This window comes from Acinetobacter higginsii, from assembly GCF_000369525.1.
GTDB classification, from domain to species: Bacteria; Pseudomonadota; Gammaproteobacteria; order Pseudomonadales; family Moraxellaceae; genus Acinetobacter; species Acinetobacter higginsii.
The window spans coordinates 115,343-230,685 of the sequence record NZ_KB850070.1; the positions used below are offsets into that span (position 1 = coordinate 115,343).

Below are 115,343 nucleotides of genomic sequence, written 5' to 3' on the forward strand. Positions count from 1 at the left end.
CTGATTTTGCCCAGTAAACAATAAGGCATGTTTACCTTTTCCTGCCCCAATTTCAACGCAGATTGGCGTATTGGGAATGGCTATAAAATCACGGGGGGCTTGCATACGTTGTGCTTGAAATTGACGAATCGACATAATCTCATCAAACTATCTAGAAATCGGCATAAGTCTAACAACTCACCTTACTTTTGCCTAATCTATTTAGGGTTTGTTAACATTTCACAAATGCTTGCGACAGAGAGCATTTTTTAGCTGATGCAAGGCATGACTTATGAAGTTTAGCTATTCTAAATGAATAAGTCATAACACAGTAGCAGCAAAAAATGCTCCTGTCCCATAGGGTTATGGCTAAAACCTCCCTAAACTTCGTTATGAAACTTGACAAGGGAATCGCCATTGTCTACGTTTCATGCCTTGTTTATGTCGTTTTAGCTAATAACGCAATGCATGGTTGAAATGTCAACAAACCCTCTTTGTTTTAGGAATTTTCTATGCCACGTACATTCCCCTGCCCGCGTTGCGGTGAAGCCAGCACTTGGGAAGGTAATCAATTTCGTCCTTTCTGTTCGGAACGCTGCAAATTGATTGATCTCGGTGCTTGGGCCAGTGATGAATACAAACTCCCGACTCAGGATGCGCCACAAGCAGATCAAAAACGCAATGAAGATGATTATGAAGATTAATCATCTTCATTCTTTCAACCATTAGAAAGTTTTTCCCCAATCCAGATTGATGCATTTTAATAAAAATTTACACATTTTAGATGTGTGAATTACATCACAGTAATTTACTTTTTTTTGACCTTATGCAAATCTTAATTCAAACATTGTAATGAATAAAAATAGCAAATAACTCACGACAACTTATATCTCATACTGGTCCAACCTTAATCAAAATTTTATAGGGATCAGTTTGTTTAATAAAAATATTTAGACTTACTAGGATGTAATAATGAATCAATCTATTCCTTATCAGCTCAGGGTTTTAGTCACTCAAATTGATCCAAATCTAGATGCCAATTGGCAGCTCAGTTTACAAACACTTTTTTCCACCTGCGCTGCTGAAGACCGTGAAAATATTTGCCAGCAGATTTTGCAACTCAAAAAGATTCACTGGAATCGAAAAGAGCACAGTTTCTCTTATCTTGCCAAGCATGACATCCACCTATTGGCAGAAAAAATTCAAGATGCGCCCATGAAAGTGTTAGTCAGAAGCATTGCCAATTCTTTGGAAAAATTAAAACAATACCAAGATATCTATGCCATCTCCGACTATTTAGAGAATATGCTCGGTCAGATTAACCGCATCAATACAGAAGATGACTTTGATCTACAAGAACAGAAAAAACAGGTGTTAAAAGAATTCATCTATGCCTCTGTACAGATCATTTTGCAGAAAGAAGTCATTCAATTACCCGCCAATCAAAGACATATCAATACAGATGTCATCAAAACCTTTATTACTGAAGTATTTTTGAAACAACAGCTACTCAAATATTCCTTTAATATTATTCGTTCTCATCAGTTACGCGAAGAAAAGCCACATATTCTTAAATATTTTTTATATCAACAGCAAAAAACAAAACAGCTTGATATTGTTAAAACGTCTCAATATATCTTTGCACTCGCACCGAGCAAAGAAGGTATCGCAAATACTTTTTCAATTCGACGCTTTTTGCAGGAAGAAAAATTTGAAGCTTGTGAAAATATTTACTTCAATGCTGCTTTTTTAGCTTTAGACCAAATCGAAGATGAATCACAGCATCAGCAATTCCGATGGCAAATGGATCACATCATTACGATTGATAAACAAGTCAATCACTATGTCTCTGATATTGTTCGTCATATCGAGCTTTATGCCAATAAAACCCTGATTCCCTTTTTGATGGAACCGCTTAATCCCCACGGCGTCTTTATTGAGAAGCTAGTTGAACAACGACTGATTGATTTTGAACAAAAGTTATGTCGCAATATTCTTGAACCGATCGCAGATGCTTTAAAACATGCAGTGCATCATAGTGATGAATGTCATTATCTTTACATTAGCGTCAAACAAACCTTGGATGATCTGATTAGCCATTTTATTGCCTTTCAATCACAACCTTCAATTATCTTAAATAAACAGGTCAATCTATTTATCGCGCGACTTAAATCCTACGCCACTTTATTGCAAAAACGCCATAGCGATGTATTTACCGTGTTTTCTTATGATGACTGGAAAAAGCATCATACAGCAGCATTAGAGCCAACCAATATTCTCAAAGACTTAAGCATTAGTTGTTTGCAAGAATATAAAGATGCATTTTCAGAGTTAAAAGAGAATCAGCGTCAACTGAAACAAAGCGTGTCTTTTCTCAGTAAGCTGCTTAATAAACCACAGAAAATAAAAGATAATATTATTAAGTTAAAAGAGAAAACCTCACAAATCAAAAAACATGCTCATCAGGAAATTATTCGTATCCAACGGCGTTTTCCTTCCTTGATCGTGTATTTAGAATTTGAATCACTGATTTCAATCAATCATAAAGAACGGCATTATGCCTTCCCGACAGGAGACAATGGTATTACCCGTCTACCAATTTTGATTCAGATCCCAGAAGATAAAGCATCTTTTGATCTACAAAGTATTTGTAATAGTTTGAATTTTGATTTGAACTTAGCCAATCAAAAATGGCTAGAAAGCATTTAGTCAGCAATAAAACAGGCTTAGCCTGTGTATAAACACTAATTTATACACAGGCTCTCTACCGAATTAACCCGCTTTGCTTGCCACAAAAGGATTGAATTGCTTTTCATAACCGATGGTGCTCATCGGACCATGACCTGAGATAAATTGCGTTTCATCTGGCAAGCTAAAGCATTCGCGTTGAATCGAATCTAGTAGCTGTTGGTGATTGCCTTTTGGGAAATCTGTACGCCCAATCGAACCTTTAAACAGTACGTCACCCGTCCACAATAAGCCATGTTTGGCGTTATAGAACATGACATGGCCTGGGGTATGACCTGGTGCGAAACGCACTTCAAACTCGTCCTCACCCAGCTTTAATACTTCACCACCTTCGAGCCACTGATCAACTTTTACAGGCTGTGGGATTGGAAAACCATAACGTGCCGAGACTTCCTGAATCATGTCTAACCAGAACTGGTCTTCTTTATGCGGACCAATCACAGGGATCTTCCAAGCTTCAGCCAACTCACCGACTGCACCTGCATGATCCAAATGTCCATGGGTCAACCATAGTGCTTTCACTTTTAAGCCCAAAGTTTCTACTTCTTTTTTAAGTACCGCAGCATCACCACCCGCATCAATCAAAATCGCTTCTTTGCTTTCACTGTCCCATAAGATTGAACAGTTTTGGGCAAATGCAGTAACAGGGACAATTTTGACTTGCAACATAGAAACCTCTGGCGAAATAAAGCGTCAATTCAACGATGGGCTAAGGTATGAGTGAGTGCATCAAGATTAGCCTGAACCAGACTGGCAAGCAAATCTATATGCGCCTGATCCGCATTCAAGGCAGGAATATAGGCATATGCCCCACCACCCGCATGCTGGAAAATTTCTTTATTCTGCATTGCCAACTCTTCCAGCGTTTCCAGACAATCGGCTGAAAATGCAGGACTAATCACCTGTACGGACTGAACTTTTTGCTCGCCCCATTGTTGTAATAGCTGGTCGGTGTAGGGTTTGACCCACTCTTGCTTACCAAATCTTGACTGGAAGCTAATCGCCCATTCATGCTCTTGCAGATGTAAGGCCTCTGCCACCAGACGCGCGGTCATTCGACAACGATCGGCATAAGGATCACCTTTATCGGCATAAGGCTGTGGAATACCATGGAACGACATGAGTAATTTTTCAGGTTTTCCATGCTGTAATTGATAGTTCAATACGCTATCTACCAAGGCCTGAATAAACAGAGGATGCTGATAATAATCCTTAATCAGGGTAATGCCTGGCAAATGACGTTGCTGTGGAATCCATTTGGCAAAGGCATCGTATAAAGGTGCAGTTGAGGTCGCAGAATATTGTGGGAACAGGGGTAGTAAAATGACATGCTCTTGTGGCGTTTGCGCCAGTTGATCAAGTACATCATGAATACTGGGTTGACCATAGGTCATTGCAGGGACAACGCTAAGCTCAAACTGATGATTTTCTTCTTGTAGACGCTGCTTAATCAGCAGTGTTTGTTCCAATACAATTTCACGCATTGGCGAGTCATTTGACCAAACCGAAGCATAAGCTTCAGCCACACGTTTTGGACGAAAGGTCAGGACAAATAAGTGTAGGATAATCCACCAAAGCAACTTGGGAATTTCAATCACACGCGTATCTAACAAAAATTGCTTTAGAAAGCGTCTTACTGCTGGCACAGTGGCTGCATCTGGTGTACCAAGATTGGCCAGAATCACAGTCACTTTTGGTTTTTGTGTTGCTAACATAGACCGCATCCGCTTTTCATTGAGTTCATTCAATTACTTTAGCAGTTTTAAGGCTTTTTTCTAAATTGGATTAATGCATGGTCTTAAATTGAAAAACCCGATTACTGTCCAAAACATTACTTTCCAATAATTTCTGCCCTTTTGCTGTCAGTTGCCACAGCATACGCTGACGATCATCACGTCCTGTCGGCATGATCCATTCATTTTGACGCATCTGTAATTTAATTTCATGCAACGCCCGAATATTGACTTGAGCACGAGAAACCGCATGTGCTCTTGGCATCTCTTTGCGTGCATCCTCCAAACCCGTTTCATTTAGATATTCATTCATGCGTTTAGAAAAATATTCTTCCGGTGTTGGAATGACAAAAGCCGAGCCCAAAACATTCAGTAATTGTGCCCACGTCATTTTACGATGCGGTTTAACTTCTTTGAAATTACCATCTTGATAAGCATGCATGCGGTACTCAAAAGAATACAGTTCATGCATCGAAACTTTAGCAACATTGGTCAATGGATCTGTTTCACGATTACCGAGCTCTGTTTCCAGCTGTTTGACTTTGGCTCGCAATGCATCAATTTCATCACGTAGTACCTGTGTGTTTTGCGGACGCACCCAACCCACGACAGGATAACGCTCTAACATCTGCGGCATACTTGAACGCACTGCCAACTCTAAATCTCTTAATGTTCGATAACAAAAGACTTGGTCAACTTCATGTTGAAGCTGTTTTCTAAAATCTTTAAATTTTTCTTTTAACTCAGATTTATGATCATGCAATTTTGTATCACGCGATTCCGGATCTTCATGCATAAATACAATGACTGGCTTCTGTTTGGTCATCGCATAAATATATTCCAGATGCATATAGCCTACACCTGAAACCGATTGTTCGCCATATTGGCTACCCAAGAGAATCACCACATAATCACAATCATCAATTTGACGACGGGCAATCGAGGTACTTAAAGGCGTACGTTGCTCTAAACCCCAAGACAGGAATCCCATTCCCACAAGAGTTTGTGCCAAAACCGCTCGCTCTGGTTGCATTTCATTGCCAGAGGTAGAAATAAAGACTTGATAACGAGTATCTTGCATAGGCGAAGCCCCAATTCATTTATCAATAATATCAAGTATGCATCTTGATTTTTATTAACAGCTAACCCCAATAAAATATATAAAACTGGCTCAATTTAGATATGAGAAACACCTAGATCGTCCAAATTTCTAACTTTCCATGTTAATTGTTCTGGTATAAGGTGCTGAAGGACTGATTGCAGTGCGACAGCATTGTTACCACTGACATAACATTCAATACGTGTAATATTATGACGCAATTTGTCACATAATAACCCATTTTTAATTAAAATATAGGTTGTTTGTCGTGCAACCGCTTGTCCAGAATCAATTAATTTTAATTTTTCTGCAAAAATCTGATGAATCGCTTGTTTTAGAAATGGATAGTGCGTGCATCCCAACACTAAATAATCGGCCCCCTGCTCAACCACAGGTTGAAGTATCTGTTGCAAGACATTTAAACACGCCTGACTCATCTCCTGACCGGCTTCTACAAACGGCACCAAGTCTAAATTCGTCACTGTTAAAACATTAACCCCAGCAGGCTCCGCAAATTTAGAGATGACATCTTTAATCAACTGACCGCGAAAGGTTGCAGGTGTTGCCAGTACTGCTACAACTTTTGACTGAGTTTGAATCACTGCGGGTTTCAATGCAGGCACTAAGCCAACAATTGGAAAACGCTCGCCATAATGGTCACGTAAATAATCCAAGCTAAATGCCGAAGCTGTATTACATGCGACAACCGCAATTTTGCAGCCTTGACGATACAACCATTCAATCGCTTGAGCCGTGAGCTGGCGGATTTCCTGATCACTACGTGCCCCATACGGAACATGTGCCGTATCGGCATAGTAGATAATCTGTTCATTGGGTAAATGTCGGGCAATCTCCTGCGCGACCGACAATCCACCTACCCCTGAATCAAAAACACCAATAGGCGCATCTGCTGATGCGTGTGGCATAGGATTGAGTAAAAGAGGCATCGATTGAACAGCTGTCATACACACTTAGGCATTGGTTTATTCGCTCTTTTAAGCTTAAACCTCAGGTGCTCAAATGCAAGACCAAATCACCACTTTTTAGTGTTAAAACCGTCTCGCCCTGCGCATTTTCAGACAAACTGCCGTAGTTCACGAGATGATAAAAACTCTGACGTTGAATCAAGGCATTCATACCAAAGCGAACATGTACATAGGGCCTTAACTCACCTTCATATTCACGCATAAAAATGGGATGTTGCTCATCAACAATCACCACATCCTGATTGATCGTCGTCAGCTGCAAATAGGTTTTACCTTCGATTTCCACCTGATCTGCCTGATTAACGAGCAAAGGCTCATCTTCGACTTCAATTTCAATCTGTTCAACTGGGGTTTTAAGATAGAATTTGCCGTCTTCTTTCCACAAGACTTTACTAAACAGGTCGAGTAGCGCTTGTCGTTTGACCAATTGACCTTCGTGCCACCATTCGCCATTGGCTTTTATGCGTAGATCCATTTTGCCGCAATGCTTTGGATGCCACTGGTCCAATGGGGGAATTGACCTTTTGTGACTTTGCTGTACATCTTTTATGTATTGTGCAATGTCGATTAAGTTTTTATCATCAGAAAACATGATTTTTCCCTGATTTTCTAAAGGGTTTTGTGGAGAATCATTTTCATTTATCATAGTTTATGCCTTGATGACGAGAAAATATGACCGCTCAGCCAATTGGCGAGACCAAGGTTTAAAACTATACTAGCCCAAACGTTTGCGAGCACATACTATCATTTGTGTTCGGCAATTCAGAACACTCATGGCAGCACCGAATCGCAATATTACGGTTGCCACCCTTAAAAATATGAGGAGTCCTACATGGAACACATCGAACGTGAAGCGATGGAGTTTGACGTAGTGATCGTTGGCGCAGGACCTTCGGGTTTATCTGCTGCGATTAAAATTCGTCAATTAGCGATTGAAAACAACCTACCTGATCTTTCTGTATGTGTTGTTGAAAAAGGCTCTGAAGTAGGTGCGCATATCCTTTCTGGTGCTGTACTTGAACCACGTGCCATGAACGAATTATTTCCGAACTGGAAAGAAGAAGGTGCGCCACTGAATGTCCCTGTAACGGGTGACGAAACATATTTCTTACTGTCTGATAGCAAAGCACAAAAAATGCCGCATTGGATGGTGCCTAAATCAATGCACAATGAAGGAAACTATGTGGTTTCTTTAGGTAATGTGGTGCGTTGGTTAGGTCAAAAAGCAGAAGAACTTGAAGTTTCAATCTTCCCAGGCTTTGCTGCTGCTGAAGTGCTTTACCATGAAGATGGTACGGTAAAAGGCATCCAAACAGGTGATATGGGGATTGGCAAAAATGGTGAGCCAACCCATAACTTCACGCCTGGCTATGAGCTGCATGCCAAATACACATTATTTGCTGAAGGCTGCCGCGGTCACCTTGGTAAGCGCCTGATTGCCAAATACAATCTAGATAAAGATGCTGATCCGCAACATTACGGTATCGGGATTAAAGAACTTTGGGAAATTGATCCTGCAAAACACAAACCAGGTTTAGTGATGCATGGCGCTGGTTGGCCTTTGTCTGAAACAGGTTCTACTGGTGGTTGGTGGTTATACCACGCAGAAAACAATCAAGTTACCATGGGCATGATCGTAGATTTATCTTATGAAAATCCACACATGTACCCATTCATGGAAATGCAACGTTGGAAAACACACCCAACTATCAAGCAATTCCTTGAAGGCGGCAAACGTATTTCTTACGGTGCTCGTGCAGTTGTGAAAGGTGGCTTCAATGCTTTACCTAAACTTACCTTCCCAGGCGGTTGCTTGATTGGTGATGATGCTGGTTTCTTGAACTTCTCAAAAATCAAAGGCTCACACACTGCAATGAAATCAGGCATGTTGTGTGGTGAAGCAGTCTTTGAAGCGATTGCGGCGGGTGTTGCCAAAGGTGGCGATCTTGCGATTGCACGTGTGCTTGAAGGCGAAGACCACTTCGATAAAGAATTAACTGCTTACACAGATAAATATAACAATTCTTGGTTAAAAGAAGAGTTATATAGCTCGCGTAACTTTGGTCCAGCGATGCATAAGTTCGGTCAATGGATTGGTGGTGCATTTAACTTTATCGATCAAAACATCTTTAAAGTGCCATTCACTTTGCATGATCTTAAACAAGACTTTGCCGTGCTTAAAACAGTGGATGCTTCTACGTTTAAGCCAAACTATCCAAAACCAGATGGCAAGTTAACTTTTGACCGTTTATCTTCTGTATTCGTATCCAATACCGTACATGAAGAAAACCAGCCTGCTCATTTGAAGTTAACTGATCCTTCAATTCCAGTGAACGTGAACTTACCGAAATGGGATGAGCCAGCTCAACGCTACTGCCCTGCAGGTGTTTACGAAATCATGGAAAATGATGACGGTTCTAAACGCTTCCAGATCAACGCAGCCAACTGTGTCCACTGTAAGACTTGTGATATCAAAGATCCATCACAAAACATTACGTGGGTAACCCCTGAAGGCGGCGGTGGTCCAAACTATCCGAATATGTAATTCAAAATAAAAAATCCGAGTTTAGACTCGGATTTTTTTATGCTTTTGTTTTATTTGGCTGAAATGACAGTTAACCCTTCTGCACCAAATAACGATATTCCGTATTGCTATTTTCATCTTGGCTTTCTTCTTTTAACACCAACTCGTGTCCGAGATGCATACAAAACTTTGGAATATCCCATGATGTAGACGGATCTGTGGCCAATACTTCAACAATATCGCCCGACTTGGCTTTGCGAATGGCTTGATGCAACATCATCACAGGTTCAGGGCAACGTAAACCTCGCGTATTGATTTGAACAGCAGGAAGTTTTGGTTGTTCAGACATCATAAAACTCAAATATTCGAAGATTCACATTTTAGCATAAACCGCTCATATAAAAACCATCAACAGTGTTTTGAAAAACTGTACGTTTTTTACATAGTATTATTGATGCATATCCGCTTTATCTTCGGTATGATGAAAATCATCTAATTGATATAGAGAGTCTTTAGGAAAGATCATGGTCGAGGAATCCAGTCCATCGTGGGGTATGCGTGGCTTAAGAAAATGGTTAGGTACCGCACCTGAAACCCGCGATGAATTACTCAAGTTAGTTCAAGACTCACGTCGCTTTTTAGAGCCAGATACTGTTGCTATGCTTGAGGGTGTTCTCGATCTGCCAGCAACCAAGATTCGAGAAGTCATGACGCCGCGTACAGCGATTATCAGCTTGCAGGAAGATGATCAATTACTTGATATTCTGCATGTGTTGATTGATTCTGCACATTCACGCTTTCCAGTATTCTCTGCGGATCAAACGGATAATGTGGTTGGTATCTTATTAGCAAAAGATCTATTGCCCTTCTTAACCGAGCGCAATGTCAAAGTCGATATTCGTTCATTGATGCGTCAGCCTGTATTTGTACCTGAAAGTGCACGTTCAGACCAAGTGTTACGCATGTTGAAAAATACCCAAACCCATATTGCGATTGTTATCGATGAATATGGCTCGACTTCTGGTTTGGTTACCCTCGAAGATATTCTCGAAGAGATTGTTGGTGAAATTGAAGATGAGCACGATATTGCAGATGAAGAAGCACTGTATATCGTCCCAGACAATGACCCGACCACAGCCAATACTTGGATTGTGCAGGCACTTACACCAATCGAACACTTCAACACTATTTTAGATGCTGATTTTTCTGACGATGAAGTTGAAACTATGGGCGGTTTACTGCTACAAGAGATTGGTTTAGTGAGCGATTTACAAGGTCAAACCATTGAACTTGGCGATTGGCAATTTACCATTATTGAAGCAGATGCACGCACTATCCATCTGATTCGAGCTGTCCGTCAATGAGAACCTATTTTGAGAAGCTGTTAAATCCATCTCAAGCACAAACCCAGCTTCCTTTTATTTTCCCCCTATTGATTGCACTGATTTCAGGTGCAATCTTTAGTTTGGCTTTAGCCCCATATTATTTTTGGTGGCTTGCGATTCTATCGCCTGCACTATTGTATGCCGTATTACGTCAACGTAGCCCACGCCAAGCTTTTGCGTTGGGTTGGGCCTATGGTTTTGGTTTATGGTTTGTCGGCGCATTTTGGCTGTATACCTCAATCCATACCTATGGTGATACCAATGCCTTTCTAAGCATTTTGATGATTGTCTTTATGGCAGCCGCAATGGGCTTATTTACCGCATTTCAAACCTGGTTGTATCGTCGCTTTTTCCCTGAAACACCGCTGACTTTCGCGCCACTCTGGGTGTTGTTTGAGTGGGCCAAAACTTGGGTATTCACAGGTTTCCCATGGTTATTTGCAGGTTATGCCTTCACTGAACGCTTACTCGATGGCTATGCACCTTTATTCGGGGTCTATGCCGTTTCATTTGTCGTGATTGTATTGGCCTGTGCCTTGGTTGAGATTTTAAACCGTCGTTGGTTCTGGGCCATTCCTTCTGCACTTCTCATATTAGGTGCTTGGGGCGCTGGTTTTATTCAATTTGTGCAGCCAAAAGCAGCGAAGCCGCTGAGTGTTTCACTGATTCAAGGGAATATTCCGCAAGATCTGAAATGGCTGACTGAATATCAGATTAAAACTTTAGAAATCTATGCCACTCTGACACGCGCAGAATGGGGCCGTGATCTCATCGTTTGGCCTGAATCATCAATTCCAATGTTCCAGACCGATATTCAAGAGTTCTTAGATGCAATGTCGGCACAAGCCAAGAAAACCGATACCGCTTGGGTCACAGGTATTCCCTACTGGGATCTAGCCAAATCGCAGCAAGTGGGTGAGCCGTTATATTACAACAGTATTATGGCATCGGGTAGCGACTCCTTTGGCTTGTATAAGAAACAACGTTTAGTACCCTTTGGCGAATATATTCCATTGTCAGGCATGCTGAAATGGGTACTGCCTGCGATGCAGAACGATGTCAGCATGAGTGGTTTTTCACGCGGAGAAGCCAATCAAAAACCGCTGACTGTAAAAGGTCATGCACTGGCAGCCGCCATTTGCTATGAAGTAGCCTATCCAAACCTGACTCGTCGTAATGCTGCTAATAGTGACTTCTTAATCACCGTATCGAATGATGCTTGGTTCACGGGGACGGCTGGACCTTGGCAACATCTACAAATGGTACAGATGCGTGCCAAAGAAAATGGTCGTTGGTTTATTCGTGCCACCAATACAGGTGTGACCGCATTTATCGATCAGCATGGTCATATTGTTAAACAGGCGCCAATGGATCAAGAAGCCGTGTTACGTGGCGAATTACCTGCCATGCAAGGGCAAACTCTCTATAATCGTTTAAGTGATTACCCGATCTTGATTTTCTCATTGCTTTTATTAATCGTAGGCTGGATCTATCGTCCACGTAAAGTTGATATTAGCTTCAAATCACGTCGATAAATTACAGTAACTTTGTGCCCAGAGGAACATCAAACTCTGGGACACAAAGCGCGACATCCCCGTCTGCATTATGAAAACCTGTCACCAAACATTCGGACTGAATCGGCCCAATCTGTTTTTTCGGGAAATTCACGACAGCAACCACCAATTTTCCAATCAAATTCTCAGGTTGATACAACTTGGTAATTTGTGCACTGGATTTTCTGATCCCCAGCTCTTCACCAAAATCCACCTGCAAAATATAAGCGGGTTTTCGCGCTTGTTGAAACACTTCCGCTTGAATGATTCTACCCACACGTAATTCAACCTTGGTAAAGTCATTCCATTCGATCTGTTGCATGCTTTTTCCTTTTCTCTCTTTTAAGCCCAGTTGCAGCATAGCGAATCTATCCAACTCAATAAATACGCTTATTTTTATTTTCAATTGAGCAACTTCATGCTAAATTAAATTTGCTGATCATAAAGCCGTAAACGTTTACGTCAATCAACGTGCCAACATATCTCCAACAAAGCTTGGAGCTATTTGATCAAGATATTTTTATCTTTGATCAGGCACTGGCGTTTGTTGGTTTACGGAGTAAAAAATGCAGAGTTCAAAATCTTCTAGTTTTAATTTTCAAAAAATTCCTAATCGTTACGCATCCATTGTTTTACCCTTCTTCTTGTCCATTATTATGACTTTTATTGTGTCTTGTATTAGTACGCTCAGAAGTATGGGTTTTGAGCAGTTCTCTTTTGCAACGTGGATGTCAGCATGGGGAATTTCTTGGCTGATCGCATTTCCTGTGCTGCTCTTGGTCTTGCCTATCGTGCGTAAAATGACAATGCTCTTGGTGCGACCAGTTTAAATTTAGACCAAAAAAACGTAGATCTTGAGTCTACGTTTTTTGAATATCTTCAGCTTAGAAATTAATCGACAATTGCACCGATAAATACGCCACCAGACTCGATAAAAACAGCATCGGAATATATCGATAGGCTTTAAATACAAGCTGCTCATATTTAGAAATCAGCTCATGGTTATCCCAGACACTGGTTTTTAAGGCACTTAAAAAACACAATACAAACCATGCACTCAACATACTCAGTGCAAAAAAGCCGATCATGATTTGACTACTTCCTTCTGAAGCTTGCCACAATGTTAAAGCACCTTCACTAAAGGGTAATAGGCTTAAGATGAGCAATACAGATTTAAGCATCGCCCAATGAAACTGATTCAGTTCATCCAACATAAAGAATGCTTTCATCTGATTTCTCCACATCTTATTTTTCAATGGCTTGAATTTATTATGCAAAGCTTTGATCTAAAGAAATAGTCTATTTTTCTGCATAATTTCTTTTTCTTGTAACTATCAAATATGGGAATAATTCTTATTATAACTCTCACATATTTAATATTTTATTCATTTTATATTTTTCAAATAGTTATGTTATTTTATTGAATTAAGAAACATTATCACTTCACTCTCTATTTATTTAATACAAAAGTGAAGTGATATTTTATTCAAGCATTATGGCTGATAATAAATATCCGCATCATTGCCTTCGCCACCTTCTTTACCATCCGCGCCAAACGAATATAAATCAAATGCACGACCTTCACGACCTGGGATCACATACTGTAAATCATTCTCCCAACTGTCTTTTGGATAGCCACCTTTGACATAACCACCCGGTAACCAGTTCTTTGCAGAAGCAGGTTGATTCACCAACGCATCTAGACCACCATCTTGCATCGATGGGTAACGACCATTGTCCAACTTATATTGATCTAAAGCACCCGCAACACCTTTTAAGGTAATACTGGTGGTATCCACTTTGGCCTTTTCACCACGACCCATCACGTTCGGAACGATCAGTGCAGCCAAAACACCAAGAATTACAATAACAACCATCACTTCAATGAGTGTAAATCCTGAGACCCGATTAAACCGAGCAGCGCTCGGTCGGGTCGTAAGACGAGAAGCTATGCTTCGAGTGGCAGGATTCAAGCTTTGTTCAACATTGTGCTTATTCATTGAATTATTCATATTCATCTCTTACATGTCACTCATTAAATCATATTGTTCATATTAATAATTGGCAACATTACCGCAATCACAATCACCAATACAATTGCTGCCATAAAAATCAGCATCAAGGGTTCGAGTAACGCCAGTAATGTGGAAATAAAGGTAGTGACCTCACGATCTTGCATGGTCGATGCCCGATCCAACATCCGATCCAGCTCACCAGACGCTTCACCACTTCGAATCATTTGTACCATCATTGGTGGAAAATAACCGCAACGCTCCAATTGCGTTGCCAAATTACCACCTTCTGTTACACGCTCCATCGCCACTTCAATCGCATCACGAATCACCCAGTTATTACTGACTTCAGCACCGATACGGAGGGCTTCAACCAAAGGCACCCCTGAACGGGTTAGAATCGATAAGGTACTGGCAAAACGTGCCGCATTTATACCACGCGAAAGTTTACCAAATAGTGGCAGTCTGAGCGTTAATCGGTCAAATGCATAATGTCCTGCCGTGGTTCTTAAAAAACGGGTAAACAAGATCATCGCGATAAAGGCCAGAATAAGCATGCCCAACCAAGTATGTCGAATAAAGGCACTGGCTTTCATCAAGGCAACCGTAATCCAAGGTAAGGCTTCTTTGCTTTGTTCAAAGGTCTTGACGATTTCAGGTACGACATAGGTCATCAAACCCATCACGATCCCGAAAGACATCAGCATCAGTACAATCGGATAGATCATTGCACCCTGCACTTTCTTCTGCATGGCAAAACGATTTTCGGTGTAGTCCGACAACTGATCTAAGATTAAATCAAGATGGCCTGAGCGCTCGCCTGCAGCAACGGTGGCAATATACAGTTCGGGAAAGCGACCCGATTGCTGCATACTTTTCGCCAGTGAATGTCCTTCTAGAACCTTGGACCGTACGGCGATTAATAGGTTTTGCACATGTGATTTTTCACTTTGCTTACTCACTGCACGTAGTGCTTCTTCAAGTGGAATACCTGCAGCAACTAACACAGAAAGCTGTCGGGTCATTAATGCCAAATCATAGGCACTAAAGCTTTTTTTAAACCATGAACGTTGTTGCTGTTTGTCTTTTTGCTCAACGGCATCGACCGCAATGGGTGTCCATGCTTTATCGCGTAACTGTTGACGAATTTGGCGTGCAGAATCCCCTTCCAGCACACCTTTATGTTGCTTTCCTGAGGCATCAAGCGCGGTAAATTGATAAGCAGGCATGGTTCTGTTCTAATTGTCCCAAAATAGTTGTTGTTACCGTTGCATCCGTGTTTGAAGTGAAACCTGAGCGTTTCACAAGAAATTCATCGACATAACACTTCGCACTTTAGCATAATTCCATGACATGCAGTCATGCCATTTTACCCATGAATGAAGCCTATATGCCTAGCCAAAATTCTAACGCTATTCTCTACCGTATTCGAGTCGCGATACCCGTCTATGTGTATGACACCTTTGACTATACAGTCAGTGCTGAGCAATATGCACAGGCACAAATCGGTGCACGCGTTGCCATTTCTTTTGGCCGGCAAAACCTCGTGGGAATTATTACTGAAAAAGTAGATCCTCACGAAGTATTTACAGGACAATTCAAACTTAAGGCCATCACAGAATTACTCGATCAGGAAACGATTCTAGACCAACAAGTTTTAACTTTGTTGACATGGTCAGCACAATATTACCAATTCCCGATTGGTGAAGTAATGCAAAGTGCCCTGCCCAGCTTATTAAGACAAGGGCGTGCCTTAGATATCCTGTTTCATTTATGGAAGATCATTCCCCATGAAGACCCAGCCTCTTTATTAAAACGCTCTCAAAAACAATATGATGCTTATCAGGTTCTTAAACTGCATCCAAACGGCACCACTGAAAATGTGCTCAATCTAAGTGGTGTAGAAACCTCAACCCTCAAAGCCCTAGAAAAGAAAGGCTTGGTTGAATGCTGTCTTGAACCACATGATTTCACCCCAACACCAGTACAACTGGCACAAGTACCTTTGACACCGAACGAAGATCAAAAGAAAGCGATTCAACAGATCCTCAAAGTGCAGCATCAATACCAAGCATTTTTATTGGATGGTTTGACTGGCAGTGGTAAAACTGAAGTCTATTTGCAAGTCATGTATGAGGTATTAAAACAAGGTAAACAGGTGCTGGTACTGGTACCTGAAATTGGCTTAACCCCGCAAACGGTCGCTCGTTTTAAGTCACGCTTTCATTGTGATGTTGCCTTACTACATTCAGGCTTAAATGATTCAAAACGCATGCAGGCGTGGCAACATGCGCAAACGGGCAAAGCCTCGATTATTATTGGTACACGTTCTGCAATTTACACCCCACTCCCTCAGCTGGGTTTAATTATCTTGGATGAGGAACATGATCTCTCTTTTAAGCAGCAAGAAGGTTTTCGCTACCATACCCGTGATGTGGCCCTATATCGTGGACATTTGCAGAATTGCCCCGTCATCCTCGGCTCTGCCACACCGAGTATCGACAGTTATCACTTGGTAGAATCGGGCAAGTTACATTTGCTTGAGTTAAATCAACGGGCGGGCGTGGCGGTACTGCCAAAGATGCATGTCGTAGACTTAAAAATCGCAAAAAAGAAGCACGGACTCAGTCAAACCCTGATTGAACAGATCAAGCATACTTTGGAGCGTAAAGAACAAGTGCTGATCTTTTTAAATCGACGCGGCTATGCACCGATCCTGATGTGTGAAAGCTGTGGTTGGCAAGCCAACTGCCCACATTGTGATGCGCATTTTACTTTGCATTCACAGCCCTATCATTATTTACATTGCCATCACTGCGGCACCATCAATCGCCTGCCTGATCATTGTCCTGCATGTCAGAAACAAAGCTTAAAAACCATTGGTGCAGGCACAGCAAAACTTGAAGAACACTTACAAGAGTTATTCCCACACCATGAAGTGATTCGGGTCGACCGTGACAGTACCAGCAAAGTGGGTAGCTGGCAGAAAATTTATGATCGCATTCAACAAAATAAACCCAATATTTTGTTGGGTACACAGATGCTGGCCAAAGGTCACCATTTCCCACATGTGACGCTCGTTGCGATTTTAGATATTGATGCAGGCTTGCTCAGTGTTGACCCGCGCGCGCCTGAACGTACCGCACAACTGATTGTACAAGTTGCTGGTCGTGCTGGTCGAGGCGAGCATAAAGGTAGTGTCTATTTACAAAGCCTGCGCCCCGATCACCCGATGCTGACCACTTTAATTGAGCATGACTACCGTACTGTCGCCAAACAAATGCTGGCTGATCGTAAAATCGCACTACTTCCACCCTATCGCTATGCGGTATTGGTTCGGGTCGAATCTAAAGATCGAGACTATAGTCAGCAATTCTTAGCGGATATTGCACAACAATTACGGACAATGGCTGGAGATTTAGTCGATATTTGGGGACCGATTCCCGCACCGATGGAACGTAAAGCAGGCCGTTATCGTGCACATATGGTGATTTTGTCTAGCGATCGAGCAAAACTGCATTTTTATTTGCGTCAATGGTGGCAACACGTCGTACACTTACCTCGCCAGCATCTACTGAGGCTATCGATTGATGTTGATCCGCAAGAGTTTAGTTAGAGGCTTAGTCTGAGCGTGTTCAAGTCATTGAACGTTTTCCAATATCATCTTTTTAGATCATATTTTTACAGACGACTCATTTGAGTTAGTCTAGACAAAATAGAAAAATTTGAGGCATTCAATGTCTTTACTGCTACCGATTATTTTTTTACTGGCTGCGGCTTTAATTTTTGTTCCATTAGCAAAACGCTATGCCGCCAATACTGTTCTGGGTTATCTGATTGCAGGACTGTTACTTGGCTCCAGTGTTTCGGGTCTGATTGAAAATCCTCAGTTCATCGAGCAATTGCTACATTTTGGTATGATTGCAATCATGTTATTTGTCGGTTTTGCTTTTCGACCACAACAACTTTGGCTCGAGCGTAGAGGCATTCTAAAAAACAGCGGATTACAACTCCTAATCATTACTCTTGTTGTGATTGGCGCATGTTTTTTACTGTTTAATGATGTGCTAACCAGTCTGATTCTCGGATGTGCTTTAGCGCTATCCGCAGTCGCTTTACCATTACAACTCCTAGAAAAAAAACAGCAACTCAATAACAAATTAGGACAAGCGACTTTAGCAACCTTGCAATTTCAAGCCTTTGTTGCCGTCATCTTGATTGTGTTATTTCCATTACTTGAAGACACTGCTTCTACACGGCATGGCATTGCCTATTTTGCAGCAATCATCGCGACATTTTCAGGATTATTCTTAGCCAGCCGCTATTTAGTTCGTCCGGCATTCCGTTTTTTAGCCCGTAAACACAGTATTCATTTGATTCCTGTCCTCAGTTTACTGGTCTTTCTTTCTGTCATCCTCATCATGGATATTTTAAATATCCATATTCTAATTGGTGCATTTCTGGGAGGCTTATTACTCGCAGAGACAGAATTTAAAAGTGAAGTTGAACGCATTCTTGAACCCTTTAAAGATGCTGCAACAGGTCTATTTTTTCTGGCCATCGGCTTGGGGCTTTCACTGCAACCCCTTATCCAAACACCATTATTGATCATCGCATCAATCTTTGGTTTAGTTGTGATCAAGGCTGCTGTTGTTACAGCAATCAGCTATTACCAACAACGTCATGCCAAGCTCAGTACCCTGTTTGCAATCATCTTGGCTCAAAGTGGTGAACTCAGTTTTATTTTACTCAAACTGGCAGAAAGCGAGAACTTGCTGACCAAAGATCTTCTGCAACCGACCTTACTCATTGTATTTGGTTCAATGCTATTGACCCCACTGCTGTATTGGTTATTTGATTCAAAAGTTTTACCAAAATTGCAGAAGAGGGTGTCAGTACAGATTGACGATGTCCCTCAACACCCGATTCTTATTTTGGGCTTTGGCCGTTTTGGACAAGTCATCGCACGGGCCTTACACGCTCAAAGCAAACAATTCAGTGTCATTGATAGCAATCAACCCGACGCTGATTTTATCGAACAATATGGGCACCGTTTCTTTGATGCCGATGTCACCCAAGTCGAGAACTTACGTGCTGCAGGCATTGAATATTGTAAATTATTGATTATTGCAATTGATGATGTTGAAGACAGTATGAATCTGGCGCGGCATCTACGTTTGAACTATCCAGATTTAACCCTGTTTGTACGAGCACGTGACCGCCATCATGCGCATTTACTCAATGATTTAGGCATACAACATATTTGGCGTGAAACCTATGCTTCATCGTTAAATATGGCACAACAGGCATTGATTGAAACGGGTCTCTCCGTTGAAGATGCACATATTCAAATTGAGCGTTTTAAACAGGAAGATGAAAAGCTGCTCATGCAGCAACATTGGTCCCATGATCAACAAGATATCCTTGAAAACTATCCTAGTGCGATTGCAGAGCTTGAGTATTTGTTTGAAAACACAAAAACTTTAAGATTAGATCGCTTGATCAATGATCAAAACACACAAAGTGATGCAAATTCACTCAATGAAACATCTTGAGTTTTGGCAAACTGACACCATTATTGACTGCATAACCATGCACCTTTTTATAAAGCCTGAAGTGCTTTACAAGGCAAAGCGTTGCTTTGTTTTCCCCTTAGGGGGTACTGGAGAAAAATATGTCTGATTTACGCCAACGCTTTTTTATCGAAGACTGCCCTGTTCGCGGTGAAGTAGTGCATTTAGAAGAAGCGCTTCAAACGATTTTGGCGCAACGTGAATATATGCCTGCGGTACAAAGCCTGTTAGGTGAAATGCTCAGTGCAACAGCCTTACTTGCCAGTACACTCAAGATTCGTGGTCGTATTAGCTTACAGATCCAAGCAAATGGAACATTTAAATGGGCCATGGCTGAGTGCAACCATTTAGGTGAAGTTCGCGCATTGGCGGATTACGAAGAAGATCCTCGTTTCGTTGAAGGTAGCGACAGTCGTACTGTGCTTGCGGCTTTAACCAACCCAGTGCTGTTCATCAACATTGAACCTGAACACGGCGAACGCTATCAAGGGATCGTTCCACTTGATCAACCGACCTTGGCAGGTTGTTTGACACAGTATTACGATTTGTCTGCGCAGATCCCAACCCACATTGTATTGGCAACCAATAACCAACGTTCGGGTGGTCTATTGATTCAATTACTTCCTCGTAATGATGAAGAAGAGCAAAAGTTGGTTGATGAAGATCTATGGCCACGTTTGACCATGCTCACTGAAACCCTTAAGCCGGAAGAGCTGACTGATCTATCAGCAAATGAAATTCTCTATCGCTTGTATAACGAAGAGGAAGTGCGTTTGCCTGAGGTCGAACAGTTAAAATTTGGTTGTACTTGTTCCAAAGAACGTTGTGCCAATGCCTTGATCCAAATTGGTGTTACTGCAGTCCATGAAACACTGGAAGCGCAAAACCCAATCCAAATGGATTGTCAGTTCTGTAATACACGTTATGAATTTACAGCAGAAGAAGCTTTAGGTTTGTTCGGTGAACATTTAAGTTAATTGACTAAATGTTAAAAAATAAAAAAGACGGACTTCCGTCTTTTTTTATTTTGTATTAAGGTCTATGCGCTAAAACAATTTTCAAATCTCCCAATAACATAGACCTAAAATTTGACTTATGAATTACTTCGAATACTTGCTGTTTATCATCAGTGTGGTTGTACTGATTGCTACGCCTGGTCCTGTGATGATTTTGGTCGCCAGTGCTGGCCTTAAGGGTGGCTATAAAAAAGCACTAGAGACAATTTTTGGAACCAACCTCGCCTCTTTAATCCTGATTTTTATTTCCGTACTCATTCTCAAGGGTTTTCTCACCATTGATGAAAACTACCTAAAAGCCATTCGCATATTAGGTTGCCTTTATATTGCCTATCTGGGTTATAGCATTATTAAAGAAGTGCTTCAGGCACCACATCCAACTGCCATCCAAACTGTGTCAGCACAAAGTGGCGGCTTTAAAAAAGGCTTTCTCGTGGGAATTTCCAATCCGAAAGATATTATTTTCTTTTCGGCTTTTTTCCCGCAGTTTATTAACATCTCATCGAATATCAATTTCAGTTTAAGCCTACTGACTGTGACGTGGATTGTCTTGGATTTCCTAACCCTGTCTTTGGTGTATCTGTTCTTTCGTAGCCTATCTCAAAGCAGCATCTATCCGAAGATTCTGGGATTATGTGGTGTTCTACTGATCTTGATTGCCGTTTATGGACTGGTCGATACCTTTATATAAAATCGACATCAAGTCCACATTAAAAACCTTAACGATGTACATTTTTAGCCAAACAGAACAAGTCTTATACAATCGAATCCATTGAAATCTCTTGGATTCGTTTCATAATAAAACAAACACATCATTATATTTATTATAGATCATGGCAAAAAATTATTATGAAGAGCTGGGTGTTTCAAGAGACGCCTCAGCAGATGAAATCAAAAAAGCCTATCGAAAATTGGCACGTAAATATCATCCTGACATTAGCAAAGAAGCCGATGCTGAAGCCAAAATGCAGGCGATTAATGTCGCCTATGACACGTTGAGTGACAGTACCAAAAAAGCTGAATATGACCAGATGCTGGATCATCCACAAGGTTTCTCTAATTTTGGACAAGGCAATCAAAGTGGTTTTGACGGTTCACAATTCTATCGCCAAAGTTCAGGCGATGGTGCTGACTTTAGTGGATTTGAGGACTTATTTGGCCGTTTTGGTTCTGGCTTTGGTGGAGGACAGCAACGCTCTCAGCGTCAACAACGTAGCTATCGTGGTGAAGATCAACATGCCAGCATTCAAGTTGATTTAGATATTGCCTATCACGGTTCAACCCAACAAATTACCCTACAGATTCCGACTTATAACGTTTATGGTGAACCTGAGGTACAACGTAAAACCTTAGAGGTTAAAATTCCAAAAGGCATGAAGGAAGGTCAACAAATTCGCTTAAATGGTCAAGGTCAGAGTGGTATTAATAGCGGCGAAAATGGTGACCTATACATTGAGATCCAATACAAAGACACAGATAGAATTCGTGTCGAAGGTGCCGATGTGTATCAAACCATTGATGTCAGTCCTTGGGAAGCTGGTATAGGGCAAAGCATCGAGCTTAGTACCCCTGCTGGGCAGCTCAAAGTTAACTTACCAAAAAATGCCAAGAATGGGCAACAACTGCGTTTAAAAGACAAAGGCATTCCAAACAAAACTGCGGGACATTTATACCTGATTATTAATATTGTTTTACCACCAGTGCACAATGAGCAAGAGCAACAGGCCTACCAACAATTTGCCGATGCCTTTGCTTCATTCCGACCTCGCGCCTCATAAGGAGTAAGATCATGACAACCATTCAATACAAAGAAATTCAATATGACGGTCATAGCCAAGTTGAAATCATTGATGAACAATTGGCACTTGATCTTGAGCACTTCGCTGAGGCATGCGGTCAAAGTACCGACTGGGTGTTAAAACTGATTGATTACGATATTTTGCAGATTTCTGTGGAACCGCAAAGCTATCAGTTTATTGGTGAAGATGTCAGTCGGGCTAGACGTGCTTACCGTTTACAACGTGACTTCGATGCAAGCTTATCAGCCGTAGCGGTGATGCTGGATTTAATCGATGAAGTGCAACAGCTGCGTAAACAGCTCAAGCATTTTCATTAAGCCATCCTGTAAATGACCAAGCCCATCCCTATTTCAGCTTGGTCATTTTCTCCACTTCTTTCAGCGTTTGCTTAATCGGTTCATAATCCAAAAACCACAACAGATTAAAATTACGCTGCCGATGCTGCTGTGCCAGTAAATCAATCACACTGCGCTCACCGCGCCCAACCAAATGCTGCCGATAAAAATAATACAGTAAAAATACTGTGCTCATCAGCATCACACCCAGCATGATCCAGAAGCCAACAGGTGACTTCAGCCCAGGGATAAACTCAAAGTTCATACCATAGACCCCAGTCAATAAAGTCAGTGGTGCAAAGATGGCGGTAATAATGGCCAAGATGCGCATGTTTTCATTGGTTTGATTGGCAATTGCAGAAAAGTGTAAATCGATAGCCGATTGAATGGCATTTCTTAAGCGCAAGGTATGCTTTTGCACTCGTTCCACATGACTCATCAGATCGTTTAGACGTACCAATAAAATGTCTTGTGCTTTATGCTTATGCTCACCGACCACATGATGATAATTATCGACCAGTTCATCTCTAAATTCCTGCAGGGTTTCGATCTGCTCCTCGCAGAGATTTTCGATTTGCTGAAAGGCCATATCTTCATGGAACAATTGATGCCATTGCTTAAAACGACGATTGCCCTGTAAAAGTTGTTGTTGCCAATATTCAACCCGACGCGTTAACGGCGTGCGTAAATTCAGATAACCATCAATCATGCTATTCAATAAGCGTAGGCATAAATCTGCGGGAGTGCTGGCTAACTTACGTGGTTTATTCTGCTCGGTACTCGGTCGTCCCATAATGGTCTGAATACGCTGAATATAGCTCTCTACCGCCTGATTGCCCTGCTCTCTCACACTCACCAAAACCGTGGGGGTTAAGATAAAACTCATGGGTGTGGTCGCCAAACCAAAAACACTTTCATGCGATTCTGAAGCACTCTCATTTGCCAAAATCTGGTCATCTGGGCTAATCAGTTTGCGAAACACCAACAGGTCATATTCCTCCACCGTATCAAATGCGCAAGGGTGTTCGATATTGAGTAAATCCCGCAAATGGAATTCATTCAGTACCAATCCTGTATGCTCATAAATATTCTTCTGCCAAGCCTCTGTATGATTCACCAGATCCTGCCTAAGACTATCCACCCATAAAAATTCAAGCGTATGTTCTGTTTGTTGTTCCGCACTGATAAAAATCGTATTTTCACTGTTATGACGATAAAAATAATAAAGTTGCATAGGACAATAGAAATTAGAATGGCGATAGAAATGCTGCCACGAAGCCAGATAAAAAGCTACGGCTATTACAGGACTGAAACGACATCCAATAAAAAAGCCTCACATGCACAGCATGGAGGCTTTTCCTAATCATAGGAAGATTACACTTCTTTCTTCTCAACCACACCATATTTAAGGGCTTGGTCAAGTTGCTCTTTGTCCAAGGCATTATCCCATTTTGCCACCACGATTGTCGCACAAGCATTACCCACCAAGTTGGTTAATGCACGGCATTCTGACATGAAACGGTCGATACCCAGAATCAATGCCATACCTGCGACTGGAATTGCAGGAACAACTGACAGGGTTGCAGCCAGAGTAATAAAGCCCGCACCTGTGATGCCTGCTGCACCTTTAGAACTCAGCATCGCGACCAATAGAATGGTGATTTGTTGCGTGAGGGTTAATTCAATATTACAGGCTTGGGCGATGAACAATGCCGCCAATGTCATGTAGATATTGGTACCATCAAGGTTAAATGAATAACCCGTTGGAATCACCAGACCAACCACCGACTTTTCACAGCCTGCTTTTTCCATTTTTGCCATCAAGGACGGTAATGCTGCTTCTGATGAGCTTGTTCCGAGTACCAACCAAAGTTCGTCTTTAATATAACGAATCAGATCAATAATCGAGAAACCATTATAGCGAGCCACTGCGCCCAAAATAATAATCACGAACAGCAAAGCGGTAATGTAGAAGGTCGCAATCAATAACATCAAATTACCGATTGAACTGATCCCATAAGCACCAATGGTAAAGGCCATGGCACCGAATGCACCAATCGGCGCAAACTTCATCAACATACCGACTAAGGTAAATACTGGCGTAGTGAGCTGCTGTAGAAAATCTGTGACTGGACGACCTAAATCACCTGATTTTGCCAAAGCCAAACCAAACAATACCGCGACAAACAGGACTTGAAGAATTTGACCTGATACAAATGGACTGACCAATGTATCTGGAATAATATTCATCAAGAAGCCCGTAATCGTCGACTCATGTGCTTTGGCAGCATATTCATCAACTTTGGTACTGTGCAAGCTACTTGGATCAATATTCAAACCGTGACCTGGCTCAATCACATTCCCGACAATCAATCCTACGATCAAGGCCAAGGTTGAAAACGTCAGGAAGTAGATCATGGCCTTCGCGGTCACCCGACCTACACTGCCGAGGTTTTTCATGCCTGCAATCCCTGTCACAACGGTCAGGAAAATTACAGGAGCAATAATCATTTTAACTAATTTAATGAAGGCTTCGCCGAGTGGCTTCAAGCTTTCACCTAATTCTGGGAAGAAATGACCTAACAATATCCCCGCGACAATCGCGAAGATCACTTGCACATAGAGAATCTGATAAAACTTTGGTTTCTTGGGAGGCTGTTGGTCATCTTGACCTGTGGCGACATGATCGACAAGCATGTGCGATATTCCTTCATATTGAGATGAACAAATAGACTTCCGACTGTCTATCTAAAACCACATAAACGCAGGCAGGCACGGAAATTTGGGGAATTCTACGTTAATTGTGAGGCACACAATTAAAGCATTAGACTAATGTCTAATATCAAGAAATTTTATGTTTATAGTTTCAGTTTTTTATGTTCTTAACAATCATTCACTTAATAAAAAAGCGCATTGTTAAAACAATGCGCTTTTTTTAAGCAAAATGCCTGCTAGCATTAAGCTTGTTCAATGTCTTTCATTGTCAACTTGATACGACCACGGTTGTCGACATCAGCAACTTGTACTTTAACGTCCTGACCTTCTTTTAATACGTCAGTCACATTCGCAATACGCTCATTTGAGATTTGTGAAATGTGAAGCAAACCGTCAGTACCTGGCATGATATTGACGAATGCACCAAATTCAACGATACGAATAACTTTACCCGCATAGATTGTACCTGGTTCAACTTCTGCAGTAAGCGCTTGGATTTTCGCAATCGCAGCTTTCGCAGCCGCTTTAGTTTCACCAAACACGCGTACAGTACCGTTATCTTCGATATCAATCGCTGCTTTAGTCTCTTCCGTAATCGCACGGATGGTTGCACCACCTTTACCAATCACGTCACGGATCTTGTCAGGGTTGATGTTGATCACTTCAAACGTTGGCGCATGTGCATTGATTTCTGAACGTGCACGTGAAATGACTTTGTTCATTTCATTCAGGATGTGCATACGACCAGCAAATGCTTGGTTTAATGCAACTTCCATAATCTCTTCAGTGATCCCTTCGATCTTGATGTCCATTTGAAGTGCGGTAATACCGTTGGCAGAACCTGCGACTTTAAAGTCCATATCACCTAAGTGATCTTCATCACCTAAGATGTCAGAAAGAACGGCAAAACGCTCACCTTCTTTAACCAAGCCCATTGCGATACCCGCAACTGGTGCTTTCAATGGCACACCAGCATCCATAAGTGACAATGAAGCACCACATACAGAAGCCATAGAAGATGAACCATTAGATTCAGTAATATCAGATACGATACGGATCACATACGGGAAACGATCAGCCGCAGGAAGAACGGCTTGAACACCACGACGAGCCAAACGACCATGACCGATTTCACGACGCTTAGGACCTGATTCACGACCCGTTTCACCTACAGAATATGCAGGGAAGTTGTAGTGCAACATAAAGTTGTCAGTTTTGGTACCAGAAAGCGTATCAACCATCAACGCATCACGTGTATTACCCAAAGTCGTTGTAACTAACGCTTGAGTTTCACCGCGTGTGAATAATGCAGAACCGTGCGCACGACCTAATACACCAACCTGAACGTCAATACCACGAACAGTCTTGGTATCACGACCATCGATACGCGGCTTACCAGACAAGATGTTGTCACGTACAGTACGGTATTTAAGATCTTCAAATAATTCGTTTACTTCATCAGCAATACCAGTTTCGTCATTTTCAGGAACGAACTGAGCAACGGCTTCTGCATAAAGTGCATCAAGTGCTGCATAACGATCTTGCTTTACTGCAATCGTATATGCTTCAGAAATTTTCGCTTCAAAAGCAGTTTTTAATTGCTCAAGAAGTGCTTCGTTTTTGCTTGGCGCAACCCAAGTTGATTCAACTGCACCAGCTGCTGCTGCAAACTCTTTAATTGCTTGAATCGCAATTTGCATTTCGTCATGACCGAAAAGAACTGCACCCAACATTTGATCTTCTGAAAGTTCTTTCGCTTCAGATTCAACCATAAGCACAGCAGATTCTGTACCCGCAACCACAAGGTCAAGATCAGATTGTGCAAGTTGTTCAAAGTTCGGGTTAAGTACGTATTCGCCATTGATTAAACCAACACGCGCACCACCAATCGGACCACGGAATGGTGTACCTGCAATCGATAATGCAGCTGAAGTACCTAACATTGCAGCAATATCGGCATCCATCGTCTTATCAGAAGAAACAACTGTTGCTGTCACTTGGATTTCGTTGAAATAACCTTCTGGGAACAACGGACGAATCGGACGGTCAATCAGACGTGAAATTAAAGTTTCAGCTTCAGAAGCACGACCTTCACGCTTGCCATAACCACCTGGGATACGACCAGCAGCATATTGTTTTTCTTGATAGTTAACAGTTAACGGGAAAAAGTCTTGACCCGCTTTTGCTTTAGGCTGAGCCACAACCGCAACGAGCACAGTCACGCCACCCATGGTAACTAAAACTGTATTTGCTTGACGTGCAACACGACCCGTTTCTAAAACAACTTGGTGTTGACCAAATTGGAATTCTTTACGAACGATATTAAACATTGACATGTATTATATTTTCCTAGTTTTATTCTAGTGAGACCCCTAAGGTTTGGCATTCAGACTACAACTGCTGTGTAGATAAATGACAAAGCTTAGAAGCCATCGCACTAGATCAAAATTTTAAATAAATTTAAACACAAAGAAGGAGCGAACAAGCGCCCCTTCTAAAAATCATCTAAGGTAAATTAGATGAAACTCTCTTTTCAACGATAAAGCATTGCAACATGCGAAATAGCGAAAACAAAGTAAAATCGAATTAACGACGTAAACCTAATGCGCCGATCAAAGCAACATAACGACCGTGATCTTTACCGTTTAAGTAGTCAAGTAATTTACGACGTTGGTTAACCATACGGATCAAACCACGACGGCTATGATGGTCGTGTTTGTGTTCTTTAAAGTGACCTTGCAAATCATTGATTTGAGCAGTCAATAAAGCAACTTGTACTTCAGGTGAACCAGTGTCGTTTTCAGCACGAGCAAATTTAGCGATGATCTCTGCGCGATCAGTGTTAGTTAAAGCCATTCGATTTCTCCGAGATGCTTACAAAAATAAAATGATAATGATCAGTTGAAACCAACCGACTGCCGTGCATCACTACAGCAAGGCGCCCATTTTAAGTGATCTATCGCTATATTGCAAAATTGTTTTATATCTGCCGGCAATTCGGCAGCTGACAGCATTGAACAAAATAGGCACACTACCCTTGTTCTGTTTTCAATTTATGACAGAGAAGAAAGAAAACGAAAATATTGCGAGGGAATCGTGAAAATTTTATCAACCAATACCTGTTATGTACCACATGACTTAAATCAAGTGATTCGCAGTAAAGATGAAGTCTCAGCCGAATCGGGTGGTATGACTGAGAGACAGATTCAAAAGATATGGAACAGTGTTAAAGGTCTATATAAAACAGGCAATTATCCACTCATTACTTTATGTTTACGTCGTCAGGGGAAAATTCTTTTAAATCGTAGCATCGGCTATGCGCAAGGCAACTCCCCAGATGGCTTAGCAACCAATGCCAAAATCGGCAGCCCAGATACACCAGTCTGCCTGTTCTCTGCATCCAAAATGGTCACGGCGATGTTGATTCATATGTTGGATGAACGTGGTGAGCTAAATTTACTTGATCCGATTAGTTATTACATTCCGGAATATGGCGTGAATGGTAAACGTCGTGCCACGATTTTCCATCTACTCTCCCATCGTGGTGGTATTCCACGTATCGACACTGAAGTCACACCAGAACTTCTGTTTAACCAAGATGATATTTTAAAACTGCTCTGTGCCGCCAAACCCGTTTCTCCTTCAGGGACTCATCTTGCCTACCATGCTGTTACCGCAGGTTATATTCTGGGTGAAATCGTTCAACGTGTAACAGGTCAAAGCGTTCGAGAGTTTTTGGCTGAAAATATTGAAAAACCAATGGGCTTGGATTATTTCAATTATGGTTTAAAACCTGAATATCGCGCTGATGTTGCCTTGAACTATGCTACAGGTATCCATCCAAGTTTAGGTACAGATCATTATCTCAATCATGTACTCGGTGGCGGTCTACAGCTTGCAGTCGATGTCACCAATGATACCCGTTTCATGGACACCATTTGCCCTGCGGGGAACATCTATACCAGTGCTGAACAAGCAGGACGTTTTTTTGAAATGCTATTAAGTGGCGGAGAATATCAGGGCAAACAAATTATGAGTGCTCAAACTGTATTCCGCTCCACCCTGCCAACCTCTGGTGTTAGCTTAGATCGTACCTTATTAGCTCCAATGCGCTATGCGCTGGGTCCAATGCTCGGCAGTAATCCTGTCGGCTTGTTTGGCCCAATGACAGGACAAGCTTTTGGACATATTGGCTTTTCCAATATTCTATGTTGGGCTGATCCTGAACGGGATATCAGTGTATCGCTCTTAACCACAGGCAAATCTGTGGTCGGTACCCACTTACCTGCCTTGGCAAAAACACTTTATCAAATCTCAACCAACTGTCCAAAGATTCCAAAAAATCAACGTCGCTCATTGTTTGCAACTGACCGTACCGAAGCAGATTTGGTCTAAGAGCTATTCATCCAAATCACACGCACAAAAAAGCCCAAGTTAAACTTGGGCTTTTGCGCTTAGATTTATCATTATTCTTTTTTGTTGTTTTTTATTCTTTTTCCTATACCATTCAGACCCTCTGAATGCTCATTACACATCCTTTTCTTTATTATTTTTTACACATATTGGCTTTCTCTATACCGACTATTCTGTCAGATTCAATTGTGAAGAAAAATAGCATTTTTCTTATCTCTGTGTAAGAAAAAACGTACAAGTCTGTATAACATTTAACTTAATAATAACAAAAAATTGTCAGACAATAAGTTTTATATTTCTTCCTTTTATTTGATCATTTAATTGAAGCGAAATAGACTCATATGCTGAAAAACATGAATTTTCACATATTCTCAGAATACTTTATGAGCGATATGGATTATGTTGATTTTATAGTGAATTTTGACATGAAAATAAAAAAGCCCTGTAGTCTCTCCCAAAACTACAAGGCTTAGCGGCTGTAAGTTTCCTCTTTTATCACTTACTTCACTGTAAGTTCGCTGTCATACGACGTTATTATTATATTTTTGCGATTTACCTAGCTTTCCATGCTAGGCTCTTTGTGTGTACATAATCTCAAAAACCTTGCGCTTGCTCTAGCGACAATATCTCGAATCCTTGTAAGCTTTTACTTACAAAATAGTGAATTCTAAAGAATAAGTTCACAATCTGTTCAAATTGATCTTTTGCACTAAACCGCTACGCCGAACAGTCCGTATCGTCAATGCCTGCTGCAAAGCCTTTGAATCAGCCAAAATACTCACCACTTTTTTAGCACGGGTGACTGCGGTATAGATCAATTCCTGACTCAACAGCTTCTCGGCATGCGCATCTAAAACAATCGCGGTATGGGTAAATTCCGAGCCTTGTGATTTATGAATAGTTAAAGCAAAGGCGGTTTGCATACTGCGTGGCAGTCGATGTGCTGCAATCCACTTATTTAAGCTCGGGAAAAAGACTTCAAATTGCTGTGACTGGGTGCGATGTTTAAAACAGATTCCGATATCACCATTGGAAATTCCAAGCTGATAGTCATTATAGGTCATCATTACAGGACGCCCGATATACCAGTCTCCAACAGCGATTTGTTTGAGTTGCTGATTGAGCCAATGTCCGGCATAACGATTCAGTTGTTCAATCCCCAATGGCCCATGTCGAACTGCAGTCAAGATCCGATAATCATCAAAAGCCTGTATCACCTGCTGAAGATACTCGGCAGGCTCATCCGCATTGATATAAGCGTTCAAAGCATCCACATAGCCCTGAAATCCAGCCATTAACTGATGTTGATAAGATTCAATATCCACATCCTGCTGCTCGGGTAGATATTCCAACTGGATCAGGTCAGGCATATCTTTATTCAAGGAAATGGCTTGCAAAGGTGCAGCCTGAACAATTTCCGTCTCTAGTTTTGATAAGACTAAATCGGGGTCGCTTAGATCTTGTTGCGCCTGAATAAATCGAGCGAATTGCCCAATCTTGGCTTCACCAGAGAAACGACGGCTGGTCTGTAGCTGGACTCGGTTTTCAGCCAATGCCTGTACTTGCTGTAAATCAGCCAAAACCGAGCCGACATCAACCGAAGCCAACTGATTGGCATCACCAAGCAAAATAATTCGGCATTGATCTGGGACTGCCTCGAATAATAGAGTTGCCAAATTCAAATCCAGCATTGAGGCTTCATCAACCACAATCACGTCATAAGGCAAAAGCTGTTTTTGATTAAACCTCGGTATTTGTCGATTGCCCATGCCCAGTAAACGGTGCAAGGTCTGCGTGGTTTGATTACGCAACTCATCTGTAATTAAACCTGATTCCAATAATTTTGGATCATTCAATGAGTTCTGTAATGCTTCCTGCATACGTTGCGCGGCTTTACCTGTCGGTGCAGCCATGGCAATACGAATATCGGGAATAGTCTGGTTGAGGGCTGCAATAATACGTGCCAAGGTATAGGTTTTACCTGTCCCTGGACCGCCGGTAATAATGCTCAGACCTTGTTGCAGCACCATTTTCAGTGCAGCCTGCTGGTGCACGTCACTCAATAAGTCTTGATAATGTTCAGCATCAACCACCTGAATTGTTTGTCGCTTTAATCGACAAATCTGCTGTGCGAGGCGTTGCTCTAGATGCCAATATCGGTATAATGCCAAGCCCTGCTGATCATAGACACATGGGGCAACTTGAGTGATTGCATTTTCACTCGAAATGGCCAAATCGGCCAGTGCTTCAATCTGTGCCGCATCAGCCTCAATACAACTGTCTCCTTGTAAGCTGGCTTCAACCAGTTGTTGTAGTACCTGTGCAGCGTTAACGGTTTGAGTAGATTGAGAAAATGGTGCTTGTGAGAGGTAGTTACTCCACATATTTAACCATGTCATTTGTGCTGACTGATCATCAACTTGTTTGTCCACAGAGTTATCCTCAAACTTACCCACACGCTTGTCCACAAGGTTATAAACAGAGTTATTCACAAGCTAAGCTTTTGTTTAATATAAAATCACGCACTTTATCTACACCATTTTTCCAGCTTTATCCTCAGAAAAATATCCAAGTATTGCATCCAAACGCAAGATAAACTCATCCTCAGGCTTCCAATAGTAACAACCTTGCTGCGCCTGCCCATTCATGCCGCGCAAATACAGATAAGATGCGCCGCCTAAATGCTGCTGCATATCATAATCCTGCAATTTCACCGACAGATAACGATGTAGTGCCACAAGATATAACGCTGCTTGTAACCAATAACTCGACAGCGACATACTTTCTGCAATCTGAGGCTGCTGATAATCCAGTTGCTCCGCTCCCAGATAATTACTCTTATAATCGGCAATATGGTAACGCTGACCATCGAAGTAAACCAAGTCAATAGAGCCATTCAAGTAACGGGCAGATTTAGCCTCAAGTAACTCTGGCATTTCGATGCCATATTCCTCAAACAGCTGCTGTACACGCTGCATCGCCAGCACTCGATCCGATAAAGCCAGATAGAAAGGACATTCAGACAAGTATTGTCCTGCAGCTAATTGCTTTAACTGAAAACCCTGATTGAGTGGCGTGTGTAATACCTCACCAAGCCAATCAGCAATCCATTGATACAGTTGCTGCTCGCTATTTTCTTGTTCAGGAAAATGCAGCTGATATTGCTGCAACAATTCTGACCATAAACTTTGATAGGTATTTTTAAAACGACGGCGAATTTCTTCTACCCACATGTGGGGTTGCTGAAAATCAATCTGCTCAAAAATCTCATGCAAGAAATTGCCAGCCAAAGTCCCTTTCGGGAAATACTGTTTAATCCAGGCAATCGGCTGAGCCGTGGTTTTATTTTCCAATTCAGCAAGATTCAACTCATCTTCAGCTTGCTCAAAATCAGTATCGATATTGGCCAAGCGATCAGCCCGAGTCGCTTTATGCTTTAAATGTTGTGCCAGATAGCTAAAACTGGTTTTTCCGCGTGCATAAAAACGTTGTGTCGGCAGTGTTTGGGCCAACAGTACGCGCTGTTGTTGAGTTTGTTGCATCTGTAAGGCTTGTGGTCGCGCTAAGATCAGCGCAGCATCGGCACTATAGGGATGTTGAAAGTTGTCACCCTGATTCTTCCAAAAAGCCAAACCTGAAAACTTATTTTTATCGCCTTTTTCCGGTTCAAACACGGCGTAAACACGGTGACTGGCACGCGTCAGTGCCACATACCACAACCGGTTTTGTTCCGCTAAAGCGCGTTGCTGATGTTGATCCAGCTCAGTTTGCTGTAAAAAATTTTTATCCGCCACGGCTACCACCCGTTGCGTCCGTATTTGACCCGTCTCAGGCAACTGGATTTCAGTGGTAGAAAAATTCAGTGTTTTCTGTACTTCAGCAAAAGCCTTATTCGCCCCCAGTAAAAAGACGATTTTAAACTCCAAGCCTTTGGACTGGTGAATAGTCATCAGTTGCACACCCGCTTCACTCGACAGCTTGTGTTCAAGCTCCCAATCTCGATCACTTGGCGAATTTAATTGTTTTAAATACCAGTGATACAGGTTTTGCATCCCTTGTACATGTTCACTGTGCTGACTCAACAGATCAGTGAGATGGCGTAGATTCACCACGGCACGTTCATTGTCTTTACTTTGTGTGGCCACCAGTTGTTGCCAAAGACCAAACTGATTTAGGCAACGCTGCCATGCCGATAAAAAGCCCTGATTCAGCCACATTTCACGTATGTCATCAAACTGCTGAATATAATCACTCAAGCCTTCTGCACTTTGTTCTAATGCCAATAGTCGAGCCAGATCAAAGCCAAATAAACGGCTGAGCAAAGCCCGTTTGAGCTTGGCCTCATCATAAGGATGAAGCAACGCCGTGAGTAGGGCCCCCACATCCTGTGCAATGCTGGAATCAAACACACTGCGTTTCGATGGTCGATTGACCCGAATCCCCATACGTTCCAATACATATTGCACTTCATCCAGTTGGCGATGGCTACGCGAAAGAATGGCAATATCATCTTCATCAATCGCAGTCGGGATATCACCCTCTAAGTACAATTGCTTTAAATAGGCTTGGTTGAGTAAGTGCTGAATCTGCCACGCCACCTGTGTGGCCTGCTCATTGCCCTCTTGCAAATGCAACCAGCGTAAAGGCATTGGATTGGGTTGGGCATTTTCAATCAAGGCGGGATGTGGACGTGAACCCGCTTGAATCGGGTCATAGCTGACCTGCTCACCAAAATCGATCTGGCGCTGAAACAGCACATCCACCACTTCCACTAGTTCTTTCACCGAACGGTGGTTATGCACCAACTTATACTCACGCCCCTGTTTGGCCATAATATCCTGATAAGCATTCAGGAAGGTCAGCATATCGCCACCACGGAAACCATAAATCGCCTGCTTACGGTCACCCACCATAATCATGCAACCTTTTTGATAACGTTGCGGATGGCGCCAGATACTGGCCAACATATCATCTTGATCTTGGTTGGTATCCTGAAACTCATCCACCAAAATCAATGGATAGCGTGACTGTACAAATACCGCGAAACGTTGTCCTTGCTCGCCTTTTAAAGCTTCAGACAAAGTCTTGATTTGCTGAGCAAAGGTGGTCTCCCCTTTTTGCTGCAACACTTGAGGCAAACGCTTTTTGACTTCAACACATAAATAGGCTTTTAAATAGACCTGTAACTGCTCAAATTCCTGCTGAGTCTGCTGTACAGCTTGAAACAGCTTTTGCAGTTGCAACACGCATGGATGTTGATAGAAGCCCTCGGCAATTTCCGCAGGACATTTCTTAAAAATTTTTTGTGCTTCGAGTTTGTCTAAAAACTTAAATACCGCATCACGTGCATTGGCAAAATAGGCATCAAAGATCTGTATATTCTCAGAACTGTTGAGTGCAGTTAATAAGGGCGGCAAGGATTCTGTAAATAGTTTATGAAAGGCATTGTTACGGAAAGAAGCGCCATTGATATGTGCATAATAGGCGCCCTCTAACTGAAAGTATTCAGCCAAGCTGCTCAGGTCAATCTGCTGTGCTTGCTGTTGCCACTGCTGCAACTGAGCCAACTCAATTTCAGGCATGGCAGGCAGTTTAAATTGTGCCGAACTAAAATTCAGCGAGCTTTCCACCATCCCGACAAAATGATCGACACTTTTCAGCCCCCCCACACTATACAAGGCATTGATTACTTGCTGTGGTTGGGTCTGAATCCATTCCCGCAACACATCATGAATTAATTGACGGGTATAGCTTTTGGCATCCTCTGTGATTTCAGCGCGTTCGATTTTACCACTTTCAAAGGCAAACTCACGCAATAGCTTTTGGCTAAAGCTATCCAAGGTTCCGACGAACAATTCATCTAACTGATCAATCACCAATTTTAGCCGTTCACAGGCATAGGCAATCCGCGGCGCAAAGTTTTGTAAGACCTGTTGTTTTAATGGATCAGACTCTTGTAATGCCTTGGCCTGAATATCTTGTTCCAATACATCACGGAAAGGCTCTAAAAATTCAAGGATTTCGACCAGACGCAAACGGATACGTGTTTTGAGTTCTGCGGCTGCAGCACGGGTAAAGGTGGTGGCAATCACCTGATTGGGCAAATATTTCTCTAAGAAAATCCGCACCATCAAACTGGATAGCGTATAGGTTTTCCCTGTCCCTGCTGAGGCTTCGATTAAATGCAGCCCTTCAAATTGAATATCACCAATCGGCCGATAAGATACGGGATACTTCGAGTTCATCTCTTACTCCACCCGTAAAAATTCAAAAATCGGTTGATACAACGCATAGGAATAATGATCACAGGCATACTGCAATAAAGCGGTTGCATCTTGTTCCTGCAAAATGAATTGCCAATCACGGTGCAATTTACAAGCTTCATTCTGGGTCATATCAAAACCCGAGAAATCACCCGTATCATTCCAGTCTTTCAATACTTGCTTTTGACTCTCTTCAGTTAACACCTGAGTTGAATCCAGCTCAATCCACACATATTGCTTGCCCTTTTCTAAAGGCTTTAACACTAAGGCAGCAGGCAAGACCACAGGCTGCTGCTGTGCATCGTGCCAAAGCTGTAACCATGCCTTTAAATAATGCTGTGCCTGTTGTGAACTTAAGCCTTCACAAATCACGGTCTGATCGCTAAACACGACAATTCGACGCTTCTCTGTAGCAGCGTCACTATTGATTAGCGCCAACCAAAGCAGATATTCCAGCCAGACTTTGGCAAAGCGCTTGGCACGTGCACTTGACGCCTCCAAACTGACCCAATCTTGGGTTAGTTGTTTCGGGGTCACACAGGCGATTTGTAATTGTTTCGAGACCCGCCAAACCCGTTGCGTGGTTTCAGTCGGTGCTGGGGCATATTGCTGCAAGCGCTCCAACAAGCGTTGCTGCTCTAAGCGACTTTGCTGCCAAGCACTGTGCTGAACTTTGCCAACGGGCAACTGATCTTGCAAAAGACTTGGAGAGAGCTGGTCATCCTGCTGCTGTAAAAAATGTCGAATGGCATATTTACCGAGACCATCGAGTAATAATGGTTCTGCTTGATCAAGCGATGCTTGTGCGGTTAAATTTTCCACACCTAAGGTCTTTAAATACAGCCGCGCAGGGAAACTGATATCTTGAATCCATTGCTGACTCTCCAAAATGATCATTTCATTTTGTTCAACGGGATAGACGGTATTGGCCCACGCCTGTCGCTCACCCTTCACCTGCTGAATCTGTGAAGCGACCTTAAACCATTGGTCTTGAAAGCGCACAGGACGATCCGAAACAAAGCCGAGTGGATCGAACGGTTGTAGACGATGTAAATGATACAACGGATAAAGCTGTGCAGGGACTTGCAAAGCATTCAATCCGGCTAAATCCGCTTCGGATAAAGGAGGACCATCTTCACGGCTCGTCGGTTTTACAATCAAAGCCAAATGCTCGCGGAAACCCTGCAACACACTGGATGGCTCTCTGACTTCGCCATCATTGAGATCAAAGCCATTATAAAACAGCCAAACCTGTTCTTGTGCCAATAAGATGGCATCCAAAAATGCCCCCTGATCATCCTCCAAACGAGAACGATCACCCAATTGCTGACGCAGTGCATCCATCAAATCAAACGGAATATGACTGTCTCGATTTGGAAATTTACCTGTATCCAAATTCAACAGTACAATCAGCCGATAAGGAATCGGACGAATCTGTCCAATCTGACTAAAGGTGATTTGTCCTGTCGGTTCAACTTGCGCAGACTGGCTTTCTAAAGTGCGTTGAATTTCCTCAACAATATAAGGCAAAGGCAAGGAAATTTGACGTAACTGGGTTTCGGTATCTTCATAATAGCTGGCCAAAGTCAGCATACGTTCTTGCTTCTGAATAATTTCACGGATTGCTTTTAAAGCAACCACATCGGCTTGTTCAAACTCTTGCACATCCTGTTTGATCCGTTGTAACCAGACTTCAACAGGCAACCGCTGTCCTTGCTCATGCGCCACCAACCAGTCTCGCCGTGCCGATAGCTCGTGATAAATCTGAATCAAAATCCCAATCAGTTCAAAATCGCTTGGTTGCACCAGCGCATAACTTAAGATGTCTTGCACCATCACATGGGCTGGCACGGCAATCCCAAGCGCCAAACGATCGAGGGCAAATTTAAAACTATAACGGTAGTCTTGATCGTCATCACTGAGCATTTGTTTTAAATGTTCAGCATCCAAACCACGCTTAAAGCCAGCATCATCGAGTAAACTCAGAATCCGTTGTACCTGTGTATAATCCAAGCCATAACGTTGTTGCGTCGCGGAAAGATTGAGCCAATCAGCAAAGTCATCCTGCGTAAAACGACCCTGTGTCAATTGCAAGCGTCCAAGTACAGCACGCCATGCATTTAACGCATCTAACTGCGCCACCCCTGCAATTTTAACGGGTAAAAAGACTTCATGTTCATTTGCAACCGCAGGAAAGACACTGCGAATTAAAGGCTCAAGCTCGGCTAGATTCGGGGTCAAAACCAGCACATCACTTGGGCGACGCGGTGTCGTATCTGCTTGAGATAACCAATACAGCAACTGTTCTTTTAAGACTTCCAACTGTCGCACACTTGAGTGGCAAACATGAATCTGAATTGACTCGTCCTCAGGCGCAAGTTCATATTGCTGAGGCTGAGGTTCAGCTAAATAGAAAATATCAGACTGAATCTTACCTAGTAGTGTTTCAGGAAACTGCTCTACAAAGGCATCGACCCACTTTCCCTCCTCTCCTGTTGCCAGTTGTGATAACAGGGAAAAATGATCACGCGCTTGCTTACCTAACCGTGTCAGTAAGGGATGCCGAGACTCTCGATTTAAGGCATTAAACCCCAGACTAAAACTGTCGAAGAATGCGGTAATGTCTGCATCACTGGCATGGGGATGTTTGGCGATATAGCGCTCTTTCACGCCGAGGTCATAACGCTTTTTCCAGAGTGGATCGACACTGTCGGCCCAATATTCCTGCGATGGGTTATAGTGCAGAATCACCACATCCAGATACTGTCCCAAACGACGTAAAAATTGCAGTTGGCTCGGTGGTAAATCTAAAATCGTAAATACAACCACCTGACTCGGCAATTGTGCCAAAGCTCGTGATCGTGTCTGCTCATTGTCTAGAAGCTGCCAGAAATCAGCATCAATGCTTTGTATTTCAACAAAATCATCATGAAAGTAGTTTTGCCACAACCAACGCTGCCAAGCTTCCAGTTGTTCAGTTTGCTGCAAGCTAAAGGCTGAAGTGGGTTGATCCGTATGCGCAATCAATTGTTCGATATTTAAGGCTTTATTCTGTCCCCAGGTCGCTAACCAATTCCCTGCACAAGTACAATTGCTTTGGCAGCCGCGTTGACAATGACCACGATAAATCATGTAGTTGTTAAACAGTTGTGAAACCTGCTCCGCCACCCAATACAACATGCTCTGTTTTTTAAGTTGTTTTTCAGTGCCTTGTTGCAGTTGATCGGCGCTGTCGTAAATCCGTTGCACAATTGAATATAAAGGGTGCTCATTCGCAACAGTATTCTGTTCGGGTTGAATAAAAGGCTGTAAGGCTTGATGAATACGCCACTTTAAAATCAAACGTGGAATATTGGCTTTACGCACTTGCTCTTTATTTTCCAAAACTTGTTGGTAGGCATACCATTGAAAACCACGAATGCGTTGGTGAAATTGATAGTTGGCGGTCATGCCTTGTTGTTCGGCAACTTTTTGCGTCAGCCATTGTTCTTGTGCGGGGCTCGGGACAATAAAATGCTGGGTTTTAAACACCTGAAAGGGTGAGTTACTCGGCTGAGTGATTGATGCCATCACACCTTGTAATAACACGTCAAGGCGTTGACTTTGAATAACATGAATACCCATGCGTTAATATAACCCCATCAATAAATCACCATTTTGCTCTACCAAAATGTCTATCATCATCACTATACAACTTCAGATCACTATGTCACGCTAAACACACAATCCAATAAAAAAATTGTTTTGAATTTCACCACTCAATACGATTGAATGTACTATCAAGGGATAGACTTTAGGTATAACTTTATGAAAATTGAAAAAATTCCTGATGCAATTGACCCAAGTTTGAACTTGGAACAGATTCGTGATGAATGTTTGGAGCTCGCCAAGAAGCGTGCCTATTGGTCAGCGGGTGCAGCGATTGTACCGATTCCATTTTTTGATGTTGTTGTCGATTTAGGCATGCTGACACAAATCATTCCAGATATTAATGCACGTTTTGGTCTCGCTCCTGAACATATCAGTGTTTATGATCCTGAAACCAAAAAAGTTCACTGGGATGAATTACGTAAACGTGGTTTTGAGTTTTCAGGTTTTGTGGTGGCACGTACTGCCATGAAAAAATCATTTAATGGTTTTTTCACCAAAATCGCCACCAAACAAGTGACTAAATTTATTCCTTTAGGCGGGCAACTTGTTGCAGCCAGTTTAGGCTATTTCATGATGCGTAAAATCACCGAAGCGCATGTACAAGATTGCTATAACCTTGCCAAGCGTATTCAGCAAAAAAGTCGCAGTAGCATTGTGGCTTAAAGTTACAATGGTTCATTCGACCTGCCCTTCTTCTGCATCATTGTAAAATGAAGATGTTTACAGTGATGCAACAGATCCATAAAAAAACCACACAAATACGTTAATATTCACTTAATTTTTTAAGCTTTGATAAAGATTGTATTTTTAACCTCCACATCTCGATGATAAATAGATGATGGAGCGTCATTGTGCAAACCAGCCAATCTCCTTCTCGGGTCCGTTCAATTTTCAACGTGACCAGCGGGAACTTTCTTGAACAATACGACTTCTTCCTGTTCGGACTCTACGCACAAGCCATAGGTGAAACCTTTTTCCATTCAGACAGCAGCTATGCCGCGCTGATGAAAACCTTCCTCGTATTTGCCGTCAGTTTTCTGATGCGGCCAATCGGTGCTCTGGTGCTCGGTCCTTATGTCGATCGTATTGGTCGTCGGCGTGGCCTGATGGTGACCTTGAGCATCATGGCCTTCGGTTCTTTAATTATTGCCTTCACACCGAGTTACGCCAGTATTGGCTTTGCCGCAACCGTGCTGATTTTCGTGGGGCGTCTAGCTCAGGGCTTCTCCGCAGGAGTTGAGCTGGGGGGTGTTTCAGTTTATTTAGCCGAGATTGCGGAACCGCATAACCGTGGCTTTATTACCAGTTGGCAATCAGCAAGTCAGCAAGTTGCCGTCATTTTCGCAGCCGTTTTGGGTTATATCGTCAGTGTGGTGTTTACCAAAGCTCAGGTCGATGCGTGGGCTTGGCGAATTCCATTCTTTGTTGGCTGTGCTATCATCCCCTTTATTTTCTGGCTCCGTAAGTCACTGGTTGAAACAGAAGCCTTCGCCTCTCGTAAAGAGCATCCAACGACACGACAGATTCTGAGTACCTTAGCGGCCAACTGGAAAATTGTGTTGGCGGGTGTGTGCATGGTGGCGACCACGACCACCATGTTTTACTTCATTACCGTCTATACCCCAACCTACGGTAAAGAGGTCTTGAATTTAACCCGTAGCGAAAGTTTGATTGCCACCATTATGGTCGGTTTGAGCAACTTTATTCTGTTACCTATTGGTGGGCATCTCTCCGACAAATTTGGGCGTAAGCCGCTGTTGATCACAACCACGATACTCATCTTTATCAGTGCCTATCCACTCCTCACATGGTTGACACATACCATTAGCCTGTCGCACATGCTGATGGTGTTATTGTGGTTCTCATTACTGTATAGCTTTTATAATGGTGCCTTGGTGGTTTCATTGGCTGAAATGATGCCAAGCTCGGTGCGAATTGCAGGATTCTCGGTTGCCTATAGTTTTGCCACCTCTATTTTTGGTGGGCTCACGCCGATGATTGCGACTTATCTGGTACAAACATCTGGTAATAAAAGCATGCCTGCATTTTGGCTCATGTTTGCAGCGATCACCAGTTTGATTGCCACTTTAATTATTTTCCGCCAACAACAGCGTACAGCGCCACAATTGGCAAATAACAATTAATTTAAATGCAGCAGCAACTCAAGGCAGATTAATCGGCCTTGAGTTGTTTTAGAATCGCTTTTAATACTTCAATTCGTGCTGAATACTTATCATCGGTTGCAATCACATACCACGGTGCATAATCCGTATTGGTTCGTTTAAACATATCTGCTGCGGCATTAAGATAATCATCCCATTTGTCACGGTTACGCCAATCTTCTTCAGTAATTTTAAAACGTTTATGTGGTGTTTGTTCACGTGCTTTAAAACGCAGCGCTTGCTCATCTTTACTAATTGCCAGCCAAATTTTAACAATCACCGTTTGGCTATCGACTAAGTTTTCTTCAAAGCGGTTAATTTCGTTATAAGCACGTTGCCACTCAACTGTAGAAGCAAAACCTTCAATCCGCTCAACCAATACTCGACCATACCAAGTACGGTCAAAGATGGTGATCTTGCCGCCATCATTCAACTTGCTCCAGAAACGCCACAAATAAGGACGGCGCAACTCATAACGCTCAGGGGCTGCAATGGTATGAATTTCATATTCTCTAGGGTCGAGTTTTTTCACGATGCGCTTAATCGCACCACCTTTACCCGCCGCATCCATCCCTTCAAAGGCGATCACCACTTTACGCTCGTCATAACGCAAGGTATCTGCCACTTTTTTGGTGAGCTTACTTAGCTCTTCTTTATAGTCATCTTTTTCTAAACTGGCTTGTTCAGGTTCAAGTAAGGCCTTGGGGATCGTAGCTTGCTGCCATTTCTGCGTGACTTTGGTTTGATGCTCAGGCAGCTCTTGCAAAGTCTGTAGTAAATACTGAGCAAAACATTGATCACGGTATTTTTCATCTTCACCATCGACAATATACCAATCATCGGTAAAGCGCTGACTCAAACCTTGTAAGGTGTCGTACTGCTTTTTGTTGCGCCAATCCAAACCATGCAGTTTATGCCAACGCTGCTCAGAAGCGTCTATCTGATCCAAACGCTTTTGTAGCGATTTCCAAGATAAATCAAACCAGACTTTGACGATATGGACGTGGTTATTTTGCAAATCATGTTCAAATGCTCGCATCTGCTCAACATAAGCATCAAATAAATTTTCATCCAAAGGGTTGGACACATGCATCGCGGTAGTTAAAAGGTCGCTATACCAGTTACCAAACATCACCACGATTTGCCCTTCCGCAGGAATAAAACGGGTATAGGACTGCCAGAAGGTTTGATTATTTGATAAGAGCTGAGGAGCATCCGCTTTCACACGTAAATAGCGAGGATCTAACCATTCTCGTAATTGTTTAACCGCCTCACCTTTACCAGCCAGCTCAATTCCACTCACTAAAACCAATACACTTTTAGCATTTTTCTTATCACGGCTATTTTTTAAGGCGTATTGTGCTTCAATCAATTCTAAAGAAAGTTCGTCTTCATCACGCAATTCAAATACTGGCTGTTGTTTACTCATATATTGCTCTAAGCGGCTCATTATTAATATTAAAAATGAGTATAGCCAAAACTAAGTTGATCCCAGAAAAACCCTTGTACAGTTTCTGTAGATTCATTTAGGTGTACTGTTATAGTGACCAATTGTTAAACATTTAGAGTTTATGCTGTCATGGTTCTCCGTTATGATGCAGCCTATGATTTTACTGTTTCATTTTAATTAAGTTTATATATGTCAAAACTCTCTGCCTTTGATGATCTATTACTCCAATACAAAGCTTTTAATTATCATAATGATGCTGTGCTTGAACAACGTTTACATGAAGTTCAAACCTGGATGAAAGAGCGTATTGCGCATACTCACCAAGAATTTTTTGCTCGCCCTGAAAATCAATTGATGGCCCAATATTTTCTCAAACGTCTTTATGGTGGACCCGACTTTGATGCTCTGGCACAACAGATTGAGCGATTACTTAAATTTGCGCATAAAGTCGAAAAGTTTGTTCCTGAAAATGGGATTAAGACAGGAACCAAATCCGTTAGTCTGGCTGTGTTGGCAACTCAATTAGATGAACAGGTTGCACAGCAGTTATTAGCTGACTATCCTGCCGATACGCCACTCACCGATGAAATCATGCGCGATACGTTGGTTAAACTTGATCAAGGTGACGCACGTTATGAACAATTGCGTTTACTCGATGAGTTGGGTGTAACACTCGATAAATATATGCGTTCAACCATGATGTATGCGACCTTTAAAATGTGTAAAGGCTTGGCACATAAATACCACTTTGATGGCATGTATGAGTTTATTCAAGAAGGTTTTGCGGCAATGAAACCAATGAAATCTGCAGCGACGTTCATTCAAACCTTTACTGAAAAAGAGCGTGAGATCATTGATCGCGTTCATGCAGGACACCCAAATCCATTCCGCAATTAATCCATGTCTTGTGTTCTGAGCTATTCTCAAGTAGCTCAGAGCACGCTATTTTTCAAATCAACAACGCGATTAAAAACACTTTTGAGAAAGTGACTTTCTGTATATTATTCATAACAATTACATGCGAAAGCCTGTAAAAAAATACAAAATCTGTCATCATGCTTGCTGATTCGTGCCGCTAGAGCGAAAGTTTAGGAGAAAACTATGTCTAACGAAAACCAACAGCCTACCCCAGAAGTTGAGCAAAACCCAAGTTCAGACAAAGTCAGCCCTTTCTTAAACACGCCCCTTCCACAAGGCACACCACAAGGTCAGCAGCAACCGATCCAACAAGGTGCAGCACAGACCTCAACAGCTTCTATCCCAAAATATAACTTACCGCGTGGTGCCAATACTGGTAATGTAGGTGCAACCACACACTTTGGTTACCAAACCGTAAATAGTGATGATAAAGCACAGAAAGTTGCAGAAGTGTTCCACTCGGTTGCTAGCAAATACGACATCATGAATGACTTGATGTCATTTGGTATTCACCGTCTTTGGAAACGTTTTGCCATTAATATGTCTGGCGTTCGTCGTGGTCAACACGTGCTGGATATTGCAGGTGGTACAGGCGATTTAGCGAAAGTATTTAGCCGTGAAGTCGGTCCACAAGGTCATGTGGTTCTTTCAGATATTAACGAATCAATGTTGAATGTGGGCCGTGATCGTCTTATTGATGCAGGCTGTACCAATGTTGATTTCGTACTGGCCAATGCTGAAACGCTTGAACCATTTGCAGACAACAGCTTTGACTTATTAACCATCAGTTTTGGTTTACGTAATGTGACCGATAAAGATGCAGCACTCCAAGCCATGTACCGTGTCTTGAAGCCAGGTGGTCGTTTACTCATTCTCGAATTCTCTAAACCTGTATTTGAACCATTTTCAAAGCTCTACGATCTTTATTCATTCACCGCATTACCAATTATGGGCAAATTAGTTGCCAATGATGCTGAAAGCTATAAATATCTTGCTGAATCAATTCGTATGCATCCAGACCAACGTACCCTCAAAGGTATGATGGAAAATGCGGGCTTCCAAAGCTGTGATTACCATAACTTAACTGGTGGTATCGTTGCTGTTCACCGCGGATTCAAACTTTAAGGTTTAAGATATGTGGTCGATTTTAGCACTCGGTGCAGTCGAACGTATCATTCATCATGTGATTGATTTGGATGCGATTACTCGTATTCAAATCAATCAATTACAAGGTCAATTATTACGTGTTGTGATCGATAGCCCACAACTCTCGGTTGATGTGTTTTTTGATGAAAATAGAGTTCGCCTAGAACCGACCGTGACGGGACAGAGTCAAACTTCTTCTATTTTTGAACAGCGCCCGTTTGATCCTCAAGATAAAATCACGGATGCAACTGCAACACTCCATGTTGAAAATGTGGTTGAGCTGGTTAAATTATTGCTCAGTGATATGGATCAAATTGGTAATATTCCACTGCAAGGTGACTATCACTTATTGCAAGATATTCAAAAAATTATGCAGCAAGCTGAGCCCGATCTCGCAGCGCATTTATCGCCTTGGATTGGCCCTCAATTGGCACATGAGTTGGGTAAAATTCAACTTGTACCGAAGCAATTGAAACGTTCATTACAAAGCCATTTATTTTTTGTTGAAGATGCATTAAAAGAAGATAGCGGTTTATTTGCCCCACGTTGGCAGATGGATGATCTCAATCGCGAGACACGTCAACTCAATCAGGAAATTGATCGTTTGGAAGCCAAGCTTCAACAACTCAATGCTCAATTCAATCCAGCCAAACAACCCACACAAGACTAGGTAAGAATTTATATGATTCCGCATGTTACACGGTTACTCGAACTCTGGCGTATTGCAGCACACTATCGCCTTGATACCTTGTTCCCTGCGGAAGAATTACCAGTAAAAGCTCGTCATGCATTAAGTCTGATTAAAATACATCCTGCAGCTTGGTCAAGTCGTGAGAAAAAGAATCCGCTTAAGCTGAAAGAAGCCCTAGAGGATATGGGCCCCTTAGCGATTAAGCTCGGCCAATTGCTGTCTACGCGTCGTGATTTGATTCCACCTGAAGTATTATCACAACTGGTGTTATTGCAAGATCGCGTCAAACCCTATGACACTCAGCTAGCCAAACAGCGCATTCAAGAATCACTCAAAGCAGATGTATCAACCTTATTCTCACGCTTCGATGAGCAACCGCTTGCCGCAGCTTCGATTGCTCAAGTGCATACAGCGGCTTTGCATGATGGTCGTGAAGTTGTCGTTAAAGTCACTCGCCCCGATATTCGCAGTCAAATTTTACAAGATTTTGAGATTCTGGCTTGGCTTGGCGATTGGTTGGAAAATCGTTTAGAAGCAGCGCGTGCCCTACATTTATCAGAAATTATTCAAGATTATCGTCAAATCATCTTAAATGAGCTTGATTTAAGTCTGGAAGCAGACAACACCCGCCGTATGCGTCACTATTTTACTGGCTCAAGCATGATGTACGTGCCAGAAGTCTATATGGACAGTAAAGACGTGATGGTGGCTGAACGCATCACCGGTGTCCCGATTTCGGATATTGCTACCTTTGATCGTTTAGGTATGGATCGTGCGGATCTTGCGGAAAAAGGCTTAACCATTTTCTTCACCCAAGTGTTCCGTGACAACTTCTTCCATGCGGATATGCATCCAGGCAATGTCTTTGTCGAAACCATTAACCCTAGCAATCCACGCTTTATCGCGTTGGACTGTGCCATTATGGGTGAGTTGTCTAAGCACGATCAAATGACGATTGCTCGTATGCTACTGGCGGTGATGAACAGTAACTTCATGCAATTGATTCAAATTGTGCATCAAGCAGGTTGGATTCCACCAGGTACCGATCAAGATGCATTATCACGCGAAATGCGCCGTACCGTTGGCCCAATGGTATCCAAACCAATGGATCAACTCGATTTTGCAGGCATTTTGATCCAAGTGATGGATATTGCTCGTCGCTTCCATTTGGAAATTCCACCACAGTTGATGTTATTGCTGAAAACACTGGTACATGTTGAAGGTCTAGGGACTGATCTCTACCCTCAACTGGATATCTGGAAACTGGCAAAGCCGATTCTAACCGAATGGGTCAAAGCCAATATGAACCCCGTCAAAAACGTAAAAGAACTGGGGCAGCAGATTCCAGACCTGTTACTCGGCGCCCAAGATATTCCAGGTTTATTGATTGACAGCTTAAATGGTCTAAAAAACCAATCAGCTTGGCATGACAAACAACTGCGTGAAATTCAACAAATGCGCTTACAAATGCAACAACAGCAACGTCGTAGCTGGATATTTGGTAGCACGATGCTGATTTTGTTAACCATCGCGATTATTAGCCCATGGTTTATCTCAGTTATTCTGATAGTACTGAGTAGCTTGATTGCACTGTGGCGCATTGCCAAATAACTAGATATACACAGCAAAGGCCGTATCCATCGATACGGCCTTTGCTTTTATGCAACTGCAACATTTTTAGCTCCCCCTTTTGCCCATTTAAACACTTTCTGAAATTTCGGCAGAACCATCACATTTTAGGCAAGACTTCCATCCATCTCGGGCAAAGGCTTTTCATCCTTTAGTAGATAGACGATCATCGACCTAACATTGAGGTGCATCAACACAGATTTTAAAGGAAGAGAAGCGTGAGTTTAAGAAATAGCATCAATAACTATGGTTCGATTGCGAAATGGCTGCACTGGTCAACCGCAATCCTGTTTTTACTTGCTTACTGTAGTGTTTACTACCGCCAGTGGTTTACCGAAAAAGGCACACCTGAGAACTGGACGGCTTTACAACTTCACCTTTCCGTCGGTATCAGCATTGCCGTGATTATTAGCCTGCGCATTCTCTGGCGTTTGAGCAATCCACAGCCCCATTTAGAACCTGCCAGCTCTTTGGCAAACTTTGCGGCACATGCAGGACATTTTGCCCTGTATGCCATCATGATCATTGCCCCGCTCACAGGCTATTTAGGCACAGGCGTCAATACTGAGTTTTTCTTCTTGTTTGAGATTCCGAAATTTGAACATACCGCCCTGTTCCAGAGCTGGGTGGCACAAGGCATGGGGCTCAGTTTTGAACAGTTCGAAAAACCAATTGATTTTATTCATAAGCAAGTTCTTGGAAAATGGCTGATTTGGATACTGATTTTAGGGCATGCAGGTGCGGCACTTTATCATCACTATATTAAGAAAGATCGCACCCTGATCAAGATGACCACAGGCAAAGATCAGTTTAAATAATCCGATTTGAGATTCATTCAATACCGGCAGGATGATCATGGACCTTGTAGCAGGATAGATTTTATTTAAAAAAATCACCGAGATCAGTTAAGATCATGATTGACTGATCTATAAGCACTTTAAAAGAACAAATAATGAAAACACCTCATTTCGCCATTGTTGGCGCTGGCACAGCAGGCTTGGCAACCGCAATCCTGCTTGCACGTGCAGGCAATCATGTCACTATTTTTGAACAAACGGATCAACTTTCTCCCGTCGGTGCAGGTTTATTATTACAGCCTGCAGGCTTGGCCGTGTTTGAACATCTTGGTGTGCTTGAGCATGCTTTAAAGCTGGGTGCCAAAGTCACAGGATTGGAAGGCCAACTTCCGAATAAACGTCTATTGGTGAATAGTCACTATCATCAAGCAGGCCATAATCTCTATGGTCTCGGTATTCATCGAGCGACCTTATGTCATGTGCTGACCCACAAACTGGCTGAATATTCCAGTCATGTGACATGGCGAATGGGTCATAGCATTGAACGTATTCAAGAACAGCAAAATGAAGTTCGTCTCTTCGGTTCTCAGCAGCAACAAAGTTTTGATGCCTGCTTCGATGCTGTGCTGATTGCCAATGGTGCACGCAGTCAATTACGCCCTCAAGCATGGGTGAAAGTTGATCAGGCTTATCCATGGGGAGCAGCTTGGAGTATCGTGCCTGAATGTCCGACACTCGATCCTGCAATTCTGCATCAGTTTTATGATCGCTCCAAAATTATGATGGGCGTGTTGCCTACGGGTGCCATCCCAACTGCACCTCAGCAACGACTTTCTAGCGTGTTTTGGAGTTTGCCAACTTCACAACTACAATCATTCTTAAAAGATGAGTCAGCTAAACAACAATGGTTAAAACAGGTGGCCGATCGTTGGCCCGATGTGGCAGAATGGCTCACACAACTGTTGTCGAATCAACAACATCAGCCGCAATGGTTATCTGCGCAATATCGCGATGTGGTGATGTCTCAATTTGGACAAGGTCGAATTGGAGTGATCGGTGATGCCGCCCATGCCATGAGTCCACAATTGGGACAAGGCGCCAATATGGCTTTGTTGGATGCTTGGGCCTTTTCTCAGTCACTACACGCAGCAAAACAAAATCAGCAAATGGATTGGTCAGCGCTGTGGCAGCACTATCATCAATATCGTGGTTCCTCGACCCAGTTCTATCAATTTTTAAGTCGTCTACTCACCCCACTGTATCAATCTAATCATTGGTGGGCAGGTGGCTTACGTGACTTGACCTTCCCATGGATGTATCAAATCCCCTATTTTCGTAAAGAAATGGCAATCACCATTTCAGGCTTAAAAACAGGACTGTTTCAGCAACTTGATTATCAACAAGTGGCGCAATATGCTGGGAAAGATCATGTTTTCAATGCTAAAACTGAATCACTACCTGAATATGAATGAGCACAGTGAAATATGAAAATTAGTCATCTAGATCATTTGGTGTTAACTGTCGCCGACATTGAAATCACCTGTCAGTTTTATCAATCTGCCCTGAATTTTGAAGTGATTACTTTTGCTGAAAACCGCAAAGCACTGCAATTTGGCAATCAAAAAATCAACCTGCATCAAGTGGGTAAAGAGTTTGAACCCAAAGCACTTCGCCCGACTTCAGGTTCGGCAGATCTGTGTTTTATTGCGGAAACGCCACTGAATGAAGTGATTGCACATCTTCAAGCACAGCAAATTGAAATCATTGAAGGTCCAATCGAAAGAACGGGTGCGATGGGGAAAATTTTATCGGTTTATTTAAGAGATCCCGATCAGAACCTGATTGAAATCTCGAATTATCTTTAATGTTCTATCCTTGATTTTTTACCCAACAAGCATAGCCAACCTTTGCCACAACCGCTACACTAGCTGCTCTCCACTCAATGGATTTTCACTCATGTCAAACTGGTTAGATGAAGTTAAATTTGATTCCAATGGTCTTGTTCCTGCCATTGCACAACATCATCAAACTGGTCGAGTGTTAATGGTTGCGTGGATGAATCGTGAGGCATTACAACTGACGGCTGAAAAAAATCAGGCAGTGTATTACTCACGTTCACGTCAAAAACTCTGGCATAAGGGCGAAGAATCAGGACACTTTCAAACCGTGCATGAAATTCGTCTGGATTGCGATGCCGACGTGATTATTTTACAAATTGAACAACATGGCGGCATTGCCTGCCATACTGGCCGTGAGTCTTGCTTCTATCGCAAACTCACGCCACAAGGCTGGGAAATTGTTGATGCTCAGCTCAAAGATCCAACCGCTATTTATGGTGCAGCAGCAAAAACCGAAGCACATGATCATGGTCAAAGTGAACAAGTCGATGTACTCAGCTATTTAGGTCGCTTAATGCAAGAGCGTAAAACAGCTGAATCTGATAGTTCTTATATCGCCAGTCTGTACAAAAAAGGCATCAATAAAATTTCAGAAAAAGTCGGCGAAGAAAGTATTGAAAGTATCATCGCTGCCAAAGATTATGCCGTCCTAGCTTCACTGGAAAATAAACACGATCTGATTTATGAAGTGGCTGACTTATGGTTCCATAGTATTGTGATGTTGGGTTACTTCGATCTTGAGCCACAAGTGGTTCTCGATGAACTCGCACGTCGTCAAGGTTTATCAGGTTTAGTTGAAAAAGCTAACCGTAGCAAAGAAGCGTAATCAGAGCCTGTGTCAAATATAGAAAAACCCAAAGCCACTTATGAGCAAGCCATTGCGATAGACAATGCCCGTCTCGGTCAATCCTTTAAAGTGATTGCCTATGCTGGCACAGGTAAAACCACAACACTGCAAATGATCAGCGATGCCATGCCTGAACGGCGTGGCATGTACTTGGCATTTAACAAAGCCATCGCTTCAGAAGCACAAAATAAATTTCACGGCAATGTAAACTGTCGAACCTTTCACTCGCTTGCATTTCGCAGTGCACCGCGTGGCGTGACCGACAAATTACGCTTACCACGATTAAGCCCAAGCTTCATTGCCAAAGAATACCGTCTAGAGCCAATTACGCTACGTCGCCTCATAGGTGGGCGTTACGAAAAATACGTGTTGATGCCAAGTCGTTTGGCCAGCTTAGTTGCCAATGCCGTGAGCTACTTCTGCTCAACCAGTTCACAGTATCCAGCTCCTCGGCATATTCAAGCACCGAGCTGGTTACATCTAGACGATATCGAAGCCTTACAACAACATCTCTACCCGGCGGTGGAACGACGTTGGCTCGAATCAATTGATCCCAATCATCAAGCAGGTATTGGGCACGATATCTACTTAAAGCTTTGGGCTTTATCAGAACCGAATATTCCTGCGGATTATGTGTTGTTTGATGAAGCACAAGATGCCGATCCACTGATGCTCGGTATTTTACTGCGTCAGAAAAGCACCCAAGTCATTTATGTTGGTGATGCACACCAGCAAATTTACGCATGGCGTGGAGCAATCAATGCCATGCAACAAATGCCATTGCCTGAAAGTCGTTTAACCACCTCTTTTCGTTTTGGCGATGCCATTGCAGATGTCGCCAACAGCTTGCTTGGCGCATTAAATGAAACCGTGCCCCTACTTGGTAATCCAAACCAAAAATCAAGTGTGGTGAATAAGCCACATACCAAGATGCGCGATGCGATTCTATGTCGGACTAATGCCCGTGCAATGGAGCTATTACTCTCTGGTCTCGTTAATGGCGATAAAGTCGGCTTACAAGCGGACCAGCAGAAACTGAGTCGTTTTGTCGATGCAGCAAGTTTATTGAAACAAGGCAAACGAATTACCGATGTTCCTGAGCTGGCTTGGTTTAACTCTTGGCATGATGTACACGAATATTGTGAAACCAATGATGGCAGTGATATCAAGCCTTTAGTCAAGCTAGTTGATGATCATGGCACTGATCCACTTAAGAAGGCACTGGCAAAAATCACCCCGATTGAACAGGCCGATTATGTGATTTCAACGGCACATAAAGCCAAAGGTTTGGAATGGAATCGTGTGCATATCGAAGACGATTACCAATTTAAAATAAATGGACTAGAACATAAAATTACAGATGAAGAGTTAAGATTACTTTACGTAGCCTGCACGCGTGCTAAAGTAAGTTTAAATATTCATCATTTATACGACTTAATACAACAATTAAAACGGTGCGCCCCCTCAAGTCTTCGTCAGTCCGCAGGTTAAAGCGCTTATGATTGAGGTCAGCTTATGCAGCTTGAATCGGTTCAATTCAAACACATCGGGATGTTTCGGGAGTTAAATCTCGAATTTCAACCTGAGCGCTCTCCTATTACCCTGATTTTGGGTGATCAAGCCACAGGCAAAAGTACGATTTTAAAAAACATCTATCAAAGCCTGACTTGGTTTTCTGCGCGCTATAAGGATATTCGTACTGCAGGTGTGGTCATTGCTGATCAAGATATTATGCTGAATCGCTTACAGGCAAAAATTCAAATTCTAGTCCGAATGAGCAGTGAACTGAGTGGCTCTTTGGCTGAAAGTAGCTCATCACAACAGACCGACACGCAAACTTGTGCATGGAAACTCTATAAAACATTTAATAGTCAAGGCGTTGGGATTAGCCAAGTGGAGACCCAACAGCTTGATCAAATGGTCACGCTCTATCAGAAAACAGGACTGCAAGATCCTTTATTCGGGCTTCCACTGATTGCCTATTATCCTGCCGAACGATTTGTCCAAGACATTAATTTGCAAAGCAAAAATACTCCAGGGACATTACAGGAAATTTCGGCCTACGATTTAACTGCTGTACCCTATACGACCTTTGCCCGTTTTTTTGAGTGGCTACGTGAAATCAGCGATGTCGAAAATGCACATTCAGCCCATATCGTTAGGCGCTTGATGGGCAATGATTTTAATCAACAAAATCAATCAGAAATACTGCAAGAATTACAACAAGAACTGATTAATCATCCGAAGCAACTCTCTGCGCCCAATCTTTATGCTTTGAAAAACAGCTTACATACTGTTTTCCCTGAATTAAGCGATATTTATATTCAGTATGTACCAAAGTTACAATTAATGGTGCGTTATCACGATCAGTTGATTCCTTTTCAACAACTGTCTGCTTCACTCAAAACTTGGATTGCATTAGTTGGAGACATTAGTCGTCGGCTTTGCTTGCTGAATCAGCATTGTTTTAATCCTTGCTTAGAAGGTGAAGGGATTCTATTGATTGATCAAATTGACCATCAACTCGATCAGAATCACTGTGCGGAAATTTTGGAGCGTCTCCATCAAGCGTTTCCACGTCTACAAATCATCGTCACAGGCAATCGAGATGCCTTGCTTGAACATGCATTACATTACCAGTGCTTAAAATTAGATCAAAAAGGTGTATACCAACTCAATTTAGAAGCATCTCAACAGCAGCTTTCAAATTTATATCAAGGTCTCACCCAGACCGAAACAGCACATTCCGTGCAAGCCCAAACCTTGCTGCAAGCCGATCCACTGACCAGCAAAGTCGATGATTTATTCCAACAAATTCAGGATTTAAACGAACAAGAAAAGAACAATTTACTCAACCTGCTCAAGATAGATGATACACCGCAAGAAACGCCATTATAAAGACGTATCAAAAGACAGAAATTGAAATATTATCAATCAAATGATGTTGTTTGTTTCATGTAATAACATCAGATTTTTGCTGATTTTTTATAGTAAAATAAATCGTATTTTTTATTTTCAAGTTGTGCAATACAACTTGCTGCCTCCGTTAACTTGATTGGGCTTCAAGATTTAAAGTTTTTGGTATTCTCTTTGAGTGCCTGTAAGTCTTGAAAGAAAATTCACCCCTTAGGTCTTCGACCTAAATCATCGACATGGATACCAGTGTGCTACCGATTATTATCTTATTACCGCTCATACTCGGCACCACCCTTGTCTCACAATTACAGCGTATTTCGCGTGGCGTGACGGCACTTGGGGCGATTGGCATCAGCCTTAGTTGTTTTATTTTACTTTTAACTCAGGCAGAAACGGTTCTTCAGGGCAATACCCTGCAACAAAGTTGGGACTGGCTTCCTCAGCTCGGAATTAATCTGAGTTTTCGCCTAGATGCATTAGGTTTATTGTTTGGTCTGCTGATTAGCGGTATCGGCACCCTGATTTATATTTATGCCTATTACTATCTCAGCCCTAAGAATTCTCTCAGTAAACTCTATCAATTATTGATGCTGTTTATGGCAGCCATGCTGGGGATTTCACTCTCAAATAACCTGATTATCTTATTGGTATTCTGGGAGCTGACCAGTATCTCCTCTTTCCTATTGGTGGGTTACTGGAGTCAATACGAGGCAGCGCAACGTGGCGCCCGTATGGCCCTCACCATCACAGGCATGGGCGGTTTGGCCATGCTGGGTGGCTTTGTCCTGATTGGACAAATCACCGGCACTTATCAGATTGATGAATTGGTGTTGATGAAGGATACCATTCAGCAACATGCACTATTTGTTCCTGCATTATTGCTGATCCTGTTAGGTGCATTCACCAAAAGTGCTCAGTTCCCCTTCCATTTTTGGTTACCGAATGCGATGGCAGCGCCGACTCCTGTGTCAGCCTATCTACATTCTGCAACCATGGTCAAAGCAGGGATTTTCTTATTGGCGCGTTTAGCTCCTATTTTTATTGGTGCTGCGCTGTATCACAATATCGTGACTTTTGTCGGTCTATTCACCTTGTGTATGGCCGCAGGTTTTGCAATTTTCAAAGAAGACCTGAAAGGACTTTTGGCCTATTCAACCATTAGTCATTTGGGCTTAATCGTGTGTTTACTCGGTATTGGCTCGCCATTGGCGGTTGCTGCCGCAATTTTCCACATCATCAACCATGCCACCTTTAAAGCGGCATTGTTTATGATTGCTGGGATTATTGACCATGAAACTGGCACACGCGATTTACGCAAGCTCAGTGGCATCTGGCAACTGCTTCCATTTACAGGCACTCTCACCATGATCACCGCTGCCTCAATGGCGGGTGTACCACTGACCAATGGCTTTATCTCGAAAGAAATGTTCTTTACTGAGCTATTGGCCAACTTATCTGGTCCAGTGATGGTGATTTCAGCCATCGTCGCAACGTTTGCTGGTATTTTCGCAGTCAGTTATTCAATTCGTCTCGTTCATGGGGTGTTTTTTGATGGCCCGATTGGCAAACACGTACCGAATAAAGATGCACACGAACCACATTTAGGCATGCGCTTACCTGCCATTATTTTGGCAACACTCTGTATTTTGGTCGGTATCCTCCCTGCCCTATTTGCAGGGACAATGGTCAACAGCGTCACTCGTGCAAGTTTGGCGCAGCCTGAATTTGAAGGCGTTCATCTTGCGATTTGGCATGGCATTAACGCACCACTCATTATGAGTTTGATTGCACTGATTGGCGGATCGATTTTCTATTTTGTATTGGCAAAAGACGGACGCATTCGTAAAATCGACTTAGATCCTTATCTTGGAAAATTCCAAGGCAAGATTCTGTTTGATCTATTCTTAAAAAATTTATTACTGATCAGCCGCAAGATTAAGCAAAAGACCGAAAATGGTTCTTTGCAAAGCTATATCCTGTGGATTGTGTTGTTTAGCATCATCATGGTCGGCTTACCACTATTCAACCAAGGCTTAACCACAGGCACACGTGAACTGACCCATGCACCTTGGGTGGCAATTGTACTCTGGCTGACCCTATTCTCAGGTTGCTGGATGATGCTATGGTTCCATCATGAACGTATCAAAGCCGTTCTGATCAGTGGTGCAGTCGGTTTGGTGGTCACCATGGTTTTTGTGACCCTCTCTGCACCTGACTTGGCATTGACACAGATTACAGTTGATGTGGTAACCACTGTTTTATTACTGATGAGTTTGTCTTTACTACCACAACTCACCCCGTATGAATCAAGCCGTTCACGCCGTTGGCGAGATGCCAGCCTTGCCATCGCAGGTGGTTTAGGTATTGGTTGGATTACCTGGTTGCTGTTAACCCGCGATCACAATTCAATTTCATGGTTCTTTTTACAACAGGCGATTCCGCTGGGCGGTGGTTCAAACGTGGTCAATGTAATCTTGGTTGACTTCCGTGGTTTCGATACCTTCGGTGAAATTACCGTACTCGGCATTGCCGCCATTGGTGCGCTGTGTCTGATGGATGGTATGCGTGCACACGGGACCACCATGACCCAAGGCTTAACCTATCGTTTTAACCCTTCACCGTTGATGTTCCGTATCACGGCGTCATGGATCTTGCCACTGGCCTTGGTGGTTAGTGTCTATATCTTTATGCGTGGGCATAATCTTCCAGGCGGTGGCTTTATTGCAGGTTTGATTACCTCAATGGCACTGATTATTCAGTACATCGTATTGGGGCAAGATCAAACCGAACAGATGATCAAAGCCAAATCAGGTCGTCTTTATGAGTTATGGATTGGTGCGGGTTTAACCATTGCAGGTCTCACCGGTATTATCGCGTGGTTGTGGGCTCGCCCCTTCCTCACCAGTGCCCATATTTATGTAGAAGCGCCATTGCTTGGAAAAATGCATCTTGCCTCTGCAGTCGCATTTGATACAGGGGTCTACATTACCGTTGTGGGTGCTGCCATGTTGTTGATCTCCGTTCTTGGAGACTCTCGTCACTCTAGTATGGCTGGTCCGATCCCAGGTGGAGATAATCAAAATGATTAGTATTGAATTTTTACTCGCGTCAGGGATTGGCTTACTCACCGCAACAGGTATTTATTTGATTCTGCGTGCCAGAACATTTCCAGTGGTCCTTGGTTTGGCCATGATTGGCTATGCCGTGAACTTATTCCTGTTTGCCATGGGCCGCCTGCAAATCAATGCACCTGCGGTGTTGACTCAGGCCACCAAAGTGACCGATCCACTCCCTCAAGCATTGGTATTAACAGCAATTGTGATTGGTTTTGCCACCACCGCCTTTATCGTGCAACTTGCCTTACGCAGTCGTTATGAATCTGGTACAGACCATGTCGACTCGAAAGAAGAACCCACCTTGACTTATGACCCACGTGAGGATGAGCCATAATGTTTGATTTTTACAGTTTCTGGCACGCTCACGCTCCAATTATTAGTATCTTAATTCCAGCATTTACCAGTTTTATTCTGGTGTTATTGGGCAATCCAGGTTCAGGTTCTTTAAAGCAAGATTGGCGTCAACCTTGGCGTCGCGGAATTAGTATTGCTTCGGCAGTTTTGGGCTTAATCACAGCAATCAGCTATCTGAGTATTGCCAGCACAGGCCAAATTACAGTTTATCAGCTCAGTGAATGGTCGGCGCCATTCGGGATTGTCTTAGTCCTTGATCGCCTATCTGCCTTTATGTTGGTCCTAACCTATATTCTTGCAGTGCCTGTGATTTGGTATGCCAGTGAGAACTGGGATACCCGTGGGCGCTATTTCCATACCATGGTGCATTTCCTGCTCATGGGAATCACAGGTGCATTCCTGACAGGCGACTTATTCAACTTATTCGTCTTCTTCGAAATCCTGCTGATGGCTTCTTATGTGCTGTTATTGCACGGTCAAGGTCGTCCACGTTTCCAGCTTGGGGTGCATTATGTCACCATTAACTTGCTGGCCTCTGCCCTGTTTCTGATTGGTCTAGGCATGATTTATGGCAGTGTCGGCAGCTTGAATATGGCTGATGTCGGTCGTCTGGTATCAAGCTTAGATGGCGATCAGCACAAACTTGCCGTTGCAGGTGGACTACTGCTGTTTGTGGTGTTTGGTATTAAAGCTGCGATGTTGCCTGTTGGCTTCTGGTTGCCGAAAACCTATGCGGTTGCAAGCACACCGGTCGCTGCGATTTTTACCATTATGACCAAAGTGGGTATTTATGCCATTTTACGTGTCAATGGCACTGTGTTTGATGATGCCATGGCACAAAGCATTTTCAAGAACTGCTTATTGATCATTGGTTTGGTGACTTCCCTTTATGGTGTGATTGGTGCAATTGGTGCTGAACGCTTACGCCGTTTTGTTGGCTTCATGGTGCTGTCATCGATTGGTACACTGCTGATTTCAATTGCCATGTTCAATACACAGGCATGGGCCGCAGCGCTGTACTATTTAGTTCACAGTACCTTGATTGCAGCAGCTTTCTATTTATTCTGTGGCTGGATGACCTCGCAGCGTGGCGCTTTTAAAGATCATTTAAAAGTTGCACCACGAATCAAACAGGAAAAAGCGGCTGCTTTTACTTACTTTACCATCGCCTTGATGATGGCAGGGTTACCCCCATTCAGTGGATTTTTGGGTAAAGTTTTCATCTTACAAGCCACTGCTGAGACACCGTATCAAGGCTGGATCATCGCAGTGATTCTAATTGTGAGCTTGCTCAGCATTATTGCCATGACACGCGTTGGCTTTATTTTGTTCTGGCGTGCAACACCACCTGAAGAAGATCAGAAAGAAGCGGCTTATGCTGAGTATCAAGCCCTACCCGAGCTTGCACCAAAGCGAAATGATACTGCGATCTATATTTTACTTAGTGCATTAATGCTTTATGTGGTTTGTGCAGCGCCGATTCAGAACTATACGCTTGCAACAGCACAGCAAATTCAGAATCACGCGCTTTATAACCAGACCATTCTGAAACATGATGCACAAGGTCGCCCGATCAGCGTACAGCCTTATGATCCAAGCTACTTACCTGAAACCAAATATGGCGGTGAGGTTGAAGATCCGAACGCCTTGCTGATTCCAGATATTATTTCTAAGCCAACCCTACAAGGCGAACATATTTCTGAATATAAGCAGCGTCAAATTGCGGAGCAAGTCCTCGAAGCACCGACCATTCCGAATAGCACACAGTTAAAGCCAATGGAGGATCACTAATGCAAAAATTATCTTTGCTTGAGCGTTGGTTCCCACATCCATTTGTGTCGGTGCTGATTTTCTTGAGCTGGTTGATGCTGGCGCATAGTCTGGATCTGACCGATATTTTAATGGCGTTGATTCTCGCTGTGGCGATTGCACGGCTGGTCAGTCCATTTATTGCAAGAACACCGCATATTCATTGGCTTCCTGCGATTAAACTGTTTTTTGTAGTGCTGTGGGATATTGTCATTTCCAACTTCCGTGTTGCCAAAATGGTGCTTGGTCCAATGGATCAATTACACCCTAAATGGTATCGCGTTCCATTAGAAACTGAACATGAACAAGTGAATACTTTGCTGGCGATGATTATCACCACCACACCTGGTACGGTTTCAGCCGGAATTGATCAGGAACGCGGGGATATTCTGGTACATGCACTCAGTTCAGATAATACCGAACTGGATATTCAAGACATTAAAAAACGCTATGAAACGCCTTTAATCGAAATCTTTGATGTCAAGATTACAGAAGGAGCAAATAAATGACCATTTTGCCTTATGCATTGGGTATCGGTTTAATTGCCATTACCATCTCTATGTTTCTGTGCTTGATTCGCTTGATTGCGGGCCCTTCAGTGATTGATCGACTCTTGGCACTCGATACTTTATTTCTAAATGCAACTTGTCTGATCGTGGTTTTAGGCATTTATTGGGTCAGCACTAATCTATTCGAAGGTGCGCTATTGGTTGCAATGCTCGGCTTTGTTTCTACTGCCGCGCTTGCTCGTTACTTCACTACGGGTCATGTAATTGACTAAGGAGCAATGCCATGCAACTAATTCTTGAGATTGTGGTTTCATTTTTTGTGGTGTTTGGTGCGTTCTTTATGCTGATCGGTTCGATCGGCATGATTCGCCTACCCGACTTATTTATGCGTCTACATGCACCGACCAAATCCAGTACTTTAGGCCTTGGTAGCTTTCTGATCGCTGCCATGATTTTCGCTGCAATGCATGGTCGTTTTGGGTTTGCTGAGCTTTTAATTACTCTATTTGCATTTATCACTGCCCCCGTATCGGCAAATTTGATGGCACAAGCAGCCATTCACTTACGCTTACGCTCAACCAGTGGTGAGGTACCAGAAGCCTTAAATCGCCCATTGCCTTGGCAACGTTATCGTCGCCACCCATTGAAAAAAGATTAATCCCATCAAGCCATAAAAAAAGCCACCCGAAGGTGGCTTTTTTTATATCGATTTACTTTTGTTCATCTTGCTCTTGTTCAGGCAAATCCTTAACCGCTTCAGCAATCAGACCAAACATATAGTTACCATAGGCATTGGTCTTATCGTAATGGAAACGCAATCTTGGCGTAATACGTGTTTTGATACGACGACTCAATTCATGACGCAAGAAGCCAGACGCTTTATTCAAGACATCTAAAGTTTCTTTATTTGCTGCTTCACTTTGATCATCACCCAGTTCACGGCCCATTACAGTGACATATACTTCAGCATATCCCATATCTGCACTGACTTTCACGGCTGAGATGGTCACAAGACCACCCAGACGTGGATCTTTAAGCTCCTGACGGATAAGCTCAGACAACTCGCGTTGTACTGAATCCGCCATGCGCTTTAAGCGTTGGCTACCCGCCATTAAAGACTCCGTTTAATCAATTGAACATCATACACTTCGATCTTATCTTGTGCTTTGATGTCTTTATAACCCTTAACTGCAAGACCACATTCCATACCAGCACGAACTTCTTCAACCACTTCTTTGTAGCGACGAAGAGATTCAAGCTCGCCTTGGAACACAACCACATCATCACGTAATACGCGAATTGGCTTGTTACGATGCAATACACCTTCAAGTACCATACAGCCCGCTGCTGCACCAAATTTACTTGAGTGGAATACTTCACGTACTTCAGCCACACCCAAGATCGTCTCACGATGTTCTGGTGCAAGCTTACCGCTCATTGCAGCTTTAACATCATCAATCAAATGATAAATGACGCTGTAGTAACGAATATCGATACCATCTTGATCAGATTTTTGACGAGCAGAGTTATCCGCACGTACGTTAAAACCTAACAAGACTGCTTCTGAAGACTCAGCTAAAGTAACATCTGACTCAGTGATCGCACCCACACCAGAACCGATTACACGGACTTTAACTTCATCAGTAGAAAGTTCATCAAGCGCAACATGTAATGCTTCCAACGTACCACGAACATCAGTTTTGAGTACAACATTCACATAAGGAATATCTTTTTTACCCATAGATGCCATGATGTTTTCAAGACGCATTGCACTTGCACGCTCTAAACGCTTATGACGTTCACGGTCAGAACGAGCATCAGCAACTTCACGTGCTTTCTTCTCATCATTCACCACAAGAACTTCATCACCCGCCATTGGCGCATCAGGTAAACCTAGAATCTCAACTGGAATTGAAGGACCTGCAGAAGTAATACGTTGACCATTTTCATCAACCATCGCACGAACACGGCCATAAGATGAACCAGCAAGTACCAAGTCACCAATGTTCAATGTACCGTTTTGTACAAGAATCGACGTTACTGCACCGCGACCTTTATCAACACGTGCTTCGATTACAACACCTTGTGCCGCACCTTCAGCTGAAGCTTTAAGCTCCATCAATTCAGCTTGGATCAAGATTAAATCAAGTAAGCCATCGATACCTGCACCAGAGTGTGCTGATACTTTAGCAATTGGAACATCACCGCCCCACTCTTCAGGTACGATACCTTTGGTGGTCAATTCGTTTAATACGCGGTCTACATCAGCCGATTCTTTATCCATCTTGTTGATGGCAACAATAATCGGTGTTCCTGCAGCACGTGCATGGTCAATTGCTTCAGCTGTTTGCGGCATAACACCGTCATCAGCAGCAACAACAAGAACCACGATATCAGTCGCTTTTGCACCACGTGAACGCATAGAGGTAAATGCTGCGTGTCCCGGTGTATCGAGGAAGGTAATAATCCCTTTCTCAGTTTCAACGTGATAAGCACCGATATGCTGAGTAATACCACCCGCTTCACCCGCAGCCACTTTAGAGCGACGGATACGATCCAGTAATGACGTTTTACCATGGTCAACGTGCCCCATGATCGTTACCACTGGCGGACGAGTTGTTTGCTCACCACGTGCTTCTTCAGCAGCAACCAATAAGTTATCTTCTGCTTGCGTATCCGAAACTAAAACTGGATTGTGGCCCAATTCTTCAACTACAAGTACAGCAGTATCTTGATCAATGGCTTGGTTCTGAGTTACAAGCTCACCCATTTTCATGAGGGTCTTGATCACTTCACGAACTTTAACCGCCATTTTTTGTGCTAGATCAGCAACGATGATTTTCTCACCGATCTCAACATCATAAATTTGCTTTTTAACTGGTTTTTCAAAACCATGTTTATTGGCTTGGCTGGTTTTTAAGCCGCGCTTATGATGGCTTTTGCTGAAGCTTTGCTCAGATTGAGCATCGCCACCACGACCGCCTTTCTTACCAGCACGTGGATTTGCAGTTGCACCACCACGTTTGATTTCACGGTCTTCCTTATTAAAGGAATCTTCATACGCTTGGCCAACAAGACCAGCAGCCAACGGTGAATCATCAATCACACGAATCGTTGCAGTTGCATCATCATTTGAATATTTTGATGCCATCTGACGCATTTGCTCAAGTGTACGTTGCTGCGCTTCTTCAGCTGCTTTACGACGTACTGCTTCTTCAGTCGCTTTCAACTGAGCAGTTTGCTCTTCACGTGCTCTTTTTTGCTCTGGTGTTTCTGTCGGGCGAATAACAGGGGCTTTAATTACCTTGTCGCTATTACGCTTTTTCACCACAACCGCTGTTTTTGCTGGTGCTTGAGCCGCATTATCAGAAGTATGCGCTGCACGCATGGCTTCTAAAGTTGCATTGGCTTTTTGTTCAGCCGTATGACGTGCAGTTTGCTCAGCATCATTACGTACTTTTTGCTCGGCACGTACTTTTGCATCCGCTTCTACACGCGCTTTTGCTTCAGCTGCAAGTAATTCTGGATTTGGTTTAGCAAAAACTTGTTTCTTGCGAACTTCAACATTAATGCTTTTCGCTTTACCTGAAGTACTTGTAACTTTAGCAGTACTCGTTGTTTTACGTTTCAACGCAATTTTTCCTGTGTTACCACTTTCCTGACCATGTACTTTTTTCAAGTGATTGACCAAAGTATCTTGCTGTTCAGTGGTAATAATGTCATCTGCTTTACGCTGTGGTAGACCTGCTTCGCGAACCTGCTCTAGGAGTTTCTCTACAGGACGTTCTACGCTGAGCGCTAACTCTTGAATCGACTTGTCCGTCATCTATTATCTCCTAGTTAAACCATGATTCACGTGCTTTCATGATTAACTGACCCGCTTTGTCATGACCTAAACCTTCGATATCAGAGATATCATCAGTTGCTTGGTCTGCCAAATCATCAACAGTAACCACACCACGCGCCGCCAATGCATACGCAATCTCAGTCGTTATACCTTCCATACCGAGAAGTTCTGCACTTGGCTCTTGAATATTTTCTTGCTGTTTCAATGCATCCGTCAAAGCAGCTTCTTTCGCACGACTTTGTAACAGTTCAACTAAATCTGCTTCAAGCTCGATTTCGTCGAATGTTTCAGCTGGTACATAAGCAATCTCTTCGAGTGAAGTAAAGCCCATTTCTACCAATGCCATTGCCAAGTCTTCTTCAATATCCAGACGTGTAACAAACATATCTAAATATTGTTGTGCTTCATTTTGCTGACGAGCACGATACTCTTCTTCTAACATCATGTCGAGTTTATAACCCGTCAATTCCGATGCTAAACGAACATTTTGTCCTTGCGAACCAATTGCACGCGCTAACTGATCATTGGTTGCAAAGATAATATCTGCACTACGTGCATCTTCATCTAAAACAATACCTGATACATCAGCTGGCTCTAATGCACTTGCAATATATTGTGCTGGGTCATCAGACCACACCACCACATCAATACGCTCACCATTCAACTCTTGTTGCACTGCTTGGATACGTGTACCACGCATACCAATACATGCACCCACTGGGTCGATACGATGATCATTGGTTTTCACTGCAATTTTAGCACGAACACCTGGTTGACGAGCAGCCGCTTTAATTTCAATGATTTCTTCAGAAATTTCTGGAATTTCTTTTTTCATCAATGCAATCAGCATTTCAGGACGCGCACGAGACAATAATAATTGTGCACCACGGCCTTCACGATTCACGTTATACAAAATCGCATTGATACGTTGTTTAGGACGTAAAATTTCTTTATGGATGGTTTCTTCACGCGCTAAATAAGCTTCAGCGTTGTCACCAAGATCAATGATAAAGCCATCTTTAGTTTGCTTTTTCACTTCACCGTAGATCAACTCACCCACTTTAGACTCATAGGCATCCGCAACTAGTGCGCGTTCTGCTTCACGAATCTTTTGTACGATGACTTGTTTTGCAATTTGTGCTGCAATACGACCGAATTCAATTGATTCAACTTCCAACTCACGCACATCACCGATTGACCACTGAGCAGGGTCTAAATCAGAAATCGCGTCTTGGCATGCTGGCATTTCGTGATCTTCATCCGCAACCACAGTCCATTGACGGAAAGTACGGTAATCACCCGTTTTACGATCAATCTCAACACGAAGTTGAGCTTCTTCTGAACGTGTGCCTTCGTAAAACTTTTTCTTCGTTGCCGCAACAAGTGCTTGCTCTAACGCTTGGAAGATCGCTTCACGACTAACACCTTTTTCATTACTAACCGTTTCTGCAACGGTAAGAATTTCGCGGCCCATAAGTCACCTACCGATTTCTTATAAAATTAAGTTAATATTAGTCTTGATAGATTAAATTTGCTTTATCAATATTATTACTATCAATTTCAAGCACATGATTACCTTCAACTTCAACTTGAATCATTTCATTTTCTAAGTCTACAGAAAGTAATTTGGCTTGGAATTTACGACGGTTCTCGACAGCAGCAATTAATCGTAAAGCCACTTGTTGCCCGATATATGCAGGCAGTTGGTTCAATTGGAAAAATGGACGATCCCAACCTGGTGAAGAAACTTCTAAAGCATATTCACCCGAAATTGGATCATGAACATCAAGCATTGCACCCACTTGTTGTGTTACGAGAACACAATCTTGAACGCCAATACCACGCCCGAGTTCAACTTCACCATCTTCTGTTAAGACAGGTTCAACATTCTCATCGACCGCTTTATCAATATAAATGCGTAATAAAGAACGTTTCCCTTGTGGGAGGAATTCAATTCCCCACAAATCTACACCACACGCAGCTACAGCTGGTGCAATTAGATCATGCAATGCTTGAGATTTATTTGATAATTTCATTTACTCTCGTCGCTCTCATACGAGCCAATCAATCTTAACCGTATAGTGAAGCACGACTATTTGACCAATTGATGTCGAACAACTACACGATATAGCTAAACAACCAATAAAAAAGGGCGTAAATCGCCCCTATGTTACACAGAAAAGCAATGCCCACTGTGCAAAAAGGCCCACCTTATTGTGAGCCTCTTTTTAGAAACTTGGTAGCGGGAGCTGGATTTGAACCAACGACCTTCGGGTTATGAGCCCGACGAGCTACCAGACTGCTCCATCCCGCATCAACGTGCAAAAATTATATACAAATATGAAAAAAAGTCAATTTAAGTTTTTTCATATTTGCTTGACTAAGTTGCACCTTAATCAAATGGTAGCGGGAGCTGGATTTGAACCAACGACCTTCGGGTTATGAGCCCGACGAGCTACCAGACTGCTCCATCCCGCAACAATACAAACACTGCACACACCAAACTTACTGGTTATTAAGCTTGGTGCGGAAGGGGGGACTTGAACCCCCACGCCCGAAAGCACTACCACCTCAAGGTAGCGTGTCTACCAATTCCACCACCACCGCAGTATTGTGGGACGCATTCTATTCCCTTAAACGCAAAAAGGAAAGCGCTAATTCAACTTATTCAGTTGTTTTTGGTGCAGTTGGTGAAGTTTCAGGCGATGTCGCTGGGGCAGATGTCGACGTTTGAACAGTTTTTAAACTATATGCATCTGTCGTCTGTTTTTTAGCAAATACAGCAAGCGTTAAACTAGTGACAAAAAACAATGCGGTAAAAATCGCAGTTAAACGAGTTAAAAAGTTACCTGCACCTGAGGCACCAAAAACAGTAGCAGCACCGCCACCACCAAATGATGCTCCTGCTTCCGCACCTTTACCTTGTTGTACCAGAACCAAAGCAATAATTAAAATTGCTAAAATGATATGTACAACGAGTATAAAACTATACATTTCAATTCCTCGTTATTTGCTTTGTGCAAATGCTTTTGCGATTTGGTAAAACGATTGTGCATTTAAAGACGCACCACCCACCAAAGCACCATTAATATCTGGACATGCTGCCAATTCAACTGCATTTTCAGCTTTTACACTGCCGCCATAAAGAATCGCCATCTCAGCACCAAATGCCGTGATTTGCTTTAGACCTTCACGAATTTTTGCATGCATGGCTTGAGCATCCGCAGGTGAAGCCGTCTTCCCTGTTCCGATTGCCCAAATAGGCTCATACGCTATCACAATATTTTGCCATTGTTCAGTTTTTACTACAGCGGCCATATCACAGATTTGTTGTAATACCACTTGTTCTGCTGCACCCTGTTCACGTTGCTCTAAGCTTTCGCCCACGCAATAAATGACAGTCAAACCAGCAGTTAATGCATTTTGTAATTTAGCTTTTAAAATTTCGACATCATCGCCAAATAATTCACGACGTTCAGAATGCCCAATTAAAACAAATTCAATACCACTGTCTTTTAACAGTTCGGCGCTTACTTCACCTGTATAGGCACCTGTACCTGCGACACGAGAAACATCTTGCGCAACCGTATAAATCGTTCTCGCTGCATCTTTAAATTGTGTCTGAATGCCGCTTAATGCAATTGCAATTGGTGCAACACCAATATGACATTGCCCAGCTGCAATATCTTCCTGTTGTAATAACTGTTTAAATTCTTCTACTAATTGGAAAGCATTCGCATGCATTGGATTCATTTTCCAATTGCCAACAACCCAAGGAGTAATGCTCGAGTTCGACATACTTCGCCCACCCACTGTTAATTTCTCAAAAATGCTGCATATTTTACACGGATTTTTATAAAATTCAGTTTTTTCTTTTACTGCGGTATAAATGACTAAAAATCATGAAGATCAGTAAAAGCTGCTATTCTACCGTCATAATATTATGGTGTTTCAGTGTAAAATTTAAAGCTTGCCACAATTGAATTGATTTGATTATGGACAAGATTTAATTCAATGAAAGAAAATTAATTTGCAAAAAACTCGATCAGTTCAAAGTTTTCGCTATGAATCAAGGCAAAAACAACACTTTCTGTAGTAGTATTTTTGCATAACAAAAGTATAATTTTTAGAATACATATTATAAACATTTATTGTCATAAGGCGGACAGATGTCAGGATTACATACGTCTCCAAAGTTTTCGGGGTTTATTCGACGGTTGGTTGAAGATGGACACATGTCCACCACAAGCATGCAAATCGCAATTGATTCGGCTAAAAAAGCACAACAAGACATCGTTGCACATCTGATTGAACAGCATCGTTTATCTCCCCTAACCATTGCTGAAACGATTGCAGCCGAATTCGGTGAACCACTTTTCGATCTGTCTGTATACGATACGGCTTTGCTACCTCGCGATCTGGCAGATAACAAACTCATTCAGAAACATAAAGTTGCACCGTTACTACAACGTGGGCAAATTTTATATGTCGCGACCAGCAATCCGACCAATATTGAAGCATTAGATGCCATTCGCTTTAATACCAAACTCAATATTGAGCCCATCATTGTTGAGCACACAAAACTTGAAAAACTGATTGAACAACAGTTTGGCGATTCTGGCAGTTTCGATTTTGGTGAAAGTGAAGACTTTGATCTCGATATTGATGTTAACCAAGACCCCTCTAGAGAAGAGGATGAGGCCCCACAAGGCGATGAGTCTCCAATTGTCAAATACATCAATAAACTGTTGATTGATGCGATTCGTATGGGGGCATCCGATTTACATTTCGAACCTTATGAAAAGATGTACCGTGTTCGCTATCGTGTCGATGGCGTACTCCGTCAAATTACCAATCCGCCTTTACAAATGGCCACTCGTCTCGCCTCTCGTTTAAAAGTCATGTCACAAATGGACATTTCTGAAAAACGAATGCCTCAAGATGGACGTATTAAACTTAAACTGTCCAAGACCAAAGCCATCGATTTCCGTGTCAACTCACTACCAACACTGTTTGGCGAAAAGTTGGTACTGCGTATTCTGGACCCTTCCAGTGCCATGTTGGGGATTGAAGCACTCGGTTATGAGGATGAGCAAAAAGCCTTATTTATGGATGCACTGGATAAGCCCCAAGGCATGTTACTGATTACAGGCCCAACAGGTTCAGGTAAAACCGTGTCTTTGTATACCGGTTTAAACATCCTCAATACCGAAGACACCAATATTTCGACCGCCGAAGATCCAGTTGAAATTAACTTGGAAGGAATTAATCAGGTTAACGTCAATCCGAAAACAGGACTCACCTTCTCTGCTGCGCTGAAAGCCTTTTTACGTCAAGATCCAGACGTGATCATGGTCGGGGAGATCCGTGATCTGGAAACTGCCGAAATTGCCATTAAAGCCGCACAAACAGGTCATATGGTGATGTCAACCCTACATACCAACAGTGCACCAGAAACCCTAACCCGTTTACGCAATATGGGGGTCCCTTCTTTCAACATTGCAACTTCTGTCAATCTGGTGATTGCGCAACGCTTAGCACGACGTTTATGTAATCAATGTAAAGAAGCCATCGAGGTCCCCAAACAAAGCCTATTAGAACTTGGTTTTACCGAACAGGATTTAAATCATCCAGAATTCCAAATTTTTCAACCCATCGGTTGTGCTGAGTGCCGTGAAGGCTATAAAGGTCGTGTGGGGATTTACGAAGTCATGAAGGTCACGCCAGAAATTTCTAGACTGATTATGGAAGATGGCAATGCCTTACAAATTGCGGCTGCATCAGAGCAAGCAGGGTTTAATAATCTCCGCCGTTCAGGTTTGAAAAAAGTCATGCAGGGAATTACCTCTTTGCAAGAAATCAATCGAGTAACAAGTGAATAAAATCAATAAAAAGGATTAACAATCATGGCAGCTAAAAAAGCGCAAATGATGCCAACTTTTGCTTATGAAGGGGTCGACCGGAAAGGGGCAAAAATTAAAGGGGAATTACCAGCACGTAATATGGCTTTGGCTAAAGTTACATTACGTAAACAAGGGGTAACGATTAAAAATATTCGAGAAAAACGTAAAAATATTCTCGAAGGTTTTATGAAGAAAAAAGTTACAACTTTGGATATCACCATCTTTACCCGTCAATTAGCGACCATGATGAAAGCTGGGGTACCATTAGTTCAAGGCTTTGAAATTGTCGCGGAGGGATTAGAAAATCCATCTATGCGTGAGGTGGTACTCGGAATCAAAGGCGAAGTCGAAGGGGGTAATACCTTTGCTGGCGCACTCAAAAAATACCCTCAATACTTTGATAATTTATTTTGTTCTTTGGTTGAGTCAGGTGAACAGTCAGGTGCGCTTGAAACCATGCTTGATCGCGTTGCGATCTATAAAGAAAAGAGTGAGTTACTGAAACAAAAAATTAAAAAAGCCATGAAATATCCTATCTCGGTCATTGTGGTTGCTGTGATTGTGACGATTATCTTGATGGTCAAAGTGGTACCAGTTTTCCAAGACTTATTTAGCTCTTTTGGTGCCGACCTTCCTGCCTTTACCAAAATGGTCGTGAATATGTCCAAGTGGATGCAAGAATACTGGTTTATTCTGATTATCGTGATTGGTGCGATCATTGCTGCATTTATGGAGGCAAAAAAACGGAGTAAAAAATTCCGCGACTTATTGGACAAAATGGCACTCAGAGCACCTATCTTTGGGGATTTGGTCTACAAAGCCATTATTGCCCGTTATAGCCGTACGCTTGCGACGACATTTGCCGCTGGGGTTCCGTTGATTGATGCACTTGAATCTACTGCGGGAGCCACCAATAACGTCGTTTATGAAGAAGCCGTCATGAAAATTCGTGAAGATGTGGCAACAGGCCAACAATTACAATTTGCGATGCGTGTTTCTAACCGTTTTCCGTCGATGGCGATTCAAATGGTCGCAATTGGCGAAGAGTCTGGTGCCCTAGACAGCATGTTGGACAAAGTCGCGACACATTATGAAAATGAAGTCGACAATGCGGTGGATGGCTTAACTTCAATGATGGAGCCTTTAATCATGGCGATTCTTGGTGTACTAGTGGGTGGTCTGGTCATTGCCATGTACTTGCCAATCTTCCAAATGGGCTCAGTTGTCGGATAATTTGGTACTTAAATGCAATCTTTATTTTCTTATTTTCTCGAGAACCTAACTGCACTTTATATTGCAGTTGGGATTTTCAGCTTATGTATTGGCAGTTTTTTAAATGTTGTCATTTTTCGTACTCCCCGCATGATGGAGCAGGAGTGGCAGCAAGAATGTCAAATGCTGTTACACCCAGAACAACCCATCATTGATCAAAGTAAACTGACTTTAAGCCAACCAGCCTCAACCTGTCCGAAATGTGACTCGCCTATTCGTTGGTATCAAAATATCCCAGTGATTAGTTGGTTAGCTCTTCGTGGTAAATGTGGGACGTGCCAGAATCCGATCAGTATCCGTTATCCACTGATTGAATTACTCACGATGATCTGTTCTTTGGTTGTAGTTGCAGTCTTCGGTGCAACCATCCAAATGCTGTTTGGTCTAATCTTAACTTGGGTACTGATTGCCTTAACGTTTATTGATTTTGACACCCAACTGCTGCCTGATCGTTTTACCCTACCCTTAGCTGCTTTAGGTTTGGGAACAAATAGCTATGCGATTTACACGACAGCGACCGCCGCAATTTGGGGTTATTTAATTGGTTTCCTGTGCCTTTGGATTGTTTATTATATTTTTAAACTGATTACAGGCAAGGAAGGTATGGGCTACGGTGACTTCAAACTCCTTGCAGCCTTAGGCGCTTGGATGGGGCCAATGCTGCTGCCTTTAATTGTGTTACTCTCTTCAATGCTTGGCGCAATTATTGGTATTATCTTGATAAAAGTGCGCGGTGAAAATCAACCTTTTGCATTTGGTCCTTATATTGCGATTGCAGGTTGGATTGCATTTTTATGGGGTGATCAGATTATGAAAGTTTATCTAGGTGGTTAATATGCGTTTTATCTTGGGTATTACAGGCGGTATTGGTAGTGGTAAGTCAGCAGCCACTCAATGGTTTGAATCCCAAGGAATTAGCGTAGTCGATGCTGATATCGTGGCACGGGAAGTGGTTGAACCTGGCCAACCGGCCTTGAAGTCAATTCAAGATGCTTTTGGGGATTGGGTCTTATTGGAAGATGGTAGTCTTGATCGGCGTGCACTCCGTGAACATATCTTCCAATTTCCAGAAGCACGCCAAAACTTAGAAAACATTACCCATCCGGCCATTCGTCAGTCGATTATTCAGCAATTACAACAAGCTGAAAGCCCATATGTGATTTTAGTTTCACCACTCTTATTTGAAACCAATCAACATGAACTGGTCCAGCATACTTTACTGGTCGATGCTGATGAACAAACACAACTACAACGTGCCAGCCAACGGGATGGGCAAAGCGAAGAGCAAATCCGAAAGATTATTGCAGCACAAATGTCGCGTACTCAAAAACAGCAATTAGCAGATGATATTGTCCTCAATGATGGTCTATTAGAACATTTACACCAACAACTCAAACCACTGCATTTCAGCTACTTACAGCGTGCAGAACACGCTTTTTAGCCTTGCTTCTGTTTGGCGAGTTGAGTCGCTAAAGTGTCTTTACGCAGCCATCGCCATGGCTGTAAAGCACCAATCCCCATCCCGATCAAGCCACACACAATCGCAGCATTCAGCGGCTCGTTCAACAATGGGACTGCCACAACAGCAGCAATAAATGGTGCCAAAGTGACAATACTGCCAGTCTTAAATGCACCCAAACGCTCAATCGCAGCTACATACGTCAACGTTGCCACGATCACCACCAAGACACCATGAAACAGCCCTTGAATCAATAAATGTACAGGTGCTGCATCTTGAAAATGCTTAGGAATAAATAAAATATAAATCGGTAAATAAATAATCGCCGACCAAATCACCACGCCAGCGGTTGCATGCCAAGCAGATAATTTCCATTGTTTCAGCAATACCGTAAAAATCCCCCACCACACTGCACTGATAAAAAGTAGTAAATCTCCTACTCCCAATGCCAAAGCTTGATCATGCAGCATCAGATAACTCATCAGTATCAGAGCTGCCATCATAATCATCAAACTGAACCAAGTGTGCTTATCAAAAGGCTGTCTAAATAATACATAAGCAGCCACAGCGGTACACAAGGGAATACAACCATTGAGAAAGATAGCGGCATGTGCTGCTGGCGCATGTAAAAAAGCGTTATAGACGGTGAGACAATAAACCAAGCCACCGATCAGTGCCAAAATGATTGGACGTGGATGCCACAAAAAAGCGAAATCTTTTTTATAGATTAAGACTGGGAGCAGAATCAAAGAAGCAATCGCAAAGCGCATTGCCACCAGATCCCAGACACTGACATGCCAATGTGCATTGAGACGGGAAAAAATGGTAAATCCGCCCCAAATACACATGGTAATAAAGACAAAGAAATAGCCTTGCGTACGGATGGTCATCTGAGTTTACATTGCCAACATTTGGCTAAATTATACAGCACTACGCTGACGACACGCCTCATAAAGTGCCATACCTGTTGCCACACTGACATTCAGACTTTGTAGATCACCAGACATTGGAATATAAACGGTATGATCACATTGTGACTGAGTAATTGGACGAAGTCCCGTATCTTCCGCACCCATCACAATCACTACAGGACCTTTGAAATCACATTGTTGTATCGGCAATGCTTTCTCATCCAGCATCGTCCCGATCACACGGGTATGAGTGGTGTCTTTTAAATGCGCTAGGGTTCGAGCGAGGTTAGTGACTTGAATAAATTTCACTTTTTCAGCGCCGCCTGCTGCAACTTTACGTGCTGTCGGGGTTAAACTGGCTGAACGATCACGGGGAACAATCACCGCCTGAACACCCATCGCAGCCGCAGTACGAATACATGCGCCCAGATTATGCGGATCAGTCACTTGGTCAAGCGCCAATAACAATGCATCTGGCGACTGTTGCATGATTTCGTCCAAATCTTTTTCATTTAAGGTTGGATGTGGACGCACAGCGGCCACTACACCTTGATGAAATGGTAGCCCTGCAAGCTTTTCTAAGCTATCACGACTGGCTTTTTGTACACTGATACCAAAAGGCTCTGCTAACTGCAAAATTTTTTGCAAACGCTGATCATCACGACCTTTCAATGTAAATAAAGTCAAAACGCGTTCAGGCTCCAACTCCAACAATGACTCCACTGAATGAACGCCATAATAATATTCGGGTTTTGCCATGAACGACCTCGTTTAGAAGCTCCTCTTTTATCAAGAGGGTATTAGGGAATTTTAAAAAAATAAAAATCCTGCAAAGGAACTTTACAGGATTTTCTTTGAGCGTAGTGTACTCGATTTAAGAAGGAATAGGTTAACCTTCTAAATGGCAGACATAATCGAGTACTTCATCTGCTTCAATGTGAAACATGCTATTTCCAGGTACATAAAAAGACTGACCTGCACGGAATAATTCACTTTCAGTGCTATCTGCGATTTTGACACGACATTCACCAGAAATAATTTCCATACGCTCTGGCACATGTGTTTCGAACGTTAACGCTTGTTCAGTAGGTAAAATAACACCTAAAGTCTTTTTTGTACCATCTTCAAATTGTACAGTATGGCTAATACACGCCCCACCAAAATACACATTCGATTTCTTAATGACCGTTACATGATCAAATTGCACTGAACTCATGCGTACTCTCCAAATAATGCCGCATTTATATTAGATTATGCTGGACGTAGTTTAATTGTGCCGTGACAACTAATCAATCCATTTTCTAGGCTAAACATAGCAATTTTCATACCTGAGCGAGGATTAACAAAGCAACGCTTTGTCCGAGCGCAAGACGAGTAGCTATGCTACGAGTGACGAGAAAAAACAAAGCAACGCTTTGTCTGGGCGCAAGACCTTGCGCCATAGATGGCTCATATGCTGTGAGTGGTGCGGATTAACAAAGCGAAGCTTTGTCCTGAGGAACGTTCAAGTTCCGCAAGAAGACGAGCAGCTATACTACGAATGAAGAGGATTAATAAAGCTAAGCATTACCCACGCGCAAGACAAACAACTTTTTACTGATCGCAAGAGCTAAGCATAAGACCTACCGCTTTTCTAACCATGACTCAGAAATACAAAGTGAAACGTTCTCTTAAACTTACAAACAATCAGCAATTCCTCAGTAAATCAGGAAAATCCTGTATTCCGCTCTTGTCGTCACTTTAAAACTTCTCTATCTTTAAGCAAAAGATTCCGTGCATTGGATGCGTTTATGCTCACCCATTTAACTTTAATTAATTTTGCACTCGCCGACCATCTGGCTTTAGACATTGAACAAGGCTTCAATGTGTTGACTGGTGAAACTGGTGCGGGCAAATCATTACTGTTAGATGCACTTTCAGCATGCTTAGGTGAACGCACTGATACCAATTATGTGCGTTATGGTGCAGACAAAGCCGATGTTACCGCTGTGTTTAGTTATCAGCCCCAAAGTGCGGAAGCACATTGGCTCACCGAACATGAATTGGATGATGATTCAGGTGAAATCCATTTAAGACGTGTGATTTTCGCCACAGGCCGCAGCAAAGCGTGGATTAATGGACGTCCGAGCAGCTTAGCAGAACTCAAAGAAATTGGACGTTTACTGGTTCAACTCTATAGCCAACACAGCCAGCAACAATTACTCGAACCACCCTATCCAAAACATTGGCTCGATCGTTATCATAATTTTGCCGAACCTTCCCAAGCAGTACGTGAAGCGTATAGCACATGGCAACGAAATATTCGGCAACATCAAGCTGCTTTAGATGCACAAGCGACACGTATTCAAAAAATACAAAGCCTAGAGTCTCAAATAGAAGAGCTTGAAGAGGTTGTTCAAACCGATTATCGCGAAACAGAACAAGAATTTGATCGTCTCAGCCATCATGAACATATCATGCAGGACTGTAGTTATAGCCTCAATGTCTTGGATGAAGCGGAACAAAATATCACCCAAGAAGTTGCCTCAATCATTCGTCGCTTAGAATCGCATGCGGGTCGTAGCGAACAGTTAGCCAATATTTATAACTCTTTATTAAATGCACAAAGCGAAATAGACGATGCAACCGCAAGTTTGCGTCAGTTTATTGATCGTCAAAGCTTTGACCCTGAACGCATGGAACAGTTGAATGCGACCCTCGAAGTCTTCCATCGTCTGGCACGTAAACATCGCACTCAACCGGAATTACTGAAACAAGAATATGAAACTTGGCAGCAAGAATTAGAGCAACTGCATCAACTTGAAGATCCTGAAACCTTGGCTGAGCAAGTTGAAGTGTCTTATCAGGCCTTTCTAGATGCAGCACAGCATTTGGATGACATCCGTCGTGCGGCCGCAATTCCCTTGGCAAAACAACTGACCGAGCAAGTCAAGCCACTGGCCCTGCCCGAAGCACATTTTGAATTTAAATTTGAACCACAGGAACCGAATGCCGAAGGTCTGAGCTTTATTCAGCTATTATTTACCGCAAATAAAGGGATTCCACCGCAGCCACTGGCACGGGTTGCCTCGGGTGGTGAGTTATCCCGTATCGCCTTAGTGATGCAAGTGATGAATGCGGAGAAAACCGAATCTGAAGTGTTGGTGTTCGATGAAATTGATGTCGGCATCAGTGGTGGCACCGCTGAAGTGGTGGGCCGATTACTGGCTGATCTGGCTCAACATGTACAACTCCTCTGTATTACCCACCAAGCCCAAGTTGCTGGACAATCCGACCAACATTTATTGGTGAAAAAACAGCAAAGCGATCCTGCCAGCAGTACCATCATCGAACTGGATGAAGAACAACGCATTCTAGAATTGGCACGTATGTCTGGTGGGGTTGAAATTAGTGAAACCACTTTGCAGCATGCACGTCAACTACGTCAGCTTAAGTTCCAAACGGCCTAATTAAAGCGATAAAATTTCAGAAAAAGATTGGCGAAATCCGATTAACTCTTGTATGTTGATAAAAAGAACCTATCTAACTAGATCAGCACAATACATTGATGGAGAATCGCCTAGGTGACGAAACAATACTTAACTCACCGTTGTCTCATCGCTCCACCAGACATGGCAGATGACTTTTTTGCCAACACAGTCATCTATATTGCTCGCCATGACGAAGATGGCGCTCAGGGCATTATTATCAACCGTCCTTCAGATTTACAAATCAAAGAATTACTTAATGATTTAGAAATTGATGCCGACAATGTCCATCCCCATGCAGTGTTGCAAGGTGGCCCATTACGTCCAGAAGCAGGCTTTGTATTGCATACAGGTCAGCCGACTTGGCACTCATCCATTGCCGTTGGTGAAAATGTCTGTATTACCACCAGTAAAGATATTTTGGATGCAATTGCACATAATGAAGGTGTTGGACGTTATCAAATTGCTTTGGGTTATGCTAGCTGGAGTAAGAATCAGCTCGAAGAAGAAATGATCCGAGGAGATTGGCTGATCTGTGAGTCGGATATGGATTTAATTTTTAATTTGCCTTATCACGATCGCTGGGATGCTGCTTACAAGAAAATTGGGGTAGACCGCACGTGGTTTGCTTCTGAGATTGGCCATGCCTGATATGCAAACACCTCAATCCATCATGGCTTTTGACTTTGGTACCCAAAAAATGGGGATGGCGATGGGTCAATCCAGTATTGAAAGTAGCAATCCCCTACCATTATTTCCAATGAAAGATGGTATTCCAGACTGGGATAAATTATTAAAGATTGTCAAAGAATGGCAACCCAATTTATTTATCGTGGGCTTACCACTAAATATGGATGATAGTGAATCTGAATTGTCTGCTCGGGCGCGAAAATTCGCCCGCCGTTTACGCCACCAAACCAATATTGAAACATGGATGGTGGACGAGCGCCTAACCACACGGGAGGCTAGAGAAGAACTCGAATTTTATCAAAGCAAAGGTCAGGCAAAACGTTTATCTGCTGATAGCTTTGCAGCGGCGCTATTGATTCAGAGCTGGTATCGCGACCCAGTTGGAATTACACCTTAAAAATATCCCATAAGATTCAATCGCCTAGTACCATGAATACCACTAGGCGATTATGTAAAACTCAAAACACGTTTCACGAATAAAATAAGATTTTTAACCTTAATTGAATTACTTCTCGATAATTCTCACTGTTGCCGTCCGCCCAGAAACAAAGGCCAATGGATTTTTCGGCTGCTCATCCAATACAATTTTCACTGGTACACGCTGTGCCAAACGCACCCAACTAAAGGTTGGATTCACATTGGCCAATAAATTCGAGCTGCCAGAACGCTCACGATCTTCAATCCCGCTAGCAATACCTTGCACATGACCGCGAATTCTTTGCTTATCACCCATTAACTGTACGGTTGCAGCATCACCGACATGGATACGGTTCAGTTTGGTCTCTTCAAAATAACCGACGACGTAGAGCTGATGACGGTCTAATAAAGCAGCAACCGCTTGCCCCACCTTCACATAATTACCCACCCGTAAGTCAAAGTTCGACAAGGTGCCATCCGCAGGTGCAACCACTTCAGAACGATTAAGATTCAACTCAGCCAAATGTAGGCTGCTGGTTGCTACTTCGATTAATGCTTGCTGCTGTTGAATGGCTGCATTGGCTTGCTCAATACTGGCCGTGAGCTGCTCACGCTCAGCAACAGCTTGATCACGAGTCGCAAAAACCTGATCTTGCTCTTGTTTAGAAATCGCACCATCCATCAAGCTGGCATAACGTGCTGCATTTTTCTCAGCCAGTTTCATATTGGCCTCAGTTTTCACTAAACTCGCTTTCGAACCTGCTAAATTTGCATGTGCTTGTGCTAAACCTGCTTTGGCTTTGGCAAGATCTGATTTGGCTTGTTCAACATCCAAAGCCTGACGTGCCACATCAATCTTGAACAGAACCTGCCCTTTTTTTACCGTCTGGTTGTCTTGTACCAAGACTTCAGTCACCAAACCATTTACATCAGAAGCAACCTGAATCACATCACCACGTACACGCCCATCGCGTGTCCACGGTGCTGCATTGTAGTAATTCCATAAATGCACGATGGTGTAAACGGCAATCACAACTGCAACCAGCAATACAATTGGACGTATAACTTTTCTTACATCAAATGCACTCATGTTTATTACCTCTACCACCTTTCTTTACATCATTAAATTTTAGAATGAGCATTTCGTCCAAGACCTCAGGCCCATAGCCAAACAAACAGACAATGCACCAGTAGCATCAAACCCAAGTAAAAGCACAAATTGAAAATACTGGGCAATGCAATCCAGCCTTTGATGACCAAACGATCAATCAAGGGGCTGAGTAGCTTAAACAGCACATAAGCAACAATGGCTTGTACCAAAAGGATTGGGATATAAACCCCATAAAGATTCATTTCACCCATGAGATACCCCTAAACCATATCTGTCCGAATACATCTGTTCGATTGAGACATGACCAATACTTTCACAAATATTATTCAGTGAAATGAGCAGCCGTTGACGCAACTGTACATCTTCAATCTGTTGAGAGATGTCTTGTAAACGTTCTATTTGTTGCACAATCTGAATCGGAAAATGATGAATTGAAAGTTGCTTTTCCTGGCTTTGAAAATAATCTGCCAACTGCTGTTGTAACTGGTTCAAGCCATTTTGTAGTTCCAACAATTGTGGCAATTTTTGGCTAATTTCTTGCAAACGGACTAAATCAACAATCGAACTACTTTCAACCAATGCATTTTGAATCGCTGTTTTTACCTCAGGGTTCTGCACCATCTTGGTATTTAATACCCCGACACGGTCCAGCATACTGCGTAAATGAATTTTAAAATCACTGCCATAAGACAAATGCAAGGCTTGGCGCATTGCCTGATAATGCAAAGCTAAAATTCGCGTCGCACTGGTATCTGGTGAAACTGCTCGCACCAAATCAATCACAATCAGGGACACCAACACGCCTAACACCATCGCAAAGGAACTATCCAGATAAGAGACAGCATCCATGGTGTATTTGTTGTGTAGGTTCAACCCCATCATGGTATTAATCCCCAGCACCATCCCAACAGGCATCAGCATTTGATTGGCCATCATGGTGACCGCAACCAGAAATACCGGAAATAGTACCAATGCCAATTGCCAGAAATGAGTGATATGCGGGAAGATCCCAAAAGCATAGATAAAAACTAAACCCGCCGAGACAATACTGCCCCAAATAAAAATACGTAATACAGGTACAGGATTATCCAATGCCGTTAAGATACAGGCCGTAATCGCCCCCATTTGAGCCATCATAAAACCCGCTTTCCAACCCGAAAGAATCCATGCTGCTGTCACAATAAAGGTGATCAACACTGCACTGATACCGCCACGAACGGCAATGCCATGATCCCGATGTAAACTCGGATACTTGGTGGTGATTGCAGTAATTTCAGTTGGAATCTCTTTATTGCCTTGCTGAATCTGCTGCCAAATCAATTTCACTGCCAGCATATTGGCAATAAAGTGGCGAACGTCCATCTTTAGGGCACCCAATACAATTTGCTGTTCAGCTGTTGCTTGAGCAATCAGCTCGGCAAAATCTTCTTCGAATCTAGTGGGTAAACCCTGCAAATCACTGGGTTGAACAATGTGCTCTTGCTTTAAAAAAGCCAATGTAACTTGGCGAATACGGTTTAAATGTGGTCTAAGATTGCTCAATTGCATTTGTTCAAGTTGTTTCACCCGTTGCGATAAAGCCACCAGATTGGCCACCACCAAAGACACCTGATGCAGCATTTCCTGCAAGGTTTTGGTCATGCCCTTTAACTCGCCTTTTTCATAAGCCAGATGTACGGCTAAAGCATGAATATCAGCTGTATCACGGGTAATCACCGACAAAATTTGCGTATAGTTTTCTGGTGTTTCTTGAACAGTAATCAGTTTCTCAAAGGTACTTTCCAGATCATTCAGAGTTTTATTAACCCGCTGTTTAATCATTGCACCGACATGCACAGGGAAAAAGGTTGCTGAAACCACGGCGGTTGAAATCACCCCCACAGAAATTTCAAGCACACGAGCCAAGGCAATATCAAAAATATTATAGGTATCAATATAGGTAATCGCGTTATACACAATCATGGCGGTTGAATAACCCGCTAACATGAATACATAACTACGTGGTGTACGGTCGAGTAAAGAGACGTAGAGTGCAAAGCCCACCCATAAGGACAAAATAATGGTAAATAACCAAGGCGTATTAATAAAATGGGGGGTCAAAAACAAGGCAATCATGGCCCCTGCGACCGTTCCGACCAAGCGATAGACACATTTTGAAGACACCATACCCGAATAGGGACTGGCAATAATCAGCACCGTACCAATCGACCACATCGGATTAATCAAATCCAATTCAAATGAAATAAACAGTGCCAGCATGCCTGCTACAAAGGTTTTGCAGGCAAAGATGAGGTCAAGTCGACTCGGTCTAAAAGCCAACAGCTGTTTAAATAGCATGAATATGTCTCAGTTCAGCGTCAGTTTAATCATGCATGCCATCACTAAAAAAGTGACAAGCTCTCCAGACTGATTTGAAAGCATTCAGATCAGGGCAAGTGCGATGAGTGAAACTGTATATAAGGAGTGATCTGCAATACTTAGCATTTTTAGGCGTTTTCACCTAAAAATAATTATCCACATAAGACACTGCATAGCTTATTTTTTCAAAATCGAGTAAATTAGTCAACATAAATTATCACCATTTGATAATTTTTCATTTTAATTTAAAATAATCACAATAAAATTTATCATTTTTCTCAGTATTCACCCTAAATGATTGATCTCGGATGATCAGATTTAAAAGTAAATACACGACCTTTCGCTTTTCTGTTATAAAGCAATAAAAGTTCGGTTTTCACGTTATTTTGTAAGGAGTAGGCGTCCCATCATGGCAATTTCGAGTTTTGGTAAAATTCTTACTGTGCTGGATTTATTTTCAGTTTCACGTCCGATTATCAATGTCGATATCATTTGTGATGAGCTTGCGCTATCCAAACCTACCGCCTATCGTTATCTCAAAGAACTGGTTTCGACGGACATCTTAAAACGGATTAGTGGCACATCAGGTGACTATACACTTGGCTCTAAAATTGCGGTTTTAGATTATATTTCCCACAGCACTGACCCACTGATTCAAATCAGCATTCCCTTTATGCGCGATATCGTGGAACGTACCGAACTGTGCTGCTTATTAACCTATTTAAATCATGATTATTGTATCGACCTACATCATGAGACCTTTAAAGATGCCGAATTACTCTCTTTTGGCCGAGGTTGTCCACGACCCGTCTATGTCGGTGCTTCGCCCAAGATCGTGATTGCGCACTTAACCAAACAACGCATTCAAGCCTATTATCAGCAGTTTTCAAAAGAATTGGCACAAGTTGGATTTGCGCAGACTCAGGATGAATTCATCCAGCACATGCGGAAAATCAAAAAACAGGGCTTCTACTTATCCCAAGGTGAAATCGATCCTCAACTTTGTAGTTTGTCTGTGCCGATCCGTTTCTCCAACAAAGAAGCGCCGATTGCGCTCACATTAGTGGCTTCAAAGAATCGTTTTGACTTCATCAACATTCAAAAGTTAATTGAAATTTTGCAAAATAATGCGGCTCAAATTGAACATAAATTTGCAACACTGTCTGAGAACCAAGGCAACCCGATTTGAGAATATTAAAAAACATTTACATTTTACACGGTTGTAAATCTCAGCAAATTCTCATATGATGATTATGTTCTTCAGCATACTCTCCCAAAAGAGCATGGCTTTCCTCAGAGAACTAAGCTCATCGTTGTATGGGCTTTTTTCTTGTCTAGCCATTCATCAGACAATAAAAAAGCCCTCTGTATAGAAGGCTTTTAAATATTAGCTTTGTAATACGATTAAGGCTGTTTTAGGTACGGCCATGCTGCTTTCAAATAAATAAACATCGACCATAGGGTGAGAATCACAGCAGCGTACAGTAAGGCATAGGCCCATATTTCCAAAGGTTTCCAGTTCAATAAGAACACACTAATCGCAATCATTTGGAAAGCTGTTTTGTATTTTCCAACAGTCGACACCGCAACACTGGTACGAGCGCCTAACTCTGCCATCCACTCACGTAGCGCAGAAACGGTAATCTCTCGCGAAATAATTACAATCGCAGCAAAAGCCATTGAAATATTCGGCTGCCATTGCACCAATACAATCAGTGCTGCTGCAACCATCAACTTATCTGCGACTGGATCAAGGAACCGCCCAAAAGCAGAGCTTTGATTTAAAGTTCGTGCCAAATAGCCATCCAACCAATCTGTTACCGCAGCAAGTACAAATACCGCTGTCAGTATCAGATGACGCATCATTCCCCCATGATGCTCAGCAATTCCAATTGCGGGTGGCCAATAAGCAATCACCAAGAAAACAGGAATTAGGGCAATACGTGCCAAAGTTAAAATATTAGGAATGTTCAGGATTTGCCCTGTACTCATAAACACCGCCATGTTGTTCGCATCAAATATGCATGTCGCACAAAGGATGTGCCGAGATTATCCATGTGTAAGCAACTTTATACGAAATGCACCGCAGTGTCGACTAGGCAAAAACGGCAACTGTCTGTCTAAGTACCGCAATTAAGCGGTTTTCACGATCCCAGATATACGCATATTCCGTTGAATAACCATGTTCTGCATATTCAGTCACGACTTTGTATTTAAACCAATCTTGAATTTGATCCACAATCGGCTGCAAATACGTAATCTGCCAAGTCAAGGAGCTGGCTGGTGCAGGCGTTTTAAACATAGGTAAAACCCCAGGTGGCCAGACATCCATGAGTGCAAACAGATCTGCCAATTGCATGTTACGGTTTGGATGCAAACTAGGTGCAAACCGCCCCCAGCCACCAAAATCAGGCACCTTACTGCCTGCCATCGGATAACTCCCTTCTGCCCAACACAATTCAAATTGCTGTAAACATTCGGGCATTAACCCCTCAATATAGAAGGTTTTATCCAGTTGTTCGGCCGTTGGATAGTCAGGAACAGTAGGTAAGTTTTGCACATGAATCCGCGATTCACGTTGTAGGCCAAAACTGGCCACCAAAATACTTTGTACCGCATCATCCTGCCAGAGTCGGATTTCTAAAGATGTGACTGATTTTCCTTCACGTAATATTTCAGCACTGAGTCTGGCTCGCCCTTGTTGCACAGGGCCGACAAAAGTGATGTTACAGCTTAACAGTTGTTTTGCTGCATCTTGTACCGTACTCAGCGCCTTTTGGATCATCAGTCCGGCAATCAACCCGCCAAACACTGTCCGGCCTTGTAGCCAACCTGATGGAATATCGATCCATTCTTGTTGTTCAACCTGTTGATAGAGCGGAAGCAAGGACATCATTTTTCCTTCATCATCGAAATACACTATCTTTGAATGTTTTTCGCCATTTGTGAATGATCGTTTACACCGCAATATTGGGAAGATTGTGTCAATCGGTCAAATTACTCATGTAAGATTTTATAAATCGTCCGTGCCAGAACCTCACCTAACCCCGGGACTAACATCAACTCTTTTTCCGATGCTCTGAGTACCCCTTGTATCCCCCCAAAATGCGTCAATAAATCACGACGACGCTTTGGTCCAAGTCCGGGAATGGCTTCTAAGACAGAGCTACTGCGACGTTTATCTCGTTTGGCACGGTGTTTGGTGATCGCAAAGCGATGCGCTTCATCACGCACCTGTTGAATGAGGTGTAGCGCTTTATGATCTTCTGGAAGCTGAATCTTGGTGCCATCGGTAAAATGTAGTGTTTCCAATCCTGGCTTACGACCTTCACCTTTAGATACCCCGATCATAAAGGCATCCAGCTCTAGCTCTTGCATCACCTCCATCGCCATATGTAATTGCCCTTTACCTCCATCAATGAGCAGAAGATCAGGCAACATATTCTTTTTATAGCGACGGATCAGGGCTTGCCGCATTGCAGCATAATCATCGCCACCCGTAATATCCTGAATGGCAAATTGACGATAGTCCCTCTTTCGTGACCCACCTTGATCGAACACCACACAGGAAGCAATTGGTGCTTCGCCCATGGTATGACTAATATCAAAGCATTCAATCCGATCAATCGGTCGGCCCACCACCTGTTCAAGCTGATGAAATCGTTCAGTTAACTCTAAATGATTACTGAGCTTACCTTTAATCGCATGCTGTACATTCATTTGAGCCAACTCTAACCATTCGGCTCGAGTCTCACGGACTTTATGCTTGATCTGTACCTTTTTATTAAAAGTTTGCTGTAACGCTTCTTCCAGTTGCTGTTGATCTGGCACATCAACATTCACAATCAACTCTGTCGGCACTTCATCGGCAACTTGGAAGTAAAAGTTCGCCATAAAGTCACTGAGCATCTGTCCCAAATCATCACTTAGCATATCGGGGAAATAGCTTTTCCCGCCGAGCATGCGTCCATTACGCACATACATAATCTGGACGCAGGTTACGCCTGCTTGGTAGGCAATTGCCAGAATATCGGCTTCACCTTTGATCTTGAATACCGCTTGCTGTGCCTGTACTTCGCGAAGTAAAGACAAACGATCTCGATAAAACACCGCTTTTTCAAACTCAAGTGCTTCAGCTGCCTGTTCCATTTTCCCAATCAGCTCTTGATTTAGCTCTTTGGTATCTCCTTGCAGAAAACGGATGGAGTTGTCGACATCTTCTTTATAGTCTTCAGGACTAATCAAGCCGACACAAGGCGCGGTACAGCGTTTAATCTGATATTGCAGACACGGACGTTTGCGCTGTGAAAAATAGCTGTTCTCACATTGGCGAACATTGAACAGCTTCTGTAACACCAATAATGTGTCACGCGCGCTATAAGCACTTGGGTACGGCCCAAAAAACTTACCAATTTGATGCTTGCCCTTACCTCGTCCACTGGCGATGCGCGGATAGGGCTTGTCTGAAGAAACAAAGATATAGACATAGGATTTGTCATCCCGCAACATAATGTTATAAGGCGGACGGTGCAGCTTAATCAGGTTTTGCTCAAGCAATAGCGCTTCTGTTTCGGAACGCACCACCAAGCTTTCAATATCATAAATACGGGCAACCAAGGCCTGTGTTTTTGGATGCTCAATGGTTTTTACAAAATAGCTCGACACACGATTCTTTAGATTTTTGGCTTTACCCACATATAGTAATTCCCCATCTTTACCTAGCATTTTATAAACGCCAGGCAACTGAGTCATATGCGCCAGTATTTTTTCAATGTGTTCTCGAGCGTTTGGGTTCACAACATGCCTATTCTCTTTATTTACATCACATGATGTGATGTTTGCTCAATTTTTTTCAAGCCTTAAATGTGAATATCGTGTAAGCGCCACGTTTATAAGTGATTTAATGCTTAGAAAAGGTTTGATTTAAGGCCTTGCAAAACCTCTCTTTATCTTTAGGCGAAATCAAAATATGACTTGTAATTCCATCTTTCTGATAATCAATACGCAAACGATCCAAAGATAAAGCAGGAGATGAAATTAAATTATGGCTCGAGGATATTTTAATAATGTCAGATTTATTGATCTGCCACTTGAAGAACATCGAACGAATCGTTAAATGTTGTTCTGTCACAATATAACGCGTATTAAAAATCGGCCACCATAATAGAGCGATCGTCAGAAAATATAGGACGGCATGTTCAGGATACTCCTGCATGGTGCCTTTCATATACATGGTCCATAAAAATTGCAGTAACAAGCCTGTCGTTGCAATCACTACACCCCAGAACCACCAATCAATTTTAGAACGAAACGTTTGCATAGATTTTCAAAGTGAATTGTTATGAACTAAAAATATTCTAAGCCAAATCCCATAAAAAAACGCCCTTTCGGGCGTTGATGTTATTCAAACTTAAAAAACATAAGGACGAATAAAAATGAGGAAGAATAGACCGAGCATGATGAACCACTTCAAAAAGTAATACAGGGAACGGTTCGATTTCTTCAAAGCTTTGGCTTTAATACGAATCTGGTAAATATAGCCAAATGCTTTGTTTAAACCACCTGTTTGATCACCCGCTTCATTGGGTGAACTGGCAGCCGTCATCACACTTTTACCAAACCAGTGATTAAACTTCTCCATAAAGCGAGTCTTTAATGGACGCTCTACATCTGCGAAGAAAATAATGCGGTTTTGGTCAGTCGTATTTTCAGCATAGTGAATATAGGTTTCATCAAAAACCACACTCTCACCATCACGCCAAGAATAGCGCTCACCATCGACATCGATAAAGCAGCGATCATCATTCGGTGTGATTAAACCTAAGTGATAACGTAATGAACCTGCATATGGGTCACGGTGACGAACCAAACGGCTATCGGGTGCTAGCTCAGTAAACATCGCTGCTTTAATCGTTGGCAAGGTCTTTAACAATGCGGTTGTTTTTGGACAAAGCTCAGCTGCTGATGGATGTGCAGAGTCGTACCATTTCAGATAGAACCGTTTCCAGCCTGTTTTAAAGAATGAGTTAAAGCCTAGGTCATCATAGCTACTTGAAGCTTTAATACCACCTTTGTCGTACAAAGCTTGAGCTTCATCACGAATCATTTCCCAATTTTCATCCAGCACTTTTAAGTCCTGAAAATGCTGAGTGTCGATATACGGTTGATTCGGCACTTTGGAAAACATGTACATTAAAAAGTTAATGGGTGCGAGAATCGTAGAATGGTCAAAAAACTGACGATAAAACGAATGCTTTACTTTACCACGGCGCTGAATATACAAAGCCGAAATGATAAAAATCGCTAATATGATCCACTTAATCATAGATTACTCTATCTTCTTAGCTGAAAACCAAATGCTCAGTTTGATGAATCAAATCTCAAAATCGCACTCAAAATAAGCTTGCTATTCTAGCAAATTTGTCGACTTAAATACCAATGAGCTTACCTAAATCGGACAAAAGCACTTTTAAAATTTCTCATCACAATCAAAGAGTAAACGCTCTATTTTAGTCGAAAAATTTATTTTTATTCATGATTTAGCAGTTCAAGTCCAAGATTACAATAAATTGATGACCCTAGCGTCACGGCTTGATACAACTTGTTATGTCCTTTTTGGATATAGTTATCGTAAGATTAGCGAAGCTTTTTTGTGTGCTGAAGCGCACACACGCTTTATGACATCCACTCAGAATCCTCCACAACAAGGGAGATCAGGCATGATCCACGCTGGCAATGCCATTACCGTCCAAATGCTTGCGGACGGAATTGCAGAATTCCGCTTTGACTTACAAGGTGAGTCGGTTAATAAATTTAACCGTGCAACCATCGAAGACTTCCAAGCAGCGATTGCTGCAGTGAAAGCCAATAACGATATTAAAGGCTTAGTTGTTACCTCTGGCAAATCAACATTCATCGTTGGTGCTGATATCACTGAATTCGGGCAAAACTTCGCTGCGGGTGAACAAGCGATTGTTGATTGGCTTATGCCTGTACACGAGATCTTCAACAGTTTTGAAGATTTAGATCTACCGAAAGTTGCTGCGATCAATGGTACAGCGCTGGGTGGTGGTTTTGAAATGTGCTTGGTGTGTGACTATCGTGTGATGTCAGAACAAGCACAAGTGGGCTTACCAGAAATCAAATTGGGGATCTATCCTGGTTTTGGTGGTAGCGTACGTTTAAGCCGTTTAATCGGTATCGACAATGCCGTTGAATGGATGGCAATGGCGAACCCGAAAAAACCAGCTGCTGCACTAAAAGATGGTGCTGTAGATGCGGTTGTTGCTGCGGACAAATTACAAGAAGCTGCTGTTGACTTGGTTAAACAAGCAATTGCTGGTCGTTTGAACTGGAAAGCAAAGCGTCAAGAAAAATTAGACGCAATCAAATTGAACCCACTTGAACAAATGATGGCGTTCAATACGGCGAAAGGTGCGGTCCTTGCGAAAGCAAACCCTGCTCAATACCCTGCGCCAAAATTATTGCTTGATTCTTTACAAGCTGGTGCAAGCTCAACACGTGATGACGCGTTAAAAGCAGAAGCACAAGGTTTTGCAAAAGCAGCGATTACACCACAAGCAGGTGCATTGATTGGTTTATTCATCAATGACCAAGTCGTGAAGAAAACTGCGAAAAAATATGAGAAAGGTGCTCACCCTGTTAACCAAGCAGCTGTATTAGGTGCGGGTATCATGGGTGGTGGTATTGCTTACCAAGCGGCAAGCAAAGGCACACCAATCATCATGAAAGACATTGGTAACCCACAACTTGCACTTGGTATGAAAGAAGCGAATGGCTTGCTCACTAAGCAAGTTGAACGCAAGAAAATGAAACCTGCGCAAATGGGTGAAACACTGGCTCGCATCCGTCCAACTTTAAGCTATGACGAGTTTAAAGAAGTGGATATCGTGATCGAAGCCGTGACTGAAAATCCAAAAGTAAAAGAAATCGTGCTTGCTGATACTGAAAAGCATGTTCGTGAAAATACGATCATTGCATCGAATACATCAACGATTTCAATTACACGTTTAGCAAAAGCATTACAACGTCCTGAAAACTTCGTTGGTATGCACTTCTTCAACCCAGTACACATGATGCCACTTGTAGAAGTGATTCGTGGTGAAAAGACGTCTGAAGAAGCGATCGCAACAACTGTGGTTCTTGCTCAAAAAATGGGTAAAACACCAATCGTTGTTAACGACTGCCCAGGTTTCTTGGTTAACCGTGTATTGTTCCCTTACTTTGGTGCATTTGACCTGCTTGTAAAAGACGGTGCAGATTTCCAACAAGTGGATAATGTGATGGCGAAATTCGGCTGGCCTATGGGTCCTGCATACTTGATCGATGTTGTTGGTATCGATACAGGTGTTCATGGCGCAGAAGTAATGGCTGAAGGTTTCCCTGACCGTATGAAGCCAGACTACAAAGGTTCGATCGAAGCGATGTACGAAGCAAAACGTCTTGGTCAAAAGAATGACGTTGGTTTCTACAAATACGTGTTAGACAAGAAAGGCAAGAAAGCGAAAACTGTTGATCCAACAGCATACGAAATTATTGCACCTTTCGTGACTGGCGAAAAACGCGAATTTGACAACCAAGAAATCATTGACCGTATGATGCTTGCATTCTGTAACGAAACAGTTCGTTGCTTAGAAGACAACATCGTTGCCACTGCGTCTGAAGCAGATATGGCGATGATCATGGGTGTAGGTTTCCCTCCATTCCGTGGTGGTCCATGCCGTTACATCGACCAAACAGGTGTTGCTGAATACGTTGCGCTTTGCGACAAATATGCACACTTAGGTAAGGCTTATGAAGCGCCACAAATGTTGCGTGACATGGCTGCTAACAACACAAAATTCTACGGTTAAGGAGCGACGTGAATGGCTACTTTAAATCCACGTGACGTTGTGATTGTTGATGGCGTTCGTTCTGCCATGGGCAAATCACGTAACGGTATGTTCCGCAATGTACGTGCCGACAGTTTATCTGCTGAATTAGTACGTGCACTTGTTGCTCGTAACCAGTTTGATACCAACGAAGTTGAAGATGTAATCTGGGGCTGTGTCAACCAAACTTTAGAGCAAGGTATGAACATTGCTCGTAATATTGGTTTATTGGCTGACATTCCAAAAACTGCTGGCGGTCAAACAGTAAACCGTCTTTGTGGTTCTTCAATGCAAGCAATCCACACGGCGGCTGCACAGATTGCAACCAACCAAGGTGATGTATTCATCATTGGTGGTGTTGAGCACATGGGCCACGTTGGTATGATGCACGGCATCGACCTTAACCCAGAAGCATCTAAACACTATGCGAAAGCATCGAACATGATGGGCTTAACTGCTGAAATGTTAGGTCGCATGAATGGTATTAGCCGTGAAGAACAAGATGCTTTCGGTGTTGAATCTCACCGTCGTGCTTGGGCTGCAACTCAAGAAGGTCGTTTCAAAAACGAAATCGTTGGTGTTGAAGGTCATGATGCCAATGGCTTCAAAATTCTTTGCGACATCGACGAAGTGATTCGTGCTGATGCCAACCTTGAAGCATTCAAAGCATTGAAACCAGTGTTTGATCCTAAAGGTGGTTCAGTCACAGCAGCAACGTCTTCTGCTCTTTCTGACGGTGCATCTGCAATGTTGCTTATGTCTGCTGAACGTGCTCAAGCATTGGGTTTAAAACCACGTGCTGTGATTCGTTCAATGGCAATTGCAGGCTGTGATGCTGCGATCATGGGTTATGGTCCAGTACCAGCAACTCAAAAAGCACTTAAGCGTGCTGGTTTAACGATGGCGGATATCCAAACCATCGAATTAAACGAAGCATTTGCTGCTCAAGGCTTATCAGTCATGAAAGGCTTAGGCGTTTATGACAAACAAGACATCATCAACTTGAATGGTGGCGCGATTGCATTGGGTCACCCATTGGGCTGTTCTGGTGCGCGTATCACAACAACCTTGTTAAACGTGATGGAACAACAAGATACACAAATCGGTCTTGCGACCATGTGTATCGGTCTTGGTCAAGGTATCGCGACCATTATCGAACGTGTTTAATCGACACTGAGATAAACGAAAAATCCCCGTGCTAAGCGGGGATTTTTTTATGCGATCAAAATTCGTTTCATGGTTGTATAGAATTCTTAAAATACAAATGCCCACTGTAGACAGAACAATACACGGCAAATTATGATCGCTATTCCAACAAATAATAAGGTTCTAACAATGTTTAAAAATATGGCAGCCGATCTAATGGGAACCAGTGATATCGGTAAGATTATTGAACCTCAAGATTATGATAAAACTGATATTGATGACTATATTTTCCATGAAGACAATGAAAAAATCTTCTTCCTCATCAAAGCAAAAACGGATGAATACTGCTTTACCAACACCGCATTTATCCATCTAGACGGTACCAGTGCTGTCAGCAAGAAAAGAACCCTAAACCGTTATCCCTACAAACACTATCAAATCAGCCGAGTGCTACTTGAAACCGCAGGAACCATTGATCGCGATGTTGAAATCAAGTTCCAGTTGGGTGGTGCTGCCTATTCGATTGATATTGAGAAAGCTCAAATCGAGAAAGTGCGCGATTTATATAAAGCGTTGTTTAGTATTGGTGAAGCTTGCAAAGAAATTGAACGCCAATACACCACTCTGGTTCAAACACAGCAAGCCGTAAACAGTATGTTCTCGCTGCGTGAGTTGCCAGAACAGGTGTTACTGAATCTACCTGATATTATTTCGCAAACGACCCTGCAAGTTGAAAACAAGTTTACCGAGCGCCGCAAACAAATTGAGGACTATGATTTCTCTGCTATTTTTGAACGCTATCTAAAGCAATAATATAAAAATCCCCGTAATGTGCGGGGATTTTTCTTTATTCAATCAGATAATTTAATATGGCTGTTTAAAACCTCTAAGCCCATCTTGAATTTGTTGTTGTAATCGCAAAATATCATCGGCATTCAGCTTAATCGTACCATTACGAATCCCATCAATATTGTTTCGATTAATATTCAATGGTTCTAGCATTTTAAAAATGCCATTGGTTGGGTCTGAAGACTGTAAACCTGACGCAACAGCAAGAATGTATTGCTGCAAAACCGGCGAATATTGAGATAGATCTGGCTGTGCTGCTGCAGGCTGATAATTAACACTCACAGGGTTTTCACTGACACCCGCATTCTGCATGTCATTATGCATTTTATAGACATAATGCTGTAGCGCCTGACGAACCTGCTTGTCTTCTTGAAAGGGCACAAATCCCACTTCTTCACGTAGCTCAGATTCAGCCATGACCCGAATGGTCGGCAATGAAGTCACTTCATCATTTGCCTGTACGACAGGCATGCCCATAAAAGCCAATGCAGTGATCAGGACGGATTGTTTTAGAAAATTCATCGTTTGCTCCAAACATCCCTCATCCATAAGAAGATAATGAGTTAAATAAAAGCATCTGATAAATAGGCTACAGCAAAGTGATGTTTGATTCAGTAGAGGTCAGATAAACGGTAAATATCACTCGAATTTACAGATTATTTTGCTATGTTCTTATTTTTACTATCTTCCAAGACGACTTATGAGAACAAGGAATTAAACAAAAATACCCTACCACATTCATCAAAATCTTATAGATGTTAACACCAGCTTCTGAAAAATGAATGGAGTCATACTATTGGGATTATTAAAATTTGCTCTCTAAGAAACAGATTAATGATCAGCGCAAAGGGGTTTAATTTCTTTTACCTTAATATCATGCAAATTCAAGGCAGATAGCGAACTGCTATCCAAACTTTCTTGGAGTATCATCTCTGTATCAGTTAACTTAATAATTTTTAAATTAATGGTAGGTTGCGAACCCAAAGATATCTTTATCAAATCATTCGCTAATACGTATCGACCTTCCCTCTTTGGCTCAGCTTTAAACCTTTTATTCTTAAAGTCACATTCAAATGGGTAAAGTGTTGTATTGCCTTGATCATCAAAAGTGGCAACATTCGCAACACCATTTTTTAACGGGATCATTGCCCAATTACCAATTAATTGTGCCTGCTCATAGGCTTGAGCAGTGCCCAAAGTACTAAAATAAATTAAACAGATAGAAAAGAATTTAACGGTTATATATCTATTCATAATAAACTTCTTGTTTTCTCTCGCTATGCTTCTCTTGTTTACAGTACCCTGACGCAAATCTGTTTTCATTTCAGACAGCTTCATCATAGTTCAAGAAATACACCGAATCAATACACCCTACATCATCATACCCCCATAACCGCACTATCATCTCGTGCGGTCCTCACATCCCTCACTGAGTAAATCAATTTATCCTCATCGAAGAGCTCTTCGCCATCATCTCGTATGATGGAAAAGATAACAGAGTGCCGTCTTGCTATGATCAACCCTCAAACATATAAAAATGAATAAAATAGCCAAGATACTAGCTTTTTTCCCAGTCTTTTATTACTTTCATATAAAACCCAATATTTTTTAATTTAAGAACCAAGATATTATAGGCATACACGGATGTTGATATCACAAACCAAAACTCTCCTCAGCTTAGCAATAGTGACAGCCCTCACGACAGGCTGTGCCACTTCAACCCTGATCAAAAAAGACAACCGCTCCTATACCCGTACCGCCAAAGTCACACTGATTGAGGACAATGTGGTGGCTTTTGGCCGTCCTGCTCAAGCAGCTGCCGATTTGCCGAAAGACAGTATCGTGATTGCAGGGCAAAAGAACAGCTATATCCTGACCCAAGGCGGCGCTCAGTTCGTCACTTTAATTGGCAAGCTGGATCCGAAAAATATTCAGATCACGCGTGACCTCAATTTCTATTCAGAAAAGAATGATGGTCATTTTTCAGGAACCTTGCCACTTTCCTATGTGAAGCTGAAAGAAGATTTAAGCAAGAAAGATCTGGAGTTTTTCATTGAAAATGGTGCCAAAGAGTGTTCATCCTCAAGTGATGAGCGCATGCAGGCGCAACGTTTCTGTTTTGATCTTAAATTGAAAGGTGTGGTCTATCCTGCAGCAAACAATCTCAGCTCGTTGAAACCGTTAAGCAAAGCTTATCAAGTCACCATTTATACCCAGAAAGAAGAAAGTTATAAATCTAAATCAGGCTTAAATCCTTTGGAAAAACTGGTGCTTCTGCCGTTTGCTGTGGCGATTGATGTGGTGAGTCTGCCGTTCCAAGCCGCAGACAAAATTTTTGATTAACTTTACAAAATAAAGCCTTCTCTTACAGGATGATGAAGTGACTAACTATGTGTTTCCTCTTCATCATCCCCTTCAAAGGTCTTGGAAATCTTTTCAATATTAAGACTCTTCGCCATCGCATCAAAGATGTTCTTATACACCCCTTGTTGCTGATAGAGTTGATGATGCTCACCATGTTCCACGATCATGCCATCCTGCATCACATAGGTATAATCCGCATCAATAATCTGTGACAGACTATGTGAAATGATGATCACGGTACGCCCCTGCTTGATCTCATCCAGACTATGTTTGATCTGCTCGGTTGCAATGGCATCTAGACTTGCAGTCGGTTCATCCAGAAAAATAATCGGTGGATTTTTCAAGAACATGCGAGCAATGGCGATACGTTGTTGCTGGCCGCCTGAAAGCAATAAGGCATCGGATTGATAGGCCAGTGGTAACTTGAGAATCTGCTCATGAATCGAGGCTTTCTTTGCCGCAAGGATGATTTCATCCTGCGTCGCATCCATCTTGCCATAACGGATATTTTCCTCAATCGTACCCTGAAAAATATGATTTTTTTGCAGGACTAAACCAATATGATCACGTAGATATTGGGTATCGATCTCGGTCAATGCGCTTCCATTCAGTAAAATTTCACCTGACTGCGGTAAATAGAATTTGTCCAGCAAGCTGATCAAAGTTGATTTACCCGCACCAGACAAGCCCACCAAAGCTGTGATTTTATTGGGTTGTATGGTGAGGTTGATGTCTTTCAGCGCATGATAACCATTGGGATAGAAAAAATTCACCTGTTTTAATTCAAACTTACCTGTCAGTGGCTGAGGTCTCAATTCTCCAGAAGTCTCAATTTCATCATCTGCTTCTAAAATTTTGAAAAAGCTTTCTGCATAAATCATCGCATCATTCACTTCATCATAGATGCGATGTAGCGAGCGAATCGGTGCTGAGACATTGTTGAATAACAGAATATGAAACATGATCATACCGATGCTCATATCACCGACCAGAACAAAATAGGCGGTTAAAATGATAATAAAGACCACGCCAATCTGTTCAATAAAGGTTTTTAAGCCATCAAATAGAAAACTGAGTTGGCGGGTTCGCATCTGATCATCGGTCAGTTGTTTTTGCAAAGTCAGCTGTTTTTCCGCCTCAATTTGCTCACGGTTAAAGGACTTAATCACTGTAATCGACTGAATGATACTTAAAGTCCCCTGACTTTTGCGCTCCCGACCATCACGTAAATTACGTCGTGTCCCGCTGAGTTTCTGCGCCTGCTTAAAGGTAATCCAGAAATAAATTGGCACAATGCTTAACGCCACCAAACCAATCCAGAAATTGGCATAGAACATCAGACACAGGGCAATGATAGCACTGCTAAACAAGGGAAAAATATCAATAAAGAAGATTTGTACCAGTCGGGTAATCGAACCAATCCCCCGATCAATCCGGGTCTGTAATTTCCCTGCTTGGTTATCATCTTGGGTAAAAAAGGCCAGACGGTATTGTAGAAACTTCACAATGATCGACTGCGCCACATCTTGTGAAATCAAAATCCGTAATTTCTCGCCAAAGAACTTTTGTCCAAACTGAAGAAAAATATTCAGCACTTCTTTGCTCAATAAAATCACACTGATAGTGAGCAGAATATGCCAGCCTGCATTTAAGCCCTGCCCTGACTCCACCACCGCATTGATCTGATCGACTGCATACTGCAAGGTGAGCGCATTGACCTGTGCGGTTAATGCACCAATCAAAGTCAATACTAGTGTCACTGCAACCAGCCACTTATAGGGAAGCACAAATGGTTTTACTTTATGAAACAGCTGCCATAAATTCATATTCTTGAGGTCTACCTCTTCATTACGTCTAGGCTGAAAGCTACCTGATCGATCTTAATTACAGTTCTTCTTCTAAAACCTCAGCATTATTTTGTTTAATCTTCTCCATCTTGGCATTCAGCTTTAACACATCTTGATAGAGTGTATTGAATTTTTTCACTTGAGCGGTCTCGCGGAACAAGATCATTTTATCCTTCCTTTGCCACTGATATGTCTTCAGCATATCGAACATGGCCTGTGCCTTTTCAATGATTTGCTGCTCGATTGGGAAAATATCATGGGCTTTATCGGCTTTCAGATTATTCTCCAATTTGGCTTGGAGCGAACTTCTCATTTCATTCTGGATTGCCAGACTTTTTGCCTGCTGCATTGAACTGGTCTGAATCTGTTGCCGTGCTTGTTCATACTCCGCTGATGCTTTGCGGACATTCACAAACATCTGTTCAGTGTCCTTATAGTTCTGCTTGCGGTCCTGATCCAGACGCTCAACATCTAAAAAGGTATCCCAATTGGCGGCTTTGAGTTCACGTAAATAATGATTACGGGCTTCTACATTTTGCATCCAGTAGTTCAGAAGAAACTCAGACATCAATTTATAATCGCCAGATAAGCGATCATCATGAATATTCAGTTGCACTGGGGTCGACCAGTCTTGTGCCTGATCATAAAGTTCGCGCATTTTCTCAGACATCACCACCTCAAACATCTGCTGATTATTGATGGCACGCTGTTTCAGGCTATGCTGATAAAAGAAAAATGAACCAATACAAAGGACTACAATAGTCACAAAGATTAAAAAACGGCGCATATTGCCTCCAAGTATCATTATATTTTTTATGTTCTGAATCTGAGTTTAATTGATAAAACACATGCAGTTATAGTCCTTTTTATTTCACTTCTCGTAACGGAGCATTACATTTTCATCGCTTTAAATTCTACACGTTCGCCCCTATTATCTGTTTAACGAGAATTGAAGAGATCCACCATGCGTGTAGATATTTGGTCAGATGTGGTCTGTCCGTTTTGTTATATCGGTAAAAAACGTCTTGAACATGTTGCCCAAGAAGCGGGTATTGAATTAGACATTCACTGGCATAGCTTTGAACTGGATCCAAATGCACCTGCTAAACACGACACCTCAAATACTGAACGCTTAGCGAAAAAGTATGGTCGTAGTTATGCGGAAATGGAAGAAATGGAACGTAATGTTGCAGCCATGGCCGCAGTAGAAGGTATCGACTTTCAATGGCAGAAAGCCAATTCAGGCAATAGCTTCAATGCGCACCGCATTATTCACCTTGCACAAAGTAAGGGTTTGGGAAATGAAGCGGAAGAAGCATTCTTCCATGCTTATATGACTGAAGGTCTTGCGATTGGTGAGCGTGAAGTGGTTGAAGAAATTGCCTCACGTATTGGTCTAGACAATGCCGAAGTGGAATATGTACTAGACTCGGATGAACTTGCAGATTTTGTGCGTCATGATGAGCAAATTGCCCATGAACAACTCAAAGTGACTGGCGTACCATTCTTTGTCTTTGATCAAAAACTGGCACTTTCAGGTGCGCAACCTCGTGAGATTTTCTTACAGGCGATGCAGCAAGCACAGTCAGAATCAACTGAAGAAATTGAGCAAACCGATGCAGCTCAATGTAATGATGATCAATGCGAAATTAAGCCTTAAGCTTGATTAAGCATAAAACCGTTTTCACCTCCGTATGAAAGCGGTTTTTTAATCTTTAAATTTTTACATTCCCCTTTTGTTTCAGTCTTTTATCTTTGGATAAATACCGTTTATCGACAGTCATAATTATTTCAATAATGACATATTTTTATTTGCTGAGCTTTTCACCAAGAGATATGTGAAAGTGATCACAACTCATCCATAAATTTATAGATAATTTTTTATCTTATGATCTATTTATTCGATTCATTATTTTAAAATGTTTTTATTTTCAAAGAGAAACTATGATCTATATCTCGATTTAGAATACGTAAATGAGATTTTATACTAACTTGACCGCTATAGATTTTACCTCCTTTTCTTCTATAATCGTCATAAAGTGACAATCTTTTGTGATGAAAATGTTGAGTGGTGATCTCTTTTAACACAGATCAAATTACAAATAGATCCGAAGATCAACGCACTTGTCACACGTATAAGACAGCATACTTTATCAACTATAACTGATTACAACCTGTTTGAAATTGCTGTCACTTTGTCCTAATTCATGATTTAAAAACAGGCTCAAGCCTATCTCTAAGGAAACAATCGATGGACGTATTAGAGAAAGCACTCTTGGTTGATGAGCTCAAAACCCTCGTCGACGGGCTGAATGATGATAAAACATCACTTTTTGAAATTGCTAAGTCAAAACAACGCATCAAAGACATTTGCGCATCTTGCGACGATCCTCACTTTCAGGATCAGCTCAGCCCATTTAAAGAATTTATTCTGAATGAAGAATTCTCTGCCGATGACTTAGCGCTTTATGGCTATACCTTGACTTACCGCGGTACTTATAACTTTATGGGACGCGTAGAAAATGCTTTGTTTGCTTCGGCAGATATGGGCTGGGCCGCATTACGTCAAGCACAGCATTGGCAAGTTTGGGTGATTCGCCCTGCACTTTCATTCCTGAAAAGCCCTTGGCTCAACTCATCTAAAGATGCCTTACAATGGTTACAGAGCCATGCCAGTGAGTATGTTAAAACAGACTACGAATTACAGAATTTAATCCCGATATTAGAACCCATTCAAGCTGATGATGCTGAAAAAGCTGCAAATAAAGATAGCCTATCCATTATTAAGGAACAAACAGCTCAGTTTAAGTCACAACTCGATGCTATTATTCAAGAAAAAATTCAACCGGCTCAAATCACACCTTCTGCTCAAGCCACAGCACGTGTCAAACCGAGTTTTAGACAAAGTTCTGTTGCTTCTGCAAATCTTAACAAGGCCAAACCCTTGGCATTGAATGATTTTAGTTTAGATGGCTTAATCTGTAGATTGGAGCGGATTGACGCACGCACTTTTCCATCGCTATATCGAGTCGATCTGCATAACGAGATCGATCAGAATATAAAAATTGATTGGCTCTATCTCAAAGCAGAGAATGAAGCCCAACCCCTGTGGGGATCAGCACAAATTTTTATTGCTGAGCAACTTTATGCACAAGGCCAATTTTCCCATTATGTGGTGTTGGTTGGAACTCATAGTGTTGAATATGCAACCACGATTTTACAGGCCTATACCGATCAACGTCATACGCGAACCAGTTCTATTCATCAGACCAGCTGGAATAATTTTAAACGACATTATCATCAACATGAGACTTTGTTTAATGAGTGCATTATGAATGGCACTTTGGTCTGGCAGCGTGATCAACGTGTCTATCCATATATTCCGGCATCATTTATCAACACGCAGAAATTCATTCCCTTTGATGAGACTGCTGCGACCTTCTTTACGCCCGTGATTTTGCTACGAGAGCGTCAAAAAATACGTGTCATCCATGGCTTAGAGCGTGTGAAGTTATCCAATGAAGATCAAGCCTATCCATATCTATTACTCGATCGTACCGATGGCTATACATGGCAGCTGATTCGTCAAGTCATTAGCCGTTTACCGCAACCCATTTCGGTACATGATCTTTATCAGGCACTCGAAAATAGCGCTCTGTCTGAATCATCTTAAACAAGGCATAGCGATACTTTTTAATTCAGGCAGTCTTATGCTGTGACTCGACTATTGGCTGTTTTTTCCAAAAGGATTTGGATCAGCTAGTCTACTTTTATTTCACTAAGCCCTTATGATTTCTAGCATTTTTATACAGCTAAATTGCTGTTTTTTGTTTCTAATACTTGATTTTATTGCCTCAATCATCAAAAGTTAACACAAGAACAATATATAAGCCTTCATTATGAATAATTTACAGCAAATGGTACCGACACGTATCTTTTTTGCTTTGCTAACACTTTCACTGGGTACGTTGAGTGTTACCAACGCAGAAACCAACGCTCAAAACCAGCAGCCGAATTCTGCTACGAATGCGACCACAGTAAATAGCGATGAGAATGCATTGGACTATATTCCACGCTGGGTTGATGCCACGCCAACGATCTTTCCTGCACAATCCAATCAATCCACAGTCCCTACGACTGCCGAAACTGAAAACAGAACTTGGGCGGATAAAAAACAACGCAGTATCCGTGAATGGGCGGATCGTACCTCGGTCAAAATTGATGATTGGTTTGGCGATGTCGATCCTGAAAATCCAGCCTCAGCCACTATCCGAGTGATGCTGGATAACTACTGGAACGAACATGATGGTTATGAAATCAAGCCACGTATTCGCGGTAAAATTAAATTACCAACCTTAGAAAAAAAAGTCAGTGTGGTGTTTGGTGATGACTCTTTAGACGACGAGTTTAAAAATAATGTTGCCAATACCAATAACCAGCCCAATTCAGATCCGGATAAAAAGTTTGACTCCAAACAAACCCGAGACAGTAACGGATCCTTAGCCTTACGTTGGTCAAATTTTTCCAAGAAGCTGCCTTTTGAAACAGATGCTGACCTTGGTATCCGTTCAGGCAGTGATATTTATGCCCGCCTAAGAGCGGAAAAACATTGGGATCTACGCAATGATTTCCGCTTTAATGCAGAACAAATTTATCGCTATGGCAGCAAAAGTGAAAATTATCTGCGCACCAATTTAGAGTTGATCCACGCGCGTCCGAATCAACCCTTTATCTCCAATCAGTTCAGTTTGACCTACGCGGACAAGCAGGATGATGATCTATGGTGGGATAACCGTCTTTTCCGTCAACACCAGTTCTTTGCGCATAACAACTTCAATTATGGCATTTATACTGGTGGCTACTACAACAAAGATGAACTCCGTTTAAATAGTTGGGGACCTTTTGTGTCCTGGCGACAACCGCTTTGGCGTGAATGGTTCTATGTACAAGGCGATCTGAATTATTTTAATGATCATCGAGAAGACCGTAATCATTTTGTCAGTACTTTCGTCCGACTCGAGACTTTATTCTAGTACTGAAATGATCTGTCTTGATGCCCAGTTGGAATTCCGATTGGGCATTTTTATTTAAAAAAAAATGAAGTCCAGTAAATAAATGATTAAGCTTAAACTGCTATGCTTGTTTTCTTTTATTTTTCTTCACGTTAACATGGATCAACGATACGCTTTGGCTGTGTATTTATTGATTGTAGGCAACCTTTGCCTCGGTGAGCTACTTACACCCTTCTTTCCAATGTTCTTACCGCTCAGCCGGCATTTCACCCGCGCATCACATATATTTTTAGATCAAAAGACTCGGCATCCTCACACTCAGAAACAAGCCACAAAAACGCTTGCTTGCGATGTGGCAACAGAAAGGCCTGAAGATCAGCTCAGTGATGCACAACTAAGTCAGGAATTGATGGCCGTTTTTGGTGAAGACTCATTATGGCAACGTGCACAACAGCCGCCACTCCTAAAAAAGCTTGGTAAAACCAGCAAGCATCCACCGCATAAAAATATCAATACGCCCAATCCCGTCAGCGCGAGCTGGAGTACGATTTCAAGCTGGTTACCCTTTAACAATGATCTGGACTTAGGTTCGAACTCCAATACTGATATTTATGTGCAATTTCTTGCCAAGAAGCAATGGAACTTACATTCAGGACTGAATCTGGATACGGCACAAATCTTTCGTTATGGCTCAAGCAGTAAAAACTATGCCGAAACCAACCTAAATTTAACCCAGAAGTTTCAGCAACAGGCACTATTGTCGACTCAATTCAATCTGTCGAAGACCCAAGATGAAGACTACACTTGGCGAAATCGGACTTTCCAAAAATTGCATTTGCTCTCCAACGATAACCTCAGCTATGGCATTGTTAGTGAAGGTGATTATGAAAAGAAAGAACTCCGAGTCAATCAATGGGGACCTTATTTTTCTTGGAAACGTCCGATTTGGCGTAACTGGCTGTATATGCAAAATGATTTGAATTATTTAAATGTTCCGGCCGATAAACAGGACAATCATTTCAGCTATCAAATGAGCTTTGAAGCTCACTTCTGATGAAAATAACAACACCACTGTGGATAACTTTAAAGTTATCCATACATATAAAAAAACCTCCGCCGAAGCAGAGGTTTTTTGTGATCAGAATACTTATTTCAATAACAAGCTATTAATACGTTTAACATAAGCTGCTGGATCTTCTGGTAAGCCACCTTCTGCAATCACAGCCTGATCAAAGATCACATTGGCTAAATCGTCAAACTGCGCTGAGTTCTCTAATTTTTTCACCAAAGGATGCTCAGGGTTGATTTCCAAAGTAGGCTTAATTTCAGGAACAGCTTGCCCTGCTTGTTTCAACATACGAATCAGCTGTGGTGAAAGCTCCCCTTCACTGGTGACTAAGCATGCAGGAGAATCCACCAAACGCGTCGTCACACGGACTTCTTTGGTTTTATCTTTTAACGAGCTACTTAAACGATCCACCACTGGCTTAAACTGTTCAGCCGCTTGCTCTAAGGCCTTTTTCTCTTCAGCATCTTGTAGATCACCGAGATCGACTGCACCTTTAGACACGTTCTGCAATGGCGTACCATCGAACTCAAATACAAAGTTCATGGCCCACTCGTCAACACGGTCCGCCATCAATAACACTTCAATGCCTTTTTTCTTGAACACTTCAAGTTGTGGCGAATTTTTCGCAGCGGTTAAACTATCTGCAGTCACGTAATAAATCGCTTTCTGCCCTTCTTTCATGCGTGACTTATAATCAGCAAAAGAAGTACTTATCTCATCATGATTTGAAGTTGCATAACGCAATAATTTTAAGATACGTTCACGATTGCCCGTGTCTTCACCTAAACCTTCTTTCAATACTGAGCCAAATTCAGTGTAGAAGGTTTTAAATTTTTCTTGGTCTTTCTCATCTTCAGATTTTGCCAAACCATCCAGTAAGGTCAATACACGGCGCGCATTACCTTCACGAATGGTTTTTACATCACGGCTTTCTTGTAAAAGTTCACGGCTGACGTTCAGCGGTAAATCCGCACTGTCGACCACACCTTGTACGAAACGTAAGTAGTTTGGAATCAGGTTATCTGCTTCATCCAAGATAAATACGCGTTTTACATACAGCTTGATGCCTGCTTTTGCTTCGCGAGTAAACAAATCCTGTTTGGCCTGACTTGGGATATACAGCAACTGAGTATATTCAGTGCTACCTTCGACACGGTTATGTGCCCATGCCAAAGGTTCTGCAAAATCGTGGCTCAGGTTTTTATAAAACTCGATGTATTGTTCATCAGTGATTTCACTCTTGTTACGCGTCCATAACGCACTGGCTGAGTTAATCGCTTCCCATTCATCCGTCTTCACCATTTGGCCGCCTTTCGGTTCTTCACCTTCAGCGACCTCTTCCTCTTGCCAAACTTCTTTTTGCATTTCGATTGGCAAGCTGATGTGGTCAGAATATTTATTGATGATTTGTTTAACTTTCCACGACTCTAAATAATCCAGTGCATCATCACGTAAATGCAAGATGATATCCGTACCACGCGTTGCTTTCTCAATCGTTTGAACTTCAAATTCACCCGTACCACCACTGATCCAACGCACGGCTTCAGCTGCATCCAGCCCTGCACGACGCGATTCAACGGTAATTTTATCGGCAACAATAAAACCTGAATAGAAACCAACACCAAACTGACCAATCAACTGGGCATCTGACTTTTGGTCACCTGTCAGTTTAGACATAAAGTCTTTAGTACCTGACTTTGCAATGGTCCCTAGGTTATCAATGGCTTCTTGCTGGCTCAGACCAATCCCGTTATCTGAAATCGTTAAGGTTTTATTATCTTTATCCAAGCTGACGCGAACACGTAAATCTGGATCATTTTCATAATATTCAGGGTGATTAATCCCTTCAAAACGTAACTTATCGCAAGCATCCGATGCATTTGAAATCAATTCACGTAAGAAAATTTCAGGGTTGGAATACAGTGAATGGGTCACTAAATGCAATAACTGAGCAACCTCAGCTTGGAAACTATAATTCTGTGCGACTTGCTCACTCATAAATCACTCCTTATCTGTGCTTATATCTTGGAATGATTTATGAATGGTGCATATCTTGGATTTTTCAATCCTTGATGCTTATTTTTAAGCTAAAAATCGCACAAAAGTTACAATTAGAATGGGCCTTGGCTCAAGACACGTGTTTGTAGAAGTTGATCTAACTGTTGCTGTCTTTGTGCATAAGCACGCTTCAGACAAGGACTATTGGCAGCACAGGAATTACGTTGTTTTAGCCATTTAAATTGTTGATCTTTCTCTGCATCACGCCCACCCATCGGTAAAGCATGCAGAATAATTTGGTAGGTGGTTGCGAGTTTGACATCAGCATCATTTAAACTGCGGTCATTGCAGATCTGTTGCTCAGCTTTTAGCTTCGCAGCTTTACAAGAGAAACTGGCTGCCTGAGCTTGGGATAAAAAAAATAAGGGTGTCAGTAATAATGCTGTCGTTATCAATTTTTTCATCATGGATCATTCACTTTTATTTAAGCTTATGTCTCAGCATACAAAACTCAAGTGTTGAGGCCTGTATCGGTTTTATATTCAAATTGCAAAAATAAAAAACCTCACACAAGGTGAGGTTCTTCAATCATTCACTGACTTAGAATTTGTAGCTATAACCTAATGTATACACCACTGGATTGAGATCTAAATCAAATTTAGTCCCATCAACCAATGTCACTTCTGGGCTAATATCTGCGTAACGTACATCGACATAAACACCCCAGTTTTTAGCATCTGCAGGTTGGAAGTTAAAACCCAGCTGACCAGCAAAGCCAAATGCTTCTTTCACATCTTTCGCTACGCCCTTTTCATTCCAAGGGATGAAGGCTGTACCACCCACACCGATGTAAGGTGTAAAGCGAGTTGAGTTTTTGAAATTATATTTTGCTGTAATCGTTGGTGGTAATTGACGAACACTAGCAACTTTTTCACCATTTAATAATACGTCATGGTTAATTGGAGTTGCTAATAATAATTCCGCTGAGAACGGTGTTTCACCAAAAAAATATTCAACTGACGGTGTAAATGCAAACTCATCATCACCTTTAACCGTTGCACCTGGGGCCAACGTTGTATCCGCAGTTGGGTTAATAACACTCGCACCCACTTTAACTTGAAAGCCCCCTGCAAATGCAGTTGAAGATAACCCCAATAATGCGACAACCAATGCTTTCTTTAACATTAAAACAACCTCTTTAACAATTTATGTTCTTGTTCAACATAATAGGCACGGGTTTTTACATTATGCAATACTTATTAATTCCGACTATTTAAATACATTTTGTAATATATTGAATATTAATAAAATATAATTGTTAAAATATGTAATATTTATTAATTCAGACTATTTTAGTCCACTTAAACCACTATAAAACCTAGTATTTTGATCAGAATACCACAATTCATAATATTAAATAAAGTTTTTAGAAAAATTCTATTTAGATGAATTTAAAAATATAATTACGCAAAACTTAATATTAAAAATACATTATAAAATTAGATTAAAAAAGAGACAAAAAATGTCAAATACTGGTATTTTTTATATTTTAATTACTAAAATAATTATGCATAAAAAATGGCTCTTAACGAGCCATTTGCATTATAAAATCATTGCGGCAATCCAGCCAAAAATAAGCAACGGGATATTAAAATGTATAAAAGTCGGCACAACTGTATCCCAAATGTGATCATGTTGACCATCTACACCTAAACCAGCTGTTGGTCCTAAGGTCGAATCAGATGCAGGTGAACCCGCATCACCTAATGCCGCAGCGGTGCCAATGAGTGCAATCGTTGCCAATGGTGAGAAGCCAAACTGTACGCACAAAGGCACGTAAATCACCGCCAGCACAGGCACACTTGAGAACGATGAACCAATACCAATCGTCACGAATAAACCGATAAAGAGCATCAGGAACGCAGCTAATGCATGGTTATCACCAATGATATGCACCACGCCATTGACCAGATGCGTGATATCGCCTGTATGGGTCATCACTGAGGCAAAACCTGCCGCAGAGATCATGATAAAGCCCACCAGCGCCATCATACGCATGCCTTGTACAAATACGTCATCAGCATCTTGCCATTTAAAAATTCCAGAAGCAGATAACACAGCAAAGCCGACTAAACCACCAAGAATCATCGAACCTGAGTACAGCTGTGCAACCAGAGTTAAACCGATCGCCAGCACCGCCATAAACATGGTTTTCTTGGAGATATAAGGTACATTCTCAGCTTCTTGTTTGAGTTCTTCAGCATCAGCTTTGAGATCATATTCTGCTTGTGTGGTGACTTTCAGTGGCTTGTCTAGGTCAATGGTTTTGACAGGCGTAATTGAACGATCCACATAAATACGTGGCTTACGATAGCTAATAAATACCGCAACTAAAGTACCGATTACCATTCCTAAAACTGGAATCGCCATACCGATTGGCATCATGCCCCGTTCAACATGCAAGCCGTAAGCCGCGCCAATCTTGTTGATATTGCCCATCAGAATCTGTTCAAGAAAAATCGCACCAAAGCCAACTGGCAGGAAAATATAGGTCCCGACTAGACCTAATGTCATCACACATGCTGCCGCTCGACGATCCAGCTTTAAATGATTCATCACTTTTAATAAAGGTGGAACCAAGACTGGAATAAACGCGATATGCACAGGAATCAGGTTTTGAGAGAAGATTGCAGCAATCAGCAGAATGGTTAATAACAGATATTTCACCTTTTTCTGTTGATTTTTACCTGCTTCCATCCCCAATAAACCAATCAGTTTATGTGCAAGTAAATCGGGCAATCCAGACTTTGAAAGTGCTAATGCAAATGCACCTAATACCGCATAAGCCAAAGCAACTTCAGCACCATCGCCTAAGCCAGCATTAAATGCTTCTACAGTTTGAGAAAGACTTAGACCAGCGACCAAGCCTCCAATAATGGCTGAAATCACCAAAGTGAGAACAACAGAAACTCGTGCCAGTGACAAGATAAACATCACGGCAATCGCAATTACGACAGCATTCATGAACAAATTCAGGAGCAAAGAAAAGGCGACATTCTAGCAGATTCATGATCATGAAGCTGAAAATATCGCCGAATTGTGCTGCATCTCAAGTGATTTTTAGCTTAATAAATCCACTAAAGCATTAAGCAGCTTGGCGTTGCACGAATTGACGGATCAGTTCAGCAATTTTTTCTGGCTGACTCAATACTGCCCAATGGTTGGCATCGAGTTCAACATACTCAAATTTTTCTACCCATTTTGGCATCGATTCAGTAATGTACTCTGGACTGACAAACGCATCGCGTTTTAACACAATCGCCTGTACAGGACATTGTGCATAGCGTTGACGTGGTTGAGTCAACGAAGGAATAAAGTTGGCGCGATACAGGTTAATCCCATATTTACCATCCGCCACAATATTGGCATTCAATGGTAAATCCTTCTTCTTCTCTAAACCACTCAAAATCTTGCCCCATTTCTCAGGACTAAAGAAAGTCCATACTGTTGGTGCCACAAGGGGTAAGTGGAATGCACCGATATACCAAGATTTGGTCAGAATTTTTAATACATTGCTTGGCGCAGATTTAAATTTCTCACGTAAATACAAAGAAGCATGATCCAAACAAGGACCTGAAATGGTGGTATAAGACAATAAGCGGCCTTTTAATTTTGGTTCTGTTGCAGATTCCCAAGACTGTAATGAACCCCAATCATGTGCTGCCATATGGAAATTACGATTTGGAAGAACGTGATCCACCACCTCTTGCAAGTCTAATGATAAACGCGGCAAACGGTAATCTTTAATACGCTTAGGAATCGAAGACAGACCTGCACCACGCACATCATAAGTCACCACTTAATAATCATTGACCAGTTTTTCAATGATCGGCTCCCAAACTTCTTGATTATCTGGATAGCCATGCACTAAAACCAAAGGCGTTTTTTTCTCATCACCCCATGTTTTAACACAAAGCGTTTGCTGATCAGATGTTGTTACTGTTTTGACTTGTGCTTGCATAATTCTTTCCCATTTTGTTTTCTATCGGCTGTTCATAAAACAGCCATTGCCAGCGATGCAATAAAAATGATACTTATGGAGTATGAATAGAGTTGCAAGAAAAAAAATTGACCATGAAAGACTTTTTCAAAAGAATTCGAACCATTCCCGCAATATCCAAATTTATGCTGAATCACTACTCACCTTATCGCGGTGCAGGTATTGAGATTGAAACCATTGATCTAGATGATTATTACATTCGTGTCAAAATGCCACTGACTCGGCGTAATCGAAATATTGTCGGGACGCATTTTGGCGGTAGTCTATACTCCATGGTTGACCCCTTTTATATGCTGATTCTAATTCACCATTTGGGACATAAATATATTGTCTGGGATAAAAGTGCCACCATTAATTTTCTTTCACCAGGCCGAAACACGGTTTATGCCGAGATTCAACTGAGTCGCGATGAAATCACTGAAATCAAAAAACTGGCAGAGAATCATGAGCCCGTTTTACGTCATTACACCCTAAATATTGTAGATGATGCAGGAACACGAATCGCAGAAGTCGAAAAAGTGCTTTATATCCGTCGTAAAAAACCCAAAGCCAGTGCTTAGCGCCATTCACATAAAAATGCCTGCAATCGTTTGCAGGCATTTTTGAATCTGATGATCAGAAATTATCTCTTTTTCTCTTGGATTGCGGCACCAGCACCACCACCGATTGCACCACCAATTGCAGCGCCTGAGTCACCACCAAAGATTGCTTTACCCACTACTGAACCGATACCAGCGCCAATCGCGCTACTGGTGGTAGAGCTACTATTCGCACCCTTCGCATTGGCACCTACACCTGCACCCGCAGCGGCACCAACACCCGCACCTAATCCGCCACCAACATGGTTACCTAGCCCACCACCGACCGCACCACCAAGGGCTGCTGTACCAATACGCTGATCAGCAGCACTCATATTTTGACAGCCCGTGAACATTACCGCCGATAACACTAAAGTTGAAACCAAACCAATTGTTTTTTTCATGACTATACTCACTTCTATACGTTCTATAGAAAAGCATAATCTTCTTTTATGGGGAATTTGATCACATTGTGTTATCACTATGTCCCAATCGATTGATATTTTGTAAAGGTAGATGGTCGGCTCAAGCCAGCTAATGCAGCTTATGAGCTGGGAAATACATAAATTAAAAATAATAGGGATATGCTGAATTAAAATTTGATGTTATTCAAAATGTTTAAAACAAATAGCAAATAGGCTAAATAAATAATAGATATTCATATTAAAGCTCTCTCAGCAATCATAGTGTTATCGCTGAGAGAGGCTCTTTAAAATGACAGAGATAGAAATAACCTGATTTAAATAGTTAAATCAGCACCACTGTCATCAGCAAGTTTAAGCTCAGGCTTAGTACTTGCCTTTTTTCTCACCATAAGCAGATCCAGCACTACCACCAAGTGCACCACCTACCGCAGCACCAGAGTCACCACCCAATACTGCACCACCAATCACCGCACCTAAGCCAGCACCGATCGCACTGTTTCTGGTATTTTTACTATTTGAACCTTTGGCATTCGCAGCAACACCCGCGCCAATTGCAGCACCAAGACCAGCACCCAAATTACCACCAACGTGCTTACCTACCGCACCGCCTGCACCACCACCAATTGCAGCAGAACCAATACGTTTGCTTTCTGGGCTCGCATTCTGGCAACCCACAAATAGCGTGCTTGACATTAAAGCGACACCTGCAATCATCATCATTTTTTTCATTAGAACTATTCCTCTCCTCAGATGTGCATAGGATAGTATTGTTTAATGAACTGTTTATTTTGATTAAGTAATCAAATACTGATGCTGTAAGGTGTTTTTGTAACAACTGCTTTATTTTTCCACAAAAAAAGGCACCCGAAGGTGCCTTTTTAATTCGTTAAGACTTAGAACTGGTCTGAGTTCAACGCTTGACTAAATGCTTGATCAACTTCACTGAAATCGTTATGAAGTTCAAATTCAGCAGCTTCTGATTCTTGACGACGACGCTCTAAGTGATACGCAAGACCTGTACCCGCTGGGATCAAACGACCCACAACAACGTTTTCTTTCAAGCCACGTAAATCATCTTCTTTACCTGTTACAGCAGCTTCAGTTAACACACGTGTTGTTTCCTGGAACGATGCAGCAGAAATGAACGAGTCTGTAGAAAGCGATGCTTTGGTAATACCCATAAGCAGACGTTCAAACTTCGCAGGGAACTTGTTCTGAGCCAAGACAGCTTGGTTCTCTTGAACAACGCGGATGTAATCCACTTGCTCACCCTTGATGAAGCTTGTATCGCCGCCATCAGTGATATCAACTTTACGCAACATTTGACGTACAACAACTTCAATATGCTTATCGTTGATTTTTACCCCTTGGAGACGGTAAACGTCTTGAACTTCATTCACGATATAGTTCGTTAACGCAACTTCGCCTTTCAAACGTAAGATGTCATGTGGGTTTTGTGGACCATCAGAAATAGTCTCACCACGGTTCACATGCTCACCTTCGAACACGTTGATCGTACGCCATTTTGGAATTAACTCTTCATAAATCTCAGAGCCATCATCCGGACTGATCACTAAACGGTTCTTACCTTTGGTCTCTTTACCGAAGCTCACAATACCAGACACTTCTGCCAAGATTGCATGTTCTTTCGGCTTACGCGCTTCGAACAAATCAGCTACGCGTGGAAGACCACCGGTAATATCACGAGTACGTGAAGATTCTTGTGGTACACGACCAAGTACATCACCTACACCAATCGTTGCGCCATCGCGAACGGTTACGATCGTGTTTTGTGGTAAGAAGTAGAACTGTTCGCCGCCATCTGTTGTATCCAACACAATTGCAGGACGTAAATCTTTACCAGAAGCAGGACGAGCTGTTACAGGTAAAATTTCAACAGTGGTCATACCTGTTGCATCATCTGTCTTAGAAGTAGCAGTTACACCATCAGCGATTTGGCTGAAACGCGCTTTACCCGCAACTTCGGTAACAAGTGGATGTGTATGTGGATCCCAAGTCGCCACGATACCACCAGCTTCTACAGCTTCACCATCTTTCAACAAGATGCTTGCACCGTAAGGAAGTTTATAGCGCTCACGCTCACGACCTAAATCATCCGCAATACCAATTTCACCTGAACGTGAAACTGACACCAAGTGACCTTTAGCATGTTGTACAGTTTTCACGTTGTGGAAACGTACAGTACCTTTGTTACGTACTTGAACACTGTTTGCAGCAGAAGTTCGGCTTGCAGCACCACCAACGTGGAAGGTACGCATCGTTAACTGTGTACCAGGTTCACCAATTGACTGTGCAGCCATTACACCAACAGATTCACCTGGGTTTACCAAGTGGCCACGTGCTAGATCACGACCATAACATTTCGCACATACGCCGAATGCAGATTCACATGCAATTACTGAACGTACTTTAACTTCATCGACACCCGACTCTTCAAGCTGAGCAGCAATTTTCTCGTCAATTAACGTACCACGTGGAAGTACCACTTCATCATCAGATGCACGACGTACGTCTTCAGCAGTTACACGACCCAATACGCGATCGCGTAATGGTTCGATCACGTCACCACCTTGGATGAATGGTGTCATGACTAGGCCACCAGCTGTACCACAATCAGATTCAGTAATAACTAAATCTTGTGCTACGTCGACAAGACGACGAGTCAAGTAACCAGAGTTCGCAGTTTTCAATGCGGTATCGGCCAAACCTTTACGCGCACCGTGTGTTGAGATGAAGTACTGAAGTACGGTCAAACCTTCACGGAAGTTTGCTTTAATTGGGGTCTCAATGATCGAGCCATCCGGCTTCGCCATCAAACCACGCATACCAGCAAGCTGACGGATTTGCGCCGCACTACCACGGGCACCCGAGTCAGACATCATATAAATTGAGTTGAATGACTTCTGTTTCTCGTCTTCACCTTGCTTGTTTTTCACAAGTGTATAAGACAAGTTGTCCATCATCGCTTTTGCAACTTGGTCATTGGTACGTGCCCAAATATCGACCACTTTGTTATAGCGCTCACCCGCAGTTACGAAGCCTTGTTCAAACTGTTGTTCGATTTCACGAACTTCAGTTTCAGCTTTGTCAATAATAGTGTGCTTATTAGGTGGAATAAGCATGTCTTCCATACCTACAGATACACCTGAACGCGTCGCTTGACGGAAGCCCAAATACATCAATTGGTCAGCGAAGATTACAGTATCTTTCAAACCAAGTTTACGGTAGCAAGAGTTGATTAACTTAGAGATGTTTTTCTTGGTCATCTCAAGGTTGATCGATTCAAAGCTTAAACCTTGTGGAACCACTTCCCACAATAAGCAACGACCTGGTGTTGTATCAACAATAATGGTTTGCTTTTCGCGCTGACCATTTTCATCGATTACAGTTTGGTGTACACGTACTTTAACGCGTGCATGGATCGCAACTTTACCCGTCGCTAAGGCACGGTTAACTTCGTGTGTATCCGCAAACACCATGCCTTCACCTTTGGCATTTACCGCATCACGTGTGATGTAGTAAAGACCCAAGACAACGTCCTGAGAAGGAACGATGATTGGCTCACCGTTTGCAGGTGACAAGATGTTGTTGGTTGACATCATCAACGCACGCGCTTCTAACTGTGCTTCAAGTGTCAATGGAACGTGTACCGCCATTTGGTCACCATCGAAGTCGGCGTTAAACGCAGCACAGACGAGTGGGTGAAGACGGATCGCTTTACCTTCAATCAGAATAGGTTCAAATGCTTGAAGACCTAAACGGTGAAGTGTTGGCGCACGGTTCAACATGACTGGATGTTGACGAATCACAGATGCAAGAACGTCCCAAACTTCTGGCGTCTCACGCTCAACCATTTTCTTCGCAGCTTTAATGGTTGTTGCTTGGCCAGATGCTTGTAGTTTCGCGAAAATAAATGGCTTGAATAGTTCAAGTGCCATCTTCTTCGGAAGACCACATTGGTGAAGACGTAAAGTAGGACCAACGGTAATTACCGAACGACCAGAATAGTCAACACGCTTACCAAGTAAGTTTTGACGGAAACGACCTTGTTTACCTTTGATCATATCTGCCAAAGATTTCAATGGACGTTTGTTCGAACCTGTAATCGCACGACCACGACGACCGTTATCAAGCAAGGCATCTACAGACTCTTGTAACATACGTTTTTCGTTACGTACGATAATGTCTGGTGCAGCAAGGTCAAGAAGACGCTTCAAACGGTTGTTACGGTTAATCACACGACGATATAAATCGTTCAAGTCAGAAGTCGCGAAACGACCACCTTCAAGTGGTACAAGCGGACGTAAGTCTGGTGGAAGTACTGGAAGTACATTCATCACCATCCATTCTGGCTTGTTGTTCGAATCGTTAAAAGCTTCCATCAATTTCAAACGCTTAGACGATTTTTTAAGTTTCGTCTCAGAGGTTGTTTGAGGAATTTCTTCACGTAAACGCGTAATCTCTGCTTCAAGATCGATATCTTTCAATAGATCTTGAATTGCCTCTGCACCCATTTTCGCAGCGAATTCATCGCCGTGTTCTTCAAGTGCATTGTAGTATTCTTCGTCTGTTAAAAGTTGGTACTTTTCAAACGGAGTCATACCAGGATCGGTAACAACATAAGATTCGAAATACAATACACGCTCGATATCACGTAATGTCATATCAAGTAATAAACCAATACGGCTCGGTAATGATTTCAAGAACCAGATGTGTGCAACTGGAGACGCAAGCTCGATGTGACCCATACGTTCACGACGAACTTTCGCAGTTGTTACTTCAACGCCACATTTTTCACAAATGACGCCTTTGTATTTCATACGCTTGTATTTACCACACAAGCATTCGTAATCTTTTACTGGACCAAAAATTTTGGCACAGAACAAACCGTCACGTTCAGGTTTAAAAGTACGGTAGTTAATGGTTTCAGGCTTTTTAACTTCACCGTGAGACCATGACTTAATCATCTCTGGCGACGCAAGACCAATACGGATACGGTCAAATTCAACAGGTGCATGACCTTCTGAATCCGTTTTCTTACGCATGATATCGAGCAAGTCTTTCAATTTTTTTCTCCGTGTGTCGGGAAGCTAAGCTCACCCGACTGGGTCACAAATATTGTTTTTACTGAAATTTGGGAATCTATAATCCCCCCTAAATCCCCCTTTACAAAGGAGGACTTTCTCCCCTCTTTCTTAAAGAGGGGTTGGGGGAGATTTTTTAGTCACCATTTTTCAGTTCAATGTTGATACCTAAAGAACGGATCTCTTTGGTCAATACGTTGAACGATTCAGGCATACCCGGATCCATATAATGGTTACCATCTACAATATTCTTATAGATGCGTGTACGACCTTCGACGTCATCCGACTTCACAGTGAGCATTTCTTGGAGTGTATATGCTGCACCGTATGCTTCAAGTGCCCATACTTCCATCTCACCGAAACGCTGACCACCGAATTGTGCTTTACCACCAAGCGGCTGTTGTGTAACAAGTGAGTAAGAACCTGTTGAACGCGCATGCATCTTGTCATCAACCAAGTGGTTCAATTTGAGCATGTACATGTAACCTACAGTTACAGGACGATCAAACTGCTCACCTGTACGTCCGTCAAACAATAC

At 42.3% G+C, this 115,343-nt stretch carries 96 protein-coding genes, 3 tRNA genes and 1 pseudogene (2 of these 100 running past the window's edge); 48 read left to right on the forward strand and 52 right to left on the reverse strand.

Annotated features, from left to right (window positions below):
- A protein-coding gene (locus F902_RS01115) for a class I SAM-dependent methyltransferase (RefSeq protein ID WP_005200391.1) crosses the window boundary here: on the reverse strand, positions 1-135 show its 5' end (the start). The gene continues 510 nt to the left of window position 1, outside the view; 135 of the gene's 645 nt are visible here — the first part of the coding sequence; its start codon is at positions 133-135; its stop codon lies off the left edge, out of view.
- Between the two features lie 356 nt (positions 136-491).
- Between F902_RS01115 and F902_RS01120 the strand changes: the two genes are divergently transcribed.
- Both F902_RS01120 and F902_RS01125 read left to right on the forward strand, forming a co-directional pair.
- Positions 492-683 carry a DNA gyrase inhibitor YacG gene (locus F902_RS01120; protein WP_004802417.1) on the forward strand — a complete coding sequence of 64 codons (192 nt, stop codon included), beginning with the start codon at positions 492-494 and terminating at the stop codon, positions 681-683.
- Between the two features lie 268 nt (positions 684-951).
- Positions 952-2,688 (forward strand): hypothetical protein, encoded by a 1,737-nt coding sequence (locus F902_RS01125; RefSeq protein ID WP_005200392.1) that lies wholly within the window; start codon positions 952-954, stop codon positions 2,686-2,688.
- Between the two features lie 63 nt (positions 2,689-2,751).
- Here the strand turns inward: F902_RS01125 and F902_RS01130 are convergent, their stop codons facing one another.
- The 5 genes from F902_RS01130 to F902_RS01150 all read right to left on the reverse strand — a co-directional run bounded on the left by F902_RS01130 (position 2,752) and on the right by F902_RS01150 (position 7,191).
- Positions 2,752-3,396 (reverse strand): MBL fold metallo-hydrolase, encoded by a 645-nt coding sequence (locus F902_RS01130; protein WP_005200394.1) that lies wholly within the window; start codon positions 3,394-3,396, stop codon positions 2,752-2,754.
- Between the two features lie 29 nt (positions 3,397-3,425).
- The gene (gene hemH, locus F902_RS01135; RefSeq protein ID WP_005200396.1) at positions 3,426-4,442 is read right to left on the reverse strand and encodes a ferrochelatase; all 1,017 of its coding nucleotides are present in this window, start codon (positions 4,440-4,442) and stop codon (positions 3,426-3,428) included.
- Between the two features lie 70 nt (positions 4,443-4,512).
- The gene (locus F902_RS01140) at positions 4,513-5,541 is read right to left on the reverse strand and encodes a DUF4062 domain-containing protein (RefSeq protein WP_005200399.1); all 1,029 of its coding nucleotides are present in this window, start codon (positions 5,539-5,541) and stop codon (positions 4,513-4,515) included.
- 95 nt (positions 5,542-5,636) lie between these two features.
- A complete protein-coding gene (gene murI, locus F902_RS01145) occupies positions 5,637-6,524 on the reverse strand; it encodes a glutamate racemase (RefSeq protein WP_005200405.1) in 888 nt (295 codons plus the stop codon).
- Positions 6,525-6,567: 43 nt separating this feature from the next.
- Entirely contained in the window at positions 6,568-7,191 is a 624-nt protein-coding gene (locus tag F902_RS01150; protein ID WP_005200407.1) for a DUF1285 domain-containing protein, read from the reverse strand.
- Between the two features lie 186 nt (positions 7,192-7,377).
- Between F902_RS01150 and F902_RS01155 the strand changes: the two genes are divergently transcribed.
- Positions 7,378-9,090 (forward strand): electron transfer flavoprotein-ubiquinone oxidoreductase, encoded by a 1,713-nt coding sequence (locus tag F902_RS01155; protein WP_005200409.1) that lies wholly within the window; start codon positions 7,378-7,380, stop codon positions 9,088-9,090.
- 70 nt (positions 9,091-9,160) lie between these two features.
- On the opposite strand, the gene tusA is transcribed toward F902_RS01155, so the two are convergent.
- On the reverse strand, positions 9,161-9,418 hold the full coding sequence (gene tusA, locus F902_RS01160; RefSeq protein WP_004802398.1) for a sulfurtransferase TusA: 258 nt from the start codon (positions 9,416-9,418) through the stop codon (positions 9,161-9,163).
- 175 nt (positions 9,419-9,593) lie between these two features.
- Here tusA and F902_RS01165 point away from each other — a divergent pair, with 175 nt between their 5' ends.
- Positions 9,594-10,433, forward strand: a complete 840-nt coding sequence (locus tag F902_RS01165; protein ID WP_004802396.1) for an HlyC/CorC family transporter — start codon at positions 9,594-9,596, stop codon at positions 10,431-10,433.
- Positions 10,430-11,989 carry an apolipoprotein N-acyltransferase gene (lnt, locus tag F902_RS01170; RefSeq protein ID WP_005200412.1) on the forward strand — a complete coding sequence of 520 codons (1,560 nt, stop codon included), beginning with the start codon at positions 10,430-10,432 and terminating at the stop codon, positions 11,987-11,989. Before F902_RS01165 ends, lnt begins: the two co-directional genes overlap by 4 nt.
- Before the next feature lies 1 nt (position 11,990).
- Here lnt and F902_RS01175 read toward each other — a convergent pair whose 3' ends face one another.
- Positions 11,991-12,329: a tRNA-binding protein gene (locus F902_RS01175; RefSeq protein ID WP_026057580.1), complete on the reverse strand. Its 339-nt coding sequence runs from the start codon at positions 12,327-12,329 to the stop codon at positions 11,991-11,993.
- A gap of 244 nt (positions 12,330-12,573) precedes the next feature.
- Here F902_RS01175 and F902_RS01180 point away from each other — a divergent pair, with 244 nt between their 5' ends.
- Positions 12,574-12,837: a DUF2798 domain-containing protein gene (locus F902_RS01180; RefSeq protein WP_005200416.1), complete on the forward strand. Its 264-nt coding sequence runs from the start codon at positions 12,574-12,576 to the stop codon at positions 12,835-12,837.
- Between the two features lie 54 nt (positions 12,838-12,891).
- Here F902_RS01180 and F902_RS01185 read toward each other — a convergent pair whose 3' ends face one another.
- From F902_RS01185 to gspF, 3 genes are all read right to left on the reverse strand, one after another.
- Complete coding sequence (locus tag F902_RS01185) at positions 12,892-13,236, reverse strand: hypothetical protein (protein ID WP_005200420.1); 345 nt, start codon at positions 13,234-13,236, stop codon at positions 12,892-12,894.
- Positions 13,237-13,500: 264 nt separating this feature from the next.
- On the reverse strand, positions 13,501-14,025 hold the full coding sequence (gene gspG, locus F902_RS01190) for a type II secretion system major pseudopilin GspG (protein WP_081400826.1): 525 nt from the start codon (positions 14,023-14,025) through the stop codon (positions 13,501-13,503).
- Positions 14,026-14,042: 17 nt separating this feature from the next.
- Entirely contained in the window at positions 14,043-15,248 is a 1,206-nt protein-coding gene (gene gspF, locus F902_RS01195; protein WP_005200431.1) for a type II secretion system inner membrane protein GspF, read from the reverse strand.
- A 161-nt stretch (positions 15,249-15,409) separates the two neighbouring features.
- Here gspF and F902_RS01200 point away from each other — a divergent pair, with 161 nt between their 5' ends.
- The 6 genes from F902_RS01200 to F902_RS01225 all read left to right on the forward strand — a co-directional run bounded on the left by F902_RS01200 (position 15,410) and on the right by F902_RS01225 (position 22,724).
- On the forward strand, positions 15,410-17,635 hold the full coding sequence (locus F902_RS01200; RefSeq protein WP_017402455.1) for a primosomal protein N': 2,226 nt from the start codon (positions 15,410-15,412) through the stop codon (positions 17,633-17,635).
- A gap of 121 nt (positions 17,636-17,756) precedes the next feature.
- On the forward strand, positions 17,757-19,574 hold the full coding sequence (locus tag F902_RS01205; protein ID WP_005200435.1) for a cation:proton antiporter domain-containing protein: 1,818 nt from the start codon (positions 17,757-17,759) through the stop codon (positions 19,572-19,574).
- A gap of 119 nt (positions 19,575-19,693) precedes the next feature.
- Positions 19,694-20,569: an Hsp33 family molecular chaperone HslO gene (gene hslO, locus F902_RS01210; RefSeq protein ID WP_005200437.1), complete on the forward strand. Its 876-nt coding sequence runs from the start codon at positions 19,694-19,696 to the stop codon at positions 20,567-20,569.
- A gap of 118 nt (positions 20,570-20,687) precedes the next feature.
- Positions 20,688-21,299 (forward strand): LysE family translocator, encoded by a 612-nt coding sequence (locus F902_RS01215; protein ID WP_005200439.1) that lies wholly within the window; start codon positions 20,688-20,690, stop codon positions 21,297-21,299.
- Between the two features lie 142 nt (positions 21,300-21,441).
- Positions 21,442-22,386 carry a DnaJ C-terminal domain-containing protein gene (locus tag F902_RS01220; protein ID WP_005200440.1) on the forward strand — a complete coding sequence of 315 codons (945 nt, stop codon included), beginning with the start codon at positions 21,442-21,444 and terminating at the stop codon, positions 22,384-22,386.
- An 11-nt stretch (positions 22,387-22,397) separates the two neighbouring features.
- Entirely contained in the window at positions 22,398-22,724 is a 327-nt protein-coding gene (locus tag F902_RS01225; RefSeq protein ID WP_004802375.1) for a chaperone modulator CbpM, read from the forward strand.
- A gap of 28 nt (positions 22,725-22,752) precedes the next feature.
- Here the strand turns inward: F902_RS01225 and F902_RS01230 are convergent, their stop codons facing one another.
- The 4 genes from F902_RS01230 to rpsO all read right to left on the reverse strand — a co-directional run bounded on the left by F902_RS01230 (position 22,753) and on the right by rpsO (position 28,313).
- Complete coding sequence (locus F902_RS01230; protein ID WP_005200442.1) at positions 22,753-23,976, reverse strand: magnesium transporter CorA family protein; 1,224 nt, start codon at positions 23,974-23,976, stop codon at positions 22,753-22,755.
- A 140-nt stretch (positions 23,977-24,116) separates the two neighbouring features.
- On the reverse strand, positions 24,117-25,439 hold the full coding sequence (locus tag F902_RS01235; RefSeq protein ID WP_004802372.1) for a dicarboxylate/amino acid:cation symporter: 1,323 nt from the start codon (positions 25,437-25,439) through the stop codon (positions 24,117-24,119).
- 260 nt (positions 25,440-25,699) lie between these two features.
- Positions 25,700-27,787, reverse strand: a complete 2,088-nt coding sequence (gene pnp / locus F902_RS01240) for a polyribonucleotide nucleotidyltransferase (protein WP_171061149.1) — start codon at positions 27,785-27,787, stop codon at positions 25,700-25,702.
- Between the two features lie 256 nt (positions 27,788-28,043).
- Complete coding sequence (gene rpsO, locus F902_RS01245; RefSeq protein ID WP_004656162.1) at positions 28,044-28,313, reverse strand: 30S ribosomal protein S15; 270 nt, start codon at positions 28,311-28,313, stop codon at positions 28,044-28,046.
- Positions 28,314-28,553: 240 nt separating this feature from the next.
- On the opposite strand from rpsO, the gene F902_RS01250 reads away from it, so the two are divergent.
- Entirely contained in the window at positions 28,554-29,852 is a 1,299-nt protein-coding gene (locus F902_RS01250) for a serine hydrolase domain-containing protein (RefSeq protein ID WP_005200446.1), read from the forward strand.
- Between the two features lie 698 nt (positions 29,853-30,550).
- Here F902_RS01250 and recD read toward each other — a convergent pair.
- From recD to F902_RS01265, 3 genes are all read right to left on the reverse strand, one after another.
- On the reverse strand, positions 30,551-32,302 hold the full coding sequence (gene recD, locus F902_RS01255; RefSeq protein WP_017402453.1) for an exodeoxyribonuclease V subunit alpha: 1,752 nt from the start codon (positions 32,300-32,302) through the stop codon (positions 30,551-30,553).
- A 99-nt stretch (positions 32,303-32,401) separates the two neighbouring features.
- The gene (locus F902_RS01260; RefSeq protein ID WP_005200450.1) at positions 32,402-36,115 is read right to left on the reverse strand and encodes a UvrD-helicase domain-containing protein; all 3,714 of its coding nucleotides are present in this window, start codon (positions 36,113-36,115) and stop codon (positions 32,402-32,404) included.
- A gap of 3 nt (positions 36,116-36,118) precedes the next feature.
- Positions 36,119-39,757, reverse strand: coding sequence for an exodeoxyribonuclease V subunit gamma (locus F902_RS01265; RefSeq protein WP_005200452.1), 3,639 nt, complete (start codon positions 39,755-39,757; stop codon positions 36,119-36,121).
- Positions 39,758-39,940: 183 nt separating this feature from the next.
- Here F902_RS01265 and F902_RS01270 point away from each other — a divergent pair, with 183 nt between their 5' ends.
- Positions 39,941-40,447 carry a hypothetical protein gene (locus F902_RS01270; protein ID WP_005200454.1) on the forward strand — a complete coding sequence of 169 codons (507 nt, stop codon included), beginning with the start codon at positions 39,941-39,943 and terminating at the stop codon, positions 40,445-40,447.
- Positions 40,448-40,635: 188 nt separating this feature from the next.
- Positions 40,636-41,928: an MFS transporter gene (gene tcuC / locus F902_RS01275; RefSeq protein ID WP_005200456.1), complete on the forward strand. Its 1,293-nt coding sequence runs from the start codon at positions 40,636-40,638 to the stop codon at positions 41,926-41,928.
- Between the two features lie 28 nt (positions 41,929-41,956).
- Here the strand turns inward: tcuC and pap are convergent, their stop codons facing one another.
- Positions 41,957-43,375, reverse strand: a complete 1,419-nt coding sequence (gene pap, locus F902_RS01280) for a polyphosphate:AMP phosphotransferase (RefSeq protein ID WP_005200457.1) — start codon at positions 43,373-43,375, stop codon at positions 41,957-41,959.
- A gap of 210 nt (positions 43,376-43,585) precedes the next feature.
- Here pap and F902_RS01285 point away from each other — a divergent pair, with 210 nt between their 5' ends.
- From F902_RS01285 to F902_RS01360, 16 genes are all read left to right on the forward strand, one after another.
- Entirely contained in the window at positions 43,586-44,293 is a 708-nt protein-coding gene (locus F902_RS01285) for a DUF8198 family protein (RefSeq protein ID WP_005200458.1), read from the forward strand.
- A 204-nt stretch (positions 44,294-44,497) separates the two neighbouring features.
- The gene (ubiE, locus tag F902_RS01290) at positions 44,498-45,439 is read left to right on the forward strand and encodes a bifunctional demethylmenaquinone methyltransferase/2-methoxy-6-polyprenyl-1,4-benzoquinol methylase UbiE (RefSeq protein ID WP_005200460.1); all 942 of its coding nucleotides are present in this window, start codon (positions 44,498-44,500) and stop codon (positions 45,437-45,439) included.
- Positions 45,440-45,449: 10 nt separating this feature from the next.
- The gene (locus F902_RS01295) at positions 45,450-46,130 is read left to right on the forward strand and encodes a ubiquinone biosynthesis accessory factor UbiJ (protein WP_005200462.1); all 681 of its coding nucleotides are present in this window, start codon (positions 45,450-45,452) and stop codon (positions 46,128-46,130) included.
- 12 nt (positions 46,131-46,142) lie between these two features.
- Complete coding sequence (locus F902_RS01300; RefSeq protein WP_005200464.1) at positions 46,143-47,762, forward strand: ABC1 kinase family protein; 1,620 nt, start codon at positions 46,143-46,145, stop codon at positions 47,760-47,762.
- Between the two features lie 236 nt (positions 47,763-47,998).
- A complete protein-coding gene (locus F902_RS01305; RefSeq protein WP_005200466.1) occupies positions 47,999-48,598 on the forward strand; it encodes a cytochrome b in 600 nt (199 codons plus the stop codon).
- 134 nt (positions 48,599-48,732) lie between these two features.
- Positions 48,733-50,049: an FAD-dependent oxidoreductase gene (locus tag F902_RS01310; protein ID WP_005200468.1), complete on the forward strand. Its 1,317-nt coding sequence runs from the start codon at positions 48,733-48,735 to the stop codon at positions 50,047-50,049.
- Positions 50,050-50,061: 12 nt separating this feature from the next.
- Complete coding sequence (locus F902_RS01315) at positions 50,062-50,442, forward strand: VOC family protein (protein WP_005200471.1); 381 nt, start codon at positions 50,062-50,064, stop codon at positions 50,440-50,442.
- 91 nt (positions 50,443-50,533) lie between these two features.
- Complete coding sequence (gene hisIE / locus F902_RS01320) at positions 50,534-51,301, forward strand: bifunctional phosphoribosyl-AMP cyclohydrolase/phosphoribosyl-ATP diphosphatase HisIE (RefSeq protein ID WP_005200473.1); 768 nt, start codon at positions 50,534-50,536, stop codon at positions 51,299-51,301.
- Positions 51,302-51,310: 9 nt separating this feature from the next.
- Complete coding sequence (locus F902_RS01325; RefSeq protein WP_005200475.1) at positions 51,311-52,813, forward strand: UvrD-helicase domain-containing protein; 1,503 nt, start codon at positions 51,311-51,313, stop codon at positions 52,811-52,813.
- 24 nt (positions 52,814-52,837) lie between these two features.
- The gene (locus F902_RS01330) at positions 52,838-54,220 is read left to right on the forward strand and encodes an AAA family ATPase (protein ID WP_005200477.1); all 1,383 of its coding nucleotides are present in this window, start codon (positions 52,838-52,840) and stop codon (positions 54,218-54,220) included.
- A gap of 254 nt (positions 54,221-54,474) precedes the next feature.
- Complete coding sequence (locus F902_RS01335) at positions 54,475-57,327, forward strand: monovalent cation/H+ antiporter subunit A (RefSeq protein ID WP_005200479.1); 2,853 nt, start codon at positions 54,475-54,477, stop codon at positions 57,325-57,327.
- Positions 57,320-57,688 carry a Na+/H+ antiporter subunit C gene (locus tag F902_RS01340; RefSeq protein WP_004656199.1) on the forward strand — a complete coding sequence of 123 codons (369 nt, stop codon included), beginning with the start codon at positions 57,320-57,322 and terminating at the stop codon, positions 57,686-57,688. Before F902_RS01335 ends, F902_RS01340 begins: the two co-directional genes overlap by 8 nt.
- A complete protein-coding gene (locus F902_RS01345) occupies positions 57,688-59,499 on the forward strand; it encodes a monovalent cation/H+ antiporter subunit D (RefSeq protein ID WP_005200481.1) in 1,812 nt (603 codons plus the stop codon). Before F902_RS01340 ends, F902_RS01345 begins: the two co-directional genes overlap by 1 nt.
- A complete protein-coding gene (locus F902_RS01350; protein WP_005200483.1) occupies positions 59,499-60,026 on the forward strand; it encodes a Na+/H+ antiporter subunit E in 528 nt (175 codons plus the stop codon). The genes F902_RS01345 and F902_RS01350 overlap by 1 nt, the downstream gene beginning before the upstream one ends.
- Positions 60,023-60,298, forward strand: a complete 276-nt coding sequence (locus tag F902_RS01355) for a monovalent cation/H+ antiporter subunit F (RefSeq protein ID WP_004656203.1) — start codon at positions 60,023-60,025, stop codon at positions 60,296-60,298. Before F902_RS01350 ends, F902_RS01355 begins: the two co-directional genes overlap by 4 nt.
- Before the next feature lie 11 nt (positions 60,299-60,309).
- Complete coding sequence (locus F902_RS01360) at positions 60,310-60,684, forward strand: Na+/H+ antiporter subunit G (RefSeq protein ID WP_005200485.1); 375 nt, start codon at positions 60,310-60,312, stop codon at positions 60,682-60,684.
- 52 nt (positions 60,685-60,736) lie between these two features.
- On the opposite strand, the gene F902_RS01365 is transcribed toward F902_RS01360, so the two are convergent.
- The 9 genes from F902_RS01365 to tpiA all read right to left on the reverse strand — a co-directional run bounded on the left by F902_RS01365 (position 60,737) and on the right by tpiA (position 67,671).
- Positions 60,737-61,138, reverse strand: a complete 402-nt coding sequence (locus tag F902_RS01365) for a ribosome-binding factor A (RefSeq protein WP_004774100.1) — start codon at positions 61,136-61,138, stop codon at positions 60,737-60,739.
- Entirely contained in the window at positions 61,138-63,852 is a 2,715-nt protein-coding gene (gene infB / locus F902_RS01370; RefSeq protein ID WP_005200487.1) for a translation initiation factor IF-2, read from the reverse strand. Before infB ends, F902_RS01365 begins: the two co-directional genes overlap by 1 nt.
- Positions 63,853-63,862: 10 nt before the next feature.
- A complete protein-coding gene (gene nusA / locus F902_RS01375; RefSeq protein WP_005200488.1) occupies positions 63,863-65,347 on the reverse strand; it encodes a transcription termination factor NusA in 1,485 nt (494 codons plus the stop codon).
- 37 nt (positions 65,348-65,384) lie between these two features.
- The gene (rimP, locus tag F902_RS01380) at positions 65,385-65,909 is read right to left on the reverse strand and encodes a ribosome maturation factor RimP (protein ID WP_004802320.1); all 525 of its coding nucleotides are present in this window, start codon (positions 65,907-65,909) and stop codon (positions 65,385-65,387) included.
- A 201-nt stretch (positions 65,910-66,110) separates the two neighbouring features.
- A tRNA-Met gene (locus F902_RS01385) sits at positions 66,111-66,187 on the reverse strand.
- 87 nt (positions 66,188-66,274) lie between these two features.
- Positions 66,275-66,351 (reverse strand) — tRNA-Met (locus F902_RS01390).
- A 44-nt stretch (positions 66,352-66,395) separates the two neighbouring features.
- Positions 66,396-66,480: transfer RNA gene (locus tag F902_RS01395), tRNA-Leu, on the reverse strand.
- Between the two features lie 57 nt (positions 66,481-66,537).
- A complete protein-coding gene (gene secG, locus F902_RS01400) occupies positions 66,538-66,867 on the reverse strand; it encodes a preprotein translocase subunit SecG (protein WP_004802318.1) in 330 nt (109 codons plus the stop codon).
- Between the two features lie 12 nt (positions 66,868-66,879).
- Positions 66,880-67,671, reverse strand: a complete 792-nt coding sequence (tpiA, locus tag F902_RS01405) for a triose-phosphate isomerase (protein WP_005200489.1) — start codon at positions 67,669-67,671, stop codon at positions 66,880-66,882.
- Between the two features lie 371 nt (positions 67,672-68,042).
- Here tpiA and pilB point away from each other — a divergent pair, with 371 nt between their 5' ends.
- From pilB to coaE, 4 genes are read left to right on the forward strand one after another with little or no spacing between them, the layout of a single operon-like run.
- Entirely contained in the window at positions 68,043-69,755 is a 1,713-nt protein-coding gene (pilB, locus tag F902_RS01410) for a type IV-A pilus assembly ATPase PilB (protein WP_005200490.1), read from the forward strand.
- Positions 69,756-69,779: 24 nt separating this feature from the next.
- Entirely contained in the window at positions 69,780-71,009 is a 1,230-nt protein-coding gene (locus F902_RS01415) for a type II secretion system F family protein (RefSeq protein WP_005200491.1), read from the forward strand.
- 12 nt (positions 71,010-71,021) lie between these two features.
- Complete coding sequence (locus F902_RS01420; RefSeq protein WP_005200492.1) at positions 71,022-71,882, forward strand: prepilin peptidase; 861 nt, start codon at positions 71,022-71,024, stop codon at positions 71,880-71,882.
- 1 nt (position 71,883) lies between these two features.
- Positions 71,884-72,489, forward strand: coding sequence for a dephospho-CoA kinase (coaE, locus tag F902_RS01425; protein ID WP_005200493.1), 606 nt, complete (start codon positions 71,884-71,886; stop codon positions 72,487-72,489).
- Here coaE and F902_RS01430 read toward each other — a convergent pair.
- From F902_RS01430 to ppnP, 3 genes are all read right to left on the reverse strand, one after another.
- Positions 72,486-73,397 carry a DMT family transporter gene (locus tag F902_RS01430; protein WP_005200494.1) on the reverse strand — a complete coding sequence of 304 codons (912 nt, stop codon included), beginning with the start codon at positions 73,395-73,397 and terminating at the stop codon, positions 72,486-72,488. The two genes, coaE and F902_RS01430, sit on opposite strands and share 4 nt — an antisense overlap.
- A gap of 30 nt (positions 73,398-73,427) precedes the next feature.
- Entirely contained in the window at positions 73,428-74,177 is a 750-nt protein-coding gene (rlmB, locus tag F902_RS01435; RefSeq protein ID WP_004802304.1) for a 23S rRNA (guanosine(2251)-2'-O)-methyltransferase RlmB, read from the reverse strand.
- Between the two features lie 130 nt (positions 74,178-74,307).
- Positions 74,308-74,634: a pyrimidine/purine nucleoside phosphorylase gene (gene ppnP, locus F902_RS01440; RefSeq protein ID WP_004802302.1), complete on the reverse strand. Its 327-nt coding sequence runs from the start codon at positions 74,632-74,634 to the stop codon at positions 74,308-74,310.
- Positions 74,635-75,208: 574 nt separating this feature from the next.
- On the opposite strand from ppnP, the gene recN reads away from it, so the two are divergent.
- From recN to ruvX, 3 genes are all read left to right on the forward strand, one after another.
- A complete protein-coding gene (gene recN, locus F902_RS01445; RefSeq protein WP_005200507.1) occupies positions 75,209-76,867 on the forward strand; it encodes a DNA repair protein RecN in 1,659 nt (552 codons plus the stop codon).
- Between the two features lie 114 nt (positions 76,868-76,981).
- The gene (locus F902_RS01450) at positions 76,982-77,536 is read left to right on the forward strand and encodes a YqgE/AlgH family protein (protein WP_005200509.1); all 555 of its coding nucleotides are present in this window, start codon (positions 76,982-76,984) and stop codon (positions 77,534-77,536) included.
- Positions 77,529-77,972, forward strand: a complete 444-nt coding sequence (ruvX, locus tag F902_RS01455; RefSeq protein ID WP_005200511.1) for a Holliday junction resolvase RuvX — start codon at positions 77,529-77,531, stop codon at positions 77,970-77,972. The genes F902_RS01450 and ruvX overlap by 8 nt, the downstream gene beginning before the upstream one ends.
- Before the next feature lie 108 nt (positions 77,973-78,080).
- On the opposite strand, the gene F902_RS01460 is transcribed toward ruvX, so the two are convergent.
- The 3 genes from F902_RS01460 to F902_RS01470 form a co-directional block, all read right to left on the reverse strand.
- Positions 78,081-79,082: an HlyD family secretion protein gene (locus F902_RS01460; RefSeq protein ID WP_005200512.1), complete on the reverse strand. Its 1,002-nt coding sequence runs from the start codon at positions 79,080-79,082 to the stop codon at positions 78,081-78,083.
- 65 nt (positions 79,083-79,147) lie between these two features.
- Positions 79,148-79,354 (reverse strand): DUF1656 domain-containing protein, encoded by a 207-nt coding sequence (locus tag F902_RS01465; RefSeq protein WP_005200514.1) that lies wholly within the window; start codon positions 79,352-79,354, stop codon positions 79,148-79,150.
- Positions 79,347-81,440 (reverse strand): FUSC family protein, encoded by a 2,094-nt coding sequence (locus F902_RS01470; protein WP_005200516.1) that lies wholly within the window; start codon positions 81,438-81,440, stop codon positions 79,347-79,349. Before F902_RS01470 ends, F902_RS01465 begins: the two co-directional genes overlap by 8 nt.
- A gap of 430 nt (positions 81,441-81,870) precedes the next feature.
- Here F902_RS01470 and F902_RS01475 point away from each other — a divergent pair, with 430 nt between their 5' ends.
- Positions 81,871-82,650 carry an IclR family transcriptional regulator gene (locus F902_RS01475; protein WP_005200517.1) on the forward strand — a complete coding sequence of 260 codons (780 nt, stop codon included), beginning with the start codon at positions 81,871-81,873 and terminating at the stop codon, positions 82,648-82,650.
- Positions 82,651-82,865: 215 nt separating this feature from the next.
- Here the strand turns inward: F902_RS01475 and pgsA are convergent, their stop codons facing one another.
- From pgsA to lpxO, 5 genes are all read right to left on the reverse strand, one after another.
- Positions 82,866-83,453: a CDP-diacylglycerol--glycerol-3-phosphate 3-phosphatidyltransferase gene (gene pgsA, locus F902_RS01480; protein ID WP_004802289.1), complete on the reverse strand. Its 588-nt coding sequence runs from the start codon at positions 83,451-83,453 to the stop codon at positions 82,866-82,868.
- Positions 83,454-83,556: 103 nt separating this feature from the next.
- Positions 83,557-84,354: a thioesterase family protein gene (locus F902_RS01485; protein ID WP_005200520.1), complete on the reverse strand. Its 798-nt coding sequence runs from the start codon at positions 84,352-84,354 to the stop codon at positions 83,557-83,559.
- A 104-nt stretch (positions 84,355-84,458) separates the two neighbouring features.
- Positions 84,459-86,258, reverse strand: coding sequence for an excinuclease ABC subunit UvrC (uvrC, locus tag F902_RS01490; RefSeq protein WP_005200521.1), 1,800 nt, complete (start codon positions 86,256-86,258; stop codon positions 84,459-84,461).
- 103 nt (positions 86,259-86,361) lie between these two features.
- Entirely contained in the window at positions 86,362-86,781 is a 420-nt protein-coding gene (locus F902_RS01495; protein ID WP_005200522.1) for a PH domain-containing protein, read from the reverse strand.
- Between the two features lie 90 nt (positions 86,782-86,871).
- Complete coding sequence (gene lpxO / locus F902_RS01500) at positions 86,872-87,786, reverse strand: lipid A hydroxylase LpxO (protein ID WP_005200523.1); 915 nt, start codon at positions 87,784-87,786, stop codon at positions 86,872-86,874.
- Positions 87,787-88,180: 394 nt separating this feature from the next.
- Between lpxO and fadB the strand changes: the two genes are divergently transcribed.
- From fadB to F902_RS01515, 3 genes are all read left to right on the forward strand, one after another.
- Positions 88,181-90,334 carry a fatty acid oxidation complex subunit alpha FadB gene (gene fadB, locus F902_RS01505; protein ID WP_004802278.1) on the forward strand — a complete coding sequence of 718 codons (2,154 nt, stop codon included), beginning with the start codon at positions 88,181-88,183 and terminating at the stop codon, positions 90,332-90,334.
- A 12-nt stretch (positions 90,335-90,346) separates the two neighbouring features.
- Positions 90,347-91,519, forward strand: a complete 1,173-nt coding sequence (gene fadA / locus F902_RS01510; protein ID WP_004802276.1) for an acetyl-CoA C-acyltransferase FadA — start codon at positions 90,347-90,349, stop codon at positions 91,517-91,519.
- Positions 91,520-91,687: 168 nt separating this feature from the next.
- A complete protein-coding gene (locus F902_RS01515) occupies positions 91,688-92,311 on the forward strand; it encodes a PH domain-containing protein (protein WP_004802274.1) in 624 nt (207 codons plus the stop codon).
- A 51-nt stretch (positions 92,312-92,362) separates the two neighbouring features.
- Here the strand turns inward: F902_RS01515 and F902_RS01520 are convergent, their stop codons facing one another.
- Positions 92,363-92,869 (reverse strand): hypothetical protein, encoded by a 507-nt coding sequence (locus F902_RS01520; RefSeq protein ID WP_005200524.1) that lies wholly within the window; start codon positions 92,867-92,869, stop codon positions 92,363-92,365.
- Positions 92,870-93,178: 309 nt separating this feature from the next.
- A complete protein-coding gene (locus F902_RS01525; RefSeq protein ID WP_228129731.1) occupies positions 93,179-93,670 on the reverse strand; it encodes a hypothetical protein in 492 nt (163 codons plus the stop codon).
- Positions 93,671-93,991: 321 nt separating this feature from the next.
- Between F902_RS01525 and F902_RS01530 the strand changes: the two genes are divergently transcribed.
- Positions 93,992-94,690, forward strand: a complete 699-nt coding sequence (locus F902_RS01530) for a YidX family protein (RefSeq protein ID WP_005200526.1) — start codon at positions 93,992-93,994, stop codon at positions 94,688-94,690.
- Between the two features lie 41 nt (positions 94,691-94,731).
- Here the strand turns inward: F902_RS01530 and F902_RS01535 are convergent, their stop codons facing one another.
- Both F902_RS01535 and F902_RS01540 read right to left on the reverse strand, forming a co-directional pair.
- Positions 94,732-96,537: an ABC transporter ATP-binding protein gene (locus F902_RS01535; protein WP_005200527.1), complete on the reverse strand. Its 1,806-nt coding sequence runs from the start codon at positions 96,535-96,537 to the stop codon at positions 94,732-94,734.
- A gap of 58 nt (positions 96,538-96,595) precedes the next feature.
- On the reverse strand, positions 96,596-97,345 hold the full coding sequence (locus tag F902_RS01540) for a hypothetical protein (protein ID WP_005200528.1): 750 nt from the start codon (positions 97,343-97,345) through the stop codon (positions 96,596-96,598).
- A 177-nt stretch (positions 97,346-97,522) separates the two neighbouring features.
- Here F902_RS01540 and F902_RS01545 point away from each other — a divergent pair, with 177 nt between their 5' ends.
- From F902_RS01545 to F902_RS01560, 4 genes are all read left to right on the forward strand, one after another.
- Entirely contained in the window at positions 97,523-98,218 is a 696-nt protein-coding gene (locus F902_RS01545; RefSeq protein WP_005200529.1) for a DsbA family oxidoreductase, read from the forward strand.
- A 591-nt stretch (positions 98,219-98,809) separates the two neighbouring features.
- Positions 98,810-100,231: a hypothetical protein gene (locus F902_RS01550; protein ID WP_005200531.1), complete on the forward strand. Its 1,422-nt coding sequence runs from the start codon at positions 98,810-98,812 to the stop codon at positions 100,229-100,231.
- A gap of 226 nt (positions 100,232-100,457) precedes the next feature.
- On the forward strand, positions 100,458-101,591 hold the full coding sequence (locus F902_RS01555) for a hypothetical protein (RefSeq protein WP_005200533.1): 1,134 nt from the start codon (positions 100,458-100,460) through the stop codon (positions 101,589-101,591).
- A gap of 136 nt (positions 101,592-101,727) precedes the next feature.
- A complete protein-coding gene (locus F902_RS01560) occupies positions 101,728-102,624 on the forward strand; it encodes a hypothetical protein (RefSeq protein ID WP_005200535.1) in 897 nt (298 codons plus the stop codon).
- Between the two features lie 93 nt (positions 102,625-102,717).
- Here the strand turns inward: F902_RS01560 and htpG are convergent, their stop codons facing one another.
- The 5 genes and pseudogenes from htpG to F902_RS01585 form a co-directional block, all read right to left on the reverse strand.
- Positions 102,718-104,637, reverse strand: a complete 1,920-nt coding sequence (gene htpG, locus F902_RS01565) for a molecular chaperone HtpG (RefSeq protein WP_005200537.1) — start codon at positions 104,635-104,637, stop codon at positions 102,718-102,720.
- Between the two features lie 113 nt (positions 104,638-104,750).
- The gene (locus tag F902_RS01570; RefSeq protein WP_017402445.1) at positions 104,751-105,101 is read right to left on the reverse strand and encodes a lysozyme inhibitor LprI family protein; all 351 of its coding nucleotides are present in this window, start codon (positions 105,099-105,101) and stop codon (positions 104,751-104,753) included.
- A 136-nt stretch (positions 105,102-105,237) separates the two neighbouring features.
- Positions 105,238-105,822 carry an OmpW/AlkL family protein gene (locus tag F902_RS01575; protein WP_004802248.1) on the reverse strand — a complete coding sequence of 195 codons (585 nt, stop codon included), beginning with the start codon at positions 105,820-105,822 and terminating at the stop codon, positions 105,238-105,240.
- A 417-nt stretch (positions 105,823-106,239) separates the two neighbouring features.
- Positions 106,240-107,661 (reverse strand): Na+/H+ antiporter family protein, encoded by a 1,422-nt coding sequence (locus F902_RS01580; protein ID WP_004802246.1) that lies wholly within the window; start codon positions 107,659-107,661, stop codon positions 106,240-106,242.
- A 121-nt stretch (positions 107,662-107,782) separates the two neighbouring features.
- Positions 107,783-108,658, reverse strand: a pseudogene (locus F902_RS01585) (alpha/beta fold hydrolase).
- A gap of 113 nt (positions 108,659-108,771) precedes the next feature.
- Between F902_RS01585 and F902_RS01590 the strand changes: the two are divergent.
- Positions 108,772-109,257 (forward strand): DUF4442 domain-containing protein, encoded by a 486-nt coding sequence (locus F902_RS01590; protein WP_026057579.1) that lies wholly within the window; start codon positions 108,772-108,774, stop codon positions 109,255-109,257.
- Positions 109,258-109,319: 62 nt separating this feature from the next.
- Here F902_RS01590 and F902_RS01595 read toward each other — a convergent pair whose 3' ends face one another.
- The 4 genes from F902_RS01595 to rpoB all read right to left on the reverse strand — a co-directional run.
- On the reverse strand, positions 109,320-109,679 hold the full coding sequence (locus F902_RS01595; RefSeq protein WP_004802240.1) for a YMGG-like glycine zipper-containing protein: 360 nt from the start codon (positions 109,677-109,679) through the stop codon (positions 109,320-109,322).
- Between the two features lie 384 nt (positions 109,680-110,063).
- Positions 110,064-110,429: a hypothetical protein gene (locus tag F902_RS01600; RefSeq protein WP_005200545.1), complete on the reverse strand. Its 366-nt coding sequence runs from the start codon at positions 110,427-110,429 to the stop codon at positions 110,064-110,066.
- A gap of 164 nt (positions 110,430-110,593) precedes the next feature.
- A complete protein-coding gene (gene rpoC / locus F902_RS01605) occupies positions 110,594-114,787 on the reverse strand; it encodes a DNA-directed RNA polymerase subunit beta' (RefSeq protein WP_004802235.1) in 4,194 nt (1,397 codons plus the stop codon).
- 154 nt (positions 114,788-114,941) lie between these two features.
- Positions 114,942-115,343 carry the 3' end of a DNA-directed RNA polymerase subunit beta gene (gene rpoB, locus F902_RS01610; protein WP_004802234.1) on the reverse strand. It continues 3,687 nt past the right edge of the window, so only the last 402 of its 4,089 coding nucleotides appear in the window; its start codon lies off the right edge, out of view — the gene reads right to left on this strand; the stop codon is at positions 114,942-114,944.

Bases quoted from the DNA above. Each gene is read 5' to 3' on its own strand.
- F902_RS01120 (WP_004802417.1), top strand. From the start codon at position 492: ATGCCACGTACATTCCCCTGCCCGCGTTGCGGTGAAGCCAGCACTTGG.
- F902_RS01125 (WP_005200392.1), top strand. From the start codon at position 952: ATGAATCAATCTATTCCTTATCAGCTCAGGGTTTTAGTCACTCAAATT.
- F902_RS01130 (WP_005200394.1), bottom strand. From the start codon at position 3,396: ATGTTGCAAGTCAAAATTGTCCCTGTTACTGCATTTGCCCAAAACTGT.
- hemH (WP_005200396.1), bottom strand. From the start codon at position 4,442: ATGTTAGCAACACAAAAACCAAAAGTGACTGTGATTCTGGCCAATCTT.
- F902_RS01140 (WP_005200399.1), bottom strand. From the start codon at position 5,541: ATGCAAGATACTCGTTATCAAGTCTTTATTTCTACCTCTGGCAATGAA.
- murI (WP_005200405.1), bottom strand. From the start codon at position 6,524: ATGACAGCTGTTCAATCGATGCCTCTTTTACTCAATCCTATGCCACAC.
- F902_RS01150 (WP_005200407.1), bottom strand. From the start codon at position 7,191: ATGATAAATGAAAATGATTCTCCACAAAACCCTTTAGAAAATCAGGGA.
- F902_RS01155 (WP_005200409.1), top strand. From the start codon at position 7,378: ATGGAACACATCGAACGTGAAGCGATGGAGTTTGACGTAGTGATCGTT.
- tusA (WP_004802398.1), bottom strand. From the start codon at position 9,418: ATGTCTGAACAACCAAAACTTCCTGCTGTTCAAATCAATACGCGAGGT.
- F902_RS01165 (WP_004802396.1), top strand. From the start codon at position 9,594: ATGGTCGAGGAATCCAGTCCATCGTGGGGTATGCGTGGCTTAAGAAAA.
- lnt (WP_005200412.1), top strand. From the start codon at position 10,430: ATGAGAACCTATTTTGAGAAGCTGTTAAATCCATCTCAAGCACAAACC.
- F902_RS01175 (WP_026057580.1), bottom strand. From the start codon at position 12,329: ATGCAACAGATCGAATGGAATGACTTTACCAAGGTTGAATTACGTGTG.
- F902_RS01180 (WP_005200416.1), top strand. From the start codon at position 12,574: ATGCAGAGTTCAAAATCTTCTAGTTTTAATTTTCAAAAAATTCCTAAT.
- F902_RS01185 (WP_005200420.1), bottom strand. From the start codon at position 13,236: ATGAAAGCATTCTTTATGTTGGATGAACTGAATCAGTTTCATTGGGCG.
- gspG (WP_081400826.1), bottom strand. From the start codon at position 14,025: ATGAATATGAATAATTCAATGAATAAGCACAATGTTGAACAAAGCTTG.
- gspF (WP_005200431.1), bottom strand. From the start codon at position 15,248: ATGCCTGCTTATCAATTTACCGCGCTTGATGCCTCAGGAAAGCAACAT.
- F902_RS01200 (WP_017402455.1), top strand. From the start codon at position 15,410: ATGCCTAGCCAAAATTCTAACGCTATTCTCTACCGTATTCGAGTCGCG.
- F902_RS01205 (WP_005200435.1), top strand. From the start codon at position 17,757: ATGTCTTTACTGCTACCGATTATTTTTTTACTGGCTGCGGCTTTAATT.
- hslO (WP_005200437.1), top strand. From the start codon at position 19,694: ATGTCTGATTTACGCCAACGCTTTTTTATCGAAGACTGCCCTGTTCGC.
- F902_RS01215 (WP_005200439.1), top strand. From the start codon at position 20,688: ATGAATTACTTCGAATACTTGCTGTTTATCATCAGTGTGGTTGTACTG.
- F902_RS01220 (WP_005200440.1), top strand. From the start codon at position 21,442: ATGGCAAAAAATTATTATGAAGAGCTGGGTGTTTCAAGAGACGCCTCA.
- F902_RS01225 (WP_004802375.1), top strand. From the start codon at position 22,398: ATGACAACCATTCAATACAAAGAAATTCAATATGACGGTCATAGCCAA.
- F902_RS01230 (WP_005200442.1), bottom strand. From the start codon at position 23,976: ATGCAACTTTATTATTTTTATCGTCATAACAGTGAAAATACGATTTTT.
- F902_RS01235 (WP_004802372.1), bottom strand. From the start codon at position 25,439: ATGCTTGTCGATCATGTCGCCACAGGTCAAGATGACCAACAGCCTCCC.
- pnp (WP_171061149.1), bottom strand. From the start codon at position 27,787: ATGTTTAATATCGTTCGTAAAGAATTCCAATTTGGTCAACACCAAGTT.
- rpsO (WP_004656162.1), bottom strand. From the start codon at position 28,313: ATGGCTTTAACTAACACTGATCGCGCAGAGATCATCGCTAAATTTGCT.
- F902_RS01260 (WP_005200450.1), bottom strand. From the start codon at position 36,115: ATGAACTCGAAGTATCCCGTATCTTATCGGCCGATTGGTGATATTCAA.
- F902_RS01265 (WP_005200452.1), bottom strand. From the start codon at position 39,757: ATGGGTATTCATGTTATTCAAAGTCAACGCCTTGACGTGTTATTACAA.
- F902_RS01270 (WP_005200454.1), top strand. From the start codon at position 39,941: ATGAAAATTGAAAAAATTCCTGATGCAATTGACCCAAGTTTGAACTTG.
- pap (WP_005200457.1), bottom strand. From the start codon at position 43,375: ATGAGTAAACAACAGCCAGTATTTGAATTGCGTGATGAAGACGAACTT.
- F902_RS01285 (WP_005200458.1), top strand. From the start codon at position 43,586: ATGTCAAAACTCTCTGCCTTTGATGATCTATTACTCCAATACAAAGCT.
- ubiE (WP_005200460.1), top strand. From the start codon at position 44,498: ATGTCTAACGAAAACCAACAGCCTACCCCAGAAGTTGAGCAAAACCCA.
- F902_RS01295 (WP_005200462.1), top strand. From the start codon at position 45,450: ATGTGGTCGATTTTAGCACTCGGTGCAGTCGAACGTATCATTCATCAT.
- F902_RS01300 (WP_005200464.1), top strand. From the start codon at position 46,143: ATGATTCCGCATGTTACACGGTTACTCGAACTCTGGCGTATTGCAGCA.
- F902_RS01310 (WP_005200468.1), top strand. From the start codon at position 48,733: ATGAAAACACCTCATTTCGCCATTGTTGGCGCTGGCACAGCAGGCTTG.
- F902_RS01315 (WP_005200471.1), top strand. From the start codon at position 50,062: ATGAAAATTAGTCATCTAGATCATTTGGTGTTAACTGTCGCCGACATT.
- hisIE (WP_005200473.1), top strand. From the start codon at position 50,534: ATGTCAAACTGGTTAGATGAAGTTAAATTTGATTCCAATGGTCTTGTT.
- F902_RS01330 (WP_005200477.1), top strand. From the start codon at position 52,838: ATGCAGCTTGAATCGGTTCAATTCAAACACATCGGGATGTTTCGGGAG.
- F902_RS01335 (WP_005200479.1), top strand. From the start codon at position 54,475: ATGGATACCAGTGTGCTACCGATTATTATCTTATTACCGCTCATACTC.
- F902_RS01340 (WP_004656199.1), top strand. From the start codon at position 57,320: ATGATTAGTATTGAATTTTTACTCGCGTCAGGGATTGGCTTACTCACC.
- F902_RS01345 (WP_005200481.1), top strand. From the start codon at position 57,688: ATGTTTGATTTTTACAGTTTCTGGCACGCTCACGCTCCAATTATTAGT.
- F902_RS01350 (WP_005200483.1), top strand. From the start codon at position 59,499: ATGCAAAAATTATCTTTGCTTGAGCGTTGGTTCCCACATCCATTTGTG.
- F902_RS01355 (WP_004656203.1), top strand. From the start codon at position 60,023: ATGACCATTTTGCCTTATGCATTGGGTATCGGTTTAATTGCCATTACC.
- F902_RS01360 (WP_005200485.1), top strand. From the start codon at position 60,310: ATGCAACTAATTCTTGAGATTGTGGTTTCATTTTTTGTGGTGTTTGGT.
- F902_RS01365 (WP_004774100.1), bottom strand. From the start codon at position 61,138: ATGGCGGGTAGCCAACGCTTAAAGCGCATGGCGGATTCAGTACAACGC.
- infB (WP_005200487.1), bottom strand. From the start codon at position 63,852: ATGACGGACAAGTCGATTCAAGAGTTAGCGCTCAGCGTAGAACGTCCT.
- nusA (WP_005200488.1), bottom strand. From the start codon at position 65,347: ATGGGCCGCGAAATTCTTACCGTTGCAGAAACGGTTAGTAATGAAAAA.
- rimP (WP_004802320.1), bottom strand. From the start codon at position 65,909: ATGAAATTATCAAATAAATCTCAAGCATTGCATGATCTAATTGCACCA.
- secG (WP_004802318.1), bottom strand. From the start codon at position 66,867: ATGTATAGTTTTATACTCGTTGTACATATCATTTTAGCAATTTTAATT.
- tpiA (WP_005200489.1), bottom strand. From the start codon at position 67,671: ATGTCGAACTCGAGCATTACTCCTTGGGTTGTTGGCAATTGGAAAATG.
- pilB (WP_005200490.1), top strand. From the start codon at position 68,043: ATGTCAGGATTACATACGTCTCCAAAGTTTTCGGGGTTTATTCGACGG.
- F902_RS01415 (WP_005200491.1), top strand. From the start codon at position 69,780: ATGGCAGCTAAAAAAGCGCAAATGATGCCAACTTTTGCTTATGAAGGG.
- F902_RS01420 (WP_005200492.1), top strand. From the start codon at position 71,022: ATGCAATCTTTATTTTCTTATTTTCTCGAGAACCTAACTGCACTTTAT.
- coaE (WP_005200493.1), top strand. From the start codon at position 71,884: ATGCGTTTTATCTTGGGTATTACAGGCGGTATTGGTAGTGGTAAGTCA.
- F902_RS01430 (WP_005200494.1), bottom strand. From the start codon at position 73,397: ATGACCATCCGTACGCAAGGCTATTTCTTTGTCTTTATTACCATGTGT.
- rlmB (WP_004802304.1), bottom strand. From the start codon at position 74,177: ATGGCAAAACCCGAATATTATTATGGCGTTCATTCAGTGGAGTCATTG.
- ppnP (WP_004802302.1), bottom strand. From the start codon at position 74,634: ATGAGTTCAGTGCAATTTGATCATGTAACGGTCATTAAGAAATCGAAT.
- recN (WP_005200507.1), top strand. From the start codon at position 75,209: ATGCTCACCCATTTAACTTTAATTAATTTTGCACTCGCCGACCATCTG.
- ruvX (WP_005200511.1), top strand. From the start codon at position 77,529: ATGCCTGATATGCAAACACCTCAATCCATCATGGCTTTTGACTTTGGT.
- F902_RS01460 (WP_005200512.1), bottom strand. From the start codon at position 79,082: ATGAGTGCATTTGATGTAAGAAAAGTTATACGTCCAATTGTATTGCTG.
- F902_RS01465 (WP_005200514.1), bottom strand. From the start codon at position 79,354: ATGGGTGAAATGAATCTTTATGGGGTTTATATCCCAATCCTTTTGGTA.
- F902_RS01470 (WP_005200516.1), bottom strand. From the start codon at position 81,440: ATGCTATTTAAACAGCTGTTGGCTTTTAGACCGAGTCGACTTGACCTC.
- F902_RS01475 (WP_005200517.1), top strand. From the start codon at position 81,871: ATGGCAATTTCGAGTTTTGGTAAAATTCTTACTGTGCTGGATTTATTT.
- pgsA (WP_004802289.1), bottom strand. From the start codon at position 83,453: ATGAGTACAGGGCAAATCCTGAACATTCCTAATATTTTAACTTTGGCA.
- F902_RS01485 (WP_005200520.1), bottom strand. From the start codon at position 84,354: ATGTCCTTGCTTCCGCTCTATCAACAGGTTGAACAACAAGAATGGATC.
- F902_RS01495 (WP_005200522.1), bottom strand. From the start codon at position 86,781: ATGCAAACGTTTCGTTCTAAAATTGATTGGTGGTTCTGGGGTGTAGTG.
- lpxO (WP_005200523.1), bottom strand. From the start codon at position 87,786: ATGATTAAGTGGATCATATTAGCGATTTTTATCATTTCGGCTTTGTAT.
- fadB (WP_004802278.1), top strand. From the start codon at position 88,181: ATGATCCACGCTGGCAATGCCATTACCGTCCAAATGCTTGCGGACGGA.
- fadA (WP_004802276.1), top strand. From the start codon at position 90,347: ATGGCTACTTTAAATCCACGTGACGTTGTGATTGTTGATGGCGTTCGT.
- F902_RS01515 (WP_004802274.1), top strand. From the start codon at position 91,688: ATGTTTAAAAATATGGCAGCCGATCTAATGGGAACCAGTGATATCGGT.
- F902_RS01520 (WP_005200524.1), bottom strand. From the start codon at position 92,869: ATGAATTTTCTAAAACAATCCGTCCTGATCACTGCATTGGCTTTTATG.
- F902_RS01525 (WP_228129731.1), bottom strand. From the start codon at position 93,670: ATGAAAACAGATTTGCGTCAGGGTACTGTAAACAAGAGAAGCATAGCG.
- F902_RS01530 (WP_005200526.1), top strand. From the start codon at position 93,992: ATGTTGATATCACAAACCAAAACTCTCCTCAGCTTAGCAATAGTGACA.
- F902_RS01535 (WP_005200527.1), bottom strand. From the start codon at position 96,537: ATGAATTTATGGCAGCTGTTTCATAAAGTAAAACCATTTGTGCTTCCC.
- F902_RS01540 (WP_005200528.1), bottom strand. From the start codon at position 97,345: ATGCGCCGTTTTTTAATCTTTGTGACTATTGTAGTCCTTTGTATTGGT.
- F902_RS01545 (WP_005200529.1), top strand. From the start codon at position 97,523: ATGCGTGTAGATATTTGGTCAGATGTGGTCTGTCCGTTTTGTTATATC.
- F902_RS01550 (WP_005200531.1), top strand. From the start codon at position 98,810: ATGGACGTATTAGAGAAAGCACTCTTGGTTGATGAGCTCAAAACCCTC.
- F902_RS01555 (WP_005200533.1), top strand. From the start codon at position 100,458: ATGAATAATTTACAGCAAATGGTACCGACACGTATCTTTTTTGCTTTG.
- F902_RS01560 (WP_005200535.1), top strand. From the start codon at position 101,728: ATGGATCAACGATACGCTTTGGCTGTGTATTTATTGATTGTAGGCAAC.
- htpG (WP_005200537.1), bottom strand. From the start codon at position 104,637: ATGAGTGAGCAAGTCGCACAGAATTATAGTTTCCAAGCTGAGGTTGCT.
- F902_RS01570 (WP_017402445.1), bottom strand. From the start codon at position 105,101: ATGAAAAAATTGATAACGACAGCATTATTACTGACACCCTTATTTTTT.
- F902_RS01575 (WP_004802248.1), bottom strand. From the start codon at position 105,822: ATGTTAAAGAAAGCATTGGTTGTCGCATTATTGGGGTTATCTTCAACT.
- F902_RS01580 (WP_004802246.1), bottom strand. From the start codon at position 107,661: ATGAATGCTGTCGTAATTGCGATTGCCGTGATGTTTATCTTGTCACTG.
- F902_RS01590 (WP_026057579.1), top strand. From the start codon at position 108,772: ATGAAAGACTTTTTCAAAAGAATTCGAACCATTCCCGCAATATCCAAA.
- F902_RS01595 (WP_004802240.1), bottom strand. From the start codon at position 109,679: ATGAAAAAAACAATTGGTTTGGTTTCAACTTTAGTGTTATCGGCGGTA.
- F902_RS01600 (WP_005200545.1), bottom strand. From the start codon at position 110,429: ATGAAAAAAATGATGATGATTGCAGGTGTCGCTTTAATGTCAAGCACG.